Origin of the sequence: Acinetobacter sp. ANC 3929 (assembly GCF_000369405.1) — a bacterium.
Lineage (GTDB): Bacteria > Pseudomonadota > Gammaproteobacteria > Pseudomonadales > Moraxellaceae > Acinetobacter.
The window spans coordinates 692,055-807,397 of the sequence record NZ_KB850000.1 but is presented as its reverse complement, the minus strand read 5'-3'; the positions used below and the strand labels follow the sequence as shown (position 1 = coordinate 807,397).

Below are 115,343 nucleotides of genomic sequence, written 5' to 3'. Positions count from 1 at the left end.
TGCGATGGTCAGTTTATTATGCATGCGATGATTAATCTGTTTTAATCTAAACACATAGTCAATCACCCTCAAATGCCGAAATTTATAGGGATTAAAAATACGAATTTCAAAATTGGGATGCTGAGAGAGGGCTTTTAAGGTTTTATCAAGTTGTACGCCATTTTGATCGTCAATCAATAAACGGATTTTCACGCCACGATCAGCGGCTTTTAACAACTCGTTCAGCATCATGTTGCCAATCGCATCGTCATTCCAAATATAATATTGCAAATCAAGCTGATGTTTGGCATTTCGAATTAAATGAGTGCGCGATGCAATACTTAAAAAGGCATCGTCTAAAGCTAAGAAGGCAGTTAGACCATTTTCAATATTGAGATCGGCTTGTGGATCATTCATCCACTTTGTTTTAGTTTGCAAGGAATTACTCCGATCATGATTTTGATTGGGCGGCAAAGCGCAGCCACTTATTCCTAATATAATAACAACGGTCATTATCTTGAAATGGTATGAATTATTTATCATTTTATTGGTCAAGCGTGAATCCAACAGTAATTTATAGGTGATTGATTTTCTTATATATCCAAATGATTTTTCTTTCCAAGGGTTAAATGTAATTGTAAATATAATCAAATAGTTACAACGCTTATTATCCTTTTTTCCATATAAGTAAGTCTGAGTGAATGTAACATTATCATGTGAGGATCAATAAAGATTGAGCTAAATTAATATACTGGTGTATAGTATATTTTTAGATTTAATGTGGTCGACATTATGCCTAAGCAATTAGAGGATAAAAAAAAGATTCTCACGCGTGTAAGGCGAATTCAAGGTCAAGTCCAGAGTGTTGAACGTGCTTTGGAAAATGACACAGAATGCGCTGATATCTTGCAGCAAATTTGTGCCGTTCGCGGTGCATTAAATGGTTTGATGACTGAACTACTCGAAATTCATTTAAAAGATACTTTAGTTGTCGGTGAATCTTCTGAGTTGCAACGCAGTCAAGAGCTTATTCAAGTCAGTAAAATTCTTAAATCTTATTTAAAGTAAAATTCAGGAGTGTCATTGTGATTAAATCTCGTGCAGCCGTCGCTTTTGCCGCAGGTGAACCATTACAAATCGTAGAACTTGATGTCGAGCCACCTAAAGCAGGTGAAGTCCTCATTAAAATTACGCATACAGGGGTATGCCATACCGATGCTTTTACACTATCGGGTGATGATCCTGAAGGTGTTTTTCCAGCAGTACTAGGCCATGAAGGTGCTGGGGTTGTGGTACAGGTGGGTGAAGGTGTCACCAGTGTTGCAGTAGGTGACCATGTGATTCCACTCTATACTGCTGAATGCAAAGAATGTCTATTCTGTAAATCAGGTAAGACCAATCTCTGTGTTGCCGTGCGTGCTACTCAAGGTAAAGGCGTGATGCCAGATGGCACCACTCGTTTTTCTTATAACGGCCAACCGATTTATCACTATATGGGATGTTCAACTTTTAGTGAATATACGGTGGTTGCTGAAGTGTCATTGGCCAAAATCAATCCAGAAGCCAATCATGAACAAGTCTGCTTATTGGGTTGTGGCGTGACCACAGGTATTGGGGCTGTTCATAACACTGCTAAAGTGCAGGAAGGTGATAGTGTTGCTGTATTTGGCTTAGGTGGTATTGGTCTTGCCGTGGTACAAGGTGCACGTCAGGCCAAAGCTGGACGAATTATCGTGGTCGATACCAATCCTGATAAATTTGAGTTGGCAAAACAGTTTGGTGCAACAGATTTCCTCAATCCAAAAGATTATGAACAGCCAATTCAACAAGTGATCGTAGAGATGACGGGTTGGGGTGTTGATCATTCTTTTGAATGTATCGGCAATACCAATGTCATGCGTTCTGCACTTGAATGTGCACACCGTGGTTGGGGACAATCGGTGATTATTGGCGTTGCAGGTGCAGGTCAGGAAATCTCAACGCGTCCATTCCAGTTGGTGACAGGACGCAAATGGATGGGAACTGCTTTTGGTGGAGTAAAAGGCCGTTCACAACTGCCTAAAATGGTTGAAGATGCAATGAATGGTGAGATTCAACTTGAGCCATTTGTAACGCATACGATGCCTTTGGACGATATTAATGACGCCTTTGATTTGATGCATGAAGGCAAGTCAATTCGTACTGTGATTCATTTCTAAATTTCAATGATAAGATTTGATGGTGTGATACATCATCAAATCTTGGTAATCCGAAATGTCAAAGCCGCGTTTAAAATTACAACTTCGTATCTTGTCTGATGAACAGATTGCCTTTGGCCCAGGCAAAGCAGAATTACTCGAGGCCATTCAACGTACAGGCTCAATTTCTCAAGCAGCCAAATCCATGGATATGAGTTATCGACGTGCTTGGCAGCTGGTCGATACCATGAATCAATGCTTTCATTCTCAACTTGTTGAAACCCAAACTGGAGGAACGCATGGTGGTGGTGCAATCGTGACAGAATTGGGGCAAGTCATCTTAAGAAAATTTAGAACTATGGAACAACAGGCGATTCAGTCAGTTGCTGCCGAATTTGAAGGTATAGCTAACCACATGAAAGTAAATAAATAATTTTATAACAAGAAACAATTTACCAAGAACTGCCCCACATTTGCACTCATCTTTTTTTCCTCATTAAAAATCTGCTGATTTATAGCGCATATCCATTCGTACAAAATTTTTTAGCACCACAACTAAACCATTCTCCTGAGACTATATTTCGTTAAATAGACTAAGTTATTAATTTATTTAATTAAAATATTATTGGCACACTTTCTGCATTTACCTATTCAAACTTGTATACAAGATGGGATTCATAAAGTGAGCGAACTAAAAACTTTAGGCTGGACAATTTCTGAATGGCAAACGGCGTATTTAAAGCAAAACATTCAACTCGATATTTTAAAAGAATTAATTATTGCACTTGATCCGAAGGATGTTGCCTGGATATCTCTTGCCAGCATCGACTTACTGGAACAGCAAATTCAAGCATTAAAGCAATTAACCCAAGATAGCGACAATCTGCAAAAGCAATTTCCGCTTTATGGTGTTCCGTTTGCTGTTAAAGACAATATTGATGTTGCTGGCTTTGTCACTTCTGCTGGCTGCAAGGCTTTAACAACGATTGCAGAACAAGATGCCGAAACAGTACGTTTGCTTAAACAAGCAGGTGCAATTGTGATTGGCAAAACTAACCTTGACCAATTTGCAACAGGCTTGGTCGGGACACGTTCACCCTTTGGTGCAGTACCCAATAGCTTTAAACCTGAATATGTCAGTGGTGGTTCAAGTTCCGGTTCTGCTAGTGTTGTCGCAAGAGGCTTGGTTCCATTCTCTCTAGGTACAGATACCGCTGGATCAGGGCGTGTGCCAGCCGCATTCAATAATATTGTGGGTTTAAAACCTACCAAAGGCCGCTTTTCAAATCGAGGGTTATTACCCGCAGTTAAAAGCATTGATTGTATTTCTATCTTTGCACTGACTGTTGCCGATGCAGAGTTGGTCGCCAATCAAATTGAAGCATTTGATGCACTGGATGGTTATTCACGCCAGCATCCCCAAAATGTACCTGCGCGATTCTCGAGTAAATTAAAATTTGCCATTCCGAAACAATTAAATTTCTTTGGCGATGTACAAGCTGAGAAAGCCTTCCAACAAACTATTCAATTACTTGAAAGTCTAAATGCAGAAATTACAGCAATTGATTTTTCGGCCTTTGAGCAACTTGCAGCACAGTTATATCAAGGACCTTGGGTTGCGGAGCGTACAGCAGCAGTGGCTGATTTACTGAAAAGCAATGCCGAGGATTTTGATCCAACCGTTTTACAGATCGTACAGCAAGGCGAAAAATATTCTGCGGTAGATGCCTACAATGCCGAATATTTGAGACTGGATTTGGCTCGGAAAATCCAAGAAAGTCTGGCTGAATTTGATGCATTGATTGTTCCAACTGCACCAACGATTTATACCATTGAGCAGATTCAACAATATCCGATTGAATATAACGCTCGCTTTGGCATTTATACCAACTTTACCAATCTTGCCGATTTAAGCGCACTGGCATTACCAGCAGGCTTTAGAGCAGATAATTTACCTTTCGGTATCAGCTTAATTGCACCCGCGTGGCATGATGCCGCTTTAGCCCATTTTGGTAAGGCTTGGCAAAACTATTTGGCACTTAAATTGGGTGCTTTAGACAAGACCTTAACTTCAAACGCACCAACTTTGGTGTCTCCTCATCATATCCGTGTGGCTGTGGTGGGTGCACATTTGACAGGTATGCCGCTCAATTTTCAGCTCACGACACGGGGGGCGGTACATGTTGAAACGACTAAAACCTCTAAAGATTACTCACTTTATGCCCTAAACGGCACTGTGCCGCCTAAGCCAGGCTTAGCCCGCCAACAAGACGGTCAAAGCATCATTGTTGAGCTTTGGGATGTGCCAACAGCGCGATTCGGAGAGTTTGTCGCAGAAATTCCAACACCACTAGGCATGGGCAATGTCGAACTTGAAGATGGTCGTTGGGTCAAAGGTTTTATTTGTGAACCCTATGGTTTAGATGATGCAGAGAATATTAGCCATTTTGGTGGATGGAGAGCCTATATCCAGCATCGTAACAGTCAAGCGGCAAACACAGCGAATTAATTGGGGGAAATCATCATGTTTAAAACAGTTCTTATTGCAAACCGTGGTGAAATTGCTGTCCGAGCAATTCGAACACTGAAAAAATTAGGCATTACTAGCGTTGCTGTTTATTCCGATAGCGACCGCTATGCGCAACATGTACAAGATGCTGACGTCGCGATTGCGCTGGATGGTGTTAAGCCTGCCGATACCTATTTAAGTATTGAGAAGTTGATTAGTGCAGCGAAACAAACAGGTGCAGAGGCGATTTTCCCAGGTTATGGTTTTCTGTCTGAAAGTGCCGATTTCTCTCGCGCTTGTGAACAAAACAATATTGCCTTTATGGGCCCAACTGCTGAGCAGATTCTGGAGTTCGGTTTAAAACACCGAGCGCGTGAATTGGCTGCTGCTGCCAATGTACCAATGACACCCGGTACAGGCTTGCTAGATAGTTTAGAAGAAGCATTGACTGCTGCTGAACGGATTGGTTATCCAATCATGCTGAAAAGCACCGCAGGTGGAGGTGGGATTGGCTTAACCCGTTGCGATACTCCACAAGGATTGGCTGATGCTTATGAAAGCGTGAAACGTTTAGGGGAACAGTTCTTTAAAGACGCGGGTGTTTTTATTGAATGCTTTATTGATAAAGCACGTCATGTCGAAGTACAAATTTTTGGTGATGGCAAAGGTCAAGTTGTGGCATTGGGTGAGCGCGATTGTTCATTGCAACGTCGTAACCAGAAAGTAGTAGAAGAAACACCAGCGGCCAATTTACCTGAAGCTACCCGTCAAAAGTTGCATCAAGCGGCGGTTGAACTGGGTCGCTCTGTCAATTATCGCAGCGCAGGCACGGTTGAGTTTATTTACGATGCGCAACGGGACGAATTTTATTTCCTTGAAGTAAATACCCGTTTACAGGTAGAGCATCCTGTCACTGAAATGGTCACAGGTCTCGACTTGATTGAATGTATGCTCAAAGTCGCGGCAGGTGATGCATTGGACTGGGATTATCTCAGCAATATTCAACCTAAAGGTGCGGCAATTGAAGTCCGTGTTTATGCTGAAGATCCTGTGAAAAATTTCCAACCGAGTCCCGGTGTATTGACTGAAGTGTCTTTTCCAGAAGGCATTCGTGTGGATACTTGGGTTAAAACTGGGACTGAAATTTCTCAATACTTTGATCCGATGATTGCCAAAATCATTGTCCATGCTGAAGATCGTGCTGCTGCAATTGAGAAATTAAAAGTGGTTTTGGCTGAAACCCGTTTAAATGGAATCAGTACCAATCTGGATTATGCACGCGCCATCGTTTCAGACCAGCGTTTCGAATCTATGCAAATCTGGACACGCATGCTCGATGATTTTAACTATTCACCTAAAGTCATTGAAGTGATCCAAGCAGGCACACTCAGTTCGATTCAAGACTATCCAGGGCGTACAGGCTATTGGGATATCGGGGTACCGCCATCTGGTCCAATGGATGATTACGCATTTCAACTCGCTAATCGTATTGTCGGTAATGATACCAAAGCCGCAGGTTTTGAGTTTACCTTGGTCGGGCCAACATTAAAGTTTCATACGGAAACGACGATTGCACTGACGGGTGCAAGCTGTACCGCGGTATTGGACGATCAGTTGATTGCGTTTTGGAAGCCGATTAAAGTCAAAGCGGGTCAAACCTTAAAAATAGGGCAAGTAGCTTCAGGCTGCCGTACCTATTTGGCTGTCCGTGATGGACTGGACGTACCCCTATATTTAGGTAGCCGTTCAACCTTTGCACTAGGTAATTTTGGTGGTCATGCAGGACGTACTTTGCGTGTCGGCGATATGATCAAAATGGTTGATTCAAGCTTGGCAAACGCCGAATTACCATTGGCAACTGACACACCACAAGCCTTATCGACAGATTTGATCCCTGAATACAGCAATGAATGGGAAATCGCGGTGCTGTATGGCCCACATGGTGCGCCTGATTTCTTTAAACCTGAATATGTAGAAGAATTTTTTGCTTCTCAATGGACCGTGCATTTTAACTCAAACCGCTTAGGTGTAAGACTTTCGGGGCCTACACCAAGCTGGGCACGTGAAAATGGCGGTGAAGCGGGTTTGCATCCGTCCAATGTGCATGACTGTGAATATGCGATTGGCGCCATCAACTTTACTGGTGATTTCCCTGTGATTTTGGCAAAAGATGGCCCAAGTCTTGGCGGCTTCGTGTGTCCAGTCACCATTGCCAAAGCAGAACTGTGGAAAGTAGGCCAACTCAAAGCCGATGACAAAATTCGTTTTTATCCAATTACAGTTGAACAGGCCAACGAATTAGAACGTAAGCAAATTGAAAATATCCAAAACTTCGCTGCTGCTACCAAAGTCGTTGAAACCATTGAGCCCGCTCAAGAGGTATTCACCACAATTCTGGCACAACGGGAAGAAACTGAATTATCACCCAAAACACTGTATCGCCAAGCAGGTGATAGCTATATCTTATTAGAGTACGGTGAAAACGTTTTGGATTTGGCGCTACGTTTACGTGTGCATCAACTCATTCAGATGATTCGCAGTGCCAATCTTGCAGGCGTTTTGGAACTGTCACCAGGAGTGCGTTCACTACAGATTAAATACGATGGTCTTGTGATTCCTCAAGCTGAACTGATCAAGCAATTACTGAAACTTGAAGATCAGATGGGCGATTTAAGTCAGCTGAAAATCCCATCTCGTATTGTGCATCTACCAATGGCGTTTGAAGACAGTGCGACTTTAGGCGCTGTGGAACGTTATCAGGAAAGTGTTTGTGCTAAAGCGCCGTGGTTACCAAATAACGTCGATTTTATTCAACGGATTAATGGTCTAGCGCTTCGAGACGAAGTGAAAGATATTATTTTCGATGCCAATTATTTAGTATTAGGGCTAGGTGATGTGTATCTAACAGCACCATGTGCTGTGCCGATTGACCCACGTCACCGCTTACTCAGTTCTAAGTACAATCCTGCACGTACTTTTACCGCGGAAGGCACTGTCGGTATTGGCGGGATGTACATGTGTATTTATGGGATGGACTCACCGGGTGGTTATCAGTTGATTGGGCGAACGCTGCCGATTTGGAACAAGTTTAAAAAGAACAAGCAATTTGGTGATAAACAATGGTTCTTGCAATTCTTTGACCAGATTAAATATTTCCCTGTGACCGAAGCTGAACTCAATGAATGGCGTGCAGATTTTGAAAATGGTCACGCTCAGATCCAGATTGAAGAAACTGAGTTTGACTATGCAGACTATGTACAGTTTTTGGAAAATGAAGCAGAAAGCATCGCTGCGTTTAAAGAGAAACAACAACAGGCTTTCAGTACGGAAGTGAGTCGTTGGAAAGAAGAGTTTGCAGTACAACCTGAACAGCATGTAGAGCAAGTCAGTCAGGTCGATTACAGCCATCTTTCTGCTTTAAATGCCTCAATGACAGGCAATATCTGGAAAATTTTTGTTGAACACGGACAAGAAATCAAAAAAGGTGAAACTGTTGCTATTATTGAAGCAATGAAAATGGAGCTACCTGTTTATGCAGAAGAAGATGGCATTGTTAAAGCCATTATTTGCAGAGCGGGGCAAACCGTACACAGTGGTGAGCCATTGGTATATATGGAATAGGGTTGAATGAAAGAAGTAAAAATAACAACAAAAAGCTCAGACAACTTGTCTGAGCTGGTTTACCAACGCATCAAGAATGACATCTTTGATTTCAAATTGATGCCCGGTGAACGCTTCACTGAGTCTGAAGTTGCCAAAGCCTATGAGGTGAGTCGTACCCCCATCCGACAGGCCTTGTATCGCTTGCAACAAGAGGGCTATGTCGATGTGAGCTTTCGGAGCGGTTGGCAGATTCGACCGCTCAATTTTCGTTATTATGAAGAACTTTATGATGTACGTATTGTCCTAGAAAAGGACTCCATTCGTAAACTTTGTCAGATTGATCATCATAACTCGGTTGAGTTGTCGGTATTAAAAGACCTCTGGTTAGTACAACCTTCTGAATATTTAAAAGATATTAAACAATTGTCTCAGCAAGATGAAGACTTTCATTGTGCTTTGGTCCGTGCTTCTGGTAATAATGAAATGGCAAGGATTCATCGTGATTTGAGTGAGCGTATCCGTATTATCCGCCGTTTGGATTTTTCTAAAGATTATCGAGTTGAAGCGACTTATCAGGAACATCAAAAAATCTTAGGTTTTATTTTTGAGAGACAAACAGAGCAGGCGATCAATGCAATAGAAGCGCATATCATGCAAAGTCGTGATGAAGTGAAAAAGATTACCTTACAGATGCTGGATTCGAGTCAGTTTTATTAGAGATAATTATCAGCTAGATTAGTTAAATAGTTTAAATTCATTCTGGAATAAAGATGGTTAGAAGTGAGTTAATTTATTGTATTGAACAATTTCTAGATAAAAAGGATATATCTAAAAAGAATGCTAATAATATAGAATTTCTACTTGAAAACCTAGAGTTAAAACAAGAGTTTGTAGATAACATTATTCTAATGTTAGCTTCCTATGCTCCTGGTGGAGGAGAATATATGTATAACGAAGATCAGGTTGCCAATGAATTAAAAAAATTATTAAAGAATTTATAAATATTTCAATTAGTGTTGAGAACTAAATTTTAGTACTTATAGACAATGAAATGCGTTTCATTGAAAACTCTCTTTTCCATGCCTAATTCTGCATAAAACTAACAGTTTTTATCTGTTTGCTATTTAATAATAAAAACTACATTTCCAATCATCAGATGGCACATGATGAATGACCAAACACTCATCAACCTATTTCTAAAACTTATCCCGAAAGAAGGCTTTTTTGCTACAGCCATTGATGGCATTACCTTGATGCGCGTTGATCACAATACACCACCGATTGCGGTATTGCAGGAACCCACCTTAGTGTTTGTATTGCAAGGCCAAAAACACGGTTATATCGGTACAGAAACCTATTCCTTTCAACAAGCTGAATGTCTGATCGTATCGGTTTCAATGCCATTTGATTGTGACACAATTGCCAGTCTGGAAGCACCGATGCTTGCAATTAGCATGAAACTGGAAGCTGATACAGTGAATGAATTACTGGCAAAAACCTATTTCGAGAATTACCAATTCAAGCCACTCACTACTGGCATGTGCGTGATTCAATACGATCAAACCTTATCTAGTGTATTAATCCGTTTATTGAATACACTGACTTCTGAACAAGATGTACTGATTTTGGGTGATCAAATCAAACGAGAACTGCTCTATCGGGTAATTCAACATTCAGGTGCGGACGCATTAAATGGTTTGGTTGCTCAAGGAAACCTGAGACCGATTTATAAAATTTGTGAATATATTCAGCACCATTTTACTGAAAAACTCACAATTGAAATGCTGGCAGAACAAGCCAATATGAGTATATCTACATTCCATAAAGCCTTTAAACAAGTCACACAACATTCTCCTTTGCAATATCTAAAAGTGGTTCGGTTGCATAAGGCAAAACAATTGTTGCAAAACGCAGACCAAAGTGTGGCTCAAGCGGCTTATGCTGTTGGATATCAGAGCTCTTCTCAATTTAGCCGAGAATTTAAAAAGCGGTTTGGTTTTCCACCCAAACATGCTGAATTTAATACTGAAACGGAGTCATGATCAGATGAATCAAAATAGCGTAGAACAAATGAAATATATCGAAATTACACAAGCTGGCGGTCCTGAAGTTTTACAAGTGGCTCAAGGGCCTCGACCAGAGATTAAAGAAGACGAAGTACTCATTGAAGTCTATGCAACAGGGATCAATAGACCTGACATTTTACAACGCCAAGGACTTTATCCAATGCCCAAAGGGGTCACATTGGTTCCTGGACTTGAGGTATCCGGCGTAGTCGTACAAGTAGGTGCTCAGGTCAGCAAATTTAAAGTTGGTGATAAAGTCTGTGCGCTCACTAATGGTGGTGGGTACGCTGAATATTGTGCGGTTCCAGCAAACCAAACGTTAAACATTCCGAAGAATCTGAGTTTCGTTGAGGCAGCGGCCATTCCTGAAACCTATTTTACTGTTTGGGCGAATCTGTTTCAGATTGGACAATTAAATAAAAATGAAACCGTGCTGATTCATGGTGGTGCAAGCGGCATTGGTTCCACCGCGATTAGCTTATGTCATGCGATGGGCATTAAAAACTTCTCTACGGTTGGGAGTGATGACAAAGTTGAAAAGTTATCTTCTGTGTCACAGGTGATTAACTACAAAACGCAGGATTTTGAAAAAGAAATTTTGGCTCAAACTGATGGTCAAGGCGTTGATGTGATCTTGGATATTATTGGTGCCGCCTACTTCAACCAAAACTTGAGGCTGTTAAAGCGCGATGGACGTTTGGTGATTATCGGTTTCATGGGCGGTCGAAAAGTCGATGGTTTTGATATACAGGAGTTGATGTTAAAACGTGCTGTGGTGACTGGCTCAACCATGCGAGCAAGAACTAATGATGAAAAAGCCAAAATTACCCAAGAGCTTAAACAGTTTGTCTGGCCGTTGATTGAAGCAGATCAATGTAAGCCGATGATCTATAAAACTTTCGCTTTTGAAGAGGTTGCTCAGGCACATCAATGTTTAGAAAGCAGCCAACATACGGGCAAAGTGGTACTCGAAATTAAATCTGAATTTGCCTAATTGTATTCATTGCATGCCTGTTCATACTCAACGCTTGAGTGGGACAGGACAGTTAAGCAGTATGTATATAAACATAACGACACGATGAGGAATCTTGAAAATGACGACAAATCCTGATGATCGCAATCCAAGTCTAGACCTAGCAGAAGACAATGCTTTTTTTCCGTCACCCTATTCACTCAGCCAATATACCTCTGCAAAGACAGATTATGACGGTACAACTTATCCAAACCCGTACAAAGGCAATAAAAAGATTTTAATGATTGCGACTGACGAACGTTATATCTTGATGCAAAACGAGAAATTCTTTTCGACAGGAAATCATCCAGTGGAAATGTTATTGCCAATGTTTCATTTGGATAACGCAGGCTTTGCTTTTGATGTGGCAACACTTTCTGGAAATCCAGTCAAACTGGAAATGTGGGCAATGCCACATGAAGAACAAGTGGTCTTAGATACCTACAAAAAATACGAAAAACAGCTCAAAGCGCCGTTAAAGCTGGCTGATATTTTGGAACAAGCTTTAAGTGCAGATTCGCCTTATGCCGGTATTTTTATTCCAGGTGGACATGGCGTACTGGCTAAAATTCCAGAGAGTACAGAAGTAAAAGCGCTGTTAAAGTGGGCTGTTGAAAATGACAAATATGTGATTACGTTGTGTCATGGCCCAGCATCTTTACTCGCTGCTGCAGTTGATGAAAATCCACAAGATTATATTTTTAAAGATTATCAGATTTGTGTGTTCCCAGATGCTTTGGACAAAGGTCCGAATATTGAGATCGGTTATATGCCAGGTCAATTGCCATGGTTGGTCGGTGAAAATCTTGAGAAGCTTGGCGTTAAAATCTTGAACAAGGGAATTACAGGTCAGGTTCACCAAGATCGAAAATTATTAACAGGCGACAGTCCACTGGCATCTAATAACCTCGGTAAGCTCGCCGCTACAACGTTATTGGCAGACCCAGAATTCCATTAAATGTTAATGAACAGAAAAAGCCTAACTGAACTGTTAGGCTTTTTTATATGGGGATTCAGTCATCTCACTGTGCAGTTTTCACTGTATTTTCCATGCTCAGTCTTCCACAAAGTAACATTTAACTGACAGCTAAATTACATTTATGTCATTTGAAACTATTTCAAGTTTCAGGAGGCTATTATCGTCTTAAGCAAAGCTTTAGTAGGTTTAAGATGAAGATATTATTAGTCGAAGATGATCATAAAACAGGGAGTTATCTTAAACAAACATTATCAGAAGCAGGTTATGTGATCGATTGGGTCACCGATGAAATTACAGCAAAACATCTGACACTCATCTTGGGTGAATATGATTTGGTGGTATTGGATGTGATGTTTTCGGGTTTAAATGACTGGAATATCTTGAATGATGTTGGGCGAAATGGCCGGAAAATGCCTATTTTATTTTTGATTGCCCGTGATCAAATTGGAGAGCGTATTAAAGGATTTGGTCTTTCTTTTACTTTTGCAGAAATACTCGCTCGGATAAAAAGTTTATTGGCCAAAGAGCCACGGAATAAAGAAAGCAGCAAGATGAGTGTTGCTGATCTTGAACTTGATTTATGGAAACGTTGTGTGAGCCGTTCAGGGCAAAGAATTAACCTCACTGCTCAAGAATATGCATTGATGGAGCTATTTATGAGTAGACGTGGAGAAATTTTGCCTAGAGCACTCATCGCGTCCCAGATCTGTGATATGAATTATGAAAAAGATACTAAAGCGGTGGAAGTGGCAATTAGTCGCTTAAGAAATAAAATTGATCGTAACTTTCTTCCGAAGCTGATTCATAATATTTATGGAATGGGCTATGTATTAGAAGAATGGAACAGAGGACGTGCCAGAAAACCTTAACCCTGAGTTTTCTTACTCTTTAGACCAAGATTAAATGAGTTGTATCCATCAATTGTCAGCTATTTGACAATTCAGTACCAAGATTCTGATTAAAGTAATACAGAGATGTAAAATAACGAATCTGGGATGAAGAATGAAAATATGTATTTATGGCGCGGGCAGTATTGGATGCTATTTAGGTGGACGATTAGCCGCAGCTGGGCATAATGTCGACTTCATTGTTCGGCCTAAAATACAGAAACAACTTCAACAATATGGGCTCACGATTTCTGACTATAAGGGAATTCGACAAACAGTTCCTGCGAATAAACTTCAACTGAGTCAAGATTTAGATACTGTAAAAGACGCAGACTTTGTTTTTGTTTGTGTGAAATCAGCAGCAACTGAGCAAGTTGCTTATGAACTAAAAGATATTCTGAAGAAAAATAGCATAATCATCAGTTTTCAAAATGGCTTAACTAATGCCAGAATTCTAAAGCAGGTTTTATCTGAACATACAATTCTTGAAGCTATGGTGCCTTTTAATGTGGCTGCTTTAGGAAATGGCGTCTTTCATCAAGGTACGGAAGGGACTTTGTATGTGAAAAAACATGAAGCCTTAGTCGAGCTTGTGACCGCATTTAATGTGGCCCATCTTGAGCTTAAACTTGAACAAGATATGCAAGCGATTCAATGGGCAAAGTTATTATTGAATCTTAACAACTCAGTCAATGCATTGTCTCAGCTTCCACTCAAGCAGCAACTTTCCATTCGAGCCTACCGTCAATGTTTGGCGATGGCACAGATGGAAGCTTTACAACTTCTGAAACTTGCCAAAATTCAACCTGCACAACTTACTGCGGTGCCTGCTCAGGTTCTGCCTAAGGTATTAAGTCTTCCAAATTTTATTTTTAATCGACTCAGCAAGAAAATGTTGGCGATTGATCCACTGGCTCGGTCATCTATGGCTGATGATCTGATGGCAGGCAGGGCAACGGAAATTGACTGGATTAATGGTGAAATTGTGAATTTGGCTGCACAGCTCAACCTACAGGCACCGATCAATACAAAGCTCATCCAGCTGGTTAAGCAGGCAGAAAGTACAGCTAAAGCTTGGTCTGCGGAAGAGTTAAAAAAAGTATTGGAAACAGCTTAAATGACCAATAAAAATAACAGCCTTAGCATAGGGAAACCATGCTAAGGCTGTTTTGATCGCAAATTTGAAAAGTATTTAGAGTCTGGCAGTTTCTTGTGACCCAAATCGGGTAATCAAAATACCAAAGATGGTTGCGAAGATATACATAAAGATTGAATAGACTGCGGCAGGCATTGCAATTGTGGTACTGGCCATGATGGTCAATGCAATGGTCATTGCCAGTGTACTGTTATGAATCCCGATTTCAAAAGCACATGCCCGCGCTTGATAAGAGCTGATACCAAATAGTCGTGGTACAAAATAACCAATAGAAAGACTAATTGCACAGAATAATGCTGTGGCTAATCCTATTTGACCAATATATTCAATGAGATTACTTCGCTCTTTTATAATTGCCCCAAGGATGATAATCACCAGAAAAACCACCGCAAAGATGCGAACTGGACGATTTAATTTTTCAGCTGTGTGCGGGGCATAATGACGAATCAGCATCCCAATACCTACGGGGACAAGAATAATCGCAAAGACTTGAAGCACTTTAGAAAATTGTAACCCAAGCTGCTGACCTTCATTCATGAAATGAAGAATCGAAAAGTTCACAATAAACGGTAGAAAAATAGCGGCAATAATGGCATTGATTGCCGTTAAGGTAATATTGAGTGCGATATCACCTTTATATAAATAGCTAAACAGATTTGCTGTAGATCCTCCAGGGGAAGCTGCAAGTAGCATCAAGCCTACGGCAAGCAATGGCGGTAAAGCCAGTATTTTACAAATCAAGAAGGCAATACCGACCAATAAAATTAGCTGACAAAACAGAGCAATTAAAACAGCTTTGGGGTGCTTACTGACGCGGGCAAAGTCTTTAAGGCTCAGTTCCAATCCCAAGCCTGCCATAACGATCGCTAAAGCGAGGGGCAAAAAAAGTGTAATTAGTCCAGAATCCATAACTATTTATTCCTTTTAGATCAATTCAATATTTTTTCCTAAAATTTTTATACGATTTTGTCCGATCAAATGACAACTTGGCAGCATCTAATTTGATATAGTTTTTACCTTTAAAAGCCATATAAACATCAGTTTTAACATAAAATTTAAGATTTTTACGTCCTAGATAATCAATTAGCATATTTAGATTATTAATTCGAATGATTTCTTTAGTTTTTAAATATTATTCGTCCTTCTACAAAAGTGTGCGATCTATCACATTTTATTTAATCGGACTTTAGGAAAATTAATAAGAGAAAAAGAAAGTTTTTCTGTTTTTACATTTTATAACTCTTTATTAGTTTTGTTACTCAGCTAATGGTTGTATGCAAATTAATCAAAATGCAAAGTTTTCTTGACTAAATAGTAAAAAATAAATTTAAATTTAGAAAAATAATATTTATATAATTAACAATGGTGTATACTGCATAAAAGCATGTGAAAATGCGAATCATTTAGGTTTTCTTCAAGCTTTCATGATTCTTAAACAAAAACTTTATAATATGCGACTAATTGGCAGAAAAATAAAAATCAGATGTAAAAAAGGTCAATGACTCTTTATTACTTTAAGAAAGATAATTTGCGCCGATTATTACATTGTAACTATTTATTTATATAAAAATAAGTGATTAGTTATGTGAAAAGATGACCATTTTAGTGTGGCTCAAAATAAAAACTGAATATTACAAATAGCGGAATATATATGGATAACGTAGCTCAGCTCGAAACTGATACTAATTTCCAAAGTCGAAAAAAAATAACCTGGGCTGTTTTTAGTGTGCTCATCTTATTTCTGATCTTAGGTATTGCATATTATTTTTTGGTATATCGATTCTACCAATCTACCGATAATGCTTATGTACAAGCTGATGTCACTTGGGTCATGCCAAAAATCTCTGGGGAAGTCGTCGAGCTGATTATTAATGACAATCAGTTTGTAAAAAAGGGAGAGGCTTTAGCCATCTTAGATCATCGTGATTATCAAGCACGTTATGATCAAGCCAAGTCTGTCGTGACTTTGAAAGAAGCGGCGCTTGCGGTACAGCAACAAAATGAAAAATCCGCAAAGTCATCAATTAGTGAAGCCAATAGTGGTGTTGTTGCCGCGCAAGCAGATTTATCCCGCTTGAAAAAAGATTTCATTCGTTATCAAGATTTATTAAAAGATGGCGTGATTACCCGACAGAATTTTGAAGGCATCCAATCCCAGTATTTAACTGCGCAAGCACAAGTCAGTAAAGCACAGGCGTCGGTGAATGCTGCTGAAGCTCAATTGGGTAGCTTACAAGCCAGCCGTGCGCAGCTACTTGCCGACATCCAAAATGCAAACGCAACTTTGAATCTTTACCAAATTGATCTTTCATCCTCAAAAGTCGTTAGCCCAGTAACAGGCAAAGTCGGTAGTCTTTCAATCCAAAAAGGTTCGCGTGTGTCTCCGCAAACACGATTGATGGCCATCATCCCTGAGAAAAGTTTGTATGTGCAAGCCAACTTTAAAGAAACTCAAATTGAGAAAATGCACATTGGGCAGCAAGTTAAATTAAAAATTGATGCTTATCCAAGCCTCACCTACACCGGGAAAATCGAAAGCTTTTCTCCAGCATCTGGCGCAACTTTTTCGCTTATGCCACCAGATAATGCCACTGGAAATTTTAACAAAGTTGTACAGCGTATCCCTGTACGGATTGCACTTGATTCGAGTCCACATATTGATCTTATAAAACCTGGAATGTCAGTCAGTGCGACTGTTGATCTAAGAACTTAATCAGAACGTTTTGGGCATAAGAAAATGAATAAACCAATCGAACATGAGTGGACGTTTGCGCCAAAAACAGCATGGCTCATTTTTGCTGCCATGATCTTTGGTAACTTCATGGCAATTCTAGATATTCAGATTGTTGCAAGTTCTCTCAATGAAGTACAAGCAGGGATGAGTGCCAGCCGTTATGAAGTGACATGGGTTCAAACGGTATATTTGATTGCTGAAATTATTGCAATTCCAATGTCCAGTATTGTGTCTAGAGTACTTTCTACACGTATTTATTACACCATTTGTGCCATTGGATTTACGATCAGCTCTTTACTGTGTGCTTTGGCTTGGAATCTGGAAAGTCTGTTGGTATTCCGTGCGTTTCAAGGCTTTATGGGGGGAGGTATGATTCCAACTTCGATGACGGCGTTGTATTTACTTTTCCCAGAAGCAAAACGTGCATTGCCATTGGTGATGTTTGGCATGATCAGTACCTTAGGTCCTGCGATTGGTCCAACCATTGGTGGATGGCTCACCAACAACTTTTCATGGCACTGGATGTTCCTGATTAACATCATCCCAGGTGTTTTGATTGCAACAATTATTTACTCGGGTCCAAATATTGATCGCGCCAATTATTCACTGATTAAAACCATGGATTGGTTCAGCCTGATTGGCATGGCCATGTTCTTGGGTGGTTTGGAGTATTTTCTGGATGAAGGCGCACGCCATGACTGGTTAGCGGATACAGGCGTTCGTGTTGCATTTATCATTTGTTTAATTGGCGGCATGATCTTCTTCTCGCGTAGTTTTACCCAGCCTAAACCGCTATTAGATCTCAGTGTATTCAAAAATAAGAACTTCGCTTTAAGTTGCATGATTACCTTTGTGATTGGTATGGCCTTGTATGGTTTGGGCTATATGATTCCTGTCTTTCTTGGGCAAGTTCGAGAAATGAACAGCAGTCAAATTGGTCATATCATGATGGTGACAGGCATTGTCATGTTTTGCTTTGCGCCATTTTTAGCTTGGCTTATTCCGAATTTTGATACGCGAAAAACCGTATTTGTTGGTATGGTCTTGGCGGGTTTTGGCGTTTGGCTCAATTCACATCTCAGTATTCATAGTGATTATGACTTTATGTTCTGGCCACAGATCTATCGCGGAATTGGTCTGATGATTTGCCTAATTGTGGTTTCGCATTTAGCCATGAGTACCTTGCCACTCACTAAAGTTGCAGATGCCAGTGGTATTTATAACCTGATGCGCAATATTGGCGGTGCTGTAGGGCTGGCATTGATCAACTCATCACTGGATTGGCTCACAGCATTGCATGTCACCCAGATCAATCAATATATGACACCGCAGAATTGGATTTTTGTTGAAAGGCTAGATCAACTCACTGCGCAATACCAAGAAGTTGGAGCAAATGCACAGCAAATCGCGCTGAGTGTGATTTATCGCGATATTCACTACCAAGCGCTCACGTCTAGTTTTAATGATTTATTACGCATGTTAGCCATCATTATGTTTGTGGCTGCTTTTTTAACCATCTTTATGGATAGGGGGAAGAAAATGGACATATAGAGATTCAAAGCTAGAGGGTTTCATATAACGAAAAATAATCGGGGCATCTATAACAACTTACCCCGTAATAAAAAGAATAGTGATACGCATTTTTTATATTTCTTTATGAGATAGGGGAATTTGCATATCCAAATTTAGAGGTACAAGCTGATGATTAATACAACATATAAACTGATCTCAAGATTCAATAACAAAGAATCTACCTATGGCCAATATGTCGAGAAAGAACAAATCGATATCGAGCGCCTAAAAGTGATGTACTCCATTTACGAGCAGTATTATGAAAACACTAAATTTTCGATTTTTGTAGATGATTTTAAAAAGAAAAGTGGTGCCATCTTAATTTTCAACTCGGAAACGGATGAAATTGTTGGGTTCTCTACAGTGGTGGTTCAGCATTTTTATTTAAATGGTAAAGACTATACCGTGTTATTCAGTGGCGACACGGTGATCTTAAGAGCGTATTGGGGCACCCGTACACTGCAAAGTACCATGCTTAAACTGATGATTAAGTTACGGGTGAAATATCCGTTTAATGAGCTATATTGGTTACTGATTTCTAAAGGCTACAAAACCTATTTGTTGCTTGCCAATAATTATTATGTCTATTACCCAAATATCAAAGATGAAAATCAACATTTATCAACGGTGGTTGAGCATTACTGTGAGAATTTTTTTGGTGAGTATTATGACAAAGAAGCAGGTTTATTAAACTTTGGAAATGACTATCAGCCGCTAAAAGGTGAAGTTGCGCCGATTACCGAAGAAATGAGAGCAAAGAATCCAAATATTCATTTCTTTGAACAGATGAATCCAACATGGACGGTTGGTACAGAGCTACCGTGTATTGGTCGTTTAGGTTGGAAAGATCTTGTACGTTTCCCTGTCAAATTAATCACTAAACCTGCAAGTAAAGGGCGATGTGAAGCATTGTTAAAGACACCTACAAATCGTCAAGGAGTCCTACAATGAAGCATTCGGAATGGCTTACCACAGGTTCGCATCTTATTTTAAAACAATGGTGTGATGTCTCTGATCGAGACTTTAAAAAGCATGCCAATCGCTTAGAGCAAATACAACGTCAAATCTTGAGTTCGATTTTGCAGACTTCATACTTTGCCAAAGAGCGCAAGGTGAACGATTATGCACAGTTTGTAGAGGCTTTTCCTGCTTCGCGTTATAGCGCGTGGCGGGAGGACATCCAGCGTTATCGGAATCAGCAGATACAGCTTTCAAACAGTAAATTGGTCCGTTTTCAACCGACCAGTGGGTCTAGCGAACAAATTAAATTTATTCCTTATACCAAGCTGTTTTTAGACGAACTTGATCACGCAATTGCACCTTGGATGGCCAGTTTATATCGTAAATGTCCGCAGTTACGTTCTGGCACACACTATTGGTCGGTTTCATGGTTGCCAGAAAGCCAGCGTGAAGTATTAAAAGATAAAAATTTAAATGATGACAGTGCCTTACTTGGTATTGGTAAACGTATTTTATCTAAATTTACTCAAGCAGTTCCTAGTAATGTCGCTTTTGCAGCCAATGCCGATGATGCACTGTTTGCAACGATTTGCTATCTGGTCGCCAATCGTAATCTGGCCATGATTTCGGTATGGAGTCCAACTTTTGCTTTGCAGCTCCTAGACCGTTTGGAGGCAATGCAACAAGACGTAATTGAAGTTTTAGAGACAGGTCGTTGGGGAGCGCGTCAAGTTTCATTAAAAGAAGTCAAAGCCCCATTCAGCCCAGAAAGTGCAAAATGTCTGATCGACAGTTCAAATGGCGAACAGATTGATTTTAACCGATTATGGCCGAGTTTGAGTTTGGTATCGAGCTGGGATACTGCTGGCTCCAAAGCGTGGGCTGAAAAATTGAAACAGCGTCTTCCTTCAGTGCAATTTGAAGGCAAAGGCCTATGGGCCACTGAAGGTGTGGTGACCATTCCTTACAATGATCATTATCCATTGGCTTATCAAAGTCATTTCTATGAATTTGAATACTTGGAAGGTGAAAAACAGGGGCAGATTACCCCTTCATGGGAACTTAAAGTCGGTGATGTGGTCAGTCCAATTATTACATCAGGGAATGGTTTATTGCGCTATTGTCTTGATGATTGTCTACGTGTGACCAGTTTCCTTGAACAAGTCCCATGTTTTGAATTCCAAGGACGTCGTTTTGGAGTCGATCTGGTAGGCGAGAAGCTTGCACCTGAAACAGCACAGCAACTACTTTCACAACTCAATGAAACGGAATCGAAAGCGATTTCATTGTTAGCCATAGATACAGAACAACAGGTAAAACCCTTTTATTGTGTCCTGTTTGAAGGAGAAATTCATCACAGCATTAATGATGAATATATCGATAGTATCTTACGGCAGAACTTCCATTATGAACTTGCCCGCAATCTCGGTCAGTTAGATCAGCCTCAGATTCGTCAAGCCAACAATGGTTGGAACGCATATAAAAAGCTGGTCATGTTTGATGGCATCATTGAAGGCAATATTAAGCCTGAGCCACTCAAGAAAGTTACCCTCAATAGTTTGGAACAACTATGAAGAAAGGGATAATGCAATTTAACGATCGAGTTCTTAATTCCTTACATATCGCACTATGTATGGCAATATTATTGGTTTCGAATACTGTTAATGCCATGACTTTAGACGAGGCTTTGTCAGCGAGTTTAAGGCATGAAAGCCAATTGGAGGTGAGCCGTTTAAGTGTGAATCAATCCACGGCAATGCTTGAACAGGCAAAACAACGTGATGGCCTGAAAGTAAACTTGGTTGGACAACTCGATTATGAAAGAGTCGAAACTCCCACCAATGTCATGTTTCCAACGGAAGGAAACCGAAAAGGTCGTAGTTTGCAATTACAAATGGATTACCCTATCTACACATCAGGGCGACATCGCTTGGGGATCGATGTCGCCAAAAATCAACTTTCTGCATATTCGCAAGGCTTGTCGGATCAACGTTCAGAAACAATTTTGAATACCGTCATGGTTTATACCGACGTTTTGAAGAAGAAAGCGATTTTAGAACTCAGAAAGAAAACCATGTCTAACTTACAGCGTTCGTTGTATGAATCACAACGACGTTTTGATGTGGGTATGATCACGCGCGCAGACTTGGCGCAAGTGTTGGCTCAAGTTGCTCAGGGGCAAGCCGATATTACGCAGGCACAATCTAATCTCACCGTGAGTGAAGCGCAGTTTTATCAAATTACAGGTACGACACCAGATAACTTGACGAAAATTAATCATCTGCCAGAGATTTCCAGCAATCTAGATGAGATCTTGGCCAAAACCAAGAATCATCCGGCATTACTACGTGCCAAATATGAGAAACAAGCGTCTGAGAAACAATACGCTTTAACCAAGCGAGAACTTTGGCCCACAGTTATGTTGACCAGCCGTGCGGGTAAGCAACATGAAGCAAGTTATATTGGCTCGGAAAGTAATAATTACATGGTGGGGGTGCAACTGAATGTACCGTTGTATGACGATGGTTTAAATCGCGCCAATATCCGAAAAGCACAGGCAGATGTTGATTTGGCTAATCAAAAAATTCGGAGTCTTGAGCTTGATTTGAATCAGCGCGCACGTACCACGTATGCGCAGTTACAAACTATTCGCCAAAACAAAGATGCATTACAGAATGCGATTGATGCAGCGTCGATTGCTTTTGTTTATACCCGCAAAGAATTTGAATTGGGGACCAAAACAACTTTTGATTTGTTGAATACTGAACAAAAGCTATTGGATGTACAAACTCAGAAAACGGTCAATGAGCAAGATGAAATCGTTTTTGTTTATCAACTCTTAGACCAAATGGGGCACTTAAATGATTTGGTGTCTACACAAAATATTGAACAGGTGAATAATTAATGAAAACAAATCCACCACACGCGGGTAAAAATCCGTTGATTACACGAGAAGCAACATTGGCAGATGATCAAGCTTTGCGTGAACTGATTGCCGTGCCGATGACCACCAAGGGTGTGCAGATCAGCTTTCAGCGTGAACCCAGTTATTTTAAAGCGTCAGATATTCTGTATCGGCACAAACTCCATGTGGTGATTGAAGACACTGAAAATCAAAAGAATGTTGCGTGTTATAGCAACGGACATCGTCCATGTTATGTCGATAAAACTGTACAGAATGTGCGATATGCCAGTGATTTGCGTGTTGATCCAAACTATCGAGGTAAATCGCTGGTCAAAGTTTTAGGTGCACATGTCAAACAAACGCTGCATGAACCCAATTTCAGCCAGATGATTATTTTTAATGATAATTATGCGGCAAGAGCAGCAATACAAACAGGTAAAACTGGAATCCCTGATTATTACGATGAAGGTTTGATCGAAACTTTGACTTTGACCCATCTAGGGACAAAACGTGATATCGCTGCATTCTTAGAAAAGACCAACCAAACAGAGACAGGCAGCATTCGGTCACGTATCGCTCAGTCCGAAGATCTTACTGCAATGAATGCGTTTATTGCAGCAATGGCACAGCATTATAATTTTATTCCAGCTTATAATTTTGAAGAATTACAGGCAGGGCATCACTATTTTACAGGGCTACAACTTTCAGACTTTCATCTGTATTTTCAGAATGAAAAATTAGTCGGTATGTTTGGGTTATGGGATCAGCATAGCCTCAAGCAAACCAAAATCCTGCATTACAGCCCCGTGATTGGTGTATTTCGTCCCATTTATAATTTATTGACCAAAATCACCAAAGCCATGCCTTTGCCTAAGCTCGGTGATTCGCTGAAATATCATGTATTACACACCTTGTTATGCCACCCAAAACATTTGGCACTGCATCATCTGATGCTTGAAGATGCCTATCAACTCTCAAAGCAAAGAGGGGTTGGTATCATCAGTTTTACACTGTCTCATCAAGATCCACGTTATCAGCTGAACCAATTTTATAAAGGCGAACGATTAACAGGGATGCATGGGTTTATCAGTTTTGCAGGAGATCCACGTCCAAACTTCGATAAGACTTTAATTCCATATTTGGAAGTTGGGCGGATTTGATTTGATCTATAAAAATGCCTCAAAGTACTCTAAAGTAAACTTTGAGGCATTTTTTGATTAGGTAGATAGGGGAAACTATTTAGCTTTTAGGCTATTTGCATATTCGACCAGTTGATCAACCACCGTACCCCAACCCTCAAAGAAGCCCATATCTTCATGCTGTTGACGAGTTTCCGCCGTACGATGCCTCGCAATTGCAGTATATTTAGTTGCGCCTTCACCTGCATCTTCAAGCAACAGAATTGCAGTCATAAATGGATTTTCAGCCGGTTTCCAATCCTCAGAATAAGTATCGGTAAAGACCAGTTTTTTACCTTCAATGATTTCGAGATAAACACCTTGATTATTGATTTCATGACCATCTATGTCAAAGACCGTATTGAATTTCCCACCCACTCTTAAATCAATTTCACAGGCCTTGATGGAGTGAGGTCGAGGAATAAAAAAGTGTTTGATATGCTCTGGTGTGGTCCAACATTCCCAGACCAGTTCACGTGGTACATCAATTACTCTTTCTAGTTTTAAATCAGTTTTTGGATCCAGTTTCATTTTCTCTTTTCCTTTTTAATTCGAGTGCGTAACGATCAAATTGATTGAGTCTTTGTTCCCAGATGGTCCGTTGTTCACTTAACCAATTTTGCATAGGTGTAAATGCTTCAGGGGCCAGAGCACAAGTTCTGATTCGTCCATTTTTTTCAGAATGAATGAGTCCTGCTTGTTCTAGTTTATTCAAATGTTTTAGAAAAGAAGGCAGGGCCATATCATGTTGTTCAGCCAGTTCAGTGATTGACGCTGCTCCGAAGGACAGCCGCGTCAGTATTTCTCTGCGCGTTGGATCACTGAGAGCACTGAACAACAAATCGAGTTTAGAATCATACTTAGCCATATAGCTAAGTATTGTGTATTTATTACTCTGATGTCAACAAAAAACTTAGCTAAAAAGCTAAGTTTTTTAAGATGATCGCTATCACCTTGTTTTTAAGATGTATTCACCAATAAGATACCGACGAAGCGGTATCTATTGTGGCTGATTTATCCCTTGATCAGAACATTCAGCAACTGTATCCCAATATCGTAAAACGACCACTGTCACCAAATATCAAACGCTCAATTGGTTTGGCTGTGAAAAACAAGCAGCAAATGACACCCATTGCAAAAGCATTTATCGAGATTGCAACACAGCTTTAAATATCAGGTTAAATCATCAACAATTCAGCTGATTGTTCATAAAAAGGCTAGAAAAACAGACAAAAGTTATCAATTACACAAAATACTTCTATAATAGCGTCCATTATTACTAGGGTCAGCGTTAGATCAAGCGACAAGATGACCTTAGCCACACTTTTTTAAGCAATCTCATATCAACGATTTGGCTTATCTCAATATTTTCAATCTTATGTGCTTGCAACACATAAGAATATTTAGGTGCTCGCATGGAAATCAAGGTTAATTATCTCGACAATCTTCGACAAGAGGCGAAGTTTGATGATTTTACGGTAATCGCCGATCAGCCCATTCGCTATAAAGGTGATGGTTCTGCACCTGGCCCATTCGACTATTTCCTTGCTTCATCTGCATTGTGTGCTGCTTACTTTGTCAAAGTGTATTGTGCCGCGCGTGATATTCCAACTGACAATATCCGTTTATCACAAAACAATATTGTGGATCCTGAAAACCGCTATAAACAGATTTTTAAAATTCAGGTAGAACTTCCAGCGGATATTTCTGAAAAAGATCGTCAAGGTATCTTACGTTCGATTGACCGCTGTACTGTAAAAAAAGTGATTCAGACTGGTCCTGAATTTATCATCGAAGAAGTTGAGAGTATTGATGCAGATGCACAAGCGTTGCTGATGCCAAGCCTGACTTCAGAAAACAATACTTATATTTTGGGCAAAGACCTGCCATTAGAACAAACCATTGCCAATATGTCAGAGATTTTGGCTGGTTTAGGCATGAAGATTGAAATTGCGTCATGGCGTAATATCGTGCCAAATGTATGGTCGTTACATATTCGTGATGCGCAGTCCCCAATGTGCTTTACTAATGGTAAAGGCTCAACTAAAGAAAGTGCTTTGGCATCGGCTTTAGGTGAGTTCATTGAACGTTTAAACTGTAATTTCTTCTATAACGACCAGTTCTGGGGTGAGGAAATTGCCAATGCAGAATTTGTGCATTATCCAGATGAAAAATGGTTTAAGCCAGGTCCAAATGGTGAATTACCAAAAGAAATTTTGGATGAATATTGCCTCGAAATTTATAACCCTGATGATGAATTACTGGGCACACATCTGTACGACACCAATTCAGGCAATACTGAACGTGGTATTTGTTCATTGCCATTTGTACGTCAATCTGATGATGAAACAGTCTATTTCCCATCGAATTTGATTGAGAATTTATATCTCAGTAATGGCATGAGCGCAGGGAATACCTTGGTTGAAGCTCAGGTTCAATGCTTATCTGAAATTTTTGAACGTGCGGTTAAGCGTGAAATCTTGGAAGGTGAAATTGCCTTGCCAGACGTACCACAAGAGGTATTGGCAAAATACCCAAGTATCGTGGCAGGTATCCAAGGTTTAGAGGAACAAGGCTTTCCCGTGCTTGTGAAAGATGCTTCATTGGGTGGTCAATTCCCTGTAATGTGTGTGACGCTAATGAACCCACGTACAGGTGGTGTCTTTGCCTCATTTGGCGCGCACCCAAGTTTTGAAGTGGCTTTAGAACGTAGTTTGACTGAACTGCTGCAGGGCCGTAGTTTTGAAGGTTTAAATGACTTACCGCAACCGACTTTCCAAAGCAATGCAGTGACTGAACCAAACAACTTTGTTGAGCACTTCATTGATTCAAGTGGTTTGGTCTCTTGGCGTTTCTTTAGTGCTAAATCTGATTATGACTTTGTAGAATGGGACTTCACCAATGATGGTGAAAACACGAATGCTGAAGAAGCCGCAGAATTGTTCGGCATCCTTGAAGAAATGGGCAAAGAAGTCTACATGGCGGTGTATGAGCACTTGGGTGCAACTGCATGTCGTATCTTGGTGCCTGATTATTCTGAAATTTATTTGGTTGAAGACCTGATTTGGGACAACACCAATAAAGCTTTGTTATTCCGTGAAGATATTCTCAATCTACACCGTTTAGATGAAGAACAATTGGAAGCCTTGGTTGAACGTTTAGAAGAATCTGAACTGGACGATTACACTGAAATCACCACATTGATTGGTATTGAGTTTGATGACAATACAGTGTGGGGTCAGTTAACCTTGCTTGAATTGAAGCTATTAATCTATGTTGCATTGCAGCAGTTTGAAGAAGCGAAAGAGCTGGTTGAAACCTTCTTGCAATACAATACCAACACCGTAGAGCGTGGTTTGTTCTATCAATGCATGAATGTGGTGTTGGAAGTGTTACTTGATGACGAAATGGAACTGGCAGATTACGAGATCAATTTCCGCCGTATGTTTGGCAATGAACGTATGGATGCAGTTATTGGTTCGGTTGAAGGTAGCGTTCGCTTCTATGGTTTAACCCCAACCAATATGCAACTGGAAGGACTTGATCGTCATTTACGTTTAATCGACAGCTATAAAAAATTGCATAAAGCGCGTGCGAAAGCAGTCGGCTTAAATGTCTAAAACACATTAAATATTCATTTAAAAAGTGCATGTTGATCATGCACTTTTTTATTTAGAGCCGATAAAACTTTATTTTTTAATCACTCAAAATTTTAATAAATTGATTGCTTGACCTTGCAATTATTGGAAGGACTACAGTGTCTTTCATAAAGGTAAATGTGCCACATTAGATAGAAGCGCTCATCTATTGACCCACATCACTCCCTTTATTTTCATCAATACAGCATATCAATCACATCATAAATGAATATTGATACTGCTCAATAAAAGGAAACAATAATGAGTGAACAAAAATCTGCAACAACACCTAACTCAAATGATTCAAGTGATTTCTATAGTCTCTCTACACGTGCTTATATGGAACTAACCAGCCGTATGCATGTGGATATGCAAATCAATTACACTGGCAATGCCGACATCGACTTTATGCGTGGAATGATTCCACATCATCAAGTCGTAGTAGATATGGCCAAGGTCGCTTTGAAATATGGTTATGATCCAGAAGTTCGAATGTTGGCAAAAAATATGATTTTGGCACAAGATATTGACATTAAAGTGATAAATGCTTGGTTAAAACGGCATTTCCTATAACTCTGTATTGTTGACTTATTTTAGATAAAAGGCTTTATGACAAAGCCTTTTATCATTTGTTATTTATCCTATCAGCAAATGTAATGGTACAGACTATGCCTAAAATAACGGTTCTCCCGAATGAAAAAATTTGCCCTGAAGGTCGGGAAATTGAAATAGAACGCGGGGAAAACCTCTGTAGACGCTTACTTGATAATGGTATCGAAATCGAACATGCCTGTGATCTTTCAGGGGCATGTACAACCTGTCACGTAATCGTAAGAAAAGGATTCGATAGCTTAACTGAAATGGAGGATATTGAAGCTGATTTACTCGACCGTGCTTGGGGGTTGACTCCTTATTCACGTTTATCCTGTCAGGTGAATGTACAGGAGGATGCTTTAGAAATAGAAATCCCGAAATATACTGTGAATTATGTGTCCGAAAAGAAAGGCTGAACAGCTAATTTTCTTATTTAACTATCAAAAGACTTGACCTTCCAATTATTGGAACGTTTATATTGAACTTATCTTCTTTCATAACCAAGTGGAGCATTCGTATGGAATTTCATGTTGAAAATATGACTTGTGGTGGCTGTGCACGTGGTGTAACGCGTGCGATCCAAGCAGTGGATGCCGATGCAAAGGTAATCACTGATCCACCTAACCGCAGTGTAAAAGTAGAAACCACGGCATCACAACAGCAAATCGTTGATGCATTGGCAGAAGCGGGTTTTCCGCCACGTTAAGTTAAAGTGAATGAAAAAGCGGCCGAGTTGGCCGCTTTTTTTGATTTAAGAAATGCTCAAAAATAAAAAAGGCCATATTTCTATAGCCTTTTAATTTGTGTCACTTACGACCCGTCAGTGGAGACAGAGAGAGCAGATCATTATGGTGATGGATATCTTTCATTTCATGGCTCGGTTCTTTTAAACCCTCAAGTATCGGGCAATCAGGTCGATTATCACCTGCACAGCAATCAACCAAGGTTTGCAAGGTTTGCGCCATTTGTTGTAGATCTTGGATACGTTGTTCCAACTTGTGGATATGCGCCTGAGCCAGCTGCTTTACATCTGCACTATGCCTGTTGCGATTATTCCATAAATCCAGTAGATCAGTGATTTCTGCTACAGAGAACCCCAATTCACGACTACGCTTGATAAACTTCAAACGTTCAACATCATTATCGGAATAAGAGCGGTAACCTGCATTGCTGCGCCCCGCAGCTGGAATTAAGCCAATTTGTTCGTAATAACGAATCATTTTGGCTGTCACACCTGAAACTTGAGAGACTTTACCAATATTCATGAGATCCTCCATTAGCCTCTGTTCACAGATGGCGGTTGGAAACGACGCAAACGTAGCGCATTACCAAGGACAAACACACTTGAAAGTGCCATTGCACCTGCTGCAAAAATAGGGGACATCAAAATGCCATAAGCAGGATACAGTACGCCAGAAGCCACAGGAATCAACATGGTGTTATAGGCAAAAGCCCAGAATAAATTCTGATGAATATTACCAATCGTCGCTTTGGATAAAGCAATCGCATTGGCTACACCTTGCAGATTACCTGACATCAGCACCACATCAGCTGATTCAATCGCAACATCAGTACCTGTACCAATAGCAAGGCCGACATCAGCTTGAGCCAGAGCAGGGGCATCATTAATGCCATCACCCACGAAGGCAATGTTGCCATATTTTGCTTTTAATTCTTGCACGGCATTGACTTTACCCTCAGGTAAGACTTCTGCAATCACTTCATCAATACCGAGTTGTTTGGCAATCGCATGTGCTGTACGTGCATTGTCACCTGTAATCATGGCTACTTTTAAACCAAGTTGATGCAATGCTTGAATGGCGGCAGGGGTTGTTTGTTTGATTGGATCTGCAACAGCGATAATCCCAGCAAGTGTGCCATCAATTGCAACATAGAGTGGCGATTTGCCTTCATCACCCAAACGCTGTGCTGTTGGTGTAAAAGGAGAAACCGCTATACCCAGTTGAGTCATATAACGATCTGCACCAATGTGAACAGTCTGGTTCTGATTGACCATTGCATTGACGCCCATCCCTGTGACTGAATCAAAAGTATCGACTTTCGGTAATACCAGTCGTTCATCTTTTGCAGCATCGACAATGGCTTTCGCAATTGGGTGCTCAGACAGAGATTCAACCGCTGCAACGACACTAAGCACATAATTACGCTCAAATGCTGTAGTCACCTCAAAATCTGTCAGTACTGGATGACCTTCGGTTAGAGTACCTGTCTTATCCACCGCAACCACGTGCGCATCTTTTAACAACTGTAGAGCTTCGCCTTTACGAAACAGGATACCCAATTCAGCACCACGTCCAGTACCCACCATAATCGATGTTGGTGTTGCCAAGCCCATGGCACACGGACATGCAATAATCAGTACCGCAACGGCATTGACCAATGCAAAAGTTAAAGCAGGAGAAGGACCGAAAATCAGCCAAACGAGGAAGGTGAGCAGTGCTGCGATCATCACGGCGGGCACAAACCATAGTGTTATTTTATCGACCACGGCTTGAATTGGCATTTTAGAGCCTTGTGCTTGTTCGACTAGACGAATAATCTGCGCCAGCATGGTGTCGCCACCGACAGCAACTGCTTTAAAGCTTAAAGTACCGTTTTGGTTAATGGTGCCGCCTACAACCTGACTACCGAGATTTTTCTCAACAGGAATGGGTTCACCTGTAATCATCGATTCATCGACAAAACTTTGTCCTTCAATCACTTCACCATCAACAGGGATTCGCTCACCGGGTTTGACAATAACAAAATCACCTGAGACGACTTGATCAATTGGAATATCAATGACATGGTTATCACGCGAAACATGGGCCACTTTTGCCTGTAAGCTCACTAAACGCTGAATTGCCTCAGATGTCCGTCCTTTGGCTTTGGCTTCAAGAAAACGGCCTAATAAGATTAAAGCGACAATGACAGCAGCGGCTTCGTAATAGACATTTACTGTTCCCGCGGGAAGCACATTCGGGGTAAAAGTCGCAACCAAAGAAAATAGGTAGGCAGCCAAGGTACCGACTGCAACCAAAGAGTTCATATCGGGTGCTAAACGGAACAATGCAGGTAAACCTTTGCTATAAAAACGGCGACCAGGAATCAGCAGGACCAAAGTCGTTAAAATGAACTGGAGATACCAACTATTTTGCATCCCTATAGTTTGCTCAATCAGTTGGTGTACACCGGGGATCAAATGAGAACCCATTTCTAGAATAAACACAGGCAAAGCCATAATCGTGGCAAGAATTAAGTCACGTTTTAATTCAGCTCTTTCTTGATCTTTTTTCTCAAGATGCTCAGTTTGATCAGGAATGGAAGCTTGTATTTCCTTCGCATCGTAACCTGCTTTATCAATCGCTGCGATTAAACTTTCCACACTTGCATTACCTGTAACGGTTGCTCGTTCCGTCGCTAAATTGACAGACGCCGTTTTTACACCAGAAACAGCACTGAGAGCCTTTTCGACACGACTGACACAAGAAGCGCAAGTCATCCCTTCAATCGATAATTCGATATTGCTTGCAGGGACGTCATAACCCGTCTGTTCAATTGCATGGATAAGTACCTGTCGATCGACAGGTTTGGCAAGGGTAATATCTGCATGTTCTGTGGCTAAATTGACAGAAGCGGACTGTACACCATCCACTTTCTTTAGTGCAGTTTCGACTCGACCCACACAACTGGCACAAGTCATGCCCTCTACTTGTAATGTGATATTTAGGTCTTTAGATGCTGTATTTATTTGAGTTCCCATAAGATATACCTATAGAGATGATCTGATTGCTTGCAGCATAGACCTTAACATTATGGGAAGGTCAAGTGGATTTATCAACTCTTAGGATTTTATTTATTCTGGTCATAAAGAATTGTATTTTGAGCTGGATCAAAACTGTTTCTATTCATCTATATACTGTGAATTATTCTATTTTTATTGTTGCGACAGGAAAGGTGAAGGTAAATGGATTGACCATTGCTTTTATTGAGCTAAGGTCAACCCATCGCAAAGCTTAAGTTATTGCAAGAATTTAGTTTGCAGCGCAGTCGCTGTAGCAAATATTTTTTGATATCCCTGTGGCAATATTCGTTGTAATAGATCTACAGCTTTTGCATCAGCACCAATCAATAGGCGACGTTTATTTTTGAGTACCGCTGTTAAAATTTGCTTTGCCGCCTCATCGGCTGGTGTTCTTAAGATTTTGTCAAAAGCCTGCTGACTTTTTACAGGGTCCATTCCTAAAATTTCGACACTGCTATTAATCCGTGCAGCTTTAGCAATATTGGTTCGAATTCCACCTGGGTGTACACACGTCGCGCTCACGCCTGAATCTTGTATATCGAGTTCTTGCCGCAAAGACTCGGTAAAGCCTCGAACTGCAAATTTACTCGCATTATAAGCACTTTGAGTGGGCTGTGCTGTCAGTCCGAACATACTTGAGATATTAATGACATGTCCGTCACCGCTCTGTTTTAAATAGGGTAAAAATTCTTTGGTCCCGTATACCACACCCCAAAAATTAATCCCAATCAACCATTCAAGATCTTCATAGCTGACACCTTCAGCGGTGCTGCCGATGGCAACGCCCGCATTATTAAAGATCAGATTGACTTGTTGGTGCTGCTTAACCACGCTTTCAGCCCACTTTGCCATGTCTTGACGATTGGCGACATCAACTACTTGTACTGTAACTTTGACTGGATATGGCTTTAATAAGGTTTGGGTTTTGGCCAGACCAAACTCATTGACATCCGATAAAGCCAAATGACAGCCTTGTTTTGCCAATGCAATTGCAAGTGCTTGACCAATCCCTGAACCTGCACCTGTAATTGCTGCAACTTTGTTATTGAATGATTTCATTTAAACCGCCATTTGTTTTTCTAAAGGTTGTACCTGAACAGCCTTAGATGAAGACTTTGCAACCCGAGTATAATTTTCGAGATCAAAGCGACGAGTACGCTGACGATATTCCAATGTGAAGCCCGGCCAATTATTGGTATTTTTCCCTGTCGCGGTTTGATACCAACTGGTGCAGCCTTGAGACCACATGGTTGATTTCATGCGCTCCTGAATTTCTTGATTGAACTGGGTTTGGATTTCAGTTTTTAAATCTGCAAAACATAAATTATTTTGAATATGCGTTTGAATTGCATCCAGAATATAGTTCACCTGACTTTCAATCATATACACGATTGAGTTATGCCCAAGATTGGTATTGGGGCCATACAACATAAAGAAATTCGGGAAGCCACTAACAGTTAAGCCTAAATAGGCTTCCGCACCATCGGCCCATTGGTCTTTTAATCTTTTACCTTTGAGTCCTGTGATTTGCATCGGCGCCATAAACTCGGTTGCGGCAAATCCTGTTCCATAAATAATGGTATCTACTTCACGTACTTTGCCATCTTTATCGACAATACCATTTTCAGTTACTTCCTGAATTGCGGTATTGATGACCTCAACATTAGGGCGAACCAGACTCTGATACCAATGATTAGAAATCAGAATACGTTTACAGCCAATCGGGTAGTCTGGCATCAGACGATGGCGGAAATGTGGATCTTTGATTTCTTCGCGGATATGACGCTGAAAAATATATTCCGCCAAAGGAATTTCATTCAAGGTCGCAGTAAAACTCTTAAGACGAATCTCGTTATAACTATATTGAAAGGCGCGATCAAGACTTTGCAGAATCGGTAGTTTTTGAAACGCTTTTCGCTCTAATTTGGAATAAATGCGGTCTGGTTTTGGAATGACATAAGGCGCAGAGCGTTGATAGATATCTAAGTGGGCGACTTGCTTAGCGATCTCAGGCACAAACTGAATCGCACTGGCACCTGTCCCAATGACTGCTACACGCTTATTATTCAGGTCATAGTCATGATCCCAGCGCGCCGAATGGAAAGCTTTCCCTTTGAAACTGTCCAGCCCCTTAATCTTCGGATATGCAGGGCGGTTGAGTTGACCAACCGCAGCAATTAGAAATTCCGCCTCAAATTTTTCTCCACTTAAACTCTGGATATGCCAAACACCTTGGGTAGCATCAAAATCAGCACTGGCAATTTCAGTATTAAATTGGATATGCGGATACAGTTGATATTTTTCTGTGCAATGTTTTAAGTATTGATGAATTTCCTGTGATGAACCATAACGGTTTTTCCAGCCCAGTTCCTGTTCAAAAGAAAAGGAATATAGATGAGAAGGCACGTCACAAGCAGCGCCAGGATAAGTATTGTCGCGCCAGACACCACCCACATCGTTGGCTTTTTCAAATAAGGTAAATTGTTCAAATCCAGCAAGTTTGAGCTGAATAGCTAGCCCCAATCCGCCAAAGCCTGTGCCAATAATGGCGATACGAATATTTTTATTTGAAGATAATTGTTGTTTCAACATAACGGACTCAAGTGAAAATTATCATGTATTACATGCAGAATAATCGTTTCATGCATTGATTTAGAGGATGGATGAGGACAAAATATTGTGATTAGCGGACATTGAGGAAATATACTTGAAGTACTTATGGGCATATGAACGTAGTATCCATAGTGTTCGCCTTATGGCTGATTTTGCCGCAGAGTTAGGAGTCAGTCATCACCAGATTCTGAAAGGAACGGGCTTAGAACAACAACAGTTACTTGATCCCAATACGCTGGTGACAGGCCAGCAAGAATTACAACTGATCCGCAATCTGGTAGAGAGATTCGGAAAACGGCCTTTGCTAGGGCTAGAAATCGGAACACGTTATCACTTTACCGCCTTTGGCTCTTTAGGCTTGGGCTTGATTAGCAGTGCTAATATTCGTGAAGCGTTGAACTTTGCTTTGGCCTATTTTCCTTTATCTTTTGCCTTTAGTCAGTTTGTGGTATCAGAACCGCCTGAGACCCGTACTATCAAAATCGAAATTGTGGTTGATGATGGGATTCCGCCAGCATTATGGCAGTTTATTATTCAGCGAGACCTTGCTGCGCTGATTACAGTTCAACAAGATTTAATTCGGGAGAATCTCTGCGAGAAAGTTGCTTTTACTTTTCAGCCTCATGGAGAAATACAGTCTTATCGAGCGTTATTTGGGATTACACCCGAATTTGGTGGATCTAAAAACTTTGTTGTATTAGATGCAGAAAAAATAGATCAGAAGCTCAGTATGGCAAATGAATTGGTGTTACATTCAGCAGAACAGCAATGCCGAGAAATACTGGACAAGCGGCAATCTCAAAAAAAATATACTGACCAAGTTCAGCAAATCTTGATGAATAGCAGAAGGAACATTCCTTCGATGGAAGAGGTCGCGGATGGTTTATGTCTAAACTCTCGAACTTTACGCCGTTATTTAGCACAAGAACAAACCACCTTTATTAAAATCAGGGAAGAGGTCAGAAAAATTCTGGCAGATTCATATTTATCTTCAACTCAAACGTCAATTGAACAAATTTCTGAATGGTTAGGCTATGCTGAACCCGCCAGTTTTATACATGCCTATAAACGTTGGTATGGCAAAACACCACATGCCACCCGATTAAAAAATAAAGTGTAGAAAATAATGGCTCAGTGACATATAAAAGATAAAGGAAGCTGAAATGAACAAAAGGAATTACTGTTCATCCTCATTCTAATCAGGATAGGTGTCAGTAGATAAAAAGGTAGCACGCTATGCTTTTAGAATATGATTTAAGCTCATCCGAGTTTAGTCTTCTTTCTGAAATACTTTGGAAATTAGGTTCAGAAAAAGGACAGCAAAGCTTACGCGAAACAGTGCTTGTCGATATCGCGACTTTATTGAGAGCGGATTTTGCTGCTTCTTATATTTGGGATGCAAAACAGCATGTTTCTAAACAGGGCATCCTGTGGCAAATTGACACTAAAGCAATTCTAGAATATGAGCGTATTTGGCAATATCATGACCCGATTACGTCTCAGTTGCGGGAACGGCAACAAGCCACTTTCGTTAATGAAATCATTTCGCTATCAGAACTAAAAAGAACGGATTATTACAATGAGTTTCTACGCCCTCATGGCTTATATCATGGGCTAAATATTTACTTTGTTCGGGATGGGATAGATCTAGGTGATTTGCGTATCTGGCGCGCTCAAGATTCGCTGATGTTTAGTGAGCGAGAGAAAAGAATCTTAAATTTACTTGAACCTTATATGACTCAAGCCTTACCGATGGATTTATCGACTCAGTACGATTTAACCCAACGGGAGCAAGAAGTGGTCATATTAGTGTGTAAAGGATTGAGTGATAAACATGTTGCCAATTTACTCGATATTGGTTTCACCACAGTTCGGACACATCTGAAAAATGCCATGAAAAAAATAGGCTGTCATAATCGTACAGAAATGGCCTCACTGATACATTCTTGATGATCTCCTCAATTTTGAGGATATTCAATGGACTTAAAACGGTACAAATTATAAAAATAATTACTTAAATGGATTTTAAGTCAAAATGTTAAATATGAATGAAAAATTAGATCAGGACCAAGAATTTCAACTTGATAGAGCCACAATTAGCGAGATTACAGCTTTGGTTCGTGATCGAAAAGTTTCTTGTGAACAATGGGTACACCGCTATTTTGAAAAGATCGAAGCACAACAATCTTTAAATGCATTTATTAGCCTTGATAAAGCAGCAGCAATTCAACAAGCACAAGTCTGGGATCAATCCATCCGTGCAGGAGCTGCTTGTCCTGCATTAATTGGTGTATTGATTGCAGTGAAAGATAATATTCATGTTGCAGGTTTTCCCAATAGTGCTGGCACACCTGCATTAGCGCAGTTTAGACCCAAAACAACGGCTCCCGTCATTCAAGCATTAGTTGATCAAGGAGCCATTGTTGTTGGGAAAGCCAATATGCATGAATTGGCATTTGGTGTCACAGGTTATAATACAGCCATGCATATTGAGGGGGTCGTTGGTACACGCAATGCGGTGAATCCTTTACATATTGCGGGTGGTTCTTCTTCTGGAAGTGCCGTTGCGGTTGCCGCAGGAATGGTTCCAATTGCAATCGGAACGGATACAGGAGCTTCGGTTAGATTACCGAGTGCCTTAAATGGTTGTGTTGGTTTTCGTCCCACGATAGGACGATATGCACAAACAGGGATTACGCCAATTTCTCACACCCGTGACACCGCTGGACCTATGGCGCGTTGTATGGCTGATATTATTGTGATTGATCAGTTAATTGCACCGTCAGCTCAACCATTTTCATTGCCAAAACAACCGATCAGACTTGGAATCAATGCTTATTTTTGGGAAGGTTTGGATGACGATGTTCATGAACAAGCGCATAAGGCATTGCAACTTTTAAAAAATGCTGGGATTGAAATTATTCCTGTCGATATGCCTGATTTAGCGCAGATAAATCAACGCATTTCATTTCCAGTCGTGATTTACGAAGGCAAATATGATTTGATCCAATATTTAGAAAATAATGAGATTGGCGTCAGTCTAGATGCTGTGGTTGATCAGGTATCCAGTCCAGATGTGCAGCAGATTTTTAGGCAGAATATTCTACCTGAATTGATTGCTGATTCGACGGGGCAATTGGTGCCTGTAGACGCTTTATATCAGGAAGCCATTACAAAAGCTCGACCACAATTACTTTCACTCTATGAAAAAGCCTTCAGAGACTATCAACTGAACGGATTAATATTTCCAACCTCTCCAATCGTTGCACCGTTGGTGAGTGAGCAGGTGAGCTCTATTGAAAACTTCCAAACTCTAATTCGTAATACCGATCCTGGGAGTAATATTGGGTTGCCAGGGCTGAGTTTACCGATTGGTCGCGGAGTGAAGTCAAAACTACCGATTGGCTTAGAACTTGATGGTTTGCCAAACATGGACCATGAAATACTGGCGATCGGACAAGCTTTGGAGCAGATTTTTAGGGGGTTGAATCACAATCATTTAAGCAAGCTCGATGAAGTGATCTGATCGAATACAAAGCTTTTTAAATGACAAAATTGTCATTTTCAGGTCATGCTACTGTTGGGAAGCTTGTTTTATCTTATAGGGAGTTAAGAGAGAAAAGGTAAGTAGACATGAAAGCATTAGTTAAACTCATCCTTATCGTATCATTTGCATCAACAGCGAGTTTGAGCTACGCAGATGGTGGATTAATGTTCCTTGAGAAAAACAAGGAGCGTAATACTGTTGTACAAGGTCATGATGGCCAGACTCCATCAAAGTAATACAGAATTTCAAAAACGGGATCATAAAACCTAGGACTGAGTTTTATGATCCTTTACTGTATGTGTGCCCATTAAATTAAAAGTTTCAGCCTACTTTTCCCATTTATTTATTGAAAATAATCCGAAAGACGATGTTTTCATCTTCAATATATACATCAATTTTAGCACTGTGAATTTCTATAATTGACTTGGTAATCGCCAACCCCAAACCTGTCCCATCCTCTGCTTTGTGCCTAGACGAATCCAAGCGATAGAAGCGATCAAAAAAACGTGAAAGCTGCAAAGGTGTGAGAGTTTGCATTTCAGCAGCAACTTTATTTTTAATCAAGATCACTGAGCTTTGAGCATCTTCAGCTAACTGGATCTGCAAAACAGAATCAGCTTCACCATATTTAATCGCATTAGAAATCAAATTATTAAAGGCCCTACGAATCATAGCTGGTTCTGCTTCAATATGTGCCTGACCTGTTTGCTCTAAAACGATGTTCTTATCTGCAGCAAATGCTTCAAAGTATTCAAACAAAACCTTCATTTCTTGCACTAAATCAATATTTTTTTTACTTTTCAATGCCAAATTATGATCCGATTTTGCCAGAAACAGCATGTCTGAAATCATTTTTGCTAAGTGTTCATATTCCTCCAAATTAGAAAAGAGTACATCTTGATATTGCTCAATTGTTCTTGGCTTGGTTAAGGAAACCTGAGTTTGCATCATCAGGTTATTGATTGGTGTTCTGATTTCATGTGCCAAGTCACTTGAAAAAGCAGAAAGCTTATCGACCGAGATTTCTAAGCGATCCAGCATGTCATTGAATGCCGTGGCCAATGGTGCAAGTTCTATCGGGATATTTTTTAGATCTAGACGATTTGATAAATTATTCGCAGATATATTTTCTGACAGTCTTGCCATGTTTCGAATAGGGCCCAGGCCTTGCCATGTCGATAACCAGCCTAAAAACATTAACCCGATGACACCTAAAATACCAACAATAAAAAGCTGTTGTTTAAATGAATGTAAGAAGTAGAAATTATCTGTAACTTCAATCGCAGCGATAATTTGCATGTTTTGATTGGCATTGTTGTAGTAAATGCTCTTGTTAACAATGACACCTTGATAGCTTTGATTGTTATTTTTCCAATTAACCCAACCTGCATTTTTATTCTGGACAAATTGGCTTAGATCAGTATGTACGTTTTTTTTATGATAGAGCGTTTGACCGTTGGCAAGCTTGATTTGAATCACCAGATTGTCATGACCGATCAGTGCTTCATCTAGACTGTTTTTAAAATTGGCTGGTTTTTGCAGAATCAGATTTTCAATCAGTTGAATTTTTCCCTCAAGTTCTTTCTGATTTTGCTGATAAAAATAATTAACCACGTGTTGATTGACGAAGATCCCCATAATCACCAAGATCAAAATGGTGAATAGGGTTGAAATAAAACTGATTCTAAAACCAATCGAACGAAATAATTTATTATTCATCTTCGATCTCTAATACATAGCCCATACCCCGAATGTTCTTAATCAACTTAGGGCTAAAATCCGTATCTATTTTATTTCTAAGTCTACGAATTGCCACCTCAACGACATTGGTATCACTATCAAAATTGATATCCCAAACCAAAGCTGCGATCAGCGATTTTGGTAAAACCTCACCTTGTCGACGCATAAACAACTCAAGTAAAGAAAACTCTTTTGCTGTCAGGTCAATTCTTTGACCAGAACGCACGACACGGCGTTTGATCAGATCAAGATGCAAATCAGCGACAGAGTAGAAGGTTTGTTCTTCTTTAATCTGGCCGCGTTTTAAAAGTGTTTTGATACGTGCCAATAATTCAGCAAATGCAAAGGGTTTGATCAGGAAGTCATCTGCACCCAACTCCAATCCTTTGACTCGATCTTCAATTTGGTCTCTTGCTGTTAGAAATAAAACCGGCAGGAAGGTATTCACTTTACGAATCTCGGTTAAAATTTTCCAGCCATCCAACTTGGGTAGCATGACATCTAAAATAATAAGATCATATTGTTCTGTAACCGCATGATGCAGGCCTGATATACCATCTTGACTCCAATCTGTAACATAGCCTGCTTCGGTTAAACCTTTTTGGAGATAGTCTCCCGTTTTCTGTTCATCTTCAACGAGAAGTATTCGCATTTTTCAATATCGCCCCAAAACTTGTTCTGTCATTTTAGCCTCAAAGATTATGACTTTTTTATAAATGACAAAATTGTAATATTGCTGTCAGCTTACTGACTTTATTCATGCTGAGGTAATCTTTAAGAAAGCCACTTCGACAATTTTTGCTTTATCCAATAATCCAGACTGAAATATCGACCACCACCTAATACGATCAGAGCCAATAACATGATCAGATAAGTAACAGCAAACTCGATTCCATTATTCAGAATCACAAAAGAGCCGCTGGAGGTCAGCCAATCATAGTTGCCATAATTTTCTAAGAGCTGTCGAGCCTTTTCTAATTTCTCCGCTGAAGCCAAGACTTGTGCATTGGCAAAAGGCGCATTGGGATCCGCTATCGCCTGCCAGCCATTCGGCAGATGCACTGTGAAAATCGCAACCAGCATGGTAACGATCAACGGAATACTAATAAAACGTGTAAGTAAACCAAGTGCTAATAGCACAGCACCTGCAATTTCCGTTGATGTTGCCAATGCTGCCATGAGCTGAGGAAAGGGCAAACCTAAACCCCAATCTGCATTGCCAAACCATTGAACGGTATCTTGAAAATGCATCAGCTTATTTGTACCTGCCATCCAAAAGATAGGGACTAAATAACAGCGCAGGGAGAGTGCTGCGATCCCATCACCATGTTTAAGTACATTACAAACATTTTGATACTGCTGAGCGAGAGAATAAATAAATTGCTTCATGATAATTTCACACCGAATACGCTTGAATAATAATTAGTCGGGTGAGTGTTGAGTTTCTTACATAAAAATTTTTTTTATTTGCACTGTAATAAATCGAGATTTAGTCCGTCTAACTTTATGTACCTATGTACAAACCGAGCAATAACCTTAAAAGGAATAGAAAAATGAACAAACTTAACTCAATGACCTCTGTCGCCGCTTTGTTAGCACTTTCAATGGTTGGTGCAACACAAGTAGCTGTCGCAGCAACCACGACAACAACAGAGGCACATGCAAGTAAAGCCGCCGATGGAAAATGTGGTGAAGCTAAGTGTGGTGCGAATAAAGCGAAACAACAGCAAAAATCGGCTGAAGCAAAATGTGGCGCAGCGAAAAAAGCAGCAGATGCCAAGTGCGGTGCAAGCAAGAAAGCTGCTGATGCAAAATGCGGCGCTGATAAAAAAATGGCTGATGGCAAGTGTGGTGCTAAATAATCAATTAAGTCTTGAATGATGTCGGTCTCAAACTTAGGTCGGCATCATTTCGATGACAGGAGCATAAACATGTTCGAATTGAAAGGTATGGGACTGGGTTTAAGGCGCGAGTTTATCGATAGTTTTTTAAGTGCTGATAGGCATCCCGATTTTATTGAAGTTGCACCTGAAAACTGGATGAGTCTTGGTGGTCGGCATGCCAAACTATTGGCTCAATGTGTTGAGATAGCACCTTTAATTTGCCATGGCTTATCATTATCAATTGGTGGACCTCATCCACTGAATCTGGAATTTATCAAACAAGTTAAAAGTTTCATGCAACGCTATGAGATTGCGATTTATTCAGAACATTTAAGTTATACCCACGATGGTGGCTATCTATATGATTTATTACCCATTCCAATGACCCAAGCCGCAGTGAAATATGTGGCTGAACGAATTTTACGTGTTCAGGATATTTTGGGGCAAAAACTGGTGATCGAAAATGTCTCGACTTATTTGATGCCCAATGCAGAGATGAGTGAAGCTGAATTTGTGCGTGAAGTAATTCAGCAAGCAGACTGTGAATTGCTGCTCGATGTCAATAATGTCTATGTGAATAGTATCAATCATAACAGTGATGCCTATGCTTTTATTCAAGCGATGCCGAAAGAGCGAATCCGTTACTTGCATATCGCAGGCCATGAACAAGTTGAATCCAACCTATTGATTGATACGCATGGAGCTGCAATCAATGATCCTGTTTGTCAGCTTTTACAATACACTTATCAAATTTGTGGCGTAAAACCGACCTTATTAGAACGGGATTTTAATATTCCATCATGGCAGCAGCTACAAGATGAGTTGAACAAAATCAAAATCATGCAACAACAGGAGAGTCGTGATGGAAGCAAAGCCCGTGTCATTTCACACCACACAACGGCAGTTTTGTGATTGGATTCGTGATCCTGAATTAGAGTTGCCGCAGAACTTTGCGATCGATCGAATGCAGATCTATCGAGATTTGCTGTTTAATAACGTCTGCTCATTTATAAATCTGGTGTTTCCAGTCGCACGTTCCATGTTGCCTGAGCGGCAATGGCAGCAATTATTGATAGAATTTTTTCAAAAATCGCAGTGTCATTCACCTTTCTACAATGATATTTCTTTGCAATTTCGCGAATACCTGAATGAGCAACAGCATTTTGTATTTAAGCAATATCCTTGGCTAGCCGAATTATTGCAGTATGAATGGTTAGAATTATATTTAGACACAGTTGAGATCAAATCTCCAATTTTGGCTCAAGAGCAAGATTGGCAGTTAACCACGCAATTATGGGTCTTGGTTTATCAATATCCTGTCTATGATTGGACCACTACAATGACACTTGAACAGATAGAAAGAGTACCAAGTGCAATTATGGTATGGCGCGATGCTCTTGATCAGGTATGTGTTGAAGCGTTGTCACCTTTATTTGCTGTTTTAATCGAACAACTGAGCCAAAAGAGATTGGTGCAACAAGATTTACATGATGTAATCCAATCCTTTCTTCCAGAGTTATCTGAGCAAGAGATTCAAATACAAATCTATGAGTTAAAAGCATTATTAACTCGGTTAAGATTAATTCATGTTCCCCATAATAATGATGAGATACAGGGATGAATTCAGCTTCAGCACATAATCATGAAGACTTCTTAGATCAGTTGCATAATCCCGCTTTTTTACAGGATTTAAGACAACAGATGATTAAATTTGCTGTTTTACAACTTGCTTCATTGCCTCAGGCAGAAGATGTGGTGCAGGAAGCACTGGCCAGTGCATTTCAACATTTAGACTCTTTTACAGGGCGAGCTGCGTTCAAAACCTGGGTGTTTGCGATTTTAAAAAATAAGATTATTGATTTGATCCGACAAAAATCCCGTTTAGTGACTATGAGTGAACTCTTTACGGATGAAGAAAGTGAACTCAGTATCGATGCTTTATTTGATGCTTCAGGACATTGGCACAAATATGAAGCCCCACAAGCTTGGCTAAGCCCAGAAGAAATGATGGAACAACAAGATTTCTGGATTGTTTTTGATGCGTGTTTGAATCACTTACCCGCGAAATACGCTCAGGTGTTTATGCTACGAGAGATGATTGAGCTGAGTTCCAATGAAATTTGTGAAAAGCTTGAACTCACCGTCTCAAATTTTAATGTACTGATGTATCGAAGTCGGACGCGTCTGCGCGAATGTTTGGAGAATAAGTGGTTATTGAAGGAGGATTGCTCATGTTGACCTGTCGACAAGCCACCCAACTATTATCCGAGAAGCAGGATAGAGTGCTTTTATTTCGAGAGCAAAGCAATCTACAACTGCATTTATTGGCTTGCCGTTCATGTCGCCGTTATGGAAAGCAGATTAGGACTTTATCTCAACTTTCAAAAAAATTTAAAACATTTGATCGTTGATTTATTCCATATGACATCTTTAGTTTGCTTATGACATTTCTAGATAAATTATCTAGTATTGAAAAATTAATTTCAATATAAACATATGTTTTTTTAATAATTTTGCATTAGTATAGATAGTTGTGAATCAGGCTTCACATAAACTTCATATCGAATTTTCTAAAATGATAATTATAAAAAAGAGGTAATCAGGAAGAATCAATGTTTAAATTTTTTCTGGGATGGATAGATAGTTGGTCAAATACAAATACGGTTGGATCAAATCCAGTTGATGGCCCTAAAAGCATTAAAGATACTCAAGTGCAATGGTTGAGAATTGTTCCATTTATTTTACTGCACATTGCTTGTTTAGCTGTGTTCTGGGTAGGCGTTTCATGGTTTGCAATTATTTTTATGATCATGTTTTATCTGATCAGAATGTTTGCAATTACAGCTTTTTTTCATCGTTATTTATCTCATAAAACATTTCAAACTTCACGGCCAGTACAATTTATTTTTCTGCTTATAGGAACAATGAGTGCGCAACGTGGTCCACTCTGGTGGGCTGCACATCATCGGTATCACCATCATTTTACCGATACAGAACAAGACCCTCATTCATCTACCCATGGTTTTTGGTACAGCCATATTGGGTGGTTTTTGAATGAACAGAATTTCTCGACGCGCAAACATGTCATTAAAGACTGGCTAAAATTTCCTGAAATCATCTGGTTAGATCGCTTTAGTTTACCCATTGTTTTAATGACCGCTTTTGCTGTCTATGTATTGGGCGAATGGCTCGCTATAGCTCATCCACATTTAGGCACTTCTGGACTGCAATTATTGGTCTGGGGTTTTGTTATTTCAACCGTATTATTGATTCATGCGACTTTATGTATTAACTCACTTGCCCATTTATACGGCAGTAGAGATTTCGATACTAGGGATAATAGTCGTAATAATCTTCTTCTCTCAATTATAACGTTAGGTGAGGGATGGCATAACAATCATCATTATTATGCAGGTAGTACGCGTCAAGGCTTTTTCTGGTGGCAAATTGATATCACTTATTATCTTTTAAAAGTAATGTCTTGGCTAGGTTTAATCTGGGGAATAAAACCTGTGCCACAACGTATTTATGCTGCTTATAAAAGCCAAGAACAAAATCTTAAAATGAACGTAATAAAAACTCAAACGAAGGAGTCTTCATGAAAATTGCAATTGTTGGCTCTGGTATTTCTGGAATGTATGCTGCTTGGAAACTCTCAAAAAAGCATCATGTCACTATTTTTGAAAAAGAGAACTATTTTGGTGGGCATACTGATACCCATGAATTTAGTATTGATCAAAAGAATGTAACCATAGACAGTGGTTTTATTGTCTTCAATGCGTATAACTATCCACTCTTTAGTGCCATGATTGCTGAATTAGGTGTGCAAGCACAAAGTAGTGACATGAGTTTTTCAGTGAATAACCAGGTGACAGGACTTCAATATAATCCTTCAAAAAAATGGTCTTTATTGGTTAGACCACAAAACTTTTTAAATAAAAACTTTCGAGTGATGCTGTCCGATTTACTTCGCTTTTATAAAGAAAATAAAGATGTTTCTGTTGAAGAAAGTCATCCTGACTTAACCATTGAAGAATATTTGGATAACAATGGGTATTCACAAGTATTTAGAGATGAACATCTCTATCCAATGTGCGGAGCGCTTTGGTCAAGCCCAGTTGATCAAGTAGGAAATATTCCTTACAAGTTCGTGGTAAGTTTTTTTCAGCATCACCGTATGCTGCAATTAAAAGATCGACCACAGTGGCAAACCGTCAAAGGTGGCTCAATATCCTACATCTATGCAATTCAACGTCATTGCCCAACGATTATCTGGAAAAAAAATCAAGTAAAGCAAGTGATCAGAAGCAAAGATCATATTTCGATTGTGACAGCGCATGGGCAAGAGCAATTTGATTGGGTGATTTTTGCAAGTCATGCAGATGACACATTAGAAATTTTGAGTGAGCCATCTGAGATAGAGCGTGAAGTCTTAGGTAGTTTTGATTACCAAGATAATCATATGGTGGTACATAGCGATATAGCAATTATGCCAAAATCCCGCTCTCAGTGGGCAAGCTGGCATGTTCATGTGACTCCTCAATCCCAAACAGAACAACCGACCTTGACTGACAATGTTCACTTTGGTTTTACTTACTGGATGAACAGTTTGCAAAATTTGAACTGTAAAACACAGGTTTTTTCTACACTTAATCCCAATACACCAATAGCCAAAGATAAGATTTATATTGAAAGACATTATCGGCATCCAGTATTTAATACAAATGCACTTGAGGCCCAATCCCGTTGGCATGAATTAAATGGTAAAAATTGCAGTTCATTTTGTGGGGCTTATTGGGGTTGGGGATTTCATGAAGATGGGGCTAGAAGTGCTGAACGTGTTGTAGAACATTTAATGACTATGGCTGATGAATAGGGGAGCTGAGTATGTTAGAAACTCCACTTGCGATTGCGAAAGCTAAAATTAGGCATCGTCGATTTACACCTAAGGTACATCAATTCGAAGCAACATTAAGCTATTTGTACTTTGATCCAGATCAGATAACAACGAAACTCAGCCATTCATGGTTATGCTCAACAGCACACTGGAATATTCTAAAGGTAGATGAAAATGATTTTTTGAAGGGTTATACAGGGAATTTAAGACAAAGAATAAAAAAAATCTTATTGCAGCAAGTCGATGTGGTCTTGCCGATACAATCAGAAATTCGTGTGTTGGCTTTACCGCGAATGCTTGGTTTCAGTTTTAATTCAGTGGTGTTTTATTTTATTTTTAATAGTCAAAGACAGCTTATTTTTATTTTAACTGAGATCACAAATACGCCGTGGAAAGAACGCAAAGTATATGTGCATGATTGTCGTGATCAGTTAGAACACCATTCTGAGTATCATGGGGCAGAGTTCGAATTTCAAAAAAGTTTTCATGTTTCTCCATTTATGCCGATGGATATTCAGTATAAATGGCGCTTTAACTTTTCTGATACTCAAAACGTTATTCATATGCAACTTCATCAGGCACAAAAATTAATTTTTGATGCAACGATGCTTTTTGAATTAGAAAATATCACAGTTCCTTCACAGCTCAATCGTTATGCTGTTCATTATGTTTTTGAACCTTTCAAAATGCTCGCTTCGATTTATTTACAAGCGTTTTATTTATGGCGAAAGAAAGTTCCATTTTATCGGCACCCTAAAAAAGACAAGGATTTAAAACAAGATGATAAAAACGCTTATTTTCGGTGAAAACGATTCACTGCCATTGGTTTTACGGGGCTTGCTAAAACTTCGTCATGGTCAAATTCATTTCCGTGGTGAGTGGAATGGCACTGTGGGTGAAATTTCTGATCTAGAAGCAACAGTAGATGTGCATAATAAAGCCCTCATTGATCTAATTTTTAAAAATGGTGTGCTTGGGGCTGCAGAGGGTTATATTCAGGGATATTGGAGCAGTGAAAACTTAGTTGAACTGATCCAAATTTTAGCGAGAAACCGCCATGTTCTTGATAAAATTAATCAAAATATGCTTTCGCAAGCAAGCCAATTGATTTTAAAAGCGTGGTACAAAACACGTAAAAATTCATTATCGGGCAGCCGTAAAAACATTGCAGAGCACTATGATCTCAGCAATGATTTTTTCAAGCTCTTTTTAGACTCTTCCATGATGTATTCTAGTGCGGTCTATAAGCAAGAAAACATGACATTAGAACAAGCATCTGATTATAAAAAAGAATTGATCTGCCAAAAATTACAATTGAAACCCATGGATCATCTGGTTGAAATCGGAAGCGGTTGGGGCGGTTTTGCGATCTATGCGGCCCAGCATTATGGTTGTAAAGTGACCACAATTACCATTTCACAAGCTCAGTTCGATGAGGCAAATAAACGTATTGCGTCAGCAGGCTTAAGTCATCGTGTGAATGTTGAACTCAAGGATTACCGTTTATTAGAAGGAAAATTCGACAAATTAGTTTCTATTGAAATGATCGAAGCTGTGGGTGAACAATATTTATCAACTTACTTTAATAAATGTAGATCCTTGCTCAAGCCAACTGGTTTGGGATTGATTCAGGCCATTACGATTGAAGATGCACGCTATAAAAAAGCATTAAGTACAGTGGATTATATTAAGCGCTATATTTTTCCGGGTAGCTTTATTCCATGTATTAGTGTGCTGACTCAAGCTGCATCTGAACAGAAACTACGTTTAAAACATCTTGAAGATATTGGGCTTAGCTATGCTGAAACGATTCATCAATGGCGTGAACGCTTTTTAAATGCCACACCTCATGTATTGGCCTTAGGGTTTGATGAAAACTTTATACGAATGTGGGATTTTTATCTCTGCTATTGCGAAGGTGGTTTTAAAGAGGGCGTAATTAGCAATGTGCAGCTCTTATTCGAAGCAAGTGCTTATTAATAATCAACTTAATGTAATGCATCACGGAGGCAGGTATGTTGTTGCAATTGTTTATACTTGATGTAGTCGTGATGACCGTTTGCTGGTTGTGGGCAACATATAACCGTCGTGCAGGCATTGTTGATGTGGCATGGAGTTTTTGTATTTTCCTGAATATTGTCATTACCGCTTGGTGTGTAGATGTCGCACCAGATAATGTCAGATGGTTTATAGGTGTTCTGAGTTCTGTCTGGTTCTTACGATTGAGTGTGCATTTATTTCGCCGTTATCTGGCCGAGCACGAAGAAGATCGTCGTTATGCCAACATGCGTTTAGCGATGGGGAAATATCAACACCTTGGCTTTTTTACTTTTTTTATGTTTCAGGCTGGTTTAGCAATTTTATTCAGTATTCCAATGTGGAGTTTACTGAATGTGCCAAGTACGGTCTGGAATAACCAAAGCAATGATTTTCTCATTATTGCAGGCATGATTATGCTGATTGCATTTATTGGTGAAGTAATTGCAGACCAGCAATTGTACCATTTCAAGCAAAATCCACAGAATCATGGAAAGACGATGGATCAGGGGCTATGGAAATATTCACGTCATCCAAACTACTTTTTTGAATGGATACATTGGTTTGCCTACCCTGTAATCGGGATGGCAGCAGGATTATATAGTCTGTGGATTTATCCTATTTTGATGTGGTTCTTTTTGTATTACATCACGGGAATTCCATTTAGTGAACAACAAGCATTAAAAAATCGAGGTCAGAATTATCTCGATTATCAAAAACGAACTTCTATGTTTCTTCCATGGAAACCCAAACAATAGGTGAGCGTATGGACTTTATTATTCAGCAATCATTGAAACTCGTTGAGAGCGGTCTAGTGCCCGATCAAGCGATTCGTGCAGCAATTCGGACATTAAGCAAAAAGCGTTTGATTCAAGAAGGTCGCTATGATCCAGATCAAGGTGCTCAACGCTATATGGATGTGTTGAAGATGCTGAAGCAGAGTGAAATTGCAATTGAAACAGACAAAGCCAATGAACAACATTATGAGTTACCAACCGCTTTCTTTCAGGCAGTTTTAGGCAAACGATTAAAATACAGTGCCTGTTTTTTTGCTGATGATACAACCCAATTAAATGAAGCAGAAGAGTTGGCACTGCAAGTCTACAGTGAACGAGCGCAATTGCATGATGGCCAAAATATCTTGGAACTCGGCTGTGGTTGGGGTTCTTTTACCTTATGGATGGCAGAGCATTATCCAAACGCTAAAATTACTGCTGTATCCAATTCCGTAACGCAACGTCAACATATTTTAGCTGAAGCGGAAAAACGTGGTCTGGAAAATATTAAAATTATCACCTGTGATGTCAATATACTTGAATTAAAAGAAAATTCATTTGATCGTGTGGTTTCTGTAGAAATGTTTGAGCACGTTAGAAACTATCAAAAATTATTTCAGAAAATTCAATTATGGCTCAAACCCAATGGATTGTTATGGTGTCATATTTTTTGCCATCGCTTCTTACATTATCCATTTGAAATAAAAAGTGAATATGATTGGATGTCACGCTACTTCTTTACGGGTGGATTGATGCCAGCAACGTCGACATTTTTACATTTTCAAACGCATTTAGAGTTATCACAGCATTGGCAATGGTCAGGTACACATTATGAAAAAACAGCAAATGCCTGGCTTGAAAATATGGATCGCAACGCTGGACAATTAAAACCACTTTTCGAGCAGGTATATGCACAGCATGCTGATGCCTGGTGGCAACGTTGGCGTATCTTTTTTATGGCTTGCGCGGAATTGTTTGGATTTGAACAAGGACAAGAATGGATCATTGGTCACTTCCTGTTCAAAAAGAAAACCGTATAATTAAAATGAGAATCTACCAGTAGATATGCTTATGTTTAGATCCAATAAAGGCGGTGAAAATATTCATCCATTGAGTGAGATGTTTAATCGTCATTATTGGCTGCAAATCGCGCTGATCGCGCTGTCGATTATTATCGGCATTGCATGCAGTGCCTGGATTATTAAAGGCTCACTGCTCAAAACAGCACTCGAGCAAGAAATGGAACATTATTGGATGCGAGTTGATCGTGATCCCAATGCTGATTTACCTGATACAAAAAATTTATATGGCTATCGCTGGCAGAGTAAAGATCCACCTGTAGCATTTAAAAACCAAACTTTGGAACAGGGCGTTCATCGTGTCTTCGTCGATGGCAAAGATCGCATGACAGTTTATGGTGAAAAGGACGGACAACATGTACTGCTTGTTTTTGGTGAAAGTAATGTCAATAAAATTGTATGGATGTTTGGTTTAGCCCCATTAATGTTTAGCCTGATTGTACTGTATAGCATCTTATGGTTTTCAAATCGGAGAGCTAAACGTTATTTTTCACCGATTACGCGACTGGCAAATGCTTTAGATCATATTGATTGGGCGCATCAAAATAAAGAAGCTTCTCCTTTTCAAGGGATCAGTACCAATGGCAATATGGAGGCTGAATATTTAAAGCAGGCATTGGAAAAATATCATCAAGTTTTAAGCGATTTCATCAATCGAGAACGTGAATTTACAGGAGATGTGAGTCATGAATTGCGCACACCACTCACGATTTTAAAAGGCAATGTACAGCTTTGTCAGGTTAAGTATGGGGAAGATAAAGCACTACATCGTATTTCTAATACCATTGAAGATATGCAATTGCTTGTGGAAACCTTATTGGCGATCGCACGCAATACCACCAATACCTTAACTGCCGAACAAACACGATTATCCAATATAATTAGTGATTTGCTAAAGGATCTAGACCCAGTTAGTCAAAGCAAAGGTATTCAAATTTTTGTCCACTACGATCCTCAAGAGTTTCCTCGACTGATGTATCCCTCAATGACTAAAATGGTGTTGAGTAACATTCTACGCAATGCATTAAATTACTCTCAGGGTTCTAAGATCCATATTATTCAACGTCAAAACAGTATTGTGATTGCTGATAATGGAATTGGAATTGAGATGCCAAATGATCTTAAAGTTCAGGAGTTAAGTTCACAATTTCAACTTACAGCCAAAGGTCACGGGATTGGTTTACAACTGGTTAGAAAGCTATGTACTCAGTTGGGATGGAGAGTTGAGCTATTTGATCGTCAATATTATCTGAGTACTCATCCTCATCTACAATTAGAAAATACAACCGGTTTAATTGTTGTGGTGTATATGGATTAATGTGAATTCAGATCAAAAGCAACTTTTAATCCAACGCCTGAAATTGTATGGATCAACTTTTCCTGAAAAGGTTTATCAATCATTTTTCTTAAGTTATAGATATGACTGCGTAATGCATCACTTTCAGGCTCTTCATCCCCCCATAGTTCGATAACAATCTCTTGTTTAGTAATGACTTTTGGAGAGTTTCTCATCAAAATTTTAAGCAATTTGAATTGAATACGGGGGAGCTCAATCGACTGACCTGCACGGGTCACAGTTTGGGTGGAACTGTCTAAAATTAGGTCATGAATTTGGATTTTACTTGTCGACACTTCTCCAAGAGAACGCTTAATAAGCGCCCGAATACGCATCACCAACTCATTAAAATCGAAAGGTTTGATTAAATAATCATCTGTACCTGCGGTGAAACCCTTTAATTTATCATCCAATGTGTCTCTGGCCGTTAACATCAGAATTGGAATATCTTTACCTTGATCCGTCCTCAGCCATTCACATAAATCGTAGCCTGAACCATCGGGTAAATTAATATCCAGTAAAAGTAAATGATAAGGGTTTGTTTTTAAAAAATTGCGTGCAGCATCTAAATTACGGGCATGATCAATGACAAAGCCATGTTGTTCTAGAAACTCACAGACTGTTGCAGCAAGCTCGAAGTGATCTTCGACCATAAGAATAAATTGATTGTTCATAATAATTTGATCAAGTTATAGATTTAGTAATTGTTGCTTTAATTTAGCATTAAATGGAGAGTCCCCAAACCATATTTTAAAGTATTGATTCGCTTGAGAATCAGTAATTGCACCTAACTGCTTTTGGTTCAGAGACAAGCTTAACTGTTTGCTCATTTGGTCATAATTTAAAGTGTAGAGATCGCCCTTTTTTACAGGGTGATATAATGCAGTAATTTTGTTTAAAACCGATTCGTCTGAAAAATTAGTCACATTCTTCTTTAGGTAGTAAGTGGCTGCTTTTTTAAATGCCCATTCTGGAATATTTTGGTTATAAGTAAAATCTAATCGAATATTTTGATTTTCCCAGTTTTGACTGCAATTATTAGCATAATAGCTTACTGATCCTACATCTTTTGTCGTGACAATGAGGGGAGCTGTTTTACATAATTGCGTACTTGCATGTACTAAGCTTAAAGGTGTGATAAGACATGTGGCGCTGAGTCCAATTTTTCTTAAATAATTACGCATTTCCCACCTCTACTTTTATATTTTATATATTTGATTCAAAAATTTAACAACCCATAGCCGTTCATGATGGTGTTTATTTGACTGATTTTAACTATCTTTTAAAAGGTAAGAGTAAAGAATAACCTTTCCCGACATAGGGGAGAGAACGATATAACCCATTAGCTGGATCCCAATAATCTTGTTGAAAAACGATTAAGCCCTTGTTATTTATTTTGATTTGGCTAATTCCATATGAAGACATGGTTTTCGTGCCACCAAACATTTTGAAGTCATACACCATATGCCAATGAATATAGGCCGAATCTTGTGTGTGCGTTGCACTGATTAATTTTACTGAGACATTGCTGACATGTTCATTCATTCCTTCAAAATGTTTAACCAGCTCATTTTTAGTAGAAAATTGGGAAAGGGTATCATTGATGTATAAATCATCTGCGTAGAGTCGGCCTGTATTTTTGACAAAATCAACAGTTCCCATTGTATTAAAGCTGGAAACAAACCGCTCACCGATAAGCTGGGCTTGTTCATCATTCAATAGAATTCCTGAGATTTGCTCATTTGCTTTATCATAGTCTGCGCTATAGCTTGGTAAACTTTTACAGGAAACCAAGGAAAGTAAGCTCAGTGCAGAGATGGTCACAGTTCTGAGAAATGTCATATTGCTAAACTCACTCCAATTTAGAATAAGCTTAAAATTAGAAGCGTGAATATGTTGTGAAATAATGATTACAGATAAAGAACAAATTTTCTGATTTTCTAGAAAAATAATTTATATTTTTACTTTAATATTCATGTAATTTTAAAAATAAAAAAGGAAATCATTAGATTTCCTTTTGCCTAAATCGATCAAAATTATTTAAGGCGTGCTTGACGTTGCGCGATGTATTTCTCGTTAAAGAATCCACCCAATGGGATAAATGCAAGAATAAATAATCTAAGCAACTCTATTCCGGACCAAACCGATGCGGTGCGAACCAAGTTCCAAAGATAGAATAAAAAAGCCAGACCATGAATTGGCCCCATAATTTTTGTCGCAATGGGTAAATCAAACGCATACTTTAATGGAATCGCCACAACAAATAAAAGTAATAAAGTCACTGCTTCGAGTACAGAGGCAAACCGCATCTGCTGCAATTTTTTTGTCATCGCGCTCATAACATAGCTCCAGGAGATTGATAAAAGAATAAAAATTAACGAAGCATACCATCTTTAGAAACGATCGCATTGATATTGTTGGTAACGATTCTTATTTAATGAATTATATAAAAAAGTATAGATTATCTTGTCTATATAAAATTTCTAACATTGATCATGATCTTTGTATTTTCAGTCTAAATCGTCTTTTGCCTATGAAAATAAAGCCAAAACCAGAATAAATAGAAGATATTGCATGGGGCTATGAGTTTGTTTTTTATTGAGTCGAAAATTGTGAATAGAGAGTTTATGCAACTTGTTGCATAAAAACTTTTATCCCGATATGATGAATCGAATTTCAAGAAAACGAAATGCTTATTATTTCTAAAATTAAGTTTATCTATTTGAAATAAAGGATATAAATGATGTCAAAAATTCCAGAAATAATGAAAAATCTGAGACTTCCTGTTATTGCATCTCCTCTATTTATTATTAGTACACCCAAGCTCGTGCTGGCTCAATGTAAAGCAGGAGTGATTGGTTCAATGCCTGCATTGAATGCACGCCCAGCAGAGAAATTGGAGGAATGGCTTAAAGAGATCACGGAAGGAATCGCTGAACATAATGCCTTGCATCCAGATCGCCCAGCTGCACCATTTGCAATCAATCAAATTGTTCATAAAAGTAATAATCGTCTTGAACATGACATGGAACTGATCGTCAAATATAAAGTACCGATTGTGATTACATCTTTGGGTGCACGGACAGAAATTAATGAGGCAACGCATAGCTATGGCGGTATTGTCTTGCATGATGTGATTAATAATACGTTTGCTAAGAAAGCTATAGAAAAAGGGGCAGATGGCTTGATTGCAGTTGCAGCAGGTGCAGGTGGTCATGCAGGTGTGAAGAGTCCATTTCCGTTAATTCAAGAAATTCGTGAATGGTTTGATGGGCCACTTGCTTTATCTGGCGCAATTTCAACAGGTGATGCTATTCTAGCTGCTCAAGCGATGGGCGCAGATTTCGGTTATATTGGTTCGGCCTTTATCGCCACACATGAAGCCAATGCGACTGAGGCTTATAAGCAAGCTATTGTGGATCATAATTCAGATGAAATTGTCTATTCCAACTTGTTTACGGGCGTACATGGTAACTATCTGGCGCCAAGTATTCGTGCTGCGGGGCTTGATCCAGCCAATTTACCAGAAGGTAATTTAAAAGATATGGATTTCAGTACACCAAATGATGATGGTTCACAGCATAAAGTTAAACCTTGGCGTGATATTTGGGGATGTGGTCAGGGTTTAAATGCAATTAAAGCCACAACCTCAGTTGAAGCGTTAGTTGAACGTCTTGAAAGAGAATATCTTGCTGCAAGAAAGCGCTTAATGCTTTAAGGTTCAGTCTATAGGGAGTTATATTTTAACTCCCTATTTTTTTCTATCGTATAAAAATTTCCCTTTTGTCTTAAATACGTTGAAACACCAGCCCTGCATGATCTGATAAACGCTGAATGAATCGATCGTCAAACATTGTTGCAGGTGTCCAAAAACCGCCATCACGGCCAAGTTTTTCACCATTTTTAGCATGATCAATTGCAAGACTCAATGCTGCTTGTCCCAGCATTTTTCCTGTTGAGCCATAACCTGGATCTCGATCGCCTGTCACTTTAATTTTTAGGCTTTGTCCTGTGTCGGTTCTTCCAACAAAGCGCAAGTCAAACCGACCTGCCAATTGTTGCTCAGGCGTAGGGCCTTCTCCAGGTTTTGGTAAAAGGTAGCGTTCCATCACCTGACTGACAGGTTTACTGACGGCAGCAAGCATAAATGCAGCTAAGCCAGAGACGACGGCTAATGCTTTTAAGCGTCCTTTCAATCCTTCACCTGTCAAAATCGCTTCGTTGTAGCTAAAGTTATGACCATAAGCATTGCCAGACAAAGCGTTGGAACGGTGTACCACGCGCTCATTGACAGCGGCCATTACAAAAGGCGCAATCCATGCATTGAAATCAGGGTCAAATTTGGCACTTTTGATATAAATTTGTCTTTGGGTATTGCCATGATCTGCAGGACAAAGGATGTAGGGATTAAGCAGATCTTTTCGAAGCGCAGGGTCAGCCGCAGCCTCTTGAATCACATTAATCAAACTTGCGACCGTACCACCAGATGCTCCACCTTTTAAGGTTTTAACTCGCATGCTAACTTGCGTTGCAGGGGAAGCAAACTGTTGCTGCGCTTGCTGTTGCAGATAATAAACACCCATATCCGATGGAACTGAATCGAAGCCACAACAATGCACAATACGCGCACCTGATTGCTGTGCCTGAGTTTCATATTTGGTGATCATTTGTTTGATCCACTGGGTTTCTCCAGTCAGATCACAATAATCGGTGCCATTGTTTACACAGGCTTGAATTAGAGGTTCACCATATAGTGCATATGGACCAACTGTCGAAACCACTACACGTGTTTGGGCACAAAGTGCATCGAGTTCAGTTTGATTATTAGCATCGGCCACCAAGATTGGGACAGATAGTCCAACAGGGCCAAGCGCATCTTTAACCTGTAGTAGTTTCTGTTGAGAACGTCCAGCAATCGCCCAATGGAGTGGTTCTTTGTGAGAGGCTAAGTATTCTGCGAGATATTTGGTGAGGATCTGCCCGACAAAACTAGTCGCTCCGAAGACAACAAGATCATAATTTGGCTGAGTCATTGTAAGTTTTTCCTTAACTGTTCTATAGATTAAATTTTTAAAGTGCTTTGAGTAAATGTAGCACTACTTGTGCGTCTTGAATCAGATCTAAACGAAGAATATTGGATGTCCCAAGTTCATCTAATGATTGGCTGAGATGACCACCATGCCTTACAAGTTTTATGTTTCGAGGCACAAGTTTCTGTGCAAAAGAAACCAGATTGGATTGACCAAGGTATGCCGCCATTGGTCATCAATGACATGTAACATGGTCACTTGACTCAGTCTAAATCTGGATTGATCCTGAAACGATCGTAATAGCCATTTTGGGGAACCTTGACTTTGTGTTGTCCAATTTCAACTTCAGTAAACTGTTTATTGCTCTTCATATGCATAACCCTTTGATTGACCCAGTCATTCAAAACGCCTGTCAGCGACAAGCGCATTTCTCACCTTCAAGATCACTATAAGATTAAAGCCAACTTTAATGTCAAGCCGCAAATTTTGTTATTTGAATAAGTGTAAAGTTTATTCGTTGAAACAATGTAAAGAAAATAAACCCTGAAAACTTTAGAGCTTTGAAATTTTTTATTGATATCAATGAGTAAGCCTATTCACTTTAGCTTTATTTTTAAATCATAAAATTACATTTTTATTATCAGAATGGGACTAAAAGCATTGACCTTAAAGCTAACTTAAATCTTAGTATAGAGTGACTATCCATATGGATAGTGGTTAAAAATATGAAATCGCAGCGCGATCATTAGAACATAGATCATGACTCGACAGTGTAATTCTTACACAGGAGAAATAAAGATGGCATTTGTTACGACAAAAGATGGTGTAGATATTTTTTATAAAGATTGGGGACCTCGCGATGCGCAGGTCTTATTTTTTCATCATGGCTGGCCACTCAGTTCAGATGATTGGGATGCCCAATTATTATTCTTTTTAAATGAAGGTTTTCGTGTAGTCGCCCATGATCGCCGTGGACATGGCCGTTCCAGCCAAGTTTGGGATGGTCACGATATGGATCATTATGCCGATGATGTTGCCGCTGTGGTGCAACATCTTGGGATTCAGAAAGCGATTCATATTGGCCACTCTACGGGTGGTGGTGAAGTAGCTCACTACATTGCACGTCATGGTGAAGCACATGTTGCCAAAGCTGTACTGGTGAGTGCTGTACCGCCAATCATGGTAAAAACGCCAAATAACCATGATGGTTTACCGAAAGAAGTTTTTGATGATCTGCAAAATCAGTTATTCAAAAATAGATCACAATTTTATTATGATTTACCTGCCGGCCCTTTTTATGGTTTTAATCGTCCAGATACAAAACCATCTGAACCAGTCATTTGGAATTGGTGGCGTCAAGGTATGATGGGTGGTGCCAAGGCACATTATGATGGGATTGTGGCTTTTTCTCAGACCGACTTTACTGAAGATTTGAAAAAGATTTCAGTACCTGTACTGGTTATGCATGGTGATGATGATCAGGTTGTACCTTATGAAAATTCTGGGGCATTGTCCGCCAAACTGGTACAAAACGGCACCTTAAAAACCTATAAAGGGTTCTCGCATGGGATGCTTACAGTCAATGCAGATGTCATTAATCCAGATCTATTGGCATTCATTCGCGCATAAGCTGCATTGATTGCAATACAACTAAAAAATAGAGGCCATTTGCCTCTATTTTTTATTTTCAATATTTTTTGAGATTGTAGCTGCTGCAAATCTATGACCTAGTTTGATTTTTCAAATAAATTTTATAGGAAGCAATAGAACCTATTGACATTAAAGTTTACTTTAATCTTAAAGTAAGCACATATTTAAAGAGGTTCCAGAAAATGAAAGTATTTGAAAAATTAGTTTTCCCGAATGGTTCGCAGATCCCAAACCGTATTGCAAAAGCTGCAATGGAAGAAAACATGGCTGATTTAAACCATGCACCATCTGAACAACTGATGCGTTTATACCAAGCGTGGGCAGAGGGTGGTGTTGGTCTGATCATCACAGGAAATGTGATGGTGGACCGTCGTGCGATGACTGGACCGGGTGGTGTTGTACTGGAAGACGAAAAGTATTTGGATACTTTCAAGCGCTGGGCACAAATTGCTCGTTCTAAAGGTGCACAAGCTTGGCTGCAAATCAATCATCCAGGGCGTCAAATGCAATCCAATTTGGGTCAAGAAACTTGGGCACCATCCGCCATTGCACTCGATCTGGGGAAAATGTCAGATCGTTTTAATACACCAATTGAAATGAACCAAGACATGATTGATGAAGTGATCCAACGTTTTGCCAATACTGCACGATTAGGAGAGCAGGCTGGCTTTACTGGTGTAGAAATCCATGCAGCCCATGGTTATTTACTCAGTCAGTTTCTTTCACCACTCAGTAATAAACGTCAAGATCAATGGGGTGGTACTTTAGAAAATCGGGCACGTATTTTGATTGAGATTGTCAAAGCAGTCCGAGCTGTGGTTTCAGACACATTCACCGTTGCGGTGAAACTCAATTCTGCTGATTTTCAACGTGGCGGTTTTAGTGCAGAAGATGCGCAACAAGTGGTCATGATGTTAAACGAACTGGCTGTTGATCTGGTTGAGTTATCTGGTGGGAGTTATGAAGCACCTGCAATGCAAGGGCAGGCACGTGATGGACGTACTTTGGCACGTGAAGCTTATTTCTTAGAGTTTGCTCAAGAGATTGGTAAAGTTGCCAAGATGCCTGTCATGGTGACTGGTGGTATCCGTCGCAAACAGGTGGCAGAACAAGTGATCGAAAGTGGTGTTGATATGGTCGGGATTGCCACAGCACTCGCGATTGATCCTAATTTACCAAATGAGTGGAAACAAGGCAAAAATAACGCACCTGAACTTCAACCGATCACATGGGAAAATAAGACCTTAGCATCGCTCGCCAACATGGCAACAGTGAAGTTCCAGTTACGTAAACTCAGTCTGGGTAAAACGACCAATCCAAAGGTATCGCCATTATGGGCATTGGCTTTACAGCAAACAGCAATGACTTGCCGTACCCGCCAATATAAAAAACGGATGCGTAGCTATTCATTTGCTTCATAATCTAAGCGAACAAGTCATCAATGCTAAAAGAACTTGATTGATCAAAAGCCAATTATAGAAAAATCTGTAATTGGCTTTTTTATTGAAAAAATGATTAAAAAATTTTTGAAAGAGAACGATAATCCATGACAATAAAAATATCCGTTTGCAGATTGAAGCGGATATTTTGTGCATAAATTTATTTTTTATTAATTTTAGCTTGATCCAGCGCAGGATAAGGAACTGGCATATTCAGTGCCAATTGAGCATCTTTCACAACATCGAGACGTAGAATTTTACCTACCCCTAAATCATTAAGTAACTGACTCAGCGGACCACCGCTACGCACCAATTGTACATTTTTAGGAAATAAGCGCTGTCCAAATGCAAGTGTATTTGATTCGACAGAAGTGCTATGCCATTGACCATCGACGAGTTGATACATGGTTTTAGTTTCAATCCGTGATTGTGGTTTGACCATTTTAATTTTAGGTACAGGAGCAGTCAGACTTAAATCTGGCTTGCCATCCGTATTAAAAATATGTGCTTGCAGATTTTGAGTACCAATTTGCATATCAATCGGTGTTAACCATTTAGGCAATTGATAACCATATACACCACGCACACGGGCAATTTCAGTGTCGACAGGTAAGGCCAGTACATGCCCATAATACCTATGATGATGCATCGAACTGAGTAATTCGGTAGTATTGAAGCGGTGTGCATTGGGTTGACGCACCACAATGGCAACAGAAACTTCATCATAGGGATCAACATCACCAACCGCATATGAGAAGAAGGTGAGTGAAACCAAACCATAACCTGGAAATGGCTGTAGTGGCTCAAGCGGTACGGGCAGTTTGGCTTTTAGTTTTGCAATAGGTGCCAACATTAACACTTGCACATTGCTGGTACGGTAATAGAAATTTGGTGACCAGACTTTGCCCACCCGTGTATCCACAAGTTTTTTAGGAATTGTACGAAAATAATCAATATTGCCTGCCGCAGGGTCTTTGGCAACTTCGTCTAAATTTGGATTCATACGAAAGCGATCATAATAACCACCCTTAGGCACATTCACCTTATACGGCCCAAATTCAACGATTGTAGTCGGTGCTGTGTTGGTACTGCCATTCATATGAGGTGAGTTGGGTTCGGTTGCATAGGCTGCTGTAGCGAATATTAAACCGATGGATATCGCAGATATTGAACGACGTAAATGAAGCTTGTTAAACATGATGAAGTTCCTCCTGTAGATCTAACTGAAATGCTAAGATTAAAGTTAGCTTTAAGGTCAAGCATTTTTGAATAATAAAATTGAATAAATCAATGCACAGAATGTATCGTGATAAAGCGTGAGGAGATAAAGCTAAATTTATATGAACATTAAAAAACCAGATGATGAAATCTGGTTTTTTAAAAGAAAGTTCAATTTAAAGCATTTAAGCGTTTCACTACGGCTTGCGCAATTGCTTTACTGGATTGCGGATTTTGCCCCGTAATAATTCGATCATCAACGATCACGTAAGAAGTAAAGGGGAGAACAGCACGTTTATAGTTTGCCCCACGTTGTATCAAACCATCTTGCAATGAAAATGGTACTTGAGATTTAATTCCGGACAGCGTTTCTTCACTATTGGCAAAACCTGTTACAGTCCGTCCTGCGATCAAAGCATTGCCGTTATTATCTTGCAGTGGCAATAACCCACCCACACCATGGCAGACTGCCGATACGACACCACCTTGCTGGTAAATCTTTTCACTAATGTTCTTTAGACCTTGGTTCTGGGGGAAATCCCACATCGTACCGTGACCACCCGTGTAGTAAATTGCCTTGTACTGGGATGGATCAATTGCATTGGGTGCAAGTGTATGATTTAAACGTTGCATAAACTTAGGGTCTGCTAAATGAACTTTGGCAGATTTGTCCATATAAATTGGCTTTAAGCTACGTTCATCCAAAGGAACAGCTCCACCTTGGGGACTAACAAAATCCATTTCATAACCAGCAGTTTCTGCAATGTCATAAAAATGAGTGAGCTCATTCAACCATAAACCCGTGTGATCTGAACGAGTAGGGTAAGCAGAATGGTTGGTCATCACCACCAGAATTTTGCCTAGCGATTTATGATGTAGATTTTGCACAGGTTCAACTGCATAGGCTGAACTTAAACTCACAGACAAGATCAGCATAAAAATATGGATAAACCACTTTTGAAGATTCCAGCGTTGCAACATGACAGGTTCCTTATTCATCACCTGTCAAATATCCTATGCTTAAAGTTGGGTTGAAGGTCAATCGTTTTTATGCGTTATTGATGCGTATCAAAGGTACTTGATTTTAAATTTTCAATAAAGCTTTAGGCCTGATCATTGTCGTAATAGAGATTGAGTAAGCGTTGTGCATTTTCTTCACAAGTGATTTCGTCAGGTTTACTATTGATTGCAGTGATCATCATACGCAGGTTTTGTTTGCTGATGGCCAGTTTTTGTTCTAAATCTTCAATATCCTTGATTTTACTTTCCAACACACCAATCAAAATATCATGGTCCCAAGACGTCACATTTGAAGGTAAAAATGACTTAATTTCTGTCAAAGAAAAGCCAACTTGCTGTGCTTGCTGGATCAGGAATAACTGTTTCAGATCATTATCACTATATTCCCGATAGCCATTTGATTTACGTTTAGCCTTGGGTAATAGTTTGATTTGCTCGTAATAACGAATTGTGGGGGTAGTTAAACCACTTTGTTTAGATAGTTCACTGATATTCATTGACTGATTTTTCTCTTGACATTAAAGCAAACTTTAAGCTTATAGTGATGCAAAAGCAAGATTAAAAATAAATCAAATAGCCGAGGTAAAAGATGTCAAAGCGTATTCTGCATGTTGTAACCAATGTCTCTGAATATAAAGGAATTCACCGCCCCACAGGACTGTGGCTGGGTGAGTTGACGCATGCCTATGATGAGTTTGAAAAGCAAAATTATATTCAGGATATTGTCAGTCCTTTGGGGGGCCATTCTCCAGTCGAACCTAAATCATTAGAACGTTTCGTTGCTGATGCTTCTGTATTAAAACGTAAAAATGATCCTGCATTTATGCAGCTACTCAAAACAACAAAAAAGCCCTCTGAAATCAATTGGCAAGATTATGATGTGATTTATTACACAGGTGGCCATGGCGTGATGTGGGACTTTCTGGACAATGCTGAATTGCAAGACATCACCAAAAATATTTATGAGAAAGGTGGCATTGTATCTAGTGTATGTCACGGTTATTGCGGATTGCTGAATGTTCAGCTATCAAATGGGCAATATTTAATTGAAGGGAAAAAGCTGACGGGCTTTGCGTGGTGTGAAGAAGTGTTGGCTGGTGTTGCGAAGAAAGTTCCTTATAACGCTGAAGAGCTGGCGAAACAGCGTGGGGCGCATTATGAAAGAAAATTTATTCCTTTTGTACCAAATGTAGTCAGAGATCATAATTTGATTACTGGGCAAAATCCGTTTTCAGCACGTGTTACAGCAATTGCGATTATTGATGCTTTAAACCAAAAACAATAAATCCTATCGATGAATAAAAGACCGAATAAAGTGATTCGAGAATCACTTTATTGATCTACTCCACACATCGCTGCTGTACTCATTTTAGATGCCACTACACGTCATATTCCGCATGCATTTGCGTATTTTGTCGCTCAGAACGTGCTAGCTCTGATGCAAGTATTTCTGCTCGCTCAAATGCATTTTCTAAAGATTTTTGATGGCGAGTATCACCAAACTCTTGATACTCAGACACAATTTCATATATCTGATCAACGCCTAGATATTGACTCAGTGTACGTAAATGCGGTCGTAAATGTCCCATCTCAGCCCGAATACCGTCTTCTTCAAAACCAAACTCACCACTGGATGTAATCACGACGAGTGTTTTGCCTGAAAGTAATGGTTTTAAGGGAAAGTCACCACGAGTGAGGTCAAAGTCAAAAGTTTTGTTAATACGAATAATTTGGTCAAACCATGCTTTTAAGTGAGCGGGCATACCATAGTTATACATCGGCGAGGCAATCACAATCGTATTTGCAGCAAATAGCTCGGCAATCAATTGATCAGATAAGGATAAGATTTGTTTTTGCGCAGCTGTTCTTTTCTCCTCTGGTGTAAAAACAGCACCAATCCAGTCTTGGTTAATAAAAGCAGGAGGATTCATTCCGACATCACGATAAATATATTCATTTATCATGCCTTGGCTTTGCAATGCACTGATAAAACGATGTGCAATACTTTTTGAAATTGAATTATGAGCTGGATTGGGATTAAAAACCGCTCGGACACTGGCATCAATATGTAATACAGTTTTCATTTTTGAGTACCCAACCTGTTCAAGATAAGGTCATGTTAAAAGCCTCTTGCTAACTGGACAAATGAGTAAATCAGAGTTATGAATGAGTTTAACTCAGCTATAAACTTAAACTCGGAGGGCAAAATGCATGCAGGTTTCCTTACAAGCATTGAAAGCATTTGAATCTGCAGCCCGTTTAGGAAGTTTCAAACTGGCTGCTGAAGAACTGTCACTTACACCAACTGCTATTTCTCATCACGTGAGTAATTTAGAAAGTCGCTTAAACGTTGATTTATTTTATCGGCAGGTACGAAAAATCAGCTTAACTGAAACAGGTGAGAAATTAGCGACCGCCATTTCAAAGGGATTTCGAACGATTGAAGACGCATTAGAAGAAGTGAGTACAGCGGGAAAAGTGATTAAGATCACCACAACCTCATCCTTGGCTGCAATGATCTTGATTCCAGCCATGCAGACCTTTTCACAACTTTATCCAGAGATCTCGCTTGAAATTTCAACCGGGGAAAATCTGGAAAACCATTTATCAGCGCTTCCCATCCGCTATGGGGCTGTTGCATCTGTTTCACCAACGGACATTATTAAATATGAGTCATTTAATGTATTTGCCGCCGTAAGGTTGCATAAAGAGCGTTGGTTGGAGCAGCCAATTACACTGTTTAGCACTGAATGGAAAAATAAAACCTTGCCTAAGCCACCCTTGCAAACATGGCTTGACCACAATGCTTTGGATGGGAAAAATATCAGCCTGCATCACTTTGACCAAGAAATTTTCGGTATTCAAGAAGCCTTAATGGCCAATGGATTGGTATTTTGTTCGAGTACCTTGGTCAGTCGATTAATTCGGGCGAAATTGATCCAGCCACTGTCAACTAAATGCGCGCAATCAGAATTGTGTTATTACATTCCAAACAAGGAACAATTAAAGCGTAGAAATCGGCATATGTATGAACTGATTGTGTGGATAGAAGCACTGTTAAATCAATAAATTATAATTTTCAGCATGACTCTTTTGAGCAATGCAAGATATAAATTGTGCTTATAAAAATAACAGTCAACAACAGGTTGTACGATTCTTTCTTGATTTTATAAATGATAATTATTATCATTTGATCACACTGTGTTTTGAGTCAAATGATTGTGAACAAAACCCCTATGCTTGTAGATCAGTTATACAGAAACCATAGAGGCTGGCTTCATCAATGGTTAAGACAAAAAATAGGCAACACTGAGCAAGCCGCAGATCTGGTGCAGGACACCTTTATTAAATTACTGCAAACACGCGATGAGCTGCTGGGGATTAAAGAACCACGTGCTTATCTGACTTCTATTGCAAAAAACTTACTGATTGATCAAGTACGTCGCAAACGCATTGAACAAGCTTATTTAGATGGCATGAGCCAGATGGAATACATGCTGGATGCGGTTGCTTCACCAGAAGATCAAATGCAAATCATTCAGGCACTTGACCAACTTTGTAAAGCCTTGGAAGATGTTTCTGCAAAAGCACAACAAGCATTTATCTTGCATTATCTAGAAGGCTATACCCATAAAGAAATCGCAGAGCAACTGGGTGTTTCGACCAAAATGATTCAAAAATATCTGGCAAGCTGTTTAATACGCTGTTATCAGACCCGACTAGATATGGATGTCAGCATCTAAATGGATATCGATAAACAAGATCATCATCAACTGGTTGAGGAAGCGGCTTTATGGATTGTACAATTAAGTTCAGATGATGAATCGACCCGCGAAAATGCACAATTAAAATTTAATCAGTGGAAACAGAACAGTCAGCAGCATCAAAAAATTGCAGCGGATATTGAACAGTGTATTCGTTCGATTCAAAAAATGTCTCAAACACCGCAGCATAAAAAAGCAGTTAAATCGGCACTCAAAGCCGGTTTTGGATCTGCAAAAATATATAAACATGTTCGTGCGGGAAGCGCATTTGCCATTGCATTTGTTATCATCGGCGGCAGTTCTCTATATGTATCTGATACTTCTATTGCCTATCTAAGCGCTGATGTTCACAGCGATTCGGCACAGTGGACAACACAAACCTTACAAGATGGCTCTCGCTTAATTCTGCGGGGGAAAAGTGCAGTCAATATTGATTTTCAGGCAAGGCAAAGAGTGGTTGAATTGGTTCAAGGGCAAGTCTATGTTGATGTTGCCAAAGATCCGAATCGACCGTTTTTAGTCAAAACCAAACATGGGCAGATTCAAGCACTTGGAACAGCTTTTAGCGTGGCTTTTACGCCTTCAGCAACAGAGTTAAAAATGTTGCATTCGCGAGTACGTGTACAGTCTACAGCGCATGGTTATGCAACTCAGCAGGTGACAGTCAATGCAGGGCAAGCCGTCAGTATGAATCAAAATGGCGTGCAATCATTACCCGCACTGAATATTTATAATGAACAACAAAAATGGAATAAACATCAATTGATGGTAGAGGATTTACCGCTCGACCAGGTGTTAAAAGAATTAGATCAAAATTATAAAGGCAGAATCTTGTTTAATGCCGAAGCTCTGCAAGACATCCGAGTGAATGCCGTGTTGCCATTAGATCAAACACAAGATGCACTTAAATTATTAGCAACTGTATTTCCCAACTTAAAAGTATATCAAATTACACCATATTTCATTGTTATCTCATTAAAAAATAGAAAACAGCCTGTATTTTCATAGCACCAATAAACGCATTAAAAAAACATTCTTAATTTTTTTAAAAATTTAGGTTCCACTTTTTTCGAAGCTGTCCGTCATAGTAAGTAGAAGCAATAAATTTGGATCATTTTATTCAAGTATATTGAATGATTCTTATTTCTATTTACTAGGGCAGCAAAATGAAGAAAGTTGGAAAGGATCAAATGCGAAATCGGAACTTATTTCGATTTTCAACACTCGCATTTGCGATACATACAGTTTGTATTGGTGGCTTAACTTTGCCTTTACAACAGGCTTATGCTGAAACAGTTGGAATAAAAGCTTACGATATCCCAGCAGGAACCTTAGCCAATGTCTTGAATCAATTTGCTGAACAATCTGATACCGCTATTGCAATTGATGCCAAACAGTTAAAAGGGCAATACAGTTCGGGGTTAAAAGGAAACTATGCAGTAGAACAAGGCTTCCAACACATTTTAGCATCTTCAACATTTTATGCAGTCAAAGTGGGACAAGGTTACACGCTGGCGAAAAAAACCACTCAACATGCCAATACTGCGTCTGTTACTACAACTACAGTTCTAAACAAGACAGCGTCTGTACCGACGCAGGATGATGACGTTTCAGTTCGTTTGACCCCACTTGTCGTTTATGGTCAAGAAGATCGTGATACTCAGGGCAGCAACAGAGTTTATGATGCCAATCGCTCTTCAGTCTATGCAGGAAAAGACTATATTGAACGCTTTAAAGGCACCAATCCTGCCGATGTTTTACAAGGTATGGTGGGTGTTTATAGCGGTGATGCTCGAAATAGTGGCGCATTGGATCCGAGTGTTCGTGGCGTACAGGGTGTAGGTCGCGTTCCATTGACCATCGATGGCACTGAGCAATCGATTGCAGTATGGCGCGGCTATAATGGCGTGAATAATCGAAATTATATTGATCCTAATTTGATTGCTGGCATTGAAGTCATTAAAGGGCCATCGTTAGAACGAAATACAAGAACGTCAGTCGGTGGTGGTGTTGTGGTCAAGACCTTGGAAGCGGATGATATCGTTCGTCCGGGTCAAAGCTTTGGTGCAGAGCTAAAAGTTGAAGGTTCAACCAACTCCATTGATCCCTCGCTTCCTGATATGAGCAAGGTCGGCAAGAATTATAATGATACGACACCTTGGAATAATGTTGATGGAAAACAGTATGACCCCGACATTTACAAGAAGAACCGAACTAAAAATGATAACTCCAACTTCTCTGGGGATGATCTAGCAGGTCGACTTGCCTTGGCAATGAAGCAGGATAAATTTGATTTATTGGCAGTTTATGCTGTTCGTGAACGTGGCAACTATTTTTCGGGTATACATGGGTCGGGCTACTATAAACGGGCAGAACCAAGTAATAGTCTCGATTTTATTCCTTATTTTGCTCATTCCTATAAGCCAGGTGATGAAGTTCCGAATACCTCAAGTCAAATGGAGTCGTGGTTATTCAAAGCAAACTATCGACCAACTGATGACCAAGCCCTAAAATTGACCTATCGAGACACCAAAAATAGATTTGGTGAAATCATGCCTTCACGGATTGAATGGGGGCTAACACCTGAAATTGGTGTACCACAGTGGCCTCTCAGTGACATTCGTTCCAAAGCCTACAGCTTGGAGTATAAGTTTAAACCCGAAACGAATCAGTGGGTCGACTTCTATGCCAATATTTGGCAAACCGATACAGAAAGCCAAACCTATACACGGGGTGGTTGGCCGACGACGATTGATTTTCGGGACAATCGCATTATCAATACAGCAATTAGCCATTCTGACAACCGACGTCAGGGCATTAATATCAGCAACAAAGCCCTATTAACGGACCAACTTAATTTAACCCTAGGTGGCAGTTTCTTAAAAGAAAAACTGACTTCTGATGATGTCTATGGTGAATACGGTCCAATGTATAGTCTATTTCAGGCTTTACCGCGAGCGGGACGCCGTGAAGAAAAAACCTTTGATTTTAATTTTAACTATCGTCCTGCCTCTTGGCTAAGTTTTGATGCGGGTATGCGCTATCGCTCATACTGGGCCTTTGATGATTTCTTAAATAAATCCTTGAGAGATGGGGTCGATCCTGCATTAAACCCATTATTTACCAAGAAAAGTAAACTCAAAGAATATAGCTTTGAATATGTGACGATGCCTGAAAGTTATAATGCTCAGCAGCAACGTCTGCTGGATCGATTCTCGCAACGTTATGCCACCAAAAATCCAGACTGGGATGGTAAGTTAGAAACTGTACCTGCATCAGAAACACAGCTGTATAACCTGATTTGGACACAGAAAAATACACTCACGTGGAAGGCAGATGAAAACGGTCATTTGGCTTTGGCGGATAATGTATTAGATCGACTAAATGCTCTAGGTCAAAAATATGTGATTACTGGCAGTGGCAATCTTAGTCCTGCAGTGATTGAACAGGTTCCCATTGAGTCTGTTCAGAAAGTAAGAGACAGTGGCTGGGCACCTCAGTTCGGTGCATCCATTCATTTGACTGATAATAATCGGCTCTATGTACGTTATGCAGAAGAGTATCGCTTACCCAGCTTATTTGAAAGTACAGTCGGTTTCTCTGCGATGATGCCATATCAAGCGATTAAACCCGAACACGCGTTTAATTATGAAGTGGGTTATGTCTATGACATGCGTAACTGGTTAAGCTCAGCACGAAATGCCGATATTAAACTGGCGTATTACTACAACAAAACCAAAAACGTGATTGAGCGAAATCAGAATCTGATTTTCACCAATATGGATGAGCAAAAACTTTCAGGTCTAGAACTGCAAAGCCGTTTTGATAATGGTGCTTTCTTTACCGATTTAAGTTTGGCTTATAACCTCAAAAATGAAGTCTGTGACACCAATAGCGCCATCGATAAAATGATTAACAGCGGTACTGTACAAACAGATCAGGGGATTCAGTTCCGTGATGCTTACCAACGTTGTGTCGATGATGGTTTTCCCAATGGTTACCTCGTCACCATGTCGACACCAGAACTCAGTGCACATGCCTTGTTAGGCGCACGTTTTCTGGATGAAAGATTGGAACTGGGTGCCCGAGGAACCTTCTACAAAGGCTATGAAAGTCCGCTACGTAAAAATAACGATGCGGGTATCAATAAAGGCTATTACCTCAACGTACCACTGGCTTGGGATGATACTTGGATTTTTGATGCTTATGCACGCTACCAAGTCGATACCTATAACACGGTTGAATTTGTTGGAAATAACCTTTCAAACCAATTCTATATCGATCCTCTCACTCGGAGTGCAATGGCTGCACCAGGCCGCACGCTAAAAGTCAGCTGGACAACTAAGTTTTAACACAGAATTTAATTTCCTCTTTTAAAAAGTGGGAATTAGATGGATGTAAATAATAATTTTGAATGATTATTATTTACAAAATCAAGAGCAGTAATCGATCCAACTGCTCATACAACTAAATAGATAACGATATCGTTATCTTCATTGAAACAATAACTTAGCTTTAGAAAAATGGAGTAACAATAAATGAAAATCTCTCAACTGTTCATCGGTCTTGTTGCATGTTCTGCTGTATTTGCTCATGCAGGTATTGAAGGTGCTTCTAGTAACGAAGCAAATATCAAAGTCGGTGCGGCAGCAAGTGCTAGTCATCCGGGTGGTGCAGCTGCAGTTTCTGTGCAGGCGGCAGGTGCACCATATAACGCTTTTACAGGCTTTAGTTCACTAAAAGGTTTAGCGCAAGCATTTTCTGCGCAAGGCACAAGTAATACGAATGTCACTGTAGGTACCAAGACATTTAATATCTCTCATATTCCTGTATCGGCAATGCCGCCTTCACATAGTGCTTTAGGTAACTTTAATTTTGGTCAAGTCGGCACACAAGAAGTTTATTTCGGTGAATGGTGGAAAGCGGGTGATACACCTGCAAGCGCAAGCCATACGGTTTATTACGCAGGTGACAATACCAATACCACAGTACCAACTGCAGGTACTGCGACCTATACCGTTGCAGGGATTAACGGCTCAGCAGCCAATCTGTTAAGTGGTAATTTTACTGCAAACTTCGGTGCGGGTACTTTGGAAGGTTCATTAGCTGGAACAGGTACAACCGTTTCAAACGTAACGCTTGATGGTGTGACGTTTAATCCAGGTTCAGCTGCATTTAGCGGATTTGCAGTTGCAAATGGTACAGCTGGCTTAAATGACTCAGGTATTGTTCAGGGACATTTCTTTGGTGCAAATGCTGCTGCTTTAGCGGGTATCGCGAAATTTGACAATGTTTCTTATAACACTGCATTTGGCGGCGCGAAGAACTAATTAGAGCGAAAGGAATCTACAACTGTAGATTCCTTTTTCTTGCTTAAGACTTAATGATTTTATTTTTTGTTTTACGGTTTTTATGAAAAGAACATTGCTGTGCTGTCTGACTCTATTGGCTGCTTCATCACTCTATGCAGATGATGATACTAAACTTCGCCTGAATCAAAGCTTAGATCAAAATTTATTACAACAACAGCACCAACTACAACAACAAGGCACAATTCGTGATACCGAGAAACTACCTAGTATTCTTATCAATGGCCAAATTTTTGCGGTAGAGAAAAATGAGGATGATTTGGCAAAAGCTCTTTATTTGGCTGTCATGCAAAAACAATGGGGCAATGCTGCGGTTTATTTAAAGCATTATCAGCAATATCAAGACTATGATCAGGCTTTAACTGATTTTGCCGAAGGGGCACTGGCACGTGCTCAGGGGCAGCTCAAATTAGCCGAGCAAAAATTTCAAAGCAGTCTCAATAAACAACCCAATAATCTGATTTGTGAACTAGAGTTAGCGCGCGTGCTGTTTGAACAGCAGAAGAACAAAGAAGCAGCACGCCTTTTTACATCAATTCAAAACAAACTGGGACAGAGTGATCGTACGGTGATACCGCCAGAAGTAGAACAAACGGTTAATCTGTTCGTCAAAGCACTCGATCAGCGAGATTCATGGCAAGGCAGTGTCGCGATTGGTCCATCCTATGCCACAAATCTGAATAGTTCTTCTGAACAAAGTAAAACATGGACGTTATATGGCATTGACGATAAGGGCAATGCGACTCCCATTCAAGAAATTACCCGTGGCAGCCCTAAAGCAGCATCAGCAACAGGTATGGACTATGAAGCCAGTTTAATGAAACGCTTTTCTCTCTACGGCAATCATGGGGTTGCCTTACGTGGTTTAGCGTATGGACAGTCTTATGATGATCATGCCGACTATAACGAATCCACCCTAAATATTAATGCAGGCTATAGCTTTTTCGATTTAAAAAATCAGATCAGCATTGCACCATTATTTGAACATAAACGTTATGCAAATGACGGTTTATACAATGCATGGGGTGCACGTGCTGAATGGATGCGATTTATTGCAGCAGACAAAGCATTCAAGCTCGAAGCTGAAATCAAAGATCTGGATTATCAAAAATATAAAACACTAGATGGTAAAGAAAGCTCAGCGATGTTCACGTTTTGGAAGATTCTACCTAAGCAATGGACATTATTTAGTGGACTGGATGTGCTTGATCATGACACGCAAGAAAAATATATGGCAGCCTATCAACAACAAGGCATTCGGTTCGGGTTGAGCAAGTCTTGGAATGTTGGGTTGAATACCACTTTATTCAGTTCATATCGCTGGCGGCAGTTTGATCAATATGTAGAGACATTTGCGGCCCGCCGTCATGATTTTGAACAAAATTATACCGTTGTTGTGCAGATGCCCCGATTTAAATTTTACGGCATGACACCAAATCTGACTTATCGTTATAACCACAACAGTAGCAATGTGGATTGGTTATATTCCTACGATAAACACAATGTCAGCTTAAAGCTTGAGCATCGTTTTTAGGGGGATGACGATGAAATCAAAGCTCCAGCATTCACCTTATGAATTGACCACAAAACCACCATCTGTTTTGATTTTGGCACATTCCTATCAGAAGTCGATCATTGTATTGCTGGTCATTGCGCTGCATCTAATAGGATTATGGTTTCTGAGCCATTTTATTGAACCTTACACTTTGGCCACTTCACCGAAAGTAAATGCACTCAAAGTACGGTTTGTGTCATTAGTACCATCAGAGAACCCAACTCCTCATACAACGGCTCAGCGTGCCATTGCTCAGCCACCCAAACAACAATACTTAAAAAAACAATCTGCACCTCGTGCTACACAACAAAGTGCTGAGATCATCGAACAAAAGATATTCACCAGTCAAAATGCAACAAATACGGTGCAGAAGAAACAGCCGAGTCAAAAACATCACTCCTTCGCATCTCAATTAACACAAACTGTTGCAGTGCAGTCCGTAGAAAGCAAAGCGTTTAAACAACAGACTCAGACTGATCAACAATCTACTGTGCTGAATGAAAATCAGCAAATGCATAAAGCGCAATCTGAAGAAAATCAATCACGCCCGAGTGGTGTAAAAACACCTGCAGCGCAACAGGAACTAAGTCGAGCACCTGAAAGCCAAGTTCAGCATGATGAACCTATCCAAGTCAGTAGTGTCGATGTGCTCAGTTTTGGAAAGTTTAGCTACGATGATCGGGAGCTCAGACAACAAACTCGTATGGTGGAGTTACGTTTACGCATTAATGAAAACGGACAGCCTATCGATATCCAATTAAAACAAAGTTCAGGTATTGCCAGTTTAGATGAACGCGTTCTAAACGCAGCCCGTCAGTCCACATTCAAACCCTACAAAGTCAATGGCCGAGCAGTGGCTATTGTCGTTGATTTCCCCGTGCAACTTAAACTCAGTCGGGACAGCCGATGAGCAATATTCTTTCTTCAGGAGAATGATAATGAACGCAGCAACAGAACAAATGGTTGCCAATAGCCTTTCTCAACGTCTAAAGCAAGAAACGGCAGCAGAACATGAACGAATGCATCGCTTAATGGCTCAGGCAGATGTCTTTGCAAGCAAAGAAAAATATGCGCAATTCACGTTGTCTCAATATTATTTTCAACAAGAAATTGAGCATCTTTTTGAACAAGAAGGTGTGGCTGGATTAATTCCAGATCTCGGTATTCGTGGTCGCTCTCAGCAAGCTTTTGAAGATTTACAAGATTTAGGTATTCAACCCGCAGGGCAGCCGTTGCAGAGTGCAGCGGTTAAATTACCTGAAGCTCTAGGCTGGATTTATGTCTCAGAAGGGTCAACCTTAGGCGCAGCTTTTTTATTTAAAGAAGCCCAAAAAAGTTTAGGTTTCTCTGAAACATTCGCGGCGCGTAATCTCGCGGCGTATCCAGAGGGACGTGCCAAGGTTTGGAAACGCTTTGTCCAATCACTTGATGATGCTGAGTTTGACTCAGTTTTACAGGATCGCGTGGTGCAAGGTGCTTTAGATGCTTTTGGCTATTTTGGAAATGCACTAATCCAGTTGGATGAGTTGACATAAACAAGTGGATTGAGCATCGCTAGGGATGGAGAATATTGATCGCATGAATAATGATGTGAAAACAGATGTTTTGTCACAACCGCCACAGCCAGCAAGCAAATTAGTACGCTCAGTTTGGTGGCGATTATTCTTTATCTGCCTCGCCTGGTTGTGCATTGGACTCGGTATTCTTGGAATTTTTATTCCGGGTTTACCGACGGTTGACTTTATTATATTGGCTGTTTTCTTTGCAGCTAGAGGTTCAGAAAAGCTGCATCAATGGTTTCTAAATCATCGTCTTATCGGTCCAATCATCAAAGAGTGGCAAGAAAATAGACGTATTCCCAGAAAAGCCAAATATATCTCGACGCTAAGCATGAGTATCGCTGCGGGGATTATGATCTGGACCATTCCACATCCTTGGGTTGTTTATCCTCTTGTGGCATGTATGGCAGCAGTATTAATCTGGATGTGGTTAAGAGATTAGACCACCAAGCCGATTTCTGGAATCATGTAAACGTTAATCACTAAATTTGAAATAAATCACATCCATTATCTAGTCAAGACAGAACTCAATATCAAAAAGAGCAAACAGCCTTAGGCGGCTTGCTCTTTTATCAATCGGTATAATAAAATTATTTCACTATTTGCTTCGGTTGTAAGATTGCTGAGATGTATAAAGCTATATTCTTTGATATTGATGATACTTTGCTTGATTTTAGTGTAGCCAACCGTTCTGCATTTGTTAAATCGTTTGGAGAGTTTAATTTACAGCATGATGATTTGACCTATTCGACTTATAAAAATATTAATCATCAGTTGTGGGAAAAACAGAAGTTAGGTCAAATTACTGTACAGAATGTGATTGATTATCGATTTAAAGAATTATTTTTGGCTTTAAATATCGAATTGGATCATGATCATTTTCGAGATACGTTCCAAGGAAACTTAGCCAAAGAACATACACTTGAGGATGGAGCCGCTGACGTAATTCAGTACCTGAGCCAAAAATATAAGCTATTTGCAGCATCCAATAGTTTTCTCAATCAACAAAAGTCACGTTTGGGTCTTGCGGGTCTGTTATCACATTTTTCTGATTTGTTTATTTCAGATGACATCGGATACGAAAAACCAGATCAACGTTTTTTTGAAATCTGTTTACATCGAAGTAATATCGCGAAAGAAGAAGTTTTATTCATTGGCGATAGTTTAGAGGCTGATATGAAAGGGGCGGCATCCTGTGAGATCGCGACCTGTTGGTACAATCCTAAGAATTTACCCAATCGTTATGATTTAAATCTCTCCCATACAATTCAACATCTATCTGATTTAGCAAAAATTTTATAAATCAAGATGATCTGGCTGATGAGGTTTAAGATTAATCAAAATCAGCCAGTAACAGACCGCAGGAATAAGAGCGAAAAATAAGGAAAAACCGTCTTGATAGATCAACCACCATCGTTGAGTGACTTGACCTGTATGAGCCCAGCTCAACAATATCAAAAACGGTGCTGCGATAAGTAGTGAGCTTAAACAGATAGAGAAAAAATTCAAATATTGGTAACGATTGAGAATAACAGAGAATAGAAAGGAAAATGGAACAGTTAAGACACAATAGACAAGATAAACAAACAGGTGTACTGCAACCACCGTCAGTATCGAATTAAGTTTAAATTCGTTATTTATTACGATGAAGAGGAACGCAACGATAACGAGAAAGGGAAGAGGAGCAAGTAACAATGATTTTAAAATGATAATCTTTTTATATGTCACAAACACTCTCAATGCATTCTAATTACATATTTCATAAATTAATTTTGAATTGCGTAACTCAATCTGCTCTGCTAGTCTTTTACATGCACTAAAATAGGCTAAAAATGCGTACAGCGTATAAGGGATTATAAATTCGAATAATCAAAAAGGAAGATAGGAATGTTAAAAGATGCTGAAATCGCATCAAAGTCATCAAAAATTGGCATGATCATTACATTAGTCTTATGTTTCATTTTTGCCATTATTGAAGGTTTTGATTTACAGTCGATGGGTGTTGCGGCACCACGAATTAAAGCAGAGATGTTACTTGATAGTAGACAGATGGGATGGATCTTCAGCGCTGCTGTTTTAGGAACATTACCTGGCGCATTGATTGCTGGGCGAATAGCCGATGCGGTTGGACGTAAAAAAGTTTTTATCTTCTGCATTGTCATCTTTGGTTTTATGTCGCTATTAACACCTTTTGCTAAAGATTTAAACACCTTGCTTCTGGTTCGTTTTTTGACCGGTTTGGGTATGGGTGGTGCGTTACCCATTGTGATCACGATGGTCTCTGAAGCAGTACCTGAAAAATACAAAGCAACCGCAGTGAGTATCATGTACTGTGGTATGCCAATAGGTGGCGTTTTAACCTCAGTTGTTGCCTTATCTTTAACAGCCGATCATGAGTGGCGACATATTTTTTATATTGGTGGTATCGCACCTTTATTGCTTGTACCTATTCTTATTTTCTTATTACCAGAATCTAAAGCCTACCTGACTAGAAGCACACAACCGAAAAGTAAAAAGCAAACTTTGGTTGAGGTTTTATTCGCTAAACCACGTGTCTTGATCACTTCCAGCCTTTGGATCAGTTTCTTTGGTACGCTATTGGTACTTGCGTTATTTCAAAACTGGTTACCGACACTCATTTCTGGTCTAGGCCTAAACAAAGAACAAGCCAGTTATATTCAGATTGGATTTAATCTAGGTGGATCAATCGGGGTACTGATTTTAGGTTTTATGCTGGATCGATTGAATAAGTTCGTTATTGTCGCAAGTGTATATAGTGGCATTCTACTCTCGCTGATTGGTCTTGCTTATTCCAATAGCCCATCTAGCTTTATCATATTTGCAACAGGGTGCGGGATGTTTGTGATTGGCTGTCAGTCCATTTTATACACCCTAGCAGCCAAGTATTATCCAACAGAAATGAGAGGAACGGGAGTTGGTGCTGCCGTTGCGATTGGAAGATTAGGTGCTTTTGCAGGTCCCTTAGTAGCAGGCTATTTACTGGGTACAGGGCAAAGTGAGATTGTTGTCATCGCATCCAGTATTCCAATGATTTTATTGGCCGCAATATCTGCATTGATTTTGCTGCGTAAGCCAGAGCATTCCACGAATAGAAAAGAATCACTTGAGACGGCAACCTCTTAAGCATTCGGTAGAACTACGACTTGACGGTTGATGTTGCACATTTCACCGTCAAGTTTTACAAATTACAAAGCAGTCTGAAATTAAAACTTCAGTTTTTTAAGACCTCGATTGATACCATTTTGCAGCGCAGCTTTAATAATTGGACCAATAAAAGGCAGTCGTCCCTTAAAGCTGATGGTGTAATCTAAGCGAGTTCGACCATTGCCTAAATCGCTAAATTTCATCACACCTCGATGCGCTTTAATCGGACTAATTCCGCTGGTAATCGCATATTCAATTAATTCATTTTCTTGGTAAACCAAGTTTGTTTCAACAAATGAAGGCGCTAAAGGAATCGAAAGTTTCCGCGCTGAACCCACGCCATTACGTGCATCTTGACCATCATTTATTCGTGTGATTTTAGCTGGTGCAAATATTTTGCTTAAATTTTCATGCTCACTGAGAACAGCAAAGACCTTATCTACGGGTGCATTAAATTCTTGTATTACCTTGACCTGTTGTGTTTTTAGCATATCGAAACCCCTCTAAAAATTGACATGGTGTATTGTCAGTTTCTGGATGTTAGCATGCTTTTAAAAATTGCGGAATTTTCCTTGGTCGGAAATTCATTTTTCTTTGTGAATGAATCATAATTAGGATCTATTGATTTTATTTCTTAAAATAACTGGGTGTAATACCTGACCAACGCTTATAAGCTTGTGAAAAGGTAGATAGATCTGAAAAACCAAGGTTCGCCACCTGAGTCAAATATAAAAAGGCTATACCTAGGTATAGCCTTTTTTATAACAAGAAAATTCAACTTAGTAGGCGAGTTTTAATAAGACTCTAAAAAACATTGCGATCATTAACAAACCGAGGAACCCAGCTAGCCAAAGTACGATAAACCATTGTGTTTTAGATAGTTTCATTTGATGACACTCCTAGTGATAGCCTTCATCACCGACACGGACTTTATCCCGAAATACCCAGTAGGAAACAATGGTATAGGCAATGATAATCGGGATTAGAATCACCGCACCCACCAATGCGAATTTCTGACTGGAAGGTGGCGCTGCCGCTTCCCAAATTGTGACTGAGGGTGGAATGATATTCGGCCAGAGGCTGATCACAAATCCAGTAAAAGCGAGGAATACCAGTGCTAGGGTGTAGATAAAAGGTTTAAAGTCCTGACGTTGTTTACATGCTTTTAGAATCAAAAATGTAAATAACAACACCAAAATGGGTACAGGGCTAAAATACAGTAGATTTGGTAATGCAAACCAACGAGCTGCAATTTCAGGATGTGTCAGTGGGGTATAGAGACTGACACCTGCAAATACCACAAATAGAAGCATGATCAGCTTCGGCATTAAATGGTACATTTTGTCCTGTAGCTCATGATCGGTTTTCATAATCAGCCAACCACAACCCAATGCTGCATACATGGCAACCACACCCAGTCCCGTAAAGAGCGCGAAAGGTGTGAACCAATCCAGACCTGAGCCTGAGAAAATGCCATTGGTGGTTTGAATGCCTTGGATATAAGCACCTAAAATCACACCTTGCAGGAAACTGGAGAGAATTGAGCCCCAAATAAAAGCCTGATCCCATAAATGCTTGGTTCGATTGGCTTTGAAGCGGAACTCAAACGCAACGCCACGGAAAATCAGTGCAATCACCATGAGGGTAATCGGCATATATAACGCTGAAAGGACGGTTGAATAGACTAGAGGAAAAGCTGCGAATAAACCTGCACCACCGAGGACCATCCATGTTTCATTGCCATCCCAGACAGGTGCGACGGTATTCATCATCACATCCCGTTCTTCGCTGTTTTGAATGAAGGGAAACAGTATTCCAATACCGAGATCGAAACCATCTAAAATGACATAGATCAATACGCCAAGTCCGATAATACCCACCCAAATCAGAGAGAGATCAATCATGGTGTTTCTCCTTATTTGGGTCTTGTGTATCGATGGTTTCATCAACTGCGCTTAAAGGACGCATTGGTGTTTTGAAATGTCCATGACCTGCGGGCTCAAGATCAACAGCTTCAATAAATTCTGGGCCTTTATGCATCAGTTTCAACATGTAATAGATCCCAATTCCGAAAACAACACAGTACACCACCACAAAAATGATTAAGGTGAGACCGACTTGTTCAGCAGAAACAGGAGAAAGCGCATCTTTGGTCCGCATTACACCATATACAACCCAAGGCTGGCGCCCAACTTCAGTAGTAAACCATCCCGCCAATACTGCAATAAATCCAGATGGGCCCATCAGCAAAGCAAAACGATGAAACCACTTACTTTCAAAAAGCTTTCCTGTTTTTCTTAACCAAGCACCAGACAAAGCCAATAAAAGCATTAACATGCCCAGACCAACCATGACACGGAAACTCCAAAATACAATAGTTGAGTTTGGTCGATCTTCTGGGGCAAAGTCTTTTAAGCCTTTAACAGTACCGTCCATCGAGTGAGTCAAAATCAAGCTTCCTAGATTTGGAACTGCAACCGCATATTTAGTGCGCTCTTCTTGCATATCTGGAATACCAAATAAGTAGAGTGGCATGCCTTCATCATAATTGGTTTCCCAATGTCCCTCCATCGCAGCAAGTTTTGCTGGTTGATGCTTTAAAGTATTTAAACCGTGTGCATCCCCAACAAATACTTGTAAGGGTGCCAAGACCAAAATCAACCATAGGGCCATCGAAAATGATTTTTTGACAAGTTCATCGCGACGACCTTTAAGTAAATGCCAGGCAGCAGTTGCGGCAACCAATAAAGCTGCAACCATAAAGGCTGCAATTGCCATATGTACTAATCGATAAGGGAAAGATGGGTTAAAGACAATTGCCCACCAATCTGTCGGTACAATAATGCCATTTTCAATGCTAAAGCCTTGCGGTGTTTGCATCCAACTATTGGAAGACAGAATCCAGAACATGGAAATACAGGTTCCGATAGCAACCATCAGTGTGGCAAAAAAGTGTGCCTTGGGGCTAACACGGCCCCAACCAAACAGCATAATGCCTAAGAAACCTGCTTCCAAGAAGAATGCACTAAGTACTTCATAGGTGAGCAGAGGACCTGTAACACTACCTGCAATTCGGGAAAACTCACTCCAGTTGGTTCCAAACTGGTAGCTCATGACGACACCAGAAACCACGCCCATTCCAAAGGCCACAGCAAAAATTTTGACCCAATACTTAAACAGGTCTTTATAAATTGGATCTTTGGTACGTAGCCAACGCCACTCTAAAACAGCCAAGAAGCTGGCTAAACCAATGGAAATCGCAGGAAAAATAATATGAAAGGATACGGTAAAAGCGAATTGTATTCTTGCCAATTCGAGTGCAGTAAAACCTAAAGTCATGACCGTACCTCATCTTGTTTTTGATGAGATAAACTGAGGGCTGATAAAGCCTCTACCCAACGATGAGTATGATTAGAAAAAGAAAACATGACTATAATCTCTTGAATATATAAATTTTTCAAAACTTAAACGTTTTGAGCTTCAAGTTAGAGTGATAGTAAAAGTGGCGGTGCTCGACCTTGAGGGGTAAGAAAGAGTTGCTGAAGCTGAAAGAAAACATGGAAGTAGTTTTCAATAAAGGCGAGAAAACGAACCTGAATCCTAACCAAAATATGTCTTAGATCAATATCTGGTAAAGGCAAAATATGACTATACACCACACAATATTGACATTGATGATTTGCATCATGGTGGTGATGAGCAGATGGTGTTTTCGCTTCAGCTAAAAAGGTAGGGTATGCATGTTCCATATCATGTTGTGGACTAAACACATTGTGATGTTGAGTCGTGACATGATGATCATGGGATGAAGAAGAGGAGTGAGGGGCTTGCAACAAAACTTGGGCAATAGTTTCACATACTGGAGAAACTTGATATTTCTCTGGCAGTAATGGCTGTAAGAACACAGCGAGTTGTAAAAAGATTGCATAGAAGGCTAGCAATCTTCCAATCATCAGCACCCGATTGATCTCTTTCTGGAAATCATTGGAGAAATACTATAACAAAGAAATTTTTTTTTAAAAGGAATAATTAACTTTTTCTTTATAATAGAAATAATATTTTTACCTGATGGTCAACTGTGTTGGTTTTTGAACGAGATGGTTTCTTGAAGCTACTGTGTAAATACAAACTAAACAGGCATATCTAAGTCATCAAAGCTTTCTAAGGTCTTTCCTGCATGAATATGTTTTTGATAGTACTCAAATCGCACCTCGTCTAATACTGTACTAGAAAGACCGACATTCCAATAGCCAGTGACCTGTACATCTTTTTGAGCTAGCGATTTTTCTTCTACGAAAAATTGGCGAATAGCCCTAGCTTCATTACGTTCACATGCGGCCCAGACTGCAATGTTATTCATTTGCTTAAACTGATAAGCCGCTTTAAGTAGCAGCCCCATTTTCCCAGCTTGATCTTGACCTTCACGAAGTAATAAATGCATTTTTACTTTTAAGCATTTAGGAAAATATGCAAGGATATGAGGTTCTGAACTTTCAATAAAGATATCTGCACTGACATCAGTTGGCCAAGATTTTAGGATGGAATAAAGTGCTGGAAGGGCAGTTTCGTCAGCAAACATGACCACATGTTTTTTCTCATCAAAATTTGGAACAAAGTGAGGTCTTGGTCCGATTAATTGAGTTTTTGTACCTATTTTTGCATTATGTACCCACTTCATCGCAGGACTTTGATCCTCATGTTCAATCAGATCAATTTCAATTTCATATTTGTCTCGATCAAAGGAACGAATCGTATAAACACGTGTTAAAAAGGCATCCTCATCGTTTTGAGAAACACCTAAACGAACAGCTAAATTCGGCTTAGCCCATAAATCAGGCTGATGAGTATCAATTTTACCATGTACGCGTAGGATGCTTGGGAACGGTCTTGAAATAGCTGTAATGGTCATTTCAATCTGTTCCAGATTTCTCATATGGTCATTTTGTTTAAGTATATTTTTATCATTTGAAATTTGATTTTGCTTAGTCATTATCAATTTACTCAGCATTATTAAGTGAAATTCCACCCATTATGCAAGATAATGATAATCATTTGCAATAAAACAACTTAAAAAAGATCTAAAAACTAGAGAACTTGTTTATTCTCTAGTTATGTAATACAAGTGGGTACTGTTAAAATTTTGCTCGTATCCAGCCATACGCAGCAGCAAAGGGCAAAGCGGTTCTGGCTAAATATGGAACATGCCAAAGTCCACCATGATTAGCATTCTCCATAATGAGCTCCAATGGATGCTCCAACGATTTTTCAGGATTGGTTGCGCTATCAGGGTTGTTTAAATCATGTACCCAAAGCGCTGCCATAATGGCATTGGTGGTTTCAGGGCTAAAGGTTTCAACCTTGAACAAGTCAGCTCCTGAAAACGCTGCTTTGAGGATTGGATTTTTCACAACAGAATGGGTTGTGGTAGACGGGGCAATATTAATAACCGTCTTTTGGCCGCGTGCGCGTGTACTGATGGCAAACCATTGTTGCAGGCGTTTTGCCAAGGCATAATTTGGCCCTTGTTCAATCACCATACAGTCAGAAATACCATACTGCTGACCATTATCTGATTCAATCAGCTGCTTGGTATTGGATTGGAAAAAGTTGGATAAAGAAATATTGTGAATAGACCGAGTCAGGAACTTTTCGAGAATAGGGCGCTGTTTAATGTTTTGTTGTATCGATTGCACCACCGCTTTAGGAATCGCATAGATATCTGTTGGCGTGAGCATGAACATGATGCTGCTGTCTGGTTTTTGCAGGCTCACTTGTTCCATGATACTAATCATGGCGATCGAAACACGCACATGTTTTTCACCATCTAAATAAGCAATACCGGCCAAATCTAAAGTTTCAGTAAAGGTATTGAGCCAATTGGCAATTTCGGGTGTTTGAGTCAATAAATTCGCACCAAGTTGCTTGTCACCATTTGCCAAAGTGATTTGTGGTGCGATTAAGGTAGCATTGCCTTGCTGAATGGTTTGGGTAATTTTTTCCCAGATTTTTGGGTGAGGTAAATCAATAGCAACGATATTGGCACGCCATTTTGCAAGCCAACTGAGTGGTCCTGCTTCAGATGCGGCACCAAATAACACCATGGTACGCGCAGATAAATCAAACCATTCAGGGTGAGCTTGCAACAAACGTAATGCTTTTGCATGGCTAGGCTCAATAATTCGTTGTGTTTCCCAATGATCAATTTGATCCGATAAGGCTTGGCCCTGTAGTTTTTTGCCCCCAAAAGGAATAAACCATGGCTGAACCGCAGAAGGGCCAGAACCTTTCAAGACATAGCTTTCAAATGGCTGATCGCTAATATTGACCATGGCTTGCTGCAAAGAAGACTGTTCTGTCTCTCGATGAAATCTAAACAGTTCTTTGGCTGTATCCAATCCATGTTGGGCTATCAGCAAAGGATGATTGACCGATGTGATACCTGATTTAACCAACTCTTGAAAGTAAACTGGATATTTCTTTCTCCAATTTTTTTCAGCCTTGAGTTGCGATGCATAAGGAGAATCGACACTTTTCAGTGCGGCATATAAAATTTTCTTTGCCGTGTCGGTGGTACTAGGCGTCTTTTTGCCAGATTTAATGGGGAATTGTATTCCATCGATTTTAGACTGTAATGTATTGCTCAATTCATTGCTCCCATTTTCTGAATCAAAATTCAAAAACTAGCGTGGCTCTATGCTTTATTCAGTGTAAATTTCAGAATAAAGCGAAACAATGAAATACAAAATAGCGAAAAAAATGCAATTTTGAGTGTTTTCCAAATAGAAAAAGTCGTGTTGAAAAATCAAATAAAATTTAAAAATTTAACGAATACAATTATGTATGTTTCAATCATGGCATTTCTGTCATATTCCTAGACAGGTAAAATATTACTTCATGCACACTTAAGTTCTGTTTAACAAGCTTAAATATTCGCAAAACAATATTTATAAAATTTAGATTTTCTGCACCTAAAAGCTCGGAATCAGCTTAAAGGGTGATCCTTAAATAACTGGACGATCCATTCAATAAAGACTTTTTGTCGAGGTGAAACCAGTGTTTTTGAAGGATAGAGTAGAGAAACCGGAAGCGACGGAACAGGATAATTTTCTAGAATTTGACATAGCGTTCCTTGCTTCAATTCCGATGTTTGGGCGTAGTGCGGGACTTGAATAATGCCAAAATGCTGTTTAGCTGCTGATGAATAAGTATGTGCTCCGTTGACTTGAATCATATAAGGCAAATCATGCAATTCCATTTGCTGTTGAACGATGAACTCAAGTGGTAGCGGTTTCTGTCGAGCGGTTGAATAAAACCCAACCATGAAATGAGCCTTGAGATCTGCTAAAGATTGTGGCGTTCCGTATTTTTCTAAGTATTGCGGACTCGCCAAGGTAATTTGTTGAATCTCGCCAAGGTGCCTGACAATTAAATCACTGCTATTGAGCTGTCCAATCCGAATAACACAATCAATTCCTTCTTTAATGACATCAACATAACGGTCGCTTTCAGTCAGTTGCAGTTGAATTTGAGGAAACTCGGATAGGAATTCATGCAATTTTGGCATAATAAAATAGCTGGCAAAAATACCGTGTACTTCTATTTTTAGTGTTCCTTGAGGTTTTGCATGTAGAAAATCATGATCCGATTCATTGATATAAGCCAGAATGTATTTACAGCGCTCGAAGTAAATTTTCCCTTCATCAGTGAGTCTAACCTGACGTGTGGTTCGAAATAACAAACGAGTATTCAACTGCGTTTCTAATTGCTTAACTGCGTCAGTCAATGTAGAGCGAGGTAAATTCAGGATTTGTGCTGCCTTGGTAAAACTCTGCTGTTCTACAACTTGTATAAAAGCAGACATCGCATTTAATTTATCCATCGCGCTTAAGCCTTTTGTTCGGTTTATTCGGATAAAGATGTCAGAATTGGCTAGATTATCCAAGTATATCTGAACAGTATCATAGAACTTATTAGATGGTAAATTTCATTCGATGAGGTCATAAATGAACACAACTGCGCATGCAAACCAGAAAAAAATTATTTTAATTACAGGTGCTTCTCGAGGAATTGGTGCTTTTACGGCAAACTTACTGGCTCAACAAGGCCATACGATCATTGTAAATTATGCCAATAACGATCAAGAGGCCCATGCTGTGGTCACCAAGATTCAAGCCTTTGGTGGAATAGCATCTGCCTTTAAAGCAAATATCAGCCAATCAAAGGAAGTGACTCAATTATTTGATTATGCGATTCAGACCTACGGACGAGTGGATGTACTGATAAATAATGCTGGAATTATGCGATTAAATAAGATTGAACAGGTTGATGATGAGAGTATTGATCAAATTTTGGCAATCAACATAAAGGGACCTGTCTATACTATGCGTGAAGCTGCAAAACGACTGGCTCACGGCGGTAAAATTATCAATTTATCCAGCAGTGTTGTAGGACTGAAACTTGAAAGTTATGGTATTTATGCAGCATCAAAAGCAGCGATTGAATCCTTAACGGCGATTTTGGCCAAAGAATTAAGGGGGAAAAATATTACCGTAAATGCAATTGCACCGGGACCGACAGCAACCGAACTTTTCCTAGAAGGCAAAAGTGACGAGTTAATTGCACAACTCAGTAAAGCAGCACCTTTAGAGCGTTTAGGCACAGTAGAAGATATTGCTGCAGTTTTAGATTTTGCAGTTAGCGATGCAAGTAACTGGGTAAATGCCCAAGTGCTTCGAGTGAATGGTGGGATTATCTAGTACACAAAAGCAGAGCTTCGATCATAATTAGGCATTGGTGCTAATGAATACAATGTCTAATCTTAAAAATTAAAAAATGAATCAACTTCTTTTAAAACTTTTTTAAAAAATATCTGAATATGTTGTAGAAATACTTGTTCAATCTGAGAAAATTGGGAATACTCAAGCCCGTAAAATGCGGGCTAAAAAATTATCTTTTGGGGTTAGGCAACTATTGTGAAAACGTATCCATTTTCTCGTTTACAAAAAGCATTATTAGCGGTTGGTTCATTTTCATATCTAGGAATAAGCCCTGTAGTTTTACATGCAGAGGAGCCTCAAAGACTTGAAACAATCACTGTAACGGCTGAAAGCTTACCCACGATCTATTATCAACCGAACGTGAATTTATCGGGTTTTACGCAACAACAGCTTGCTGAAATTCCAGCATCGATCAGCACAGTAACTGCTGCACAGATTGCAGATCAACATGCTAAAACATTAACAGATATTATTAAAAATGATGCAGCAGCAGGCGATGGCTATGCACCAATTGGTTATTACCCAAATATTGTTATGCGTGGTTTTGCCTTAAATTTGGGCTCTAGTTATTTACTGAACGGTAACTTGCTGCGCGGTGAGCAAAATGTTGCGGTTGAAAACAAAGAACAAGTTGAAATTTTAAAAGGTATCAGCGCAATTCAAAGTGGTATGTCGACACCTGGTGGCGTTATCAACTATGTAAGCAAGCGACCAAAAGATATTCGTTCACTGACGCTTGAAGTAGACAGTCATGGGGGGCATCGAGTGGCAACCGATCTTGGCGGTTTACTCGGTGAACAGCAGCAGTTTGGTTATCGTATCAATCTGGCTAATGAAGAAATCCATCCTTATGTTGAACATGCAGATGGAAAACGTTTGTTTGGTTCTTTGGCTTTAGATTGGAAAATTTCAGATCGTTCAAAACTCGAATTTGATCTCGAGTCTCAACGCCAACGCCAACGATCAGTACCAGGTTACCAGTTACTGGATGGTAAAACTGTACCTACAGGTATTAATTGGGACCGATTACTTGGTTATCAAAGCTGGAGTAAACCCGTCACCAATGAAAGCCTAAATGCGGGCTTAAAATATAGCTACCAAATCAATAATAATTGGGAGACCAGTCTCAGTGCTTCTCAAAGTCGGGTCGTGGTCGATGATTACTCATCATTTGCCTACACCTTCGACCAGAATGGAAACTATGATATTTATGATTTCCGCAGTCCTGATGATAGCTATTTAACCAATCAGTTTAAAACTGGACTAAATGGCACATTTAATACAGGAACTTGGCAACATAAACTCAGTTTAGAATTATCGCAAAGCTATAAGCGTCATGCACAATACGATGCGCTAAATGAATGGGTAGGCACAGGAAATATTTATCAAGATCCTGACCCGTTTACACCGAGTGAAAAAACCTTAGGCAATCATTACAAATCATTTAAGAGTCAACAAACAGCTCTGAATTTACTCGACCAAATTGATTTAAATCAGGAATGGTCAGTTATCGCAGGTGGAAAATTACTACATTTAAATGAAGATGCCTATGATGCGACAGCTAATAAAATTAGAGATACCAATTTCAACCGGTTCTTACCACAATTTGCCTTGATGTATCAGCCTTGGAACGATACTCATTTATATGCGTCCTATGCAAAAGGTCTGAGTGATGGTGGACAAGCACCGTGGTACGCCAACAATGCATTTGCAACATTGGCACCTAAACATTCAACCCAATATGAAATCGGTATTAAGCAACAGTGGCAAACCTTACTGTTGACTGCTTCTTTATTTGAGTTAAAACAAGATAACCAATATACCAATACGGATAGTGACTATGTTACTGATGGCAAGCAACAGAATCTTGGCCTAGAACTTGGTGTACAAGGTCGTTTAGGACAAAATCTGGATATCACATCTTCTCTAGCACTTACGCGTTCACGTTTAAAAGACATTCAGGCAAACGAATATCAAGGGCATCAAACACAAAATGTCCCAACTGTACGCATCGCCAACGCTTTATCTTATCAATTACCACAAGTAGATGGATTGCGTTTACTCGCAGGCATGCAATATAGCAGCAGTAAATATGCCAATCGAACAGGGAGTGTGAAGGTATCGGGCTATACCTTGTTTAATTTAGGGACTGCTTATAATTTCCGTGCCTATGGCTATGACAATACCCTCCGATTTAACGTCGACAATGTATTTAATAAGAAATATTGGCGTGATGTGGGAAGTTTCTTTGGTGATGATTATTTATTCCTAGGGACACCACGTACAGCTCAATTGTCATGGAATGTGAGTTTCTAATTGAGCTAACTGCTTTTTGCTTTTACCTATATTGATCAAAAAAAGCCCTAAAAATTTGTGTTGATGTATTGAAAGCACCAATGTATATGGCTTTTTTATTATCAATGGTTAGGTGTCTCTTAATATGACTTGTCCAGTTCGTGGATTAGTAAGTGTTACATTCTCTAAAGCACGGATCAACCATGAGTCATTCTGCTTTGTCAGCACAGCCTGAATTAAGGTATCAACTTGATGTGGGCCTGCTGGGTGCGCAAGACCTGCAGTTAGTCTGCTCCAGAAGTGAATAATAACAACATCTTTCGTGACTGGGTTAAGCTCTATTATTTCATTCTGAAGTGTCGAATCACGATAAATGGTTTCATGAATAGGAAGATGTAAGGCAACAATTTCTTTTATGCCTTTTACATAATGTCCAAAACGATTTACAAAGCTTGCATCCTCACTAAATAGCGATGCAAAGGCAATCATGTCATGTTCATTCCAAGCCATTTGGAATAAAGCCGGAATTTGCTCTGGGGCCGTTGCTTTAGTCATTGTCATCAAACCTATCTGAGTTATTTTAAATATCCAACAACACAACCTAGATATAGCATTTATGCTGTTGGATAGCGTAGTTAAAACTCAGATAATACTAAATATAATATTCTTAATTGACCAATATCCTTTAGTGAGCTGCTTTATCGTATATTTCTCTCGCAGCGGATGTGATCGCTAACATATGAATAGCACCATGTATCATACCTTCTAACAAATACAGTTTCACGTTAACGCCAGCGGCTCGCAATTGCTCTGCATATTTTTCACCATCATGGCGAATGGGATCATATTCACATACAAAAATGGTGGCATCGGGTAGATCTTGTACTGAATGTGCGAGTAAAGGGCTAACAAGTTCATTTACTTTGTCTGACTCAGCATTAAGATACTGATCCCAACAATATGCCATGGTTGAAGAAGTTAGACCAAATCCTTGTGCATATGTTTCATAAGCAGAACTTTTCATGGTGGCATCTAAAGCAGGATAAAAAAGTAGTTGATGGCTAATTTTAATGTCAGGATGTTGTTTTGCGAGCAAGCACGTTGCCGCAGCTATATTCGCGCCGGCACTGTCTCCGCCCACGGCTATACGATTTTGATCTAGACCGAATGTAGATGCATTTTTTTGAATATAAGACAGTGCACTAAAAAAATCCGTTAAAGGAATAGGAAATTTAACCTCTGGGGCAAGGCGATAATCAACTGAAAATATCACTTGTAGCGTTGCTTCAGCCAGTAATCGACAAACACGATCCCAAGCATCCAAGCTCCCTAGACACCATCCACCGCCATGAGCGAATACCATCGCTGGACGTTGTTGTATGTGCTCTAATGCATAGGGAATATAAACACGAACCTCAATTTCTGCGTGATCTTCAGTCAGCACGGAAAAGCGATGTTGATAAGATGAATCTTGTTCAATACCTTGTTGTTGGATAATTGATTGATTGACTTGTACTCTAAGTTCATCCAAAGTGTTTGCAGCGGGTAGCATAGACTGAGACTTGAGCCAATTTTCGATTTCAATTCGTAAAGTCATTTGGCGTTGTCCTGCTGTAAAAAGTTAAGAATTAATGAACAAAATATTTCTGACTGTTCTTCCATAATAAAATGTCCGCAATCGTTGACAATTGCACTAGATAACTGAGTACTCACTTTTTTCATGGTTTCATAAGGTGCATCGTTTGTTGCATGCTCTGCGCCAATCGCCAATACGGGCATTGTTAACGCTTTCATTTGCCTTATTTTATTCTGACGAATAGTTTCAGGGATGCTGCGATAGTAATTAAAACCTGCTGTTAAGCGACCTGAAATTTTATAAGCTTCTATATACGTTTCAGCAGCAACCTTATCTCGATGCCATGACCATTTATCAAAAATATAATTGAGATAAGTTTCTTCACGCCCCATCACTAAAGCTTCAGGCAAATCGCTAATCTGATTAAACATAAAATGCCAAAGAAAAATATTTTCTTCAGGTGAAACAAAAATTGGGGGCGGTGGAGCTAAGCCTGGGATAACAGCTTCGGTTACCGCAAGACAGGTGACTGATTCAGGAAAATCAGCAGCCAGGGCATAACCAACCCACATGCCAATATCATGCCCAATAACGGCATAGGTATGATGTCCAAGTTCAGACATCAGGTTAGATAGAATTGCTGCAATACGTCCAGTATCATAGTAACCATCAAGTGGAGCTGAATATCCCGTTCCAGGCGGATCAACCGCAATCGCTTGATAACCATGCTGAGCCAATTCAGCCATGACATATCGCCATGCATACCATGTTTGAGGCCATCCCGGAATCAGTAAAACGATGGGCCCATTTCCTGCGGAAACGTAATGTAATTTTTTACCTTCAATATTGATGTAGTGGTGATTAAATTGATTTGATAATTTTTCAGTGTGTGTGGTCATGATTATTTCTCAATGATGCCTTAAATGCCCAATAATTGATTAATTTGTGATTGATTTACTGGAGCAGCTGCAAAATCATCAAATATTTTATCGGTCACATGAATAATATTTTGTTTAATAAATTCAGCACCTTCACGTGCACCATCATCTTTATTTTTTAGACAACATTCCCATTCCAAAGTCGCCCAACCTTGATAGTCGTTATGAGCTAGTTTTGAAAAAATCGATTTGAAATCAACTTGTCCATCTCCTGTGGAACGGAAGCGACCTGCTCGATCTCCCCAACTTTGATAGCCACCGTACATACCTTGACGGCCTGTAGGCGTGAACTCAGCATCTTTTACATGGAACATGCGGATGAAATCCTTGTAGATATCTAAATATTCTAAATAATTCAATTGCTGAAGGATGAAATGGCTAGGATCAAACAAGATCTGACATCGTGGGTGATAATTAGTACGTTCTAAAAACATTTCAAAGCTTATGCCGTCATGCAGATCTTCAGCAGGATGAATTTCATAGCAAAGGTTGACATCGTATTCATCACACGCATTTAAAATAGGCGTCCAACGGCGAGCAAGCTCATCAAAAGCTGTTTCGATTAACCCAGCAGGACGTTGAGGAAAGGGGAATATATAAGGCCATGCTAAAGAACCAGAGAATGTTCCCATATCATGTAGACCCAAACGCGCAGAAGCTTGAATTGAGGCAAGCATCTGTTGTTCAGCCCATCGAGTTCTTTCTGTTGGCTTCCCATGTAAATGCAGGGGTGCAAAACCATCACATAATGCATCATAAGCTGGATGAACAGCCATTAACTGGCCAAAAACATGAGTGGTTAATTCACTAATTTGCAAACCGTTTTGATCCAAAACGCCTGTAATCTCATCACAATAATTCTGACTTTCAGCGGCTAAATTGACATCAAATAATCGTTTATCCCAAGCTGGAAGTTGAACAGCCTTAAAACCATTATCCGCAACCCATGCGGCAATACTTTCTAAATCATTGAATGGGAAAACATTATCACTGAACTGCGCGAGATGAATACTTGGGCCTTTAATTGTTTGCATCATTGAAACTCATTAGTTGTCGATCGACAAACAATAGACTTTATATTATTTAAAAACAACTCGTTTTTTCAAATAAATGTCGGAAACTGGCTTAGATACAACAAATCATATTGATTTATTTGCGAAAAATATTTTTCCGATTAATAATAAAAAACACTGAATTTGAAAAAGAAACACTATGGCGGGTAGACCAAGAGAGTTTGATAGAGAAAAAGCGTTGGTCAAAGCACGAGATTTTTTCTGGCAGCATGGCTATGAAGGAACATCCATGTCAGATTTAGTTGAGGTTTTGGGTATTGCTTCAGCACGTATTTATAAAGCATTTGGTTCAAAAGAAGCGCTTTTCAGAGAGGCCGTCAAACATTATGAAGAAAATGAAGGTGGCTTTGCGGTAAAAGCATTGCAGCAACATAACATCAAAGAAGTAATGACCCAATTATTTCAAGAAGCGATCAAGTTATACACTCAAACAGATCACGCTTATGGTTGCATGGTAGTTTCTTCGGCAAGTGTATTAAGTGAAGAAAATCAAGATCTTCTCATATGGATGAAACAGCAGCGTATTGAGCGCGTTGAAGGTCTGATTCAACGTTTTGAGCAAGCTAAGCGAGATGGTCAATTGCAGAAGGATGCCGATCCTAAGCAATTAGGACAATATTATGGGCTGGTTTTACATGGCTTGTCTGTACAGGCAAGAGATGGCTATTCAGAACAAATATTATTATCAAACATCAACTTGGCTCTTAATAATCTAGATCAATATCTTGTAAAACCTTAGAAACATGAGGGCAGATAGAGCTTTAGCAAATTAATAGTAGTCTACACTCGCCGTCCTTTTCAGTAGGCGCCCGATGCACACATGGCAAGACTTGTTGAGTTGGATGATCAACTGCTAAACGCCAAAGATGTCCTGAACCTAAATTTACAGGTTTCGCATCTGTTTTAGGCTGATAATGTAGATCAAAAAAATGGTCTGCCAAGAAAGTTTCGAAGTCAGCCATTGGACCGTCATACAATTTCTTCAAATTTTTTCTAATTTCTGGAATCAAAATCTTTTGTTCAACTTGGTCGTGAGCCAAAATATCGCTTGCTGGACCGTAATACGTACATAAAAAAGTATCTGTTTCGATAGGTGATCGATCCACATGATATGAATATACATCGGTTGAAATGAAATCGAGCTCTTCGTCACGCTCATAACTTTTAAGTAAATTAAGGCACGGCGATGCACCTAAATCAGTGAGTAACTGTATATCTCCTAAGATAATTTCCCTTGCCAGATGACCTTTTTCTGAAAGTGGTAATGCCAAAAGATCCTCAACAGAAACTTCGGTAATATTCTCTTTTAATTCAAGTTTAGCCACAATTTCATTAAAATCACCCACCAAACTTCTATGCCAGCAAAGTGCATTCATATCACCATGAAAATGGGTATTTACCAATTCAGAGAAGGTAGAAACTACACCAACTTGAGCATGTTCAGAATATGGATTGGTCATATAAAAATTAAAAAATAAACTTGGCTTAATTATACAAGTAACTTTATAGAAATGTTGTTCGCCCATCAATTATATCGATTTAAATAGACTTTATTAATTAAACTTATACTATTGATTAATATTACTATATTAGAAAATTCTACAAATCTAAAGTCTTTCAGGTTATTTAATAGAAAAATATGATTTTCATGAATTTGCAATGTACTAGGCACAAAATAAACGATGAAAAATTTCACGCCTAACTTATCAGGTATTGGCAAAAATCACTTGTTATATCATTTAGAGTAATCAATGAATTCTAGGCATGCACTCACAAATGGTCAGGAACACTGTTTGGAAACTTATATAAATCGAGAGTTATCTTTATTAGAGTTTCATAAACGCGTGCTTGCGCAAGCAAAAGATGATGAACATCCATTGCTTGAAAGACTTAACTTTTTAATTATTTTTTCTCGTAATCTGGATGAGTTTTTTGAAATCCGTGTTGCAAGCCTAATACAACAAATGAATTTGTCGACTCAGATGGTAGGGCCCGAAGGAACAGCTCTCACGGACGTATTACAACAAATTTCTAAAGTCGTTCATGAAGCAGTAGAACAACAATATAAAATATTAAACCATTCCATTCTCCCTCAATTGCAAGGTCATGGAGTTCATTACATCCAATATGCTGACATTTTAGAAAAGCATAAGGCATGGATTAAAGATTATTTTTTCGATGAAGTACAACCTGTTGTAACTCCGATTAGTTTAGATCCTGCACATCCATTTCCTCGATTGGTCAATAAAAGCCTAAACTTTATAGTCACCTTAGAAGGAAAAGATGCATTTGGACGAGAAATTGATTTAGCCATCGTACCAGCACCGAGATCATTGCCACGATTAGTCAAATTGCCACATCAGATTTCAGGTAATTCAGAACATTACATTTTACTTTCAGCAATTATTCAGGAACATATAGCAGATTTGTTCCCGGGCATGAAAGCAACGGGATGCTATCAATTTCGTGTTACACGTAATGCCGATTTAACAGTATCAGAAGATGTTGAAGACTTGGCGATTGCGCTAAAAGGAGAGTTATCAGCAAGACGTTTTGGGCGTGCTGTTCGCTTAGAAGTCAATAAAAATTGCCCAGAGCATATTGCAGACTATTTGTTGGAACAATTTGAGCTAGAAAAAGAACATCTATATTTTGTTGATGGTCCTGTCAATTTAGCTCGTTTCATTTCCAATTTTGATTTACCGGCATTACGCTTTCAACCCTACCAACAAAAAATTCCAAAAGCACTCTATACCCAAAAACCAATTTTTGATGTGCTACAAGCAGGAGATGTATTGTTACATCATCCATTTGATAGCTTTGCTCCTGTGATCAAACTCCTCAGAGATGCTGCTTATGATCCCAATGTACTTGCGATTAAACAAACGCTCTATCGGAGTGGCGCAGACTCAGAGATTGTCAAAATTCTTGCAGAAGCCGCTAGAAACGGCAAAGAAGTAACAGCGGTTATTGAATTAAGAGCTCGTTTTGATGAGGAATCGAATATTGAAGTAGCCAATGTACTTCAAGAGGCGGGTGCTGTTGTTGTATATGGAATTGTTGGCTATAAAACCCATGCCAAAATGATTCTGGTGGTGCGCAGAGAACAAGATAGAATCAAACGCTACGTGCATTTAGGGACTGGAAACTACCACGCGACCAATGCAAAAATTTATACAGATTATGGTTTATTAACCAGTGATAATGACATTTGTGAGGATGTACATAAAGTTTTTCAGGAGTTAACCGGTATGGGGAAGATGGCAAAATTAAAAAAACTTTTCCATGCACCTTTCACCTTACATTCGCAACTTATTGAATTGATACAACAAGAAATTGAAAATAGTAGAGCAGGTAAAAAAGCGCAGATTATGATTAAGGTAAATGCGTTGACTGAACCTCAACTGATTAATGCACTTTATAAAGCATCGCAGGCAGGTGTTCAGATCGATTTGATTATCCGTTCAATTTGTTGTTTAAGACCACAAGTCAAAGGGCTTTCAGAAAATATTAGAGTCCGTTCAATTGTGGGACGCTATTTAGAACATACGCGTGTTTATTATTTTTATAACGATGGTGAGATTAAACTGTATTGCGCCAGTGCAGACTGGATGGGACGGAATCTGTTCTCACGTATCGAATGTTGTTTCCCGATTGAAGATAAGAGGCTAAAAAAACTCATTATTGAAGATGGCCTGAAGAATTATTTGAAAGATAATCGCAGAGCATGGGAGCTTCAAGCAGATGGGACATGGCTACAATGCCAACCGGAACAAGATCAAACCATCCATATTGCACAAAGATATTTAATGGATCGAGAGATCGGGTGACATTGAATTGTCATGAACAGCGATTAAGCTAATTTTAGAAGAACAAGAAAGAGCTCATAGCAACATAAAAATCATAATTTTATCTCTTACCACCCAACATACCTTACATTTTCCAACCCACTTCGGTGGGTTTTTATTGCAAAAGAAGAAGTGATGTACCTGAGCACCTGTAGAAGCACATAGATTTGATCGTGTTGTTCTAATTGTATTATTTGCCTAAGTATATTTCTTGATCACAATCAAGAATAAAAAAGTCTAGCCATCAGGCTAGACTTGGATGCTAGGCTTAAGCCAAGACTTTGATAACTTTTGTTTCAGTCTCATAGTCTTTTAGATTCACATGATGCAGCTTGTACTTAATCACAAAGCCAAACTCTGGCCAGATGATATGGTTACGTCCTGCATCGTCCAGATAGTAGCTTTTACAAATATCAGCTCTGACGGGCATCTTCACCAAACGTTTATCGATGCTTGCATTAAATTGTTTTTGTACTGCTTCTTTCACTTCAATGCGGTCAAGATGTCGCTCTTCCATGAGCTTGACTGCTTTTGAAATATAGATGGATTGCTGTTCTGCCGTCCACATGACTGAGCCAACAGTATTCTGAGAATTTGGTCCTAACATCATGAACATATTTGGGAAACCATGAATAGACATCCCCATGTAAGCACGTGGTTGGCGTTTCCATGTCTCGCTTAAGCTACGACCATCGGTACCTTTGATAATACTGTAAATGGCAGGTTCAGCCACTGCATAGCCAGTACCAAAAATAATGGTATCGACTGTAATTTCTTTACCATCTTCACCCACTACACCATTTTCAGTGATATGGGATAAACCTTGGAAGAGCACAGATACATTGGGTTTAACCAGTGCGTCATACCAGTTGTTCGAGAACATCGGACGCTTACAACCCAAGGTATGCGTAGGCGTAACTGCCTTACGCATTTCAGGGTCTTTGATGCTCAGGTTAATATTAAGTTGACCGAGTGCCTGTAGTTTTTCCATGATCTTTACATTCATGAAGATAGGTAAGGATGGCTCAAGACTCCACAATGCACTTTCACGAATGGCTTTTTCGAGTAGGGGAGCTTTTTTGAAAATCGTTTTTACAACCTTTGGAACAGCAAAATCAGGCTTCGGAAGTACCCAAGATGGTGTGCGTTGGAAACTGTATAAATGACCCACTTTAGGTTGAATTGCAGGTAAAAATTGAATTGCCGATGCGCCACTGCCGATCACGGCAACACGTTTTCCCGTAAGATCATATTCATGGTTCCATTTGCCTGAATGGAACATGTTGCCTTTGAATTGATCCTGTCCCGGAAAACTTGGCATTTTAGCTTCGCCAATGAAACCTGTTGCAGGAACAAAAATTTTTGCACTGAACTGGTTGCCATCACGTGTGTTGATCATCCAGCGATTAAGTTCTTTATTCCAATGGGCTTCGGTAACTTCTGTATTGAGCTGAATTTGATTCACGATATTAAACTTATGGGCAACATCATCTAGATATTGGCGAATTTCTGCCTGAGGGGCATAGGTACGTGACCAGTTTGGATTAGGTGCAAAACCTAAAGAGTACATTTCACTTGGGACATCACAGAACAGGCCAGGGTAATCATTCAGTGCCCAAGTACCCCCTATACGGTTTGCCATGTCCAAAATCACGACATTTTTAATGCCTTGTTCCTTTAACTTAATGCAAGTACTCAGTCCAGAAGGACCTGCACCAATAATCAATACATCAACCAATTGAGTTGGCTTGGATGGTTTAACTGCCTTATTCATAGAAAAATCCTAGAACGAAATAGGGATAACTGACTTAAACAAAATGATTTAAGTCAGTGCTTAAACTGTCGTTTTTTGAAAATGTTCAAGTAGCAGTTCGGCAACAAGTTGGGGTTGCTCTGCTTGTAAGAAATGCCCACAGTTGGGTAAATAAATGCTACGAAGGCCTTGGCGAAAATGGCTAGATTGTGCCAAAGCATGGTGCAACTGAATATTCATGCAACCATCATCCAACCCAGCTAAAGCCAGTATTGGAACCTTGATTTGACTGAGCAAATGTTGATTGGCTTTAAAGTTTATTGAGTGGTGAATTGCAAATAGGTTGCGATAATAGCGTGTGGCAGCCCAAGCAATTTGGGACTGGCTAAATGCCTGACGTGTGGGGGCAAAATCAGCTTCAGTAAAAGACCAAGTTGGTGACCATTTTTTCCAAATTTTTTCGACAAAGTCAGCCTGATACTGGGATAAGATTTTTTTGGCAAATTTCGATTGCATCAGCAACATATAAGAAGACATATACAGTTGCTTCGGAAAATATTTTAAGTTGGTCAAAATATTTTTCAGGGCTGGAATTGGAGGAACTGCCAGTAAACTCAGGCTATATACAGATGTTGAATATTGGCAGGCATAGGTTATGGAAATGGCTGCCCCCCAATCATGTCCTGCCAGATGAAACTTCTGAATGCCTAGCTTTTCTAACCATGCTTGCAAATCAGCAGTCGCTGATGCCAAGCCATAATGGGCTTCGGCATGGACTGAGTCCAGTGTATAGCCACGCAGCCACGGGACCAGAACTTGATAACCTGCATTCACAAGAATGGGATAAACCTTGTCCCAGCAATGCGGTGTATCTGGAAAACCATGTAATAGCACCACCAAAGGTTGTTGAGAATCGCCATATACATTGGCATGCAAGGTGAGCCCATCGCGTTTAAGGGTGAGTTGATCAACTTTCATGGCAAGACTCAGCTATTTATTTTGGCAGAAAGTGCTTTGACATAGGCTTGAGCAACTTGTTGTGCGGCTGGGGAAGTAGCGATATAAGCCATTGCTTTTTCGACATCTCCATCATGTTCCGGATGATAGTTAAATTTACTCCAGCCTTTTAAAGCAGTCATGATCATGAATAGGTCAGGTAGGCTTTTTTTCTTCTTGGCCGTTTGCTGAAAAGTCCAGATTAATGACAATGGATTCTTTTTAGCAATTTTTTTTGCTTCAGGTGTACCGTCTAATTTGCATAAATAAACAGATGCCCCTAACCAAAAGCCAATCATGGCAGCGAATGCAAACACCATGCTGAATTGACGACCTAAATAGCCTTTTACACCATCACCCGCTAAGGCACGATAGGCATCGTAGCCGACAGTACGATGTTCAACTTCCTCTGCGCCGTGCCAGCGGACGATATCTAGCATCGCTGGGTCTGCATGTTCAAGCCCTTCAGCATCTAAAGCCCAAGTTCCAAAGAAACAGAAATAATGTTCTAGCCCAGCAATGATCCCCATACGGAACGCTAACCATTGTTTGGAATAGCGTTTGAATGGTCCATAAATCCCAAAAGGGGTGTCACCCATAAAACCGTCTTTAAACATCCAGTCTAAAAAATTTTGGAATGGTGTCGGGTCAATGCTATGAGTCTGGAAATAAATTTCTGCGCCTTTATGTGCATTGGCATGTGCAGCTTCCTGAGCAATAAACCCGCGGATATCAGCTTTTAGGTTCTTGTCATGGACATAAGGCAAGGTTTTATTGGCAAGACGGCAAAACCAATGTTCAACAGCGGGTAACAATACATGCATGCTGTTGAGTACATGGGTAGCCAATACATCGTTAGGAACCCAGTGACGTGGTGTTTGGGAAAAATCAAAATGAACCTTTCGGGCAATAATTTGATGATCGATGAACTTGCTCATGTTGTTACTCCTGTAGGTTTTACAGAGAAATATTCTCAATCTTCTTGATCAAGTTACGGGAATGTATGTAGCCATTTGCTGCAAACCATTGCAGGGAATCACGAACTGCAATTTCAACAGGTGTTTGTGGTAAACCGAGTTCTTGTACAGCTTTTACACAATTAAATGAGGTTCCTAATTGTCCAATTTTTGCTGCTGACGGGGTAACAAGTGGCGCTTTATGCGTAATATGCTCGGTCACCCATAAAGCAGCATGTCCAGCCAATTGAGATGAAACACCTTCAATTAGGCTTGGAATGGTCATGACAGGTCGCCAAATATCTAATAAATGATGGACAGTTTTAGCCATAGCTACACCATCTAGATCCCTGTTACCAATAATATAGGTTTCACCTGTTTTACCTCTCTGGGCTGCCAGTACATGGCCTTTAGCCACATCTCGAACGTCAATCATATTATTAATCGCAGCTGGAACAGCGAGGGCTGGCATCTGGGCGATAGTCAGTAATAATTTACCAGTTGGGGTAGGGGCAATATCTTGAGGACCAATTGGACCTGTCGGGCAGACAATCACGACATCCAAACCACTTGCTGCAAACTGCAAGGCAACTTGGTGGGCTTCAAATTTGGTCAATACATAAGCATCACCCGTTGCACCTAAAGCAAAAGGACTATTTTCTGTAGCCTGTATGCCTTTAGGTTGTCCAGCAAAACATGCGCCAGTACTGGTATAAACTACACGTTTTACCCCTGCTTTTTTTGCAGCATTGAGGACTGTACGGGTTCCTTCAACATTTACTTTGCGCATTAGTTCAGGTTTAGGCAGCCACAATGCATAGATCGCTGCGGTATGAAATACTACGTCACAGTCTGCAACGGCACGATCCATTTTGGCTGGATCTGTAATATCACCTGCAATCAGTTCAACATCTAGACCATTCAGGTTCGTAAGCTTTTCCTGTGGTAAATGTAAAACACGAACTTCATAATTTTCATTCAAGAGCATGCGTACAATGTGTGAACCAATAAAACCAGCACCACCAGTAACAAGAGCTTTCATATTTCACCAACCTTTATAAATTTTTATCCATATAAGGGAGATGGATAAAAATGAGACAATCTGATTGTTGCTACTATGCCGAATCAAACATATGTGTCATAGTTCTTGAAATGACAGTTTTGACCATTTTGCGACATTCTATATAAGATATTGCTGAGATCATGCTTGTGAATCCGTCTTTACCAGGAACCTATGTCAGTTTGATGGCTGATGTTGTACAGCGCTTAAATATCTCTCCAGAACAACTACTGGAGGGAAGTGGTATCCGTGTTGAGCAGTTATCCGAACCTTTTTGGTATTTAGATTTTGATATTTTTAATAATTTGCTTAATCGTGCTGTAGAACTGACCAATGAGCCCGCATTAGGCGTATATTTGGGACTACAAATGACGGTTTCCTGTCATGGTTCCGTTGGGTTAGCTGTCATGGTTTCACAAAATTTAGGTGAAGCATTAAATGTGATGGAGCAGTTTATTGGTTTACGTTGCCCAGCGTTAAAACCACGTCTTGAAACAAACAATGGTATTGCTTCTTTGTCTTTAGATCAGCCAATGTTGAATTTTAAGATGGGGATCGTCGGTATGACTTTTCTGATGGTGGGGTTTGCTCAGATGTCTAAGGCGATTACTGGAAAAAATGACCTAAAAATCAAGGCTGAACTGAACTACTTTGAACCATCATTTTTACCGCAAGTACAAGAGTTATTGCCTTGTGAGATAAATTTTAATAAAGAAAATAATCGTTTAATTTTTTCAGAAGAATATTTAGAGTTGCCTCTGATCATGGCTGATCCATTGGCAGCCCGTTTGGCGCGTGAGCAGTGCAAATATGATTTGAATAAATTAGCGGCAAAACGCGGGGAAAAAAATCCATTGACGGCTTTGGTGCGTGAGTTGCTTTTTGATGAAGTCGAGGGCTTTTTCAAAATGAAAGATGTGGCAGACAACCTGCATTTGACAGAGAGAACGCTGCAACGTCAATTGGCAAAAGAGGGAACAACCTTTCAGATGTTAATGGATGAAGTACGTGAACGTTTTTCAAAAAAATTATTAAATAATCATGAATATAGTATTTCATATATTTCAGAAAAATTAGGTTATTCTGATGTCACACATTTTACTCGTGCTTTTAAACGTTGGACAAAGCTAACACCTAAGCAATATCGTAACTTAAGGGAAAGTAAGAATATTGACTAGATACTGTACTTTTAAAGGAATAATCGATCTGACTTTCAATTGTTCTAAGTGGTGTGGCAATCCACCACGAATTAAAATGCTGAGGCTACGATTTCTGTTTGGCTTTTTGGCGTAAAACATACAAATATAAGTTTTCTACTTTTTTATCAAGAGGAAATCATGTCTATTTTAAATTTTGGTATTTTTTTTATATTTTCATTTATAGTTGGATATTTTGTACATAAGACAAATTGGAAGTTAAGGTATCTAACACCGCTCTGTTTTTTTGTTATTTTTTTTCTATCGTTGCTTATTTTATCAATTCTTTTTCCTAAAGACTGGATGAATTCAACTTTTTTTTCAGTAGAAGGACCTAATCAGTTAGCAAGATATGCACTCATAATGTCATGTATTTTTAGCTCATCAACTACTTTAGTTATAATTGTAATTGTTTGGGCTATCCGTAATAAAGTTTTTTAGTTTATTTTTACAATGTCAAGTTTCATTAACCTGTTTAGTGAAGCTTTGGGACGGTTGACGGTATTTGATCATATTCAGGATGAGTTCAAACTTAGAAAAAACAATCAAATTAGAACAATTCAATGCTCGCTGGTGATTGATGAAAATACACTATACATATAAAAATCAAAGCAATAGCTACGATTTCTGTTTGGCTTTTTGGCGTAAGACATACAAATATAAGCTTTCTACTTTTTCACGTGCCCATGGTGTGGTACGTAAGAATCGCAATGATGATTTAACACTTGGATCTATACAAAAACATCTAATTTCAATTTTACGACTTAAGCCTTCAAAGCCACCGTAATAATCCAATAACTCATCCAAAATATCAGCAAGTTTTTTGCCGTGTAGAGGGTCATTGGAGGCATTCATAATAGATCAACTATATTTTTGGAGGCCTTTATTATAACCTGAATTAGTTAGAAAATGAGAGAATTGGAATTTAAACGTAATTAACATATAAAAGCACAGCTTATATTCCAATATTGTGTAAAGCATAGGAAACAAGCATGGATAAGACGAATCTAGTCATACTTTATAATTTTAATAGAACCGATATAAGTTATTGAATAGAGGTCAGAGAATGGCAAAAGATGAAGTTATTGTTAGGTGTATCTTATTTAACATAATATACATTATGCGAAATATATTGAAATAAATAACCTAGGTATCTAAAACAACTTTTGCAACTACAGATTTTGCCGAATCCTTACGTATGTTGACATGCATTGGAAAGTTACACACAATGCTAGTGACTATATAAATATGTTTATACCAATAACAATGCCTTCGATTTATCAATTAAAACCTGCATTTCAAAATTTACTTCGTCCATTGGTAAAATGGCTTTATTCGAAAAAGATTACTGCAAACCAAGTTACGCTCTTAGCAATGTTTATCTCTGTTGGATTAGCTTTTACTTTGTACAAACTAAACGTTTACCAGCAATCATTCATTCTGTTCTTATTATTTCCTGTATGGATGCTTGTTCGTATGGCATTCAATGCAATTGATGGCATGCTCGCACGTGAATTCAATCAGCAATCAAAACTTGGCGCATATTTAAATGAAATCTGTGATGTCATCTCCGATTCAGCGCTTTATCTGTGTTTTTTAGGCTTAGCTTTCATCAATCCATTTCTATTAGGTTTAGTTGTATTTCTAGCGATTCTGAGTGAATACGCTGGCGTTATGGCTCCATTAATTGGTCATGAACGCCGTTATGATGGTCCTATGGGTAAAAGTGACCGTGCATTTTGGTTTAGTTTAATTGCAATATGTACAAGCTTTAGTCCATATTTAATTAAAAATAATTATTTAGATTCATTAACTTATATATGCAACGGACTTCTAGCCATCATTGCTATTTTGCTGATTTTGACAATTTACAACCGTATTAAAAATAGTATTCAACTTTAAGGAAGATTAAATGCAAAGCATACAAAAACATATATTTACGACCCATGATGATACCAAGTTGGCTTACCAACACTGGCCAGCATCGGCTCCACAAGATGTAAAAAAAGCAATTATTTTATTCCATCGTGGACATGAACACTCTGGACGTATGGCGCATTTGGTCAATGAGCTCAACCTACCAGAATTTGATATTTTTGCATGGGATGCACGCGGACATGGAGATTCACCAGGTTTACGTGGCGATGCACCAAGTTTCTCTGCATGTGTGAAAGATATTCAATATTTTGTTCAACACATTGAAGCGAGTTACAATATTGTATCCACCAATATCGCTGTCATTGGTCAAAGCGTTGGAGCAGTTTTAGCAGCTACATGGGTACATGATTATGCACCAAAAATTAGAGCCTTATGTTTAGCTTCACCCGCATTTGATATCAAACTGTATGTACCCTTTGCAAAAACAGGCTTAACCGTTTTAAGCAAACTCAAAGGTAATTTCTTTATTACCAGCTATGTAAAAGCCAATATGCTGACGCATGATGCTGAACGTGCAAAAACCTATGATACAGATCCTCAAATCGCCAAAGCCATTTCGGTCCGCATGCTTTTGGGTTTATATGCTGCATCTGAACGTATTGTAAATGATGCACAAAATATCTTTGTTCCCACACAAGTTCTATGTTCTGGATCAGACTTTGTGGTATTCCGCAAACCACAACAACAATTTTATGAAAAGCTTCCTCATCCTAGAAAAGAGTTTCATGTATTAGAAGGATTTTTTCACGACACTTTAGGTGAAAAAGATCGTCATATCGCTGTTGAAAAGATTCGTCGCTTCATTTTGCAAAGCTTTGCCGAAGATTATCAATCCCCAGATGTATTGAATGCCGATAAAATCGGTCCAAGCTGTGCAACGGCAGAACAGCTAAGTAGCGCACTTCCCGCTTCTTCAATCAAAAATTTATTCTGGAATTTAACTAAACGTAATTTAAAGCTCGGCAGTAAATTCTCTCATGGTTTAAAAATTGGTGAAGATACTGGTTATGATTCTGGGAGTACTTTAGATTTTGTTTATCGAAATCAAGGGGAAAGCAAAAATATTCTTGGTAATATTATCGATCAGCAATATTTAAACGCGATTGGTTGGCGTGGAATTCGTGTCCGTAAACAACATATTGAACAGTTATTGGCAAAATACGCAAAAGCACTGATCAAGCAGCGTAAAGACGTTCGAATTCTGGATATCGCTGCGGGTCATGGTCGCTATATTTTAGATGCGGTGAATGAGCTTCCGACACCGCCTAAATCTGTGCTTTTAAGAGATTATAGCCAACTCAATGTTGATTCTGGAACAGCATTGATTCAACAAAGAAATCTAGAAAATATTGCTCAGTTTGAATTAGGTGATGCATTTGATACCACATCACTGGCAAAGATTAAACCAAAACCTAACTTAGTCATTGTTTCTGGGCTTTATGAACTCTTTAGTGATAACGATTTATTAAGACAATCTCTCTCTGGTATTCATCAAGCTATGCTACAAGGCGGTTATCTGATTTATACGGGACAAATCTGGCATCCGCAGCAAGAGTTTATTGCACGTGCTTTAACTTCACATCGTCAGGGCGATGCGTGGGTAATGCGGTTACGCTCACAAGCAGAGATGGATGCATTGGTTGAACAAGCTGGCTTCAAAAAAGTTGATCAATGTATTGATGAATTTGGGATTTTCACAGTTTCTGTTGCTCAAAAAATTTAAATAAAGACGTCTTATGCAAAATAATATTTTAGACCGTCAAAATGGTACTTGGAAATGGGGACTACTCTGTCTGGTCTTTTTAGCCCCTTTTTTCTTTTTAACCTACGGATTTGCCAATCAATACGCCTCTGGCCTAAGTCATGTCCCAAGTATCGTTTTTTCTTGGGAACATCATATCCCATTGTGGGCATGGACTATTGTGCCCTATTGGTCAATTGATCTTTTTTACGGATTGTCTTTATTGTTATGTTGGAATAAATTTGAATTAAAACAACATTCACTTAGGCTATTTTCGGCTCAGTTGATCTCCATCAGTTGTTTTTTGATTTTTCCTTTAAAATTCAGTTTTGAACGCGCTGAATTACATGGTTTCTTTGGGATATGGTTTGATGTACTCATGGGTTTTGATAAGCCCTTTAATCAAGCGCCATCATTGCATATCGTTTTATTGGTGATTTTGTGGGATTTTTACCGTCGACATATTAAACCGAACTACCGTTGGTTGGTCCATGTTTGGTCTTTTCTAATTGGAGTGTCCGTCTTAACCACGTGGCAACATCACTTTATCGATATTCCTTTGGGGCTATTGGTTGGTGCACTATGTTTATGGCTATTTCCACTTACAGTTAAAGCACCTTATCAAAAGGATGGTTTGCAACGAATTACGGGCAAACATTTAAAATTAGCGTGTTTTTATTTGATTGGGGCCTTGCTTTGTATGACGCCTGCATTTTTACTCAAAGGTGCATGGTTATGGATGTTATATCCCTCGATCAGTCTATTCTTAGTCGCTTTAGCATACTTTTTTGTTAGACCACATTTTTTCCAAAAGCAAGAAGATGGTCAGATGACTGTCGCTGCATGGCTATTGTTTGCACCTTATTCTCTAGTTGCATGGATCAATAGCCGTATTTGGACCTATCAACATCCTGAAGACTCGTTGATTCTGCAACTCAACGGCGTTGATCTGTATCTAGGCCGTATCCCAACAACTAAACATAGTAAGCAATATCATGCTGTATTTGATTGCTGCGCTGAATTACCTGCAAATAATGATCATCATTATGAGAAGTATAGTACGCTTGATTTAATTCCGATCCAAAGCGCACAACTATTAGAAGCAGCAAAAAAGTTTGATCACTTTATCCAGCCTTTAATACAAGCAAATGAGCCACAAAAATTACTGATATTCTGTGCACTTGGTTATTCACGGAGTTGTAGCATCTTAATTGCGTGGTTATTACAGCAAGGCTATGTAAAAACCACTACGGAAGCGATTAGCCTGATTCAAAAGTCACGTCCTTGGATTGTTTTGAGTGAGACTCATATTATTGAAATTAATCGTTTTCAAGCTCTTCTTGTAAAGGAGGCACATCAATGAAAATGGATTTTGTAATCATTGGCCTGCTACTAAAACAAAGCAATAGTCTTTTAAAATCAGGCTATTTAGCATTTATCTTGTCGATTATCATCTTATCTTTATTTTCAAAAATGCAGATATTGATTCCTCTTTTCCTTGTTACTGGACTACTGGCGATTCACCATTATCTATTTATTCGGATTGAGTTTGATCGTGGTCTATTACAGCATATGGTTGATCAACCAGAAAAGATCGAAAATCTTACTCAACAATTGGATCAATCATTGTTAAATTTAAAATTGATTCCATCCAATAAAACAGATCGTGATTGGTCGGAACGCTTTAAGGGCTGTTTAAGGCTATTCAAAATACAGATGACCATTGTGTTAGTACAATATACTGTATTCATTGTACTTTTTTATAAGTTAGCACATAGATGAAGGTTGAATGAAAAAAAATATAATCACGCAATCCGTTGCCCGTTTTATTGCGTTCTTAACCCGTCGAGGTGCACGATTGATAACAGGTGCACGAAGCTTATGGGTTGGTTGTGAACCTGAACTTAAGCAGCGGATCTATTATGCCAACCATAATAGCCATATTGATTTCATTCTATTATGGTCTTCTTTACCCACTCACATCCGTCGAAAAACACGACCAATTGCCGCGTCCGATTATTGGCTTAAAGATGGATTTAGGCGTTTTCTGATTCAAGATACCTTTTCAGGTGTCACCATTCAGCGTAATCGCACAGACCAACAAGATCCATTACAGCCCGTTAAAGATGTTTTGGCAGAAGGCTATTCTATTATTTTCTTCCCAGAGGGGACACGTAATTTAAATGATGATGTAGAAATACTGCAATTTAAAAGTGGTCTTTATCATCTCAGCAAGCAGTTCCCTGAAGTTGAAGTTATCCCTGTTTGGATTTCTAATTTAAAACGAGTCATGCCTAAAGGCGCATTTATCCCCTTACCTCTGCTCTCGACGGTCATCTTTGGCAAACCTTTAGCACTTGATCAACTCACGGACAAAGATCAATTCTTGCACCATGCTCAGCAGCAATTATTGAAATTAAAAGAGGCCGAAACCCAATGAGTTTAGACAATTTACAACAAACTTATCTATTGTTTGGCATCTTTGCAGTCATTTTGATTATTGCCTCAAGTATTGGCTTTATACTCAAACAAAAAGCAGGTACAGCCCCTTCTCCTGTGATTGATAACCTGAATGCGCGTATCAATGCTTGGTGGATCATGCTGATCGTCTTGGCAGCAGCCATTCTATTGGGTAAAACTGCTTTTATTGTCTTGTTTGGCCTTATTTCATTTTTTGCATTACGTGAATTTATTAGCTTATTACCCACACGGCGCGGTGACTATCTTCCCTTACTGATTGCGTTCTACTTCGTTATTCCTTATCAATATTATTTGGTCTACACCAACTGGTACGGATTATTTTCGATTTTCATTCCACTCTATGTGTTTCTTCTGATCCCCATTGCCAGCTTAAAACTTGAAGATACGACACATTTTTTAGAACGTAGTGCCAAAATCCAATGGGGTTTGATGGTCAGTGTCTTTTGTATTTCACACGTTCCTGCCCTGCTCAATTTGGATTTACCCAAATTTACAGGGGAAAAAATTTGGTTGGCGATTTGGCTGATTATGGTGGTACAAGCATCTGATGTCCTTCAATATGTATGTGGCAAGCTGTTCGGAAAACATAAAGTTGCTCCTACACTTTCCCCATCAAAAACCGTAGAAGGGCTAATTGGTGGTATTGTGCTCGCAACTGCACTCGGTGTATTGATGTCATCATTGACCCCATTTAATTATTGGCAAGCCGCACTCATTGGTTTGATTATTTGTATTTTTGGTTTTTTTGGTGGTTTAGTTATGTCTGCCATCAAACGTGATCGTGGTGTGAAAGACTGGGGACAACTCATTCAAGGTCACGGCGGTATGTTAGATCGGATCGACTCCATCTGTTTTTCTGCACCGATTTTTTTCCATATCCTTCGATATTGGTGGAGCTGAACTCTAAGAACAAGATCGACCAATGCTGACTTCACGGAAAAATTTAGGCGTAACATTGGTCCACTTTTTAAATGCTCGAGAAAAATGGGAAATATCGGCATAGCCTAAACGCTCTGCAATTTGCTCAATCGAAACCTTGGGCTGTTTTAATAACTGCTCCGCCTGATTCCTGCGTACTTCAGCCACAAGACTCTGGAAAGACGTTTGTTTATTGCTTAACTGTCGCTGTAGGGTCCTCTCTGAGAGATGGAGCTTTTCAGCGACCTGTTTCAGTGATAAAAAGCCATCATCTTCATGATAAAGTAATGTTTTGACCTGGCCGTCCAGACTATCCTTCTGCCGCCTTTTTAATGTCAACTTAGTGGCATCTTGTTCACACTGTTGTTTGCTTAAGCGTGCCAGTAACGCATCAGCTGTCTTTAACGGCAGCCGTAGCAAAGTCTTATTGAAAGTTAAACAATCTTTTTCACACTCGAAACTGATATTTGAATAATTGAATTTTTGGGTGTTTTTATAAAAATCTGGTTTTTCTTGTTGAAACTTAAAGTGAATTCCAAGTTTATTTTGAGCCAAGTTTTCTAAAATTTGTGAAAAGCCTAAAATCAAAAACATCATTCCGTGCTGATTCAACTTAAACTTGGGTGAAGGTTGATGAAAATACAAATAAGCCATTTCTGCGTGTATTTTCAGTTTCGGTTGAAACACTGAACAATGTAAGCCAATAAATTGCTCTAGAATTTTGATTGCATCCCCTAATGTTTCAGAGGCAGTCGCGGCAATCCCAACATGACCATAACAAGAGATTCGCATTTCCTCTGCAAGATAGAGGCTAATCGCAGTTTCATGTGTCAGTAATGCTGCTTTTTCCAATAAATGATTGAAAATATCGAAATCCACATACCAAAACGGCGCACTCAAAGTTTGTGCTGAAATCCCTGTTCCAGACAAAAGCTGTTCAGAAGACACATTCCATTTTTGTATAACCTCAACCAATAGATTGACGTAAGTACCTGGTAATTCTGGATTCATGTGGTCTCCATAAGACAGTGGAAATTTGGCGTAAAATGGTAAATATTGGCGGTTAATGAACTATGACAGCTTTCTTACTTTAAGCATAGTAGCTCTATCTAGAAAGTCAGATTTTAAACTGGTGAAATCATGCATATTTTGATCGTACATGCACATCCTGAAAAGCAGTCATTTACCGCAGCCCTCAAAGATACAGCGCAGCAGACCTTTGAACAGCAAGGTCATACTGTCGAGGTGTCTGATCTCTATGAAATGAACTTTAATTCTGTTGCTTCTAAAGATGATTTTGGCAACCTGAATCAACCTGATTATTTTAATTATGCGTTGGAACAGCGCCATGCATTTAAACAACACCAATTTGCACCAGATATCCAAGCGGAAATCGAAAAAATTCAACGTGCTGATCTAGTTATATTTAGCTTTCCTTTGTATTGGACCTCTGTACCAGCCATCTTAAAGGGTTGGATCGATCGTGTGTTTGTATCGGGTCTCTTTTACGGTGGTAAACGTTTCTACAATCATGGTGGAATGACTGGCAAAAAAGCGATGCTGTGTTTAACACTTGGCGGCCGTGAACATATGTTTGGTGAAGGTTCAGTGCATGGCCCAATTGAGCATTATCTATCATCACTTCAACGTGGCACATTGGCTTATGTGGGCTTTGAAGTATTGCCACCATTTATTGCTTACCACGTACCCTACATCAGCCAAGAAGACAGACAAAAGATCGTGATCGATTTTGAACAATACTTGCAGAACCTAGATAACTTACCGCCATTAGAATTTGTATTGTTAGAAAATTTCGATGACAGAATGAATCCACTCCGATAAATCGGAATAATGATCAGGCATTGATTTTAGTTTTAGTTGTCATCGTGATAAGGATCTATTTAAAGAACCTTATCACACTAATTTTAGAATTTTATCTCAACACCAGCTTTGATGATACGATCTAGAAAGTGATTCAAATGCAGATATTTTGCCTAGAACTAATCTTATTATGCTCAGGTCTACGACTAATTGCTTCCAAATAAGCCTTTACTATCGATTTGCGCTGACACCAATCGATTAATATTCCCTTTGCCACCGTAGTTAACAGTACACCAAGCTGATCAAAATACAATTGAACTTTACATTTCAAAATACTAATCGAATAAGGGGTATCGTGAGCTAAATCTGTAGCATCGTCACTGTGATTGAGGCGTCGTTTCACCCATTGATACAACCAAGAATGATGTTGAAGACAGAGACTCAAAAGATAAAAGAATTGTTCATAGAACCTTAACAAGAAATAAGAAAATGATCCTCTCTCTGTGTTATTCCTGATTCGCTATATCTATGATGGTTAATTGAATGTTTTAAAACTAATTTTTACAGTAATTGAAAGACAGCAATACAGCTTTTCTTCAAGCTGAACAAGACACTACCTTGCACATGTTCTTTTCCTCGCTTTACCACCCACTTTCATATGAAACGTCAATGAATCGTCATAAAGGTGACACCGCATTGTCACAAGGTCTGGCTAGTGTGTTGACATCTTTATTATGGATGAAGCAGATGTTGAATAAAACCAAACGATGGCTGGCATGTCTTTATGTTTTCCCCATTCTCTTCGCACTTACAGCGTGCAATGACTCCAATGACGATCAGGCAGCGGTAAAACCTGATGACACCAAGAAACCAGTCATGCGCTGTGCACCATAAACATAAGAACAACCAAGATAGGGAAAATATTGTGATTAATCGTCGTCAATTTTTAGCAAATACACTTAAAACAGGCTTTGGCGCAGCCGCGTTAACCACCTTTCCAGCCAGCATTCAAAAAGCCTTGGCGATTCCTGCTAACAATAAAACAGGGACGATTCAAGATGTTGAGCATGTTGTTATCTTGATGCAGGAAAACCGCTCCTTTGACCATTATTTTGGAACATTAAAAGGCGTTCGTGGTTTTGCCGATCGTTTCACCATTCCTTTGCAAAATGGCCGTACAGTTTGGCAGCAACAACGCAGTAATGGGGCGCTATTAACCCCTTTTCATTTAGATGGCTCAAGTAATAATGCCCAACGTGCACCCGGAACCAACCATACTTGGGTGGATAGCCAACAAGCATGGGACAATGGACGTATGTCGAACTGGCCAACCTATAAAACTGATTATGCCATGGGATATTTCAAGGAACAGGAAATTCCCTATCAATTTGCATTAGCCAATGCGTTTACAATTTGTGATGCTTATCACTGCTCAATGCATACTGGTACAGATGCAAACCGATCGTTTCATCTCACAGGAACCAATGGTGCGGTGCCGACCAGTACAGCATTTGTCAATAATGAATGGGACTGGATCGATGGCGATCCCAAAACAGTTGATGTCGGCTATACATGGAAAACCTATGCCGAACGCCTAGAAGTAGCTGGAGTCAATTGGATTTGTTATCAGAATATGCCTGATGAATGGGGCGATAACATGCTAGGTGCATTCCGCAGCTTTAGAAAAGCCAACATCGACTCTGGCTATCCTGTTTCAAGTGGCGGCGCACCCAATAGTCCTTATAATGCGGCCGCACAAAAGCTGCCTTATAAAGCTTATGATGCAGGCACAGATAATGCCAAAAATCCGCTTTATAAAGGCATTGCCAATACCTTACCAGGCAACAAACCTGAAGAGTTTTTAAATGCATTTAAAAATGATATCAAAACTGGAAAATTGCCACAGGTGTCTTGGATCAATGCACCTTCAATTTATTGTGAACATCCTGGCCCATCTAGCCCAGTACAAGGCTCTTGGTTTATTCAGGAAATACTCGATGCATTAACAGCCGTACCTGAAGTTTGGAGTAAAACCGTTTTCCTGATCAACTTTGATGAAAATGATGGTTATTTTGACCATGTTCCTTCTCCATCGGCACCGACATTGCAAGCTGATCATACTTATGCAGGTAAATCGACACTCAGCCAAGCAGATATGCAATATGAGTATTACATACATGAATCACCCCTCGGCAGCACCAGTCAGCCCCAAAAAGACAATCGTGTTTATGGTCCTGGTCCTCGCGTACCCTTATTTGTGATTTCACCGTGGAGTCGCGGTGGGATTGTGAATTCACAAGTCTTCGACCATACTTCTGTGTTGATGTTTTTAGAAAAACGTTTTGGCGTCAAAGAAAGCAATATCAGTCCTTATCGCCGTGCTGTATGTGGAGATCTCACTTCTGCATTCAACTTTAAAAGCCCCAATGAAGATGTGCTACCAACACTAAATGGTAAACAAACCCGTGAGCAAGCAGATCAATTGCGTAGTGCACAGCAGAACTTACCCCATGTGCCGATTCCAACCAATTTACAATTGCCGATTCAAACCAGCGGTATTCGTCGTTCAAAAGCATTGCCTTATGAATTACATACCAGTGCTCGCTGCCTAAATGATGGCACAGTCAAGCTCCTGTTTTCGAATACGGGCACACAAGGTGCAGTGTTTCATGTCTATGACAAATTAAACCTCAACCGAATTCCGCGTCGTTACATTGTCGAAGCAGGCAAAAGCTTAGATGATGTATGGAATGTACAAAAGGATAATCAAGGTTTATATGATCTTTGGGTCATGGGACCGAATGGCTTTCATCGTCATTTCAAAGGTGACCTCAACCGCAACCATGATTTACAGATTAACCCTGAGATTCGTGTTTGTTATGATATTGCCAATGGTAATGTTTATGTCGATCTGAACAATACTGGCACTAAAGATATTGAATTGGTGGTCACCCCTGTGGTTTATCGTACTGATGCTGCGCTGAAAGTGACCGTGAAAGCTGGACAAAGCTCAACTCAGCATTGGGAATTGCAAGATACTTGGCAATGGTATGATTTTGCTGTGACTTGCACTCAAGATGCAAAGTTTTATCGACGTTTTGCAGGCCGTGTAGAAACAGGTGAAGACTCTGTGAGTGACCCTGCAATGGTTTAATATTGAATTCATCTCATAAACCTCCTCAGTTGCAGATGCAGTTGAGGAGGTTTTCACTTTAAATCATCTCTGATGGAACTGTGAGCCTTATCTTCAATTTTTATGTTGAAGCTTATAACACTCATCTAAAGCAAGCTCATAATATTCAAGTCCTTCCTTCGCCGCTAAGAATGCTTTCTTTTGTAGTGCAGGGTCTTTATCGCACAAGCGCTTAATCAGCTCCATTGCCTCATATGGATGCAGATCATCATAATGCGCATGCGCTCTTAACCATGCCAACGAGCGTTTATTAATATTGACTTCGGGATGTTGTGTGTAGGTCTGAATCCCTTTATACACCTGAATGGTCCAATCTCCTGTCGCCCATTCAATCGCGAGGTTGGTTGCCGCAATACTTTCAGCCAAGCTGCCACGAAAATTGACATCCCACAAGAAGTGATTAACCGCATTCATTGCGACTGGTGGTTTAACATTATTCAACATATCAACCGTTAGACCAAAGCCCCCAGCCCAGTCCTGATACCAGTTCAAATGCCGCTCTTCCACTTTAATGTTCTGAATCAACCAGTCACGGGTTTCCGTTACCCCATCTAGTGAAAAATCTGTCGCTTTTGCAAGAGAACCCGCCATATATGATGGAAAATGTGCGACGAGTGGATAAAAATTCAGTAAAGCTGAACGAAAGCACTCAAGGCTTAAACAGCCATTGGCCATATCCAAAAATAAAGGATGTTTACTTACCCGTTCTTTTGAGGGTAATAATTCATCCCAGAATCGTTGAGCCCAACCCGAATGAGGTGTAATTTCTAGTTTTGTTCCATATTGATTCATAGCAGTCATTGCGATGCATCCTATTTCGTATGACTTAATCCAACCATGTTCCATGATTGCTGCTTTTTTATAAATTGTATCCTAATATCGTAAAGATACAATCGCTTGTGATTTAGTTTGTAACAGTTTTTATTTCTTGAATGTAATTTAAACTTGAATCATTATATTAGGCAATGACCATTATATAAAAATTAATATTTTTTTATAATCTAATACACATTCTATTTAAATCAGTGTAACGTAGTAAAAAAATAATCCCTATTTTGACATTTATAAGAACATTTGGGAGTGGTGAGAGATAAGATGAAGTTGAAAGCTTCCAATATTTTGGGACAAGAACAAATCGACTTGTTAATTTCTCGCGGGCTAAATTTAGTTTGGTTTCCTAAAGAATTAGAAGCGATCTATCGAGATCAGTATAGAAATGAGGCTGCGCATGAATTCCGCTATCGCGCCCCTATTATTTTGGGTTTATATCTATTTCTAAGCTTCGGTATCTATCAAGTTTTGCCCACAGACTTGCGTATTACTTGGATGGCGACTTACGGCTGGGTAGGTAT

108 protein-coding genes and 3 pseudogenes (2 of these 111 cut by a window edge) are annotated in these 115,343 nt (G+C 39.5%); 69 read left to right on the top strand and 42 right to left on the bottom strand.

Going from position 1 to position 115,343, the window contains the following annotated elements:
• A protein-coding gene (locus tag F909_RS04615; RefSeq protein ID WP_005153086.1) for a phospholipase D family protein crosses the window boundary here: on the bottom strand, nt 1–492 show its 5' portion. It extends 1,032 nt beyond the left edge of the window; only the first 492 of its 1,524 coding nucleotides appear in the window; its start codon is at nt 490–492; its stop codon lies beyond the left edge, outside the window.
• 279 nt (nt 493–771) lie between these two features.
• On the opposite strand from F909_RS04615, the gene F909_RS04620 reads away from it, so the two are divergent.
• The 12 genes from F909_RS04620 to F909_RS04675 all read left to right on the top strand — a co-directional run bounded on the left by F909_RS04620 (nt 772) and on the right by F909_RS04675 (nt 14,329).
• Nucleotides 772–1,047, top strand: a complete 276-nt coding sequence (locus F909_RS04620; protein WP_004653592.1) for a metal/formaldehyde-sensitive transcriptional repressor — start codon at nt 772–774, stop codon at nt 1,045–1,047.
• A 20-nt stretch (nt 1,048–1,067) separates the two neighbouring features.
• A complete protein-coding gene (locus F909_RS04625; RefSeq protein WP_032878207.1) occupies nt 1,068–2,177 on the top strand; it encodes an S-(hydroxymethyl)glutathione dehydrogenase/class III alcohol dehydrogenase in 1,110 nt (369 codons plus the stop codon).
• Between the two features lie 55 nt (nt 2,178–2,232).
• The gene (locus F909_RS04630; RefSeq protein WP_005153084.1) at nt 2,233–2,589 is read left to right on the top strand and encodes a winged helix-turn-helix domain-containing protein; all 357 of its coding nucleotides are present in this window, start codon (nt 2,233–2,235) and stop codon (nt 2,587–2,589) included.
• Between the two features lie 249 nt (nt 2,590–2,838).
• Nucleotides 2,839–4,665 carry an allophanate hydrolase gene (gene atzF, locus F909_RS04635; RefSeq protein ID WP_005153083.1) on the top strand — a complete coding sequence of 609 codons (1,827 nt, stop codon included), beginning with the start codon at nt 2,839–2,841 and terminating at the stop codon, nt 4,663–4,665.
• A gap of 15 nt (nt 4,666–4,680) precedes the next feature.
• Nucleotides 4,681–8,286, top strand: coding sequence for an urea carboxylase (uca, locus tag F909_RS04640; protein ID WP_005153075.1), 3,606 nt, complete (start codon nt 4,681–4,683; stop codon nt 8,284–8,286).
• A 6-nt stretch (nt 8,287–8,292) separates the two neighbouring features.
• Complete coding sequence (locus tag F909_RS04645; protein WP_005153074.1) at nt 8,293–8,985, top strand: GntR family transcriptional regulator; 693 nt, start codon at nt 8,293–8,295, stop codon at nt 8,983–8,985.
• Between the two features lie 53 nt (nt 8,986–9,038).
• The gene (locus tag F909_RS04650) at nt 9,039–9,269 is read left to right on the top strand and encodes a hypothetical protein (RefSeq protein WP_005153073.1); all 231 of its coding nucleotides are present in this window, start codon (nt 9,039–9,041) and stop codon (nt 9,267–9,269) included.
• A gap of 162 nt (nt 9,270–9,431) precedes the next feature.
• Entirely contained in the window at nt 9,432–10,310 is an 879-nt protein-coding gene (locus F909_RS04655; RefSeq protein ID WP_005153072.1) for an AraC family transcriptional regulator, read from the top strand.
• A 4-nt stretch (nt 10,311–10,314) separates the two neighbouring features.
• Nucleotides 10,315–11,328 carry an NAD(P)H-quinone oxidoreductase gene (locus F909_RS04660; protein ID WP_005153071.1) on the top strand — a complete coding sequence of 338 codons (1,014 nt, stop codon included), beginning with the start codon at nt 10,315–10,317 and terminating at the stop codon, nt 11,326–11,328.
• A gap of 100 nt (nt 11,329–11,428) precedes the next feature.
• The gene (gene hchA, locus F909_RS04665; protein ID WP_005153069.1) at nt 11,429–12,304 is read left to right on the top strand and encodes a glyoxalase III HchA; all 876 of its coding nucleotides are present in this window, start codon (nt 11,429–11,431) and stop codon (nt 12,302–12,304) included.
• 212 nt (nt 12,305–12,516) lie between these two features.
• Nucleotides 12,517–13,194 carry a winged helix-turn-helix domain-containing protein gene (locus tag F909_RS04670; protein ID WP_005153067.1) on the top strand — a complete coding sequence of 226 codons (678 nt, stop codon included), beginning with the start codon at nt 12,517–12,519 and terminating at the stop codon, nt 13,192–13,194.
• Between the two features lie 133 nt (nt 13,195–13,327).
• Nucleotides 13,328–14,329: a 2-dehydropantoate 2-reductase gene (locus F909_RS04675; protein ID WP_005153064.1), complete on the top strand. Its 1,002-nt coding sequence runs from the start codon at nt 13,328–13,330 to the stop codon at nt 14,327–14,329.
• 75 nt (nt 14,330–14,404) lie between these two features.
• On the opposite strand, the gene F909_RS04680 is transcribed toward F909_RS04675, so the two are convergent.
• Nucleotides 14,405–15,277, bottom strand: a complete 873-nt coding sequence (locus F909_RS04680) for a bile acid:sodium symporter family protein (protein WP_005153060.1) — start codon at nt 15,275–15,277, stop codon at nt 14,405–14,407.
• Nucleotides 15,278–16,019: 742 nt separating this feature from the next.
• On the opposite strand from F909_RS04680, the gene F909_RS04685 reads away from it, so the two are divergent.
• The 6 genes from F909_RS04685 to F909_RS04710 all read left to right on the top strand — a co-directional run bounded on the left by F909_RS04685 (nt 16,020) and on the right by F909_RS04710 (nt 23,699).
• Nucleotides 16,020–17,081, top strand: a complete 1,062-nt coding sequence (locus tag F909_RS04685) for an HlyD family secretion protein (protein ID WP_005153058.1) — start codon at nt 16,020–16,022, stop codon at nt 17,079–17,081.
• A gap of 24 nt (nt 17,082–17,105) precedes the next feature.
• Nucleotides 17,106–18,653, top strand: coding sequence for a DHA2 family efflux MFS transporter permease subunit (locus F909_RS04690; protein WP_005153055.1), 1,548 nt, complete (start codon nt 17,106–17,108; stop codon nt 18,651–18,653).
• A gap of 150 nt (nt 18,654–18,803) precedes the next feature.
• Nucleotides 18,804–19,625, top strand: a complete 822-nt coding sequence (locus F909_RS04695; protein WP_005153053.1) for a hypothetical protein — start codon at nt 18,804–18,806, stop codon at nt 19,623–19,625.
• Nucleotides 19,622–21,208, top strand: a complete 1,587-nt coding sequence (locus F909_RS04700; protein WP_005153051.1) for a GH3 family acyl-acid amido synthetase — start codon at nt 19,622–19,624, stop codon at nt 21,206–21,208. Before F909_RS04695 ends, F909_RS04700 begins: the two co-directional genes overlap by 4 nt.
• The gene (locus F909_RS04705; RefSeq protein ID WP_005153049.1) at nt 21,205–22,539 is read left to right on the top strand and encodes a TolC family protein; all 1,335 of its coding nucleotides are present in this window, start codon (nt 21,205–21,207) and stop codon (nt 22,537–22,539) included. The genes F909_RS04700 and F909_RS04705 overlap by 4 nt, the downstream gene beginning before the upstream one ends.
• Nucleotides 22,539–23,699 carry a hypothetical protein gene (locus tag F909_RS04710; RefSeq protein ID WP_005153047.1) on the top strand — a complete coding sequence of 387 codons (1,161 nt, stop codon included), beginning with the start codon at nt 22,539–22,541 and terminating at the stop codon, nt 23,697–23,699. Before F909_RS04705 ends, F909_RS04710 begins: the two co-directional genes overlap by 1 nt.
• Nucleotides 23,700–23,774: 75 nt before the next feature.
• Here the strand turns inward: F909_RS04710 and F909_RS04715 are convergent, their stop codons facing one another.
• Both F909_RS04715 and F909_RS04720 read right to left on the bottom strand, forming a co-directional pair.
• A complete protein-coding gene (locus tag F909_RS04715) occupies nt 23,775–24,248 on the bottom strand; it encodes an SRPBCC family protein (protein ID WP_005153041.1) in 474 nt (157 codons plus the stop codon).
• A complete protein-coding gene (locus F909_RS04720; protein WP_005153038.1) occupies nt 24,226–24,585 on the bottom strand; it encodes an ArsR/SmtB family transcription factor in 360 nt (119 codons plus the stop codon). The genes F909_RS04715 and F909_RS04720 overlap by 23 nt, the downstream gene beginning before the upstream one ends.
• 128 nt (nt 24,586–24,713) lie before the next feature.
• On the opposite strand from F909_RS04720, the pseudogene F909_RS21060 reads away from it, so the two are divergent.
• The 5 genes and pseudogenes from F909_RS21060 to F909_RS04740 all read left to right on the top strand — a co-directional run.
• Nucleotides 24,714–24,887, top strand: a pseudogene (locus F909_RS21060) (LysR family transcriptional regulator); the annotation flags it as partial.
• A 245-nt stretch (nt 24,888–25,132) separates the two neighbouring features.
• A complete protein-coding gene (locus F909_RS04725; protein WP_005153036.1) occupies nt 25,133–27,337 on the top strand; it encodes an OsmC domain/YcaO domain-containing protein in 2,205 nt (734 codons plus the stop codon).
• Between the two features lie 279 nt (nt 27,338–27,616).
• Nucleotides 27,617–27,928, top strand: a complete 312-nt coding sequence (locus F909_RS04730) for a CopM family metallochaperone (RefSeq protein WP_005153035.1) — start codon at nt 27,617–27,619, stop codon at nt 27,926–27,928.
• 95 nt (nt 27,929–28,023) lie between these two features.
• The gene (gene fdx, locus F909_RS04735; protein WP_005153034.1) at nt 28,024–28,365 is read left to right on the top strand and encodes an ISC system 2Fe-2S type ferredoxin; all 342 of its coding nucleotides are present in this window, start codon (nt 28,024–28,026) and stop codon (nt 28,363–28,365) included.
• Nucleotides 28,366–28,466: 101 nt separating this feature from the next.
• Entirely contained in the window at nt 28,467–28,655 is a 189-nt protein-coding gene (locus tag F909_RS04740; protein ID WP_005153033.1) for a heavy-metal-associated domain-containing protein, read from the top strand.
• A 100-nt stretch (nt 28,656–28,755) separates the two neighbouring features.
• Here the strand turns inward: F909_RS04740 and cueR are convergent, their stop codons facing one another.
• The 4 genes from cueR to F909_RS04760 form a co-directional block, all read right to left on the bottom strand.
• On the bottom strand, nt 28,756–29,214 hold the full coding sequence (gene cueR / locus F909_RS04745; protein WP_005153032.1) for a Cu(I)-responsive transcriptional regulator: 459 nt from the start codon (nt 29,212–29,214) through the stop codon (nt 28,756–28,758).
• An 11-nt stretch (nt 29,215–29,225) separates the two neighbouring features.
• Nucleotides 29,226–31,712, bottom strand: a complete 2,487-nt coding sequence (locus F909_RS04750) for a heavy metal translocating P-type ATPase (RefSeq protein WP_005153031.1) — start codon at nt 31,710–31,712, stop codon at nt 29,226–29,228.
• Nucleotides 31,713–31,970: 258 nt separating this feature from the next.
• Nucleotides 31,971–32,813: an SDR family NAD(P)-dependent oxidoreductase gene (locus F909_RS04755; protein WP_005153029.1), complete on the bottom strand. Its 843-nt coding sequence runs from the start codon at nt 32,811–32,813 to the stop codon at nt 31,971–31,973.
• Entirely contained in the window at nt 32,814–34,346 is a 1,533-nt protein-coding gene (locus F909_RS04760) for a flavin-containing monooxygenase (RefSeq protein WP_005153028.1), read from the bottom strand.
• Nucleotides 34,347–34,461: 115 nt separating this feature from the next.
• Here F909_RS04760 and F909_RS04765 point away from each other — a divergent pair, with 115 nt between their 5' ends.
• From F909_RS04765 to F909_RS21305, 4 genes are all read left to right on the top strand, one after another.
• Nucleotides 34,462–35,487 (top strand): AraC family transcriptional regulator, encoded by a 1,026-nt coding sequence (locus tag F909_RS04765; protein WP_005153027.1) that lies wholly within the window; start codon nt 34,462–34,464, stop codon nt 35,485–35,487.
• Nucleotides 35,488–35,603: 116 nt separating this feature from the next.
• Nucleotides 35,604–36,317, top strand: a complete 714-nt coding sequence (locus F909_RS04770) for a helix-turn-helix transcriptional regulator (RefSeq protein WP_005153026.1) — start codon at nt 35,604–35,606, stop codon at nt 36,315–36,317.
• 85 nt (nt 36,318–36,402) lie between these two features.
• Nucleotides 36,403–37,893 (top strand): indoleacetamide hydrolase, encoded by a 1,491-nt coding sequence (gene iaaH, locus F909_RS04775; protein ID WP_005153024.1) that lies wholly within the window; start codon nt 36,403–36,405, stop codon nt 37,891–37,893.
• Nucleotides 37,894–38,000: 107 nt separating this feature from the next.
• Nucleotides 38,001–38,150, top strand: a complete 150-nt coding sequence (locus F909_RS21305; RefSeq protein WP_005153022.1) for a hypothetical protein — start codon at nt 38,001–38,003, stop codon at nt 38,148–38,150.
• Nucleotides 38,151–38,253: 103 nt separating this feature from the next.
• On the opposite strand, the gene F909_RS04780 is transcribed toward F909_RS21305, so the two are convergent.
• From F909_RS04780 to F909_RS04790, 3 genes are all read right to left on the bottom strand, one after another.
• Complete coding sequence (locus F909_RS04780) at nt 38,254–39,633, bottom strand: heavy metal sensor histidine kinase (protein ID WP_005153019.1); 1,380 nt, start codon at nt 39,631–39,633, stop codon at nt 38,254–38,256.
• The gene (locus tag F909_RS04785) at nt 39,626–40,306 is read right to left on the bottom strand and encodes a heavy metal response regulator transcription factor (RefSeq protein WP_005153017.1); all 681 of its coding nucleotides are present in this window, start codon (nt 40,304–40,306) and stop codon (nt 39,626–39,628) included. Before F909_RS04785 ends, F909_RS04780 begins: the two co-directional genes overlap by 8 nt.
• A gap of 122 nt (nt 40,307–40,428) precedes the next feature.
• On the bottom strand, nt 40,429–41,043 hold the full coding sequence (locus F909_RS04790) for an HvfX family Cu-binding RiPP maturation protein (RefSeq protein ID WP_005153015.1): 615 nt from the start codon (nt 41,041–41,043) through the stop codon (nt 40,429–40,431).
• 164 nt (nt 41,044–41,207) lie between these two features.
• Here F909_RS04790 and F909_RS04795 point away from each other — a divergent pair, with 164 nt between their 5' ends.
• From F909_RS04795 to F909_RS04850, 12 genes are all read left to right on the top strand, one after another.
• Nucleotides 41,208–41,516: an HvfA family oxazolone/thioamide-modified RiPP metallophore gene (locus F909_RS04795; protein ID WP_005153013.1), complete on the top strand. Its 309-nt coding sequence runs from the start codon at nt 41,208–41,210 to the stop codon at nt 41,514–41,516.
• Between the two features lie 69 nt (nt 41,517–41,585).
• Entirely contained in the window at nt 41,586–42,449 is an 864-nt protein-coding gene (locus F909_RS04800; RefSeq protein WP_005153011.1) for an HvfB family MNIO-type RiPP peptide maturase, read from the top strand.
• Nucleotides 42,400–43,158 (top strand): HvfC family RiPP maturation protein, encoded by a 759-nt coding sequence (locus tag F909_RS04805; RefSeq protein WP_005153009.1) that lies wholly within the window; start codon nt 42,400–42,402, stop codon nt 43,156–43,158. The genes F909_RS04800 and F909_RS04805 overlap by 50 nt, the downstream gene beginning before the upstream one ends.
• Nucleotides 43,155–43,775 (top strand): RNA polymerase factor sigma-70, encoded by a 621-nt coding sequence (locus F909_RS04810; RefSeq protein ID WP_005153007.1) that lies wholly within the window; start codon nt 43,155–43,157, stop codon nt 43,773–43,775. The genes F909_RS04805 and F909_RS04810 overlap by 4 nt, the downstream gene beginning before the upstream one ends.
• Nucleotides 43,769–43,948, top strand: a complete 180-nt coding sequence (locus F909_RS04815; RefSeq protein WP_005153006.1) for a zf-HC2 domain-containing protein — start codon at nt 43,769–43,771, stop codon at nt 43,946–43,948. Before F909_RS04810 ends, F909_RS04815 begins: the two co-directional genes overlap by 7 nt.
• 201 nt (nt 43,949–44,149) lie before the next feature.
• The gene (locus F909_RS04820; RefSeq protein WP_005153005.1) at nt 44,150–45,139 is read left to right on the top strand and encodes an acyl-CoA desaturase; all 990 of its coding nucleotides are present in this window, start codon (nt 44,150–44,152) and stop codon (nt 45,137–45,139) included.
• Nucleotides 45,136–46,413 carry an NAD(P)/FAD-dependent oxidoreductase gene (locus tag F909_RS04825; RefSeq protein WP_005153003.1) on the top strand — a complete coding sequence of 426 codons (1,278 nt, stop codon included), beginning with the start codon at nt 45,136–45,138 and terminating at the stop codon, nt 46,411–46,413. The genes F909_RS04820 and F909_RS04825 overlap by 4 nt, the downstream gene beginning before the upstream one ends.
• Nucleotides 46,414–46,424: 11 nt before the next feature.
• Entirely contained in the window at nt 46,425–47,240 is an 816-nt protein-coding gene (locus F909_RS04830) for a DUF1365 domain-containing protein (RefSeq protein WP_005153001.1), read from the top strand.
• Nucleotides 47,215–48,414 (top strand): SAM-dependent methyltransferase, encoded by a 1,200-nt coding sequence (locus F909_RS04835; protein ID WP_005152999.1) that lies wholly within the window; start codon nt 47,215–47,217, stop codon nt 48,412–48,414. The genes F909_RS04830 and F909_RS04835 overlap by 26 nt, the downstream gene beginning before the upstream one ends.
• Nucleotides 48,415–48,449: 35 nt before the next feature.
• Entirely contained in the window at nt 48,450–49,229 is a 780-nt protein-coding gene (locus F909_RS04840; RefSeq protein ID WP_005152997.1) for a DUF1295 domain-containing protein, read from the top strand.
• 8 nt (nt 49,230–49,237) lie between these two features.
• Nucleotides 49,238–50,287 (top strand): SAM-dependent methyltransferase, encoded by a 1,050-nt coding sequence (locus tag F909_RS04845; protein ID WP_032878205.1) that lies wholly within the window; start codon nt 49,238–49,240, stop codon nt 50,285–50,287.
• A gap of 31 nt (nt 50,288–50,318) precedes the next feature.
• Complete coding sequence (locus tag F909_RS04850) at nt 50,319–51,644, top strand: sensor histidine kinase (RefSeq protein WP_005152993.1); 1,326 nt, start codon at nt 50,319–50,321, stop codon at nt 51,642–51,644.
• Here F909_RS04850 and F909_RS04855 read toward each other — a convergent pair.
• From F909_RS04855 to F909_RS04870, 4 genes are all read right to left on the bottom strand, one after another.
• Nucleotides 51,641–52,336 carry a response regulator transcription factor gene (locus F909_RS04855; RefSeq protein ID WP_005152991.1) on the bottom strand — a complete coding sequence of 232 codons (696 nt, stop codon included), beginning with the start codon at nt 52,334–52,336 and terminating at the stop codon, nt 51,641–51,643. The genes F909_RS04850 and F909_RS04855 overlap by 4 nt on opposite strands.
• Nucleotides 52,337–52,351: 15 nt before the next feature.
• Nucleotides 52,352–52,846 (bottom strand): chalcone isomerase family protein, encoded by a 495-nt coding sequence (locus F909_RS04860; RefSeq protein WP_005152990.1) that lies wholly within the window; start codon nt 52,844–52,846, stop codon nt 52,352–52,354.
• Nucleotides 52,847–52,937: 91 nt separating this feature from the next.
• Complete coding sequence (locus F909_RS04865) at nt 52,938–53,504, bottom strand: nuclear transport factor 2-like protein (RefSeq protein WP_005152989.1); 567 nt, start codon at nt 53,502–53,504, stop codon at nt 52,938–52,940.
• 194 nt (nt 53,505–53,698) lie between these two features.
• Nucleotides 53,699–54,001 (bottom strand): DUF3817 domain-containing protein, encoded by a 303-nt coding sequence (locus F909_RS04870; RefSeq protein WP_005152987.1) that lies wholly within the window; start codon nt 53,999–54,001, stop codon nt 53,699–53,701.
• Nucleotides 54,002–54,405: 404 nt separating this feature from the next.
• Here F909_RS04870 and F909_RS04875 point away from each other — a divergent pair, with 404 nt between their 5' ends.
• The gene (locus tag F909_RS04875) at nt 54,406–55,380 is read left to right on the top strand and encodes an NAD(P)H-dependent flavin oxidoreductase (RefSeq protein ID WP_032878089.1); all 975 of its coding nucleotides are present in this window, start codon (nt 54,406–54,408) and stop codon (nt 55,378–55,380) included.
• A gap of 70 nt (nt 55,381–55,450) precedes the next feature.
• Here the strand turns inward: F909_RS04875 and F909_RS04880 are convergent, their stop codons facing one another.
• Both F909_RS04880 and F909_RS04885 read right to left on the bottom strand, forming a co-directional pair.
• The gene (locus F909_RS04880; RefSeq protein WP_005152983.1) at nt 55,451–56,695 is read right to left on the bottom strand and encodes a saccharopine dehydrogenase family protein; all 1,245 of its coding nucleotides are present in this window, start codon (nt 56,693–56,695) and stop codon (nt 55,451–55,453) included.
• Between the two features lie 37 nt (nt 56,696–56,732).
• Nucleotides 56,733–56,965: pseudogene (locus tag F909_RS04885) on the bottom strand (acetoacetate decarboxylase); the annotation flags it as partial.
• Nucleotides 56,966–57,490: 525 nt separating this feature from the next.
• On the opposite strand from F909_RS04885, the gene F909_RS04890 reads away from it, so the two are divergent.
• A complete protein-coding gene (locus F909_RS04890) occupies nt 57,491–58,321 on the top strand; it encodes an alpha/beta fold hydrolase (protein ID WP_005152975.1) in 831 nt (276 codons plus the stop codon).
• Between the two features lie 203 nt (nt 58,322–58,524).
• On the top strand, nt 58,525–59,763 hold the full coding sequence (locus tag F909_RS04895) for an NADH:flavin oxidoreductase/NADH oxidase family protein (RefSeq protein ID WP_005152973.1): 1,239 nt from the start codon (nt 58,525–58,527) through the stop codon (nt 59,761–59,763).
• Nucleotides 59,764–59,941: 178 nt separating this feature from the next.
• On the opposite strand, the gene F909_RS04900 is transcribed toward F909_RS04895, so the two are convergent.
• From F909_RS04900 to F909_RS04910, 3 genes are all read right to left on the bottom strand, one after another.
• Nucleotides 59,942–60,979 carry a hypothetical protein gene (locus F909_RS04900; protein ID WP_005152971.1) on the bottom strand — a complete coding sequence of 346 codons (1,038 nt, stop codon included), beginning with the start codon at nt 60,977–60,979 and terminating at the stop codon, nt 59,942–59,944.
• A 191-nt stretch (nt 60,980–61,170) separates the two neighbouring features.
• A complete protein-coding gene (locus F909_RS04905) occupies nt 61,171–61,980 on the bottom strand; it encodes a type 1 glutamine amidotransferase domain-containing protein (protein WP_005152969.1) in 810 nt (269 codons plus the stop codon).
• A gap of 122 nt (nt 61,981–62,102) precedes the next feature.
• Nucleotides 62,103–62,516 carry a MerR family transcriptional regulator gene (locus F909_RS04910; protein ID WP_005152966.1) on the bottom strand — a complete coding sequence of 138 codons (414 nt, stop codon included), beginning with the start codon at nt 62,514–62,516 and terminating at the stop codon, nt 62,103–62,105.
• 92 nt (nt 62,517–62,608) lie between these two features.
• Here F909_RS04910 and F909_RS04915 point away from each other — a divergent pair, with 92 nt between their 5' ends.
• Nucleotides 62,609–63,304 (top strand): type 1 glutamine amidotransferase domain-containing protein, encoded by a 696-nt coding sequence (locus F909_RS04915; RefSeq protein WP_005152964.1) that lies wholly within the window; start codon nt 62,609–62,611, stop codon nt 63,302–63,304.
• A 94-nt stretch (nt 63,305–63,398) separates the two neighbouring features.
• Here the strand turns inward: F909_RS04915 and F909_RS04920 are convergent, their stop codons facing one another.
• Nucleotides 63,399–64,103: an FMN-dependent NADH-azoreductase gene (locus F909_RS04920; protein WP_005152962.1), complete on the bottom strand. Its 705-nt coding sequence runs from the start codon at nt 64,101–64,103 to the stop codon at nt 63,399–63,401.
• 127 nt (nt 64,104–64,230) lie between these two features.
• On the opposite strand from F909_RS04920, the gene F909_RS04925 reads away from it, so the two are divergent.
• The 10 genes from F909_RS04925 to F909_RS04970 all read left to right on the top strand — a co-directional run bounded on the left by F909_RS04925 (nt 64,231) and on the right by F909_RS04970 (nt 75,568).
• Complete coding sequence (locus tag F909_RS04925) at nt 64,231–65,088, top strand: LysR family transcriptional regulator (protein ID WP_005152960.1); 858 nt, start codon at nt 64,231–64,233, stop codon at nt 65,086–65,088.
• 152 nt (nt 65,089–65,240) lie between these two features.
• Entirely contained in the window at nt 65,241–65,762 is a 522-nt protein-coding gene (locus F909_RS04930; protein WP_171067322.1) for a sigma-70 family RNA polymerase sigma factor, read from the top strand.
• Entirely contained in the window at nt 65,763–66,791 is a 1,029-nt protein-coding gene (locus tag F909_RS04935; protein WP_005152953.1) for a FecR family protein, read from the top strand. It begins immediately after the preceding gene.
• Nucleotides 66,792–66,973: 182 nt separating this feature from the next.
• On the top strand, nt 66,974–70,135 hold the full coding sequence (locus F909_RS04940; protein ID WP_416202070.1) for a hemophilin receptor HphR: 3,162 nt from the start codon (nt 66,974–66,976) through the stop codon (nt 70,133–70,135).
• Nucleotides 70,136–70,321: 186 nt separating this feature from the next.
• On the top strand, nt 70,322–71,113 hold the full coding sequence (locus F909_RS04945; protein WP_005152951.1) for a Slam-dependent surface lipoprotein: 792 nt from the start codon (nt 70,322–70,324) through the stop codon (nt 71,111–71,113).
• A 106-nt stretch (nt 71,114–71,219) separates the two neighbouring features.
• A complete protein-coding gene (locus F909_RS04950) occupies nt 71,220–72,686 on the top strand; it encodes a hemophilin secretion modulator (RefSeq protein ID WP_171067352.1) in 1,467 nt (488 codons plus the stop codon).
• A 10-nt stretch (nt 72,687–72,696) separates the two neighbouring features.
• Nucleotides 72,697–73,617: an energy transducer TonB gene (locus F909_RS04955; RefSeq protein ID WP_005152947.1), complete on the top strand. Its 921-nt coding sequence runs from the start codon at nt 72,697–72,699 to the stop codon at nt 73,615–73,617.
• Nucleotides 73,618–73,642: 25 nt separating this feature from the next.
• Nucleotides 73,643–74,242, top strand: a complete 600-nt coding sequence (locus F909_RS04960; protein ID WP_085940861.1) for a biliverdin-producing heme oxygenase — start codon at nt 73,643–73,645, stop codon at nt 74,240–74,242.
• Nucleotides 74,243–74,267: 25 nt separating this feature from the next.
• Nucleotides 74,268–74,708, top strand: a complete 441-nt coding sequence (locus F909_RS04965; protein WP_005152943.1) for a YbaN family protein — start codon at nt 74,268–74,270, stop codon at nt 74,706–74,708.
• 185 nt (nt 74,709–74,893) lie between these two features.
• The gene (locus F909_RS04970; RefSeq protein ID WP_005152941.1) at nt 74,894–75,568 is read left to right on the top strand and encodes a YjjG family noncanonical pyrimidine nucleotidase; all 675 of its coding nucleotides are present in this window, start codon (nt 74,894–74,896) and stop codon (nt 75,566–75,568) included.
• Here the strand turns inward: F909_RS04970 and F909_RS21600 are convergent.
• A complete protein-coding gene (locus F909_RS21600; protein WP_005152939.1) occupies nt 75,563–75,994 on the bottom strand; it encodes a hypothetical protein in 432 nt (143 codons plus the stop codon). The two genes, F909_RS04970 and F909_RS21600, sit on opposite strands and share 6 nt — an antisense overlap.
• 159 nt (nt 75,995–76,153) lie before the next feature.
• On the opposite strand from F909_RS21600, the gene mhpT reads away from it, so the two are divergent.
• Complete coding sequence (gene mhpT, locus F909_RS04980) at nt 76,154–77,410, top strand: 3-(3-hydroxy-phenyl)propionate transporter MhpT (RefSeq protein ID WP_005152938.1); 1,257 nt, start codon at nt 76,154–76,156, stop codon at nt 77,408–77,410.
• 80 nt (nt 77,411–77,490) lie between these two features.
• On the opposite strand, the gene F909_RS04985 is transcribed toward mhpT, so the two are convergent.
• The 7 genes from F909_RS04985 to F909_RS05015 all read right to left on the bottom strand — a co-directional run bounded on the left by F909_RS04985 (nt 77,491) and on the right by F909_RS05015 (nt 85,310).
• A complete protein-coding gene (locus F909_RS04985; RefSeq protein WP_005152937.1) occupies nt 77,491–77,922 on the bottom strand; it encodes an SRPBCC family protein in 432 nt (143 codons plus the stop codon).
• Nucleotides 77,923–78,330: 408 nt separating this feature from the next.
• Nucleotides 78,331–79,335: a cytochrome d ubiquinol oxidase subunit II gene (cydB, locus tag F909_RS04990; protein ID WP_005152932.1), complete on the bottom strand. Its 1,005-nt coding sequence runs from the start codon at nt 79,333–79,335 to the stop codon at nt 78,331–78,333.
• A complete protein-coding gene (locus F909_RS04995) occupies nt 79,328–80,770 on the bottom strand; it encodes a cytochrome ubiquinol oxidase subunit I (protein WP_005152931.1) in 1,443 nt (480 codons plus the stop codon). The genes cydB and F909_RS04995 overlap by 8 nt, the downstream gene beginning before the upstream one ends.
• A 146-nt stretch (nt 80,771–80,916) precedes the next feature.
• Nucleotides 80,917–81,384, bottom strand: a complete 468-nt coding sequence (locus F909_RS05000; protein ID WP_005152928.1) for a DUF2946 family protein — start codon at nt 81,382–81,384, stop codon at nt 80,917–80,919.
• A gap of 176 nt (nt 81,385–81,560) precedes the next feature.
• Nucleotides 81,561–82,421, bottom strand: coding sequence for a siderophore-interacting protein (locus F909_RS05005; protein ID WP_005152925.1), 861 nt, complete (start codon nt 82,419–82,421; stop codon nt 81,561–81,563).
• A gap of 142 nt (nt 82,422–82,563) precedes the next feature.
• Complete coding sequence (locus F909_RS05010) at nt 82,564–84,075, bottom strand: hypothetical protein (protein ID WP_005152923.1); 1,512 nt, start codon at nt 84,073–84,075, stop codon at nt 82,564–82,566.
• Nucleotides 84,076–84,413: 338 nt separating this feature from the next.
• A complete protein-coding gene (locus F909_RS05015; protein WP_005152921.1) occupies nt 84,414–85,310 on the bottom strand; it encodes a LysR family transcriptional regulator in 897 nt (298 codons plus the stop codon).
• Between the two features lie 124 nt (nt 85,311–85,434).
• On the opposite strand from F909_RS05015, the gene F909_RS05020 reads away from it, so the two are divergent.
• Both F909_RS05020 and F909_RS05025 read left to right on the top strand, forming a co-directional pair.
• Nucleotides 85,435–86,187, top strand: coding sequence for an SDR family oxidoreductase (locus tag F909_RS05020; protein WP_005152919.1), 753 nt, complete (start codon nt 85,435–85,437; stop codon nt 86,185–86,187).
• Between the two features lie 216 nt (nt 86,188–86,403).
• The gene (locus F909_RS05025; RefSeq protein WP_005152917.1) at nt 86,404–88,524 is read left to right on the top strand and encodes a TonB-dependent siderophore receptor; all 2,121 of its coding nucleotides are present in this window, start codon (nt 86,404–86,406) and stop codon (nt 88,522–88,524) included.
• A 108-nt stretch (nt 88,525–88,632) separates the two neighbouring features.
• On the opposite strand, the gene F909_RS05030 is transcribed toward F909_RS05025, so the two are convergent.
• The 4 genes from F909_RS05030 to F909_RS05045 all read right to left on the bottom strand — a co-directional run bounded on the left by F909_RS05030 (nt 88,633) and on the right by F909_RS05045 (nt 92,051).
• Entirely contained in the window at nt 88,633–89,058 is a 426-nt protein-coding gene (locus F909_RS05030) for an SgcJ/EcaC family oxidoreductase (RefSeq protein ID WP_005152916.1), read from the bottom strand.
• 130 nt (nt 89,059–89,188) lie between these two features.
• On the bottom strand, nt 89,189–90,100 hold the full coding sequence (locus F909_RS05035; RefSeq protein ID WP_005152915.1) for an alpha/beta hydrolase: 912 nt from the start codon (nt 90,098–90,100) through the stop codon (nt 89,189–89,191).
• Nucleotides 90,097–90,978: an alpha/beta fold hydrolase gene (locus tag F909_RS05040; protein WP_005152913.1), complete on the bottom strand. Its 882-nt coding sequence runs from the start codon at nt 90,976–90,978 to the stop codon at nt 90,097–90,099. The genes F909_RS05035 and F909_RS05040 overlap by 4 nt, the downstream gene beginning before the upstream one ends.
• Before the next feature lie 20 nt (nt 90,979–90,998).
• Nucleotides 90,999–92,051, bottom strand: a complete 1,053-nt coding sequence (locus F909_RS05045) for a sugar phosphate isomerase/epimerase family protein (RefSeq protein WP_032878203.1) — start codon at nt 92,049–92,051, stop codon at nt 90,999–91,001.
• A gap of 178 nt (nt 92,052–92,229) precedes the next feature.
• Between F909_RS05045 and F909_RS05050 the strand changes: the two genes are divergently transcribed.
• Nucleotides 92,230–92,829: a TetR/AcrR family transcriptional regulator gene (locus tag F909_RS05050; RefSeq protein WP_005152910.1), complete on the top strand. Its 600-nt coding sequence runs from the start codon at nt 92,230–92,232 to the stop codon at nt 92,827–92,829.
• A 22-nt stretch (nt 92,830–92,851) separates the two neighbouring features.
• On the opposite strand, the gene F909_RS05055 is transcribed toward F909_RS05050, so the two are convergent.
• A complete protein-coding gene (locus tag F909_RS05055) occupies nt 92,852–93,550 on the bottom strand; it encodes a DUF1826 domain-containing protein (protein WP_032878201.1) in 699 nt (232 codons plus the stop codon).
• A 291-nt stretch (nt 93,551–93,841) separates the two neighbouring features.
• On the opposite strand from F909_RS05055, the gene ppk1 reads away from it, so the two are divergent.
• The gene (ppk1, locus tag F909_RS05060; RefSeq protein ID WP_005152907.1) at nt 93,842–95,920 is read left to right on the top strand and encodes a polyphosphate kinase 1; all 2,079 of its coding nucleotides are present in this window, start codon (nt 93,842–93,844) and stop codon (nt 95,918–95,920) included.
• Between the two features lie 286 nt (nt 95,921–96,206).
• On the opposite strand, the gene F909_RS05065 is transcribed toward ppk1, so the two are convergent.
• From F909_RS05065 to F909_RS05080, 4 genes are read right to left on the bottom strand one after another with little or no spacing between them, the layout of a single operon-like run.
• Nucleotides 96,207–97,712: a flavin-containing monooxygenase gene (locus F909_RS05065; RefSeq protein WP_005152906.1), complete on the bottom strand. Its 1,506-nt coding sequence runs from the start codon at nt 97,710–97,712 to the stop codon at nt 96,207–96,209.
• Nucleotides 97,713–97,772: 60 nt separating this feature from the next.
• Entirely contained in the window at nt 97,773–98,669 is an 897-nt protein-coding gene (locus F909_RS05070) for an alpha/beta fold hydrolase (protein WP_005152905.1), read from the bottom strand.
• A gap of 8 nt (nt 98,670–98,677) precedes the next feature.
• On the bottom strand, nt 98,678–99,625 hold the full coding sequence (locus F909_RS05075) for a metal-dependent hydrolase (RefSeq protein WP_005152904.1): 948 nt from the start codon (nt 99,623–99,625) through the stop codon (nt 98,678–98,680).
• A 19-nt stretch (nt 99,626–99,644) separates the two neighbouring features.
• The gene (locus F909_RS05080) at nt 99,645–100,685 is read right to left on the bottom strand and encodes an NAD-dependent epimerase/dehydratase family protein (protein ID WP_005152903.1); all 1,041 of its coding nucleotides are present in this window, start codon (nt 100,683–100,685) and stop codon (nt 99,645–99,647) included.
• A gap of 167 nt (nt 100,686–100,852) precedes the next feature.
• On the opposite strand from F909_RS05080, the gene F909_RS05085 reads away from it, so the two are divergent.
• Nucleotides 100,853–101,881 (top strand): AraC family transcriptional regulator, encoded by a 1,029-nt coding sequence (locus F909_RS05085; RefSeq protein WP_032878200.1) that lies wholly within the window; start codon nt 100,853–100,855, stop codon nt 101,879–101,881.
• A gap of 636 nt (nt 101,882–102,517) precedes the next feature.
• Here F909_RS05085 and F909_RS05090 read toward each other — a convergent pair.
• Complete coding sequence (locus F909_RS05090) at nt 102,518–102,754, bottom strand: VF530 family protein (RefSeq protein ID WP_003651786.1); 237 nt, start codon at nt 102,752–102,754, stop codon at nt 102,518–102,520.
• A gap of 411 nt (nt 102,755–103,165) precedes the next feature.
• Between F909_RS05090 and F909_RS05095 the strand changes: the two genes are divergently transcribed.
• From F909_RS05095 to F909_RS05120, 6 genes are read left to right on the top strand one after another with little or no spacing between them, the layout of a single operon-like run.
• Nucleotides 103,166–103,801 carry a CDP-alcohol phosphatidyltransferase family protein gene (locus F909_RS05095; RefSeq protein ID WP_005152889.1) on the top strand — a complete coding sequence of 212 codons (636 nt, stop codon included), beginning with the start codon at nt 103,166–103,168 and terminating at the stop codon, nt 103,799–103,801.
• Between the two features lie 10 nt (nt 103,802–103,811).
• Nucleotides 103,812–105,560 (top strand): bifunctional alpha/beta hydrolase/class I SAM-dependent methyltransferase, encoded by a 1,749-nt coding sequence (locus F909_RS05100; RefSeq protein WP_005152887.1) that lies wholly within the window; start codon nt 103,812–103,814, stop codon nt 105,558–105,560.
• A 13-nt stretch (nt 105,561–105,573) separates the two neighbouring features.
• Complete coding sequence (locus F909_RS05105) at nt 105,574–106,941, top strand: phosphatase PAP2/dual specificity phosphatase family protein (RefSeq protein WP_005152886.1); 1,368 nt, start codon at nt 105,574–105,576, stop codon at nt 106,939–106,941.
• Nucleotides 106,938–107,360: a hypothetical protein gene (locus F909_RS05110; protein ID WP_005152884.1), complete on the top strand. Its 423-nt coding sequence runs from the start codon at nt 106,938–106,940 to the stop codon at nt 107,358–107,360. The genes F909_RS05105 and F909_RS05110 overlap by 4 nt, the downstream gene beginning before the upstream one ends.
• Nucleotides 107,361–107,367: 7 nt before the next feature.
• A complete protein-coding gene (locus F909_RS05115) occupies nt 107,368–108,018 on the top strand; it encodes a lysophospholipid acyltransferase family protein (protein WP_005152882.1) in 651 nt (216 codons plus the stop codon).
• Complete coding sequence (locus tag F909_RS05120) at nt 108,015–108,959, top strand: phosphatidate cytidylyltransferase (protein ID WP_005152881.1); 945 nt, start codon at nt 108,015–108,017, stop codon at nt 108,957–108,959. The genes F909_RS05115 and F909_RS05120 overlap by 4 nt, the downstream gene beginning before the upstream one ends.
• A 3-nt stretch (nt 108,960–108,962) precedes the next feature.
• Here the strand turns inward: F909_RS05120 and F909_RS05125 are convergent, their stop codons facing one another.
• Nucleotides 108,963–109,988 carry an AraC family transcriptional regulator gene (locus F909_RS05125; protein ID WP_005152880.1) on the bottom strand — a complete coding sequence of 342 codons (1,026 nt, stop codon included), beginning with the start codon at nt 109,986–109,988 and terminating at the stop codon, nt 108,963–108,965.
• Between the two features lie 129 nt (nt 109,989–110,117).
• Here F909_RS05125 and F909_RS05130 point away from each other — a divergent pair, with 129 nt between their 5' ends.
• Nucleotides 110,118–110,819, top strand: coding sequence for an NAD(P)H-dependent oxidoreductase (locus F909_RS05130; RefSeq protein WP_005152879.1), 702 nt, complete (start codon nt 110,118–110,120; stop codon nt 110,817–110,819).
• A 142-nt stretch (nt 110,820–110,961) separates the two neighbouring features.
• On the opposite strand, the pseudogene F909_RS21690 reads toward F909_RS05130, so the two are convergent.
• Nucleotides 110,962–111,243 (bottom strand): annotated as a pseudogene (locus F909_RS21690) (RNA polymerase subunit sigma); the annotation flags it as partial.
• 224 nt (nt 111,244–111,467) lie between these two features.
• Here F909_RS21690 and F909_RS0120340 point away from each other — a divergent pair.
• Both F909_RS0120340 and F909_RS05135 read left to right on the top strand, forming a co-directional pair.
• Nucleotides 111,468–111,692, top strand: a complete 225-nt coding sequence (locus F909_RS0120340) for a hypothetical protein (protein ID WP_032878082.1) — start codon at nt 111,468–111,470, stop codon at nt 111,690–111,692.
• A 31-nt stretch (nt 111,693–111,723) separates the two neighbouring features.
• Entirely contained in the window at nt 111,724–113,952 is a 2,229-nt protein-coding gene (locus tag F909_RS05135) for a phosphocholine-specific phospholipase C (RefSeq protein WP_005152878.1), read from the top strand.
• A 93-nt stretch (nt 113,953–114,045) separates the two neighbouring features.
• Here F909_RS05135 and F909_RS05140 read toward each other — a convergent pair whose 3' ends face one another.
• The gene (locus tag F909_RS05140) at nt 114,046–114,792 is read right to left on the bottom strand and encodes an iron-containing redox enzyme family protein (protein WP_005152877.1); all 747 of its coding nucleotides are present in this window, start codon (nt 114,790–114,792) and stop codon (nt 114,046–114,048) included.
• A 294-nt stretch (nt 114,793–115,086) separates the two neighbouring features.
• Between F909_RS05140 and F909_RS05145 the strand changes: the two genes are divergently transcribed.
• On the top strand, nt 115,087–115,343 hold the 5' portion of the coding sequence (locus F909_RS05145) for a GGDEF domain-containing protein (protein ID WP_005152876.1). 973 nt of this gene lie beyond the right edge of the window; only the first 257 of its 1,230 coding nucleotides appear in the window; the start codon lies at nt 115,087–115,089; the stop codon falls past the right edge of the window.

Bases quoted from the DNA above. Each gene is read 5' to 3' on its own strand.
- F909_RS04620 (WP_004653592.1), top strand. From the start codon at position 772: ATGCCTAAGCAATTAGAGGATAAAAAAAAGATTCTCACGCGTGTAAGG.
- F909_RS04630 (WP_005153084.1), top strand. From the start codon at position 2,233: ATGTCAAAGCCGCGTTTAAAATTACAACTTCGTATCTTGTCTGATGAA.
- uca (WP_005153075.1), top strand. From the start codon at position 4,681: ATGTTTAAAACAGTTCTTATTGCAAACCGTGGTGAAATTGCTGTCCGA.
- F909_RS04645 (WP_005153074.1), top strand. From the start codon at position 8,293: ATGAAAGAAGTAAAAATAACAACAAAAAGCTCAGACAACTTGTCTGAG.
- F909_RS04650 (WP_005153073.1), top strand. From the start codon at position 9,039: ATGGTTAGAAGTGAGTTAATTTATTGTATTGAACAATTTCTAGATAAA.
- F909_RS04655 (WP_005153072.1), top strand. From the start codon at position 9,432: ATGATGAATGACCAAACACTCATCAACCTATTTCTAAAACTTATCCCG.
- F909_RS04660 (WP_005153071.1), top strand. From the start codon at position 10,315: ATGAATCAAAATAGCGTAGAACAAATGAAATATATCGAAATTACACAA.
- hchA (WP_005153069.1), top strand. From the start codon at position 11,429: ATGACGACAAATCCTGATGATCGCAATCCAAGTCTAGACCTAGCAGAA.
- F909_RS04670 (WP_005153067.1), top strand. From the start codon at position 12,517: ATGAAGATATTATTAGTCGAAGATGATCATAAAACAGGGAGTTATCTT.
- F909_RS04675 (WP_005153064.1), top strand. From the start codon at position 13,328: ATGAAAATATGTATTTATGGCGCGGGCAGTATTGGATGCTATTTAGGT.
- F909_RS04680 (WP_005153060.1), bottom strand. From the start codon at position 15,277: ATGGATTCTGGACTAATTACACTTTTTTTGCCCCTCGCTTTAGCGATC.
- F909_RS04685 (WP_005153058.1), top strand. From the start codon at position 16,020: ATGGATAACGTAGCTCAGCTCGAAACTGATACTAATTTCCAAAGTCGA.
- F909_RS04690 (WP_005153055.1), top strand. From the start codon at position 17,106: ATGAATAAACCAATCGAACATGAGTGGACGTTTGCGCCAAAAACAGCA.
- F909_RS04695 (WP_005153053.1), top strand. From the start codon at position 18,804: ATGATTAATACAACATATAAACTGATCTCAAGATTCAATAACAAAGAA.
- F909_RS04700 (WP_005153051.1), top strand. From the start codon at position 19,622: ATGAAGCATTCGGAATGGCTTACCACAGGTTCGCATCTTATTTTAAAA.
- F909_RS04705 (WP_005153049.1), top strand. From the start codon at position 21,205: ATGAAGAAAGGGATAATGCAATTTAACGATCGAGTTCTTAATTCCTTA.
- F909_RS04710 (WP_005153047.1), top strand. From the start codon at position 22,539: ATGAAAACAAATCCACCACACGCGGGTAAAAATCCGTTGATTACACGA.
- F909_RS04715 (WP_005153041.1), bottom strand. From the start codon at position 24,248: ATGAAACTGGATCCAAAAACTGATTTAAAACTAGAAAGAGTAATTGAT.
- F909_RS04720 (WP_005153038.1), bottom strand. From the start codon at position 24,585: ATGGCTAAGTATGATTCTAAACTCGATTTGTTGTTCAGTGCTCTCAGT.
- F909_RS04725 (WP_005153036.1), top strand. From the start codon at position 25,133: ATGGAAATCAAGGTTAATTATCTCGACAATCTTCGACAAGAGGCGAAG.
- F909_RS04730 (WP_005153035.1), top strand. From the start codon at position 27,617: ATGAGTGAACAAAAATCTGCAACAACACCTAACTCAAATGATTCAAGT.
- fdx (WP_005153034.1), top strand. From the start codon at position 28,024: ATGCCTAAAATAACGGTTCTCCCGAATGAAAAAATTTGCCCTGAAGGT.
- F909_RS04740 (WP_005153033.1), top strand. From the start codon at position 28,467: ATGGAATTTCATGTTGAAAATATGACTTGTGGTGGCTGTGCACGTGGT.
- cueR (WP_005153032.1), bottom strand. From the start codon at position 29,214: ATGAATATTGGTAAAGTCTCTCAAGTTTCAGGTGTGACAGCCAAAATG.
- F909_RS04750 (WP_005153031.1), bottom strand. From the start codon at position 31,712: ATGGGAACTCAAATAAATACAGCATCTAAAGACCTAAATATCACATTA.
- F909_RS04755 (WP_005153029.1), bottom strand. From the start codon at position 32,813: ATGAAATCATTCAATAACAAAGTTGCAGCAATTACAGGTGCAGGTTCA.
- F909_RS04760 (WP_005153028.1), bottom strand. From the start codon at position 34,346: ATGTTGAAACAACAATTATCTTCAAATAAAAATATTCGTATCGCCATT.
- F909_RS04770 (WP_005153026.1), top strand. From the start codon at position 35,604: ATGCTTTTAGAATATGATTTAAGCTCATCCGAGTTTAGTCTTCTTTCT.
- iaaH (WP_005153024.1), top strand. From the start codon at position 36,403: ATGTTAAATATGAATGAAAAATTAGATCAGGACCAAGAATTTCAACTT.
- F909_RS21305 (WP_005153022.1), top strand. From the start codon at position 38,001: ATGAAAGCATTAGTTAAACTCATCCTTATCGTATCATTTGCATCAACA.
- F909_RS04780 (WP_005153019.1), bottom strand. From the start codon at position 39,633: ATGAATAATAAATTATTTCGTTCGATTGGTTTTAGAATCAGTTTTATT.
- F909_RS04785 (WP_005153017.1), bottom strand. From the start codon at position 40,306: ATGCGAATACTTCTCGTTGAAGATGAACAGAAAACGGGAGACTATCTC.
- F909_RS04790 (WP_005153015.1), bottom strand. From the start codon at position 41,043: ATGAAGCAATTTATTTATTCTCTCGCTCAGCAGTATCAAAATGTTTGT.
- F909_RS04795 (WP_005153013.1), top strand. From the start codon at position 41,208: ATGAACAAACTTAACTCAATGACCTCTGTCGCCGCTTTGTTAGCACTT.
- F909_RS04800 (WP_005153011.1), top strand. From the start codon at position 41,586: ATGTTCGAATTGAAAGGTATGGGACTGGGTTTAAGGCGCGAGTTTATC.
- F909_RS04805 (WP_005153009.1), top strand. From the start codon at position 42,400: ATGGAAGCAAAGCCCGTGTCATTTCACACCACACAACGGCAGTTTTGT.
- F909_RS04810 (WP_005153007.1), top strand. From the start codon at position 43,155: ATGAATTCAGCTTCAGCACATAATCATGAAGACTTCTTAGATCAGTTG.
- F909_RS04815 (WP_005153006.1), top strand. From the start codon at position 43,769: ATGTTGACCTGTCGACAAGCCACCCAACTATTATCCGAGAAGCAGGAT.
- F909_RS04820 (WP_005153005.1), top strand. From the start codon at position 44,150: ATGTTTAAATTTTTTCTGGGATGGATAGATAGTTGGTCAAATACAAAT.
- F909_RS04825 (WP_005153003.1), top strand. From the start codon at position 45,136: ATGAAAATTGCAATTGTTGGCTCTGGTATTTCTGGAATGTATGCTGCT.
- F909_RS04830 (WP_005153001.1), top strand. From the start codon at position 46,425: ATGTTAGAAACTCCACTTGCGATTGCGAAAGCTAAAATTAGGCATCGT.
- F909_RS04835 (WP_005152999.1), top strand. From the start codon at position 47,215: ATGATAAAAACGCTTATTTTCGGTGAAAACGATTCACTGCCATTGGTT.
- F909_RS04840 (WP_005152997.1), top strand. From the start codon at position 48,450: ATGTTGTTGCAATTGTTTATACTTGATGTAGTCGTGATGACCGTTTGC.
- F909_RS04845 (WP_032878205.1), top strand. From the start codon at position 49,238: ATGGACTTTATTATTCAGCAATCATTGAAACTCGTTGAGAGCGGTCTA.
- F909_RS04850 (WP_005152993.1), top strand. From the start codon at position 50,319: ATGTTTAGATCCAATAAAGGCGGTGAAAATATTCATCCATTGAGTGAG.
- F909_RS04855 (WP_005152991.1), bottom strand. From the start codon at position 52,336: ATGAACAATCAATTTATTCTTATGGTCGAAGATCACTTCGAGCTTGCT.
- F909_RS04860 (WP_005152990.1), bottom strand. From the start codon at position 52,846: ATGCGTAATTATTTAAGAAAAATTGGACTCAGCGCCACATGTCTTATC.
- F909_RS04865 (WP_005152989.1), bottom strand. From the start codon at position 53,504: ATGACATTTCTCAGAACTGTGACCATCTCTGCACTGAGCTTACTTTCC.
- F909_RS04870 (WP_005152987.1), bottom strand. From the start codon at position 54,001: ATGAGCGCGATGACAAAAAAATTGCAGCAGATGCGGTTTGCCTCTGTA.
- F909_RS04875 (WP_032878089.1), top strand. From the start codon at position 54,406: ATGTCAAAAATTCCAGAAATAATGAAAAATCTGAGACTTCCTGTTATT.
- F909_RS04880 (WP_005152983.1), bottom strand. From the start codon at position 56,695: ATGACTCAGCCAAATTATGATCTTGTTGTCTTCGGAGCGACTAGTTTT.
- F909_RS04890 (WP_005152975.1), top strand. From the start codon at position 57,491: ATGGCATTTGTTACGACAAAAGATGGTGTAGATATTTTTTATAAAGAT.
- F909_RS04895 (WP_005152973.1), top strand. From the start codon at position 58,525: ATGAAAGTATTTGAAAAATTAGTTTTCCCGAATGGTTCGCAGATCCCA.
- F909_RS04900 (WP_005152971.1), bottom strand. From the start codon at position 60,979: ATGTTTAACAAGCTTCATTTACGTCGTTCAATATCTGCGATATCCATC.
- F909_RS04905 (WP_005152969.1), bottom strand. From the start codon at position 61,980: ATGTTGCAACGCTGGAATCTTCAAAAGTGGTTTATCCATATTTTTATG.
- F909_RS04910 (WP_005152966.1), bottom strand. From the start codon at position 62,516: ATGAATATCAGTGAACTATCTAAACAAAGTGGTTTAACTACCCCCACA.
- F909_RS04915 (WP_005152964.1), top strand. From the start codon at position 62,609: ATGTCAAAGCGTATTCTGCATGTTGTAACCAATGTCTCTGAATATAAA.
- F909_RS04920 (WP_005152962.1), bottom strand. From the start codon at position 64,103: ATGAAAACTGTATTACATATTGATGCCAGTGTCCGAGCGGTTTTTAAT.
- F909_RS04925 (WP_005152960.1), top strand. From the start codon at position 64,231: ATGCAGGTTTCCTTACAAGCATTGAAAGCATTTGAATCTGCAGCCCGT.
- F909_RS04935 (WP_005152953.1), top strand. From the start codon at position 65,763: ATGGATATCGATAAACAAGATCATCATCAACTGGTTGAGGAAGCGGCT.
- F909_RS04940 (WP_416202070.1), top strand. From the start codon at position 66,974: ATGCGAAATCGGAACTTATTTCGATTTTCAACACTCGCATTTGCGATA.
- F909_RS04945 (WP_005152951.1), top strand. From the start codon at position 70,322: ATGAAAATCTCTCAACTGTTCATCGGTCTTGTTGCATGTTCTGCTGTA.
- F909_RS04955 (WP_005152947.1), top strand. From the start codon at position 72,697: ATGAAATCAAAGCTCCAGCATTCACCTTATGAATTGACCACAAAACCA.
- F909_RS04965 (WP_005152943.1), top strand. From the start codon at position 74,268: ATGGAGAATATTGATCGCATGAATAATGATGTGAAAACAGATGTTTTG.
- F909_RS04970 (WP_005152941.1), top strand. From the start codon at position 74,894: ATGTATAAAGCTATATTCTTTGATATTGATGATACTTTGCTTGATTTT.
- mhpT (WP_005152938.1), top strand. From the start codon at position 76,154: ATGTTAAAAGATGCTGAAATCGCATCAAAGTCATCAAAAATTGGCATG.
- F909_RS04985 (WP_005152937.1), bottom strand. From the start codon at position 77,922: ATGCTAAAAACACAACAGGTCAAGGTAATACAAGAATTTAATGCACCC.
- cydB (WP_005152932.1), bottom strand. From the start codon at position 79,335: ATGATTGATCTCTCTCTGATTTGGGTGGGTATTATCGGACTTGGCGTA.
- F909_RS04995 (WP_005152931.1), bottom strand. From the start codon at position 80,770: ATGACTTTAGGTTTTACTGCACTCGAATTGGCAAGAATACAATTCGCT.
- F909_RS05000 (WP_005152928.1), bottom strand. From the start codon at position 81,384: ATGATTGGAAGATTGCTAGCCTTCTATGCAATCTTTTTACAACTCGCT.
- F909_RS05005 (WP_005152925.1), bottom strand. From the start codon at position 82,421: ATGACTAAGCAAAATCAAATTTCAAATGATAAAAATATACTTAAACAA.
- F909_RS05015 (WP_005152921.1), bottom strand. From the start codon at position 85,310: ATGGATAAATTAAATGCGATGTCTGCTTTTATACAAGTTGTAGAACAG.
- F909_RS05020 (WP_005152919.1), top strand. From the start codon at position 85,435: ATGAACACAACTGCGCATGCAAACCAGAAAAAAATTATTTTAATTACA.
- F909_RS05030 (WP_005152916.1), bottom strand. From the start codon at position 89,058: ATGACTAAAGCAACGGCCCCAGAGCAAATTCCGGCTTTATTCCAAATG.
- F909_RS05035 (WP_005152915.1), bottom strand. From the start codon at position 90,100: ATGACTTTACGAATTGAAATCGAAAATTGGCTCAAGTCTCAGTCTATG.
- F909_RS05040 (WP_005152913.1), bottom strand. From the start codon at position 90,978: ATGACCACACACACTGAAAAATTATCAAATCAATTTAATCACCACTAC.
- F909_RS05045 (WP_032878203.1), bottom strand. From the start codon at position 92,051: ATGCAAACAATTAAAGGCCCAAGTATTCATCTCGCGCAGTTCAGTGAT.
- F909_RS05050 (WP_005152910.1), top strand. From the start codon at position 92,230: ATGGCGGGTAGACCAAGAGAGTTTGATAGAGAAAAAGCGTTGGTCAAA.
- F909_RS05055 (WP_032878201.1), bottom strand. From the start codon at position 93,550: ATGACCAATCCATATTCTGAACATGCTCAAGTTGGTGTAGTTTCTACC.
- ppk1 (WP_005152907.1), top strand. From the start codon at position 93,842: ATGAATTCTAGGCATGCACTCACAAATGGTCAGGAACACTGTTTGGAA.
- F909_RS05065 (WP_005152906.1), bottom strand. From the start codon at position 97,712: ATGAATAAGGCAGTTAAACCATCCAAGCCAACTCAATTGGTTGATGTA.
- F909_RS05070 (WP_005152905.1), bottom strand. From the start codon at position 98,669: ATGAAAGTTGATCAACTCACCCTTAAACGCGATGGGCTCACCTTGCAT.
- F909_RS05075 (WP_005152904.1), bottom strand. From the start codon at position 99,625: ATGAGCAAGTTCATCGATCATCAAATTATTGCCCGAAAGGTTCATTTT.
- F909_RS05080 (WP_005152903.1), bottom strand. From the start codon at position 100,685: ATGAAAGCTCTTGTTACTGGTGGTGCTGGTTTTATTGGTTCACACATT.
- F909_RS05090 (WP_003651786.1), bottom strand. From the start codon at position 102,754: ATGAATGCCTCCAATGACCCTCTACACGGCAAAAAACTTGCTGATATT.
- F909_RS05095 (WP_005152889.1), top strand. From the start codon at position 103,166: ATGCCTTCGATTTATCAATTAAAACCTGCATTTCAAAATTTACTTCGT.
- F909_RS05100 (WP_005152887.1), top strand. From the start codon at position 103,812: ATGCAAAGCATACAAAAACATATATTTACGACCCATGATGATACCAAG.
- F909_RS05105 (WP_005152886.1), top strand. From the start codon at position 105,574: ATGCAAAATAATATTTTAGACCGTCAAAATGGTACTTGGAAATGGGGA.
- F909_RS05110 (WP_005152884.1), top strand. From the start codon at position 106,938: ATGAAAATGGATTTTGTAATCATTGGCCTGCTACTAAAACAAAGCAAT.
- F909_RS05115 (WP_005152882.1), top strand. From the start codon at position 107,368: ATGAAAAAAAATATAATCACGCAATCCGTTGCCCGTTTTATTGCGTTC.
- F909_RS05120 (WP_005152881.1), top strand. From the start codon at position 108,015: ATGAGTTTAGACAATTTACAACAAACTTATCTATTGTTTGGCATCTTT.
- F909_RS05125 (WP_005152880.1), bottom strand. From the start codon at position 109,988: ATGAATCCAGAATTACCAGGTACTTACGTCAATCTATTGGTTGAGGTT.
- F909_RS05130 (WP_005152879.1), top strand. From the start codon at position 110,118: ATGCATATTTTGATCGTACATGCACATCCTGAAAAGCAGTCATTTACC.
- F909_RS0120340 (WP_032878082.1), top strand. From the start codon at position 111,468: ATGAATCGTCATAAAGGTGACACCGCATTGTCACAAGGTCTGGCTAGT.
- F909_RS05140 (WP_005152877.1), bottom strand. From the start codon at position 114,792: ATGACTGCTATGAATCAATATGGAACAAAACTAGAAATTACACCTCAT.